A 113,383-nucleotide genomic window follows, 5' to 3' on the forward strand; every position below is an offset into this window, starting at 1 on the left:
GGCGTCGCGCGGCGTTGCTCGATGCCATCGCGCATCTTCTGCCGCAGAGCGCGCAGGTGACGGGCACGGCCGCAGGGCTGCATGTCACGCTGTGGCTGCCGTTTCTCGATTCGAAGGACGAGGCCGCGCTCGTCGCCGCCGCGCATGCGAAAGGCGTGGGTGTCTATCCGGTATCGCAGCTTTATGCCGGGCCGACCGTCGATGCACGGAGCCGGCCCGCTGGCCTGATCCTCGGTTATGCGAGCGTGCCGGTCGAACGGATTCACAAGGGAATTCAGATCCTCGCGGGCGTGATAGGCGAGTCGAGGCGTTGAGCCGACGCTTTCGCTTTGTATTCCCAATGCGCGCGTCCTATGCTGATTCTCGGTAAATAACGATGGGAACAAGACCATGCGCGCGCGAATCCTGGCTGTCCCGTTGTTGATCGCAACCAGCCTTCTCGCCGCGAGTTGCGGCGGCGGTTCGTCCGACGATCCCATCGATCAGGTGATGAAAAAGCCGCGCTACACGAGCGCGAACTCGCAATGGTCGATGGTCGTGATGGACGCCACCACCGGCGAAACGCTCGCCGCGCTGCAACCCGACACGCTCTCGTTCACCGGCTCCGTGCGCAAGCTCTACTCGGTGGGCAGCGCGCTCAATATCATCGGCGCGAATCATCGCTTCGAAACGCCGGTCTATCGCAACGGCACGCTCGACGCATCGGGCAAGCTCACGGGCGATCTCATCCTGAAGGCTTCCGGCGATCTGACCTTCGGCGGGCGGCAGAAGCCCGACGGCACCATTGATTTCACCGACTTCGATCACAACGAGGCGCGCGCCTTCGACGGCGCGATCCTGACGCCGGAAGATCCGCTGACGGCCATCAATCAGCTTGCGCAACAGGTCAGGGCGGCGGGCATCACGTCGGTCAGCGGCGATGTCATCGTCGATGACAGGCTCTTCGATGCGTTTCGCGTGCCCAACGGCAACGTGCTCATCTCGCCGATCCTCGTGAACGAAAATGTGATCGACGTGACGCTCGCGCCGACATCGGCCGGACAGCCCGGCCAGCTCGACTGGCGCCCGCGCACGAGCGCGATGACCATGCAGGGCGCGACGCTCACGACGGCGGCCAATAGCGCGGCGGATATCGTCACCTCCGGCGATGCGCTCGACGATGGACCGCTCAGTTGTCTCGCCGCGCCCGGCTGTCACGGCACGATCTCGGGCGCGGCGAGCCTCGCCACGCCCGCGACGATCCCGATGGGCTACACGTCGCCGCTCGTCGGCAACAATCTGTATGTGAGCAATCTGCGTGTGGAAGATCCGCCGTCATTCGCGCGCACCGCCTTCATCGACGCATTGACGCGCGCGGGCGTCAGCGTCTCGGCGCCCGCCGTTCAGCCGAACGACCGAAGCAGGCTGCCATCGGCGCAAAGCTATTCGAGCGCGACGCAGGTGGCGACCTTCACGTCGCTGCCCTATTCCGAGATCGCCAAGCTGATCCTCAAGGTGAGCCTGAACACCGGCGCCAATCTGAGCCTGATGTATCAAGGTCTCGCGCAAGGCGCGCGCACGGTCGATGCCGCGCTCGTCACCGAACGCCGGTATCTGACGGGCACGCTCGGGATCGACGGCGCGGGCTTCGACTTTCCGACCAACGGCAGCGGCTCGCCCGACAGCCGCGCGAGCGCCCGCACGACCGCGACGCTGCTCACCGTGATGAGCCGCCTGCCGATCTATCCGGTGTATCGCGACGCGTTGTCGATTCTGGGCATCGACGGCTCGCTTGCGGCCATCGGCCGGGATGTCGTCGGCAAGGAGCACATCAGGGTGAAAAGCGGCGCGACCGTGACCAACGGCCAGATGGTCGCGATGAACATGGCGGGCTATATGGACGCGAAGAGCGGGCGGCGTCTCGCCTATGCGCTCTTCGTCAATCACGCCGGACCGGTTCAGGCGCTGACCGACACGCTCGAAGTCTTCGATGACGAAGCGACGATACTCGGCATCGTGTGGGCGCGGTATTGAGGGCTTACGCGGTGTGCGTTTCCGGCTCGCTCGTCACGCCGGCGTCGATGCTCACCGGCACGCGCCGCGCGAGCGCGCACATCAGCTCGTAGCCGATCGTGCCGGACGGCTCGGCCACTTCGTCCACCCTGACGTGCTCGCCCCACAACTCCACCGACGATCCGATGCCCGCCGCCGGGCACGGCGTCAGATCGACGGTGAGCATGTCCATCGACACGCGTCCGACGATGCGCGTGCGCATGCCGTCGATCATCACGGGCGTGCCGGTCGGCGCGTGACGCGGATAGCCGTCCGCGTAGCCGCACGCCACCACGCCGATTCGCATCGCACGATCCGCCGTGAAAGTGCGGCCATAGCCGATCGTCTCGTTCGGCGCGAGCATCTGCACGCCGATGATGCGGCTTTCGAGCGTCATCGCCGCGCGCAATTCGAAGCCTTCGATGTTGCGCGCGCGGCCCGTCGGCGATGCGCCGTAGAGGATCGTGCCGGGCCGCACCCAGTCGCGATGCGCGCGCGGATGCCACAGCACCGCCGCCGAATTCGACAGCGAGCGCGTGCCGGGAAGATTGCGCGTGGCGGCGTCGAATTCGTCGGTTTGCCAGTCGATCGCGCCATCGTCCGCGTTCGCGAAGTGGCTCATGAGGCCGATCGAGCCGACCGCCTCGATGCCCGACGCATGTTCCCACGCAGCCTCGAACTCGCCCGGCCGAAAGCCGAGCCGGTTCATGCCCGAGTTCATCTTCAACTGGATGTCGATGCGCTCGCGCGGCCGCGACGCTTTCAGCAGCGCGAGTTGTTCGTCGCTATGCACCGTCACCGTGAGGCGATGACGATCCGCCGTCTCGACATCCGTGGGCTCGAAAATGCCTTCGAGCAGCAGGATCGGCTTTTTCCAGCCGAGTTCGCGCACGCGCACGGCTTCGTCGAGATCGAGCAGCGCGATGCCGTCCGCTTCCGCGAGCGCCGGATAGATGCGCTCGATGCCGTGGCCGTAGGCATTCGCCTTGATCACGGACCACACGCGCGATGACGGCGCCAGGCGTTTGACGAGCTGAAGATTCTGACGAACGGCGTCGAGATGAATGCGCGCGGAAATGGGACGTGGCATGACGTGCTGGATTCAGGATTGAAGGCAGTGGATTGATGAATCGTATCGGCCAAATGGCAGTCGCTGTTATTTTATTTGCGCCGCTTTTTGGTCGAAACGCCTGCCCGCCGCAACGTTGTTCGGGCGCGCTTCGCGGTATCGTGGCGCTCATGTCGCGCCGGAGGATTTCACCATGAACGACGCCCGCCGTCTCGCCTGTCTGCGCATCGTGCTCGTTGTCGTCGGGCTGATCGCGTTGTTCGGCGTCTTTCCGCTGATGCTGCTCTGGCCTTCGGGATGGGCGTGGGAAAGCGGCCACGAAGGCCGCTCCGAATACGCGCTGATGATCGTCGGCATCTATGCGACGCTCGGCGTGTTCCTGCTGATCGCGTCGCGCGAGCCGATGCGGCATCTCAGCCTCATCTGGTTCACGGTCTGGTCGAGCGTCGTGCATGGCGCGATCATGGCCGTGCAATCGTTCGGCGGCGCGGGACATCTCGGTCATCTGGCGGGCGATGTGCCCGCGCTTTTCATCGTCGCCGCCGCGCTCGCCGTCTTCACGCCGCGCGGCGACAAGGCGCGCAGGCTCAGCTCAGATATCCGAGATGCTCGGCCAGAATGACGCTGCCGACGCCGATCAGGATAAGCCCGCCGACGATTTCCGCCCGCTTGCCGATCGTCGCGCCGACGAGCCGCCCGACCATCACGCCGATCGTCACCATCAGCATGGTCGCGAAGCCGATGGTCGCGGCCGTCGAGAAGATATCGACATCGATGAACGCGAGGCCCGCGCCGACCGCCATCGCGTCGATGCTGGTCGCAAAACCGGTGAGCGCGAGCACCCAGAACGAATGCGAGTTGGGCTTTTCCTCGTCGTGGGCCGCTTCGGCGAAACCTTCGCGGATCATGCGCGCGCCGAGCACGAACAGCAGGCCGAACGCGATCCAGTGATCCCAGGCCGTGACGTACTGCGCGGCCGCCTTGCCGAGCGCCCAGCCGACGAGCGGCGTCAGCGCCTCGATCACGCCGAAGATCACGCCGGTCTTCAACGCTTCCGCGATGCGCGGCTTGTGCAGGGTGGCGCCCTTGCCGACCGCGGCGGCGAATGCGTCGGTGGACATGGCGAAGGCGAGGAATATTGTGGAAGCGAGATTCATCGGGTAGCGCTCTGGTCGGGCAAGATGGAACGACAGAACGCGCGCCCGACCGGTCGCGAATTCTGTCGATGGTCTTGCCAACCTGTGATGGTTGCTCATGCCACGGTCCGAACGACCGAGCGTGTTGACATGAGCGCCTTTCCATTGCGGAAAGGCCGGCTACTCCCCAGCGAAGAAACGAAAGCTTAACACGGCTCCATGACCGTTCCTGCGTTTATGAGATGCGTTGAGGTACAGTGAGCGGGCAATGCCGCCGTTCCCACCTCGTGCAGACAGCACCGTGAAGGAGGCACCATGCCGGCAGCTCACCTGACTCAATCGGCCGCGCGCGAAACGGTCGAGCGTCTCTATCGCGCGTTTTCCACGAAGGATGTCGCGCTCTTGCGGCAGGCCGTCACGCCCGACTGGCAGTACATTCCCGAGCCGCCCGGACAGAAACCCGGTCCGGATCAGATGATCCCCATCTTCGAAGATCTCGCCAACGCGCTGCCCGACATGCATATCGAGATTCTCGACATGCTGGTGCAGGACGATCGCGTAGGCGTGCGCGCGGAAGTGAGCGGCACGCAATCCGGGCCGTTGCTGGGCATCGCAGCGACGAAGAAGCCGATCCGCTTCGCGATTCATTCGTTTCACGAACTGCGCGACGGACTCGTGTCGAAAACCTGGCATCTCGAAGACTGGCTCAGCGTGTTCCGGCAACTCGACGCCGTGCCGCCCCGCGTGAATCCGCCGGTCTAGCCGCGCCGGATTCGCGTCTTCGCGCCCGGCGACGCGTTCGCGCGCAGGACATGCTCCACGCACAATCCGACGAGCGTCGCGTCCAGCCGCTCCAGCGCGCTCGCCGCGGCGCGCAGTGCGGGCACATCGGTGCCGAACGAATCGAAGAAGAGCCATTCGCGCTGCCGCGCCGCGACCCGCGCCTCCTGCGCTGCCGCGCACAACTCGCGCATGCGCGCGAATCCCGCCGCGCGCGCCTTTTTCTCCAGCATGCCGACGAGCACTTCGAGCGGCTCACGCGCGTCATGGACGACGCTCGTGCGGGCGTCGTCGAAGAGCGAAAGAAAACGCAGCACGCTGCCCTGCAAACGCCGATGCGCATCGACGAGATCGCGTATCGACTCGGCCCGCGCGTGGTCGCGCGCCGCCTTCACGGTGATGATGGTCGCGCCGTAGCCGCTGTCGGCCAGATCGCGGCCCGGTGCGTCGATAGATGGAGTCGCCATGATCCCCGTAACCCGATGCAGTTCGTTATATCGCTAAGAATATAACGCATCGCGATTCCGGTGCGCGATCTCTCTTTATTTCGGCAATAACCCGAACACGGCGACAGCGTTTCTCGTGCCGACATACACCTTGCCGTTCGCGATCATCGGCGTGATGAACTTGTTGCCCTGACCGAACTGGTCACGCGCGCCCGCATCGTTGCTGCTGTAGAGCTGGCGGCCGAGATTGGTCGCGTCGTAAGCGCGCAGTGCGCCGGTCGTGCCGTTCTCCGCCGCCCACAGGATGCCGTTGGCCGTGCCGTTCGCGGAAATGCTCGGCGTCGCGCCCGGAAAGGCGAACGCGTTCGATGTCTGGCTTGTCGAGGTTCCCGAAAGCACGGCGTTCGACACCGAAAAAGCCCTGATGCTGTCGCCGACCGCGCCGAAATAGACGGTGTTGTTGAAATACGCGGGCGCGCCGAACATCGGCCCGCGAATCTGGCCGACGAGTTCCTGATAGATGTGATCGGCGTTCGAATCGAACTTGCCCATCGAAAGACGGTTCACGACGTAGATGGTCGCGTTCTTGCCCGCGCCGATCGCGAGATGGCGAACCGTGCCGCTCGCATCGGCGAAATCGGGCAGAACCATCGCGCCGCCCGAGCCCAGATCCTCGTCCTGATTCGATTCCTGCACCGTGTTCGAGGGCTCGAAATAGTCCTGCACCCTGAGCGGCGACGTGTTCAGCCTCAAAAAGCCGTTGCCGAAATTGCCGTTGATCGGCATTTCCTGCGCGTTTTGCGTCGGGTCGAAGGTGCCGTTCGCGTCGAGGAAGAAGATCGCTTCGCCGTCCGATGCGAGGCCCGCGCCGCTCATCCAGATCGAGCCCATCTGGCCGTTCGGCGTGACGTTCAGCACGCTCGCCTGTTGCAGCGTGTTCGCGTCGTAGCCCATGACCCAGCCGGTGTACGGCATGAAATCGCAGTGCGAGGTCCACGCGGTGTAGACGACGCCATTCAGCAGGAGCAACGACGCGCGCTCGGCATACTGGCCCGGATCGAACGTGAGCGTGCCGTTCTGGCTGCCCGCGCCGTTGCCGGGATAGGTCGCGCGGATTTCGGTCGGGCCATTGAAGAGTTCGGCGCCTGTCGCGATGTCGAGCGCGTGGATGCGCTGGTGATAGCCGCCCGACCCGTCCTTCGACATGCCGACGACATACATCGCGCCGTTCGGTCCGCGCGAACGGTCGACGACCGGCGTCGCCGTCACACCGATGGTCGGCGTGATCTGCGTGCACTTGTGGTCGTCGCTGGGCGACTCGCCGTTGCCGAGCGTCGAGATTTTCCAGAGGACGCTGCCGGTGTCGGCGTCGAAGGCGTACACGCTGGCGTTCTCCGTCGCGACATACACGACGTTGTGCGTGCCGCCCGCGACCGGGACGCCCGCCAGAAAGAGCGGCTGGGCATCGACGGCGCCGTCGACGGGGAAGGTCGCGAGCTTGCCGAAGCTGGCCGAATTGACGTTCGCGGGCGTGAGAACCGTTTCCGCGAGTTGCTGGCCAGTGCGGGCGATGTCGTTGTGCCAGGTGGCGACGTCCATTGGAGACGCGACAGCAGGCGCCGACGCGCCCGACGGACTGGACGCGCCCGACGGACTCGACGGACTCGACGCCGCAGTCGGCGCACTGCCGCCGGTTGCCGCAGCCGTGGTGTCGCCGCTGGAACCGCCGCCGCTGCACGCACCGATGACCGCCACAGTAAGCGCGACGCCGGCTGCGGCGATCAGAGTCAGGAACCGCGTGTTCATCTGCATGCTCCTCTACGGTGAGACACAACGCCACGGCGACCCGCTTTACGCGCAAAGAATTTGTTGCAACGCGTCACAATGTGCTAACCTAGGGTTATTACCTAGATAGTTACCCCTAGTACGGAGTCCACCATGGGAATCATCGCTGCTACCCCGATCGCCCTCGTTTCCTTTATCGCCGCCAAGCTCCGCGCCGCCACGCGCGACGCGCTCATCGCACGCGCCAAGGTCAGCGCGCTGATGGCCGAAGCCTATCGCCGTTCGTAACGCGCGGGCGCGGGGGAATATTCCCGCGCCTTGTTAATCGCTCATTGCAGCGTGTACGCGATCACGTAATCGCCGGCCTTCGTGCCGAGCGAACCGTGACCGCCCGCCGTCACCAGCAGATACTGCTTGCCGCTCGCATCGGCGTAGCTCATCGGCGTCGCCTGACCGCCCGCCGGCAGACGCGCTTCCCACAGCTTCTTCCCGTCGCGCACGTCGTACGCGCGGACGTACCGGTCGAGCGTGCCCGTCAGGAATGCGACGCCGCCCGCCGTCACGATCGTCCCGCCGAGGCTCGGCACGCCGAGCGGCATCGGGATCGGCAGCGGCGCGCTGTCGATGATCGTGCCGTTCTTGTGCATCCACGCGATCTTGTTCGTGCGCAGATCGACGCCCGCCATGTAGCCCCACGGCGGCGCCTGACACGGAATCCCGAGCGGCGATAGAAACGCACTGATCTCATAGGCAAACGGCGTGCCGCGCGCCTGCTTGATGCCGCTCGTCTCGCTCGTGCTCGTCGCGCCTTCCTGGAGCTTCTCGCGCGGAATCAGTTTCGACGTGAACGCCATGTAATCCGGATTCGCGATGAGAATCTGCCGCACCGGATCGACCGAAATTCCGCCCCAGTCGAACACGCCGAAATTGCCCGGAAACACGAGCGTTCCCTGCTCGGAGGGCGGCGTGAACGGCCCGTCGTAGCGCAGGCTCCTGAACTTGATGCGGCACCAGAGCTGATCGAACGGCGTCGTGCCCCACATGTCCGCTTCCTTCACGTGCGGCGGATTGAAGTTGAGCGCGGAGACCGCCTGCGTCGGCGCGGAGTGATCGCCTTTCGCCGCGCCCTGCGGCACCGCCACTTCGCTGATCGGCACGATCGGCTGCCCGGTTTCGCGATTCAGCACGTAGATGCTGCCCTGCTTCGTCGAGGCGATCACCGCCGGCTGCATGCCCTGCGCCGTTTGCAGATCGACGAGCGTCGGCTGCCCGCCGACATCCATGTCCCACAGATCGTGATGCGTGAACTGGTAGTTCCAGCGCACCTTGCCGGTCGCGGCATCGAGCGCGACGAGGCCCGCCGCGTACTTCTCGGCCTGCGGCGTGCGCTCGCCGCCCCACTGATCGGGCGTCTGATTGCCCATCGGCAGATAGATCATGCCGCGCTTCTCATCGACGCTGAACATCGACCACATGTTCGGCGAATTGCGCACGTAGGTGCCGCCCGCCGCGATCGGTTCGGTGGCGTCCGGATTGCCCGGATCCCAGTTCCAGACGAGATGACCGTCGTTCACGTCGAAGGCGCGGATCACGCCGGAGGGCTCGTTGTTCGATTCGTTGTCGGTCACGTGGCCGCCGACGATCACGAGGTTGCGGAACACGGCCGGCGGCGACGTCGAGTAATAGCCGCCCGGCGTGAACGGGCCGATGTTGGCGCGCAGATCGATCGCGCCACCCTTGCCGAAACTCGCGCAGGGTTTGCCGGTTTCCGCGTCGAGCGCGATCAGGCGGGCGTCGGCGGTCGGAAGGAAGAGGCGTCGCGGGCATTCGGCGAGCGCCGTGGTTTGCGCGGGCGTCTGCACCGGCGCGGCGGGCTCCGATGCGGCCACCGGCCCGGAAGCGGCCTGCGCCTCGGTGTCCGACGACGCCACCGGCGCGCTCGCCTCGGCCGGCGCGGAAGCCGTCGCGGCTTCGGCGGGCATCGGATGCATCGACGCATCGTAATAAGCGACGCCGCGGCAAGTCATATGCTCCCAATGCTTGAAGCCGATCGGGCTCTGAATCCGCGGATCGAAGCGCCACTTTTCCTTGCCGCTCGCCGCGTCGAGCGCGATCACCTTGCTGTGCGGCGTGCACAGGAAGATCGTGTCCCCGACCTTGAGCGGCGTGTTCTCGTCGGTGGTTTCGGTCGGATCGTCGGGGCCGGGCATGTCGCCGGTGCGATACGTCCACGCCACTTTCAACTGATGCGCGTTTTCCGGCGTGATCTGCGCGAGCGGCGCGTAACGCTGCGCGAGCGGCGAGCCGCCATAGTCGATCCAGTCGCCCGGCGCGCGGCCGGTGGCGGCGTTGGCATCGGCCTGATTCGCGTCGGCGGCGACATTCACGTCGATGCGTCCCGGCCGGTCGTGCGGATCGATGAAATACGTGCCGATGCCGAGCAAAAGCGTGAGCACGATCGCGGCGGCGAGCGGCGTGCGCGCCGCGCGCGCGGTCGAAGGCGGACCGAACAGCGCGCCGCGATGCACGAACGGAATCAGCAGCCAGATCCCGAGCAGCAGCCAGATCCACAGACGCGGCATCAGTTGCCAGAAGTCGAAATGCACTTCGAACACGGCCCAGATCGTCGAACCGAACAGCACGAGCGCGAAGAGCAGCAGCGCGGAGCGCCGTCGTATCAGCAGCAAAAGCCCGGTCAGGACGATAGCCCCGCCCGCGATCGCGTAGTACCACGATCCTTTCAGCGTGACGAGATACGCACCGCCCGCCGCCAGCAACGCGCCGATGACGATGAACACGACGGCCGTGAAGAACGTGAGCGGATGAAGTCTTCCGTTGCCAGCCATGCTGAAACCCTCCGTGACGATGAATGGCGGAACACGGCCGGTGCGCGGTCGTGGTTCGGACGCTGTCGCGTCGTGGGTAGGAGCAAACGCTGTGCCGTTCGGCGGGAGATGACGCGTGCGACGCGTGCTTACAGAAGACTTGCCCTGGAAAAGGCGCGTGCGCGCCTGCGGATCAGCGCGGCCGCGGCCAGAGTCCGCCGCACGCATTCGCCGGCATCACGCCGGAAACGAACGCGGCCTTCAGATCGGCGCGTTCGGAGAAACGCGGCGCATCCATCCACATCAGGAATTCGTCGCCCCAGTTTCCCCACGCGTTTTCGTCGAAATCGAAATCCTCGTCGATGCGGCCGTTGTCGCGCAGATACGCGCCGACCACTTGCGTGCCGTTCCAGTACGCGACGGCGACGTCGGTGAGATCGGCGGTCATGCCGCGCGGCAGATCGCGCAGCAGCATCGCGACATGCGCTTTGAACGATTTGAATTCAGTCGGTCTCATCGCGTGCTCCGCTTCAAAAAAGTGCGTGAAAAACTGCCTGCGGCGTGCCCGTTCAGCCGAACACGCCTTTGTTCAAATCTTTCTCGAACGCGGCGGTCCATTCCGTGCCGTGTCCGATGCGATATTCGCGTTCCTTGAGCGTGGAACGTCGAGTGATGGTGACGACGCCCTGCAACGGATAAACATCGTCCACGATGTCGGATGCGCCGCCTTCCTGCACGAGAAAATCGCTTTCATCGAGCCGATGGCGCGCGAGAATCGCGAGGAATTCCGTTCTTTCGTCCGGTGCGATCACAGTCATGAGACCCTCCATGATCGAAGCCTGTCTCCATTCAAAGTAGCACACGCGCGGAGGAACGTCGGCGCATATCTTGCGACGAGCGCGGGACGGCGCACGCGCCATTTTCAAGCAAGGAGTCGATCGATGATGAAACGCGCATCCAACACGATTCGCGCGGGCGCGCTCGCGGCGCTCGTCGCGTGCACGCCCGCGCACGCCGACGATGCCGTCTGCGGCACGCTCGAAAGCGCGACGAACGGGCAGGACGGCATGATTGCGCTGCGCGAAGGAGAAAGCGTGAATTTCTGGCGGGGCGGCGCCGTGCGGCACGGCGCGCTGCATGTCTACAAGGACGGCGAGGTGTATCGCGTGTACTGGCAGCCCGAGGGAAGCGGCGACCTGTACGTGCTCGCGAACGAAAGCGCGACGAGCGCGCGGCTCATCCTGACGCCGCCGCGCGGCACGAAGGTCGATACGGGACCGGGCAGCCTGCCGCCGCAGAAAGTGCTGTCCTGTCCCGCGCTGTAACGGTTACTTCGCGGCGAGCACCTTGCCGATCGCATCGGCGACGGTCTTCACGTTGCTGTCGTTCAGACCCGCGACGCACATGCGGCCCGAGCGCAGGATATACACGCCGAATTCCTCTTTGAGCCGATCCGCCTGATCCGCGACGAGACCCGTGTACGTGAACATGCCGCGCTGCTTGATGTAGCGCGTGAGCATTTCGCCGCGCACGTGATCCTTCAGGCCGTCGTGGATCGCCTGGCGCATGCGCGCGATGCGCTGGCACATCGACGCGAGCTCCTGTTCCCACGAGCGCTTAAGCTCGGGTGTATTCAGCACATGCGTGACGATTTTCGCGCCGTGCGTCGGCGGGTTGCTGTAGTTCGCGCGCACCGCGCTCGTCAACTGGCCGAGCACGCGGTCGGCTTCGGCGGCGTCGTCGCTGATCACGTGCAGACCGCCGCAGCGCTCGCCGTACAGCGAGAAATTCTTCGAGAACGAATTCGCGATGAACGCCGGCACGCCACGGCGCGCGAGTTCGCGCACGGCGAAGGCGTCGTCGTCCAGGCCCGCGCCGAATCCCTGGTACGCCATATCGACGAACGGCAGCAGATCGCGCTTCTGCAGCACGTCGATGATCTTCAGCCATTGCGACTGGTCGAGATCGACGCCCGTCGGGTTATGGCAGCACGCGTGCAGCAGGACGACGCTTTTCGCGGGCAACTTGTCGATGGCTTCGAGCATCGCGTCGAAGCGCAGGCCGCCGGTGGCTTCGTCGTAGTAAGGGTATGTGTTCACCTCGAAGCCGGCGCGCTCGAAGATGAAGCGATGGTTCTCCCACGTCGGGTCGCTCACCCACACTTTCGATTGCGGGAAATAGCGCTTGATGAAGTCCGCGCCGACCTTAAGCGCCCCCGAGCCGCCGAGCGTCTGCACGCTCGCGATGCGGCCGTCCGCGCGCGACGGGCTGTCGTTGCCGAACACGAGCGACTGCACCGCGTCGCGATAATGCGCGAAACCGGCCATCGGCAAATACGGCTTCGGGCCGAGTTCCTTCAGGATCGACAGTTCCGCTTCGCGCACCGCCTGCATCACGGGCAAGCGGCCTTCGTCGTCGAAGTAAATGCCGATGCTCAGGTTGACCTTGTTGGTGCGCGGGTCCTTCTGGAAATTTTCGTTCAGCGACAGGATGGGATCGCCGGGGTAGGCATCGATATGTTCGAACATGGTGTCGGTATCAGGACGAGAGTCAGGACGAGAGATCAGCGGGATTGCAGGCGGTTGGCGCGCTTCGCGTCAGCGCCCCTTTTTTTGAGATAGTAGCTGATTCCGAGAACGGCCAGCCAGACGGGGATCAGGTACACGGACAGGCGCAGGTCCGGAATCTCGTACATGACCCACACGATGCCCGCGAGAAACGCGAGCACGATGTAGTTCGTGAACGGATGGCCGAAGCTCGGAAACGATGTCGTCTCGTTGCTCGCGCGCTTTTGCCGGCGAAACATCACGTGGATGATGCTGATCATCGCCCAGTTGATGACGAGCGCCGACACCGCGAGGCCCATCAGAAGGCCGAACGCGCGTCCCGGAATCACGTAGTTGATGACGACGCAGGCCGCCGTGACAGTCGCCGACACGGCCAGCGCCGCGAGCGGAATGCCGCGCCCGCTGACACGCAGGAGCGCGCGCGGCGCGTTGCCCTGTTGGGCGAGACCGTAGAGCATGCGGCTGTTCGCATACACGCCGCTGTTGTACACGGACAGCGCGGCCGTCAGCACGATCACATTGAGCACGTTCGCGACGAGCGTGCTGTTCATCTCGCGGAAGATCAGCACGAACGGGCTGCCGCCGGTCGCGACCTTGTCCCACGGATAGAGCGCCAGCAGCACGCCGAGCGCGCCGACATAGAAAATCAGAATGCGATAGATGACCTGATTGGTCGCACGCGGAATGCTGTGCGACGGATCTTCCGCCTCCGCCGCCGTGATGCCGACGAGTTCCAGCCCGCCGAACGAGAACATGATCACGGCCATCGACATCACCAGCCCGTGCACGCCGTTCGGAAAGAAGCCGCCGAGCCGCCACAGGTTCGTGACGCTCGCCTCCGGCCCGGCCTTGCCCGACGCGAGCAGATAGCCGCCGAACAGGATCATCCCGACGATCGCCGCCACCTTCACGATCGCGAACCAGAACTCCGTCTCGCCGTAGGACTTCACGCTCGTCAGGTTGATCGCATTGACGATGACGAAGCACCCGAGCGCCGATATCCACGTCGGCAATCCCGGCCACCAGTACTGCATGTAGATGCCGATAGCGGACAGCTCCGCCATGCTCACCAAGATATAAATGGCCCAGTAATTCCAGCCGGAAATGAAGCCGGCGGCGTGGCCCCAGTACTTGTCGGCGAAATGGCTGAAGGAGCCGGCGACCGGCTCGTCGACGATCATCTCGCCGAGCTGACGCATGATGAAAAACGCCATCAGACCGGCGATCGCGTAGCCGAGCAGCACGGACGGCCCGGCGAGCTTGATCGTCTGCGCGACGCCGAGAAATAGCCCGGTGCCGATCGCGCCGCCGAGCGCGATCAACTGGATATGCCGGCTCTTGAGTCCGCGCTTGAGTGTTTCGTGTTGGGGTGCGTCGTTCGTCTTGCCTGAAACCATGTCGATGCCTGCCTGAGCCGCAAAAATTACCGCTTTCGTATGACCGAACGATCGACAGAGTCGTTTCGTCCGACTTTTCACGCGTCTCTTGGGATGAAAACTGTTGTTTTTTCGTGCGGACGACCCCACAGGGCGCTGCAAAAAAGGCCGATTATCTGTGCACGGATCTGCGATTTTACCGCCCGGCGACCCGAGAAGCCTTGATGGGCGGACCTACCGCAGTACGCGTCACGATCTTCAGAAACGCACAACAATCGATTTGAGGCTGGAATCAGGTGTTGTTCGGAGGATTGACAAGGGCGCGTCGGCGGGAGAATCGCATCATCCACTCACAAAACGGGGTCGCCATGTATCAGACGATGGAAGGAAACGCCAGGCCGCATCGCACGGCAGAGTGTTTCATCGAAGGATCGCAGGTCGGCGCGGCAGCGACGCAAGCTGAATTGCTGCAGGCGCTGCAGTCGGCGTCGGACAACATCATGCGCCTCGCGGGCAAGCTGCGCGCCGAGCGCGATGCCACCGCCGACGATGCCGTGACCATCACCGAGCAGCATGCGCTCGCGCAAGAGCTGATCGGACGTTTGCTGGCGCTGCCCGCGTCGCAGGCGTAACGGACCAACAGGGCTAACGGAAGGCGGGCAGCGGTGACGGCATGAGCCGCCCGCGCCCGGAGCATCGGGGAGAAGGAAATGAGCTATTTGACGATCATCGCCGCGGTCTGGGGCATTTGCGCGGTCTGCGCGGTGCTGTTCATCCGCGGCGCGGCGCAGCGCAATCCGGAACCGCTGCGCGTGCAGCGCGACCACGAGCCGGTGCGGCATGCATCGAAGGATTTCGGCCGTCCGGTCTGACCCGGTGTTATCGGCGAGGCGCTCAAACGCCTCGCCGGAAAAGCCTCACAACGCAGTGCCTTGCCGCCTTACTTGCCCGCGTTGATCGCAGCGACCGCCGCGCGCAAGCCCAGCAGATAGCTATCCACGCCGAAGCCCGAAATCTGCCCCTTGGCGATTTCCGCGAATACCGACTTGTGGCGGAACTCTTCCCGCGCGTGAACGTGCGACATATGCACTTCGATGACCGGCGCCGTCAGAATGGCGAGCGCATCGCGGATCGCGTAGCTGTAATGGGTCCACGCGCCGGCGTTGATCACGATCGCATCGATCTTTTCCTCGAACGCGCGATGAATCCGCGAGCACATCTCGCCTTCGATATTCGTCTGGTAGCACTCCACTTCCACGCCCAGCTCCTTGCCCAGCGCGGTCATTTGCTCGTCGATCTGCGCGAGCGTCGCCGTGCCGTACTGCTTCGGGTCGCGCTTGCCGAACATGTTGAGGTTGACGCCGTGCAGCGTCAGGATCTTTGCCATGTGATTTCCTTGAACGGGATGGGGAATTGAAAAGATTCAGGCGGTCTCGACGATCTTGCCGCTCGTGGCGGCGAGCACGATGGCCTCGGTGGTCCGCAGATTCTGCAGCCCGTCGCGCGCGCTGACAATAGGCTCGGCCTCGCCGCGCGCCACGCGCCCGAAATGTTCCATCTGATGCGCGAGCGGATCGTCGCGTTGCATCGGCACGATGCTTTCCTCGAACGGCTTCCACCATGAGCGATCTTCAGCGCGGCCGTAGGACTTGAGACGCATCGTCGGGACGGAAAGCGAGCCGAAGGTGCCCGCGATCACGTAGCAGTCTTCGTCGGGATACGTCGAATACGCCTTGTTCTCCTGCGAGGTCTGCTCCCAGCTACGCGGCGACGCGGCCGTGTCGGACAGCATGAACGTGCCGAGTGCGCCGCTCGCGAAGCGCAGATTGATGGCGACGGTGTCCTCGACGGGAAAGCCGCGCGTCGCATGCGAAGCGAACGCCTGCACCGCGACGATATCGCCGCACAGCATGCGCAGGTTATGCACCTCGTGAATCATGTTGAGCAGGATCGGACCGCCGCCCGGTTCGCGCCGCCACGGCGCGCTCGCGTAATACTCGTCGGGCTTGAAGAACACCGCGCTGCCCATCACCGCGACGAGCTTGCCGAGCCGCCCTTCGTCGATCACCTGCTTCGCGCGCGCCATGATCGGGCTATGCGCGCGATGATGGCCGATCAGCACCTTGACGCCCGAACGTTCGGTTTCGTCGACGAGCGCCTGCGCTTCATCGACGCTCGGCGCGATCGGCTTTTCCAGCAGCATCGGCACGCCGGCCGCGAGACAGATGCGCGCGTGCGCCACATGCAACTGGTTCGGCGTCGCGAGCACGATGCCGTCCGGCCGATCCTTCGCGAGCAGTTCATCGAGCGTCCTGTAGAGCGGCACGCCCGCTTTCTCCGCGATGGCCGTCGCCGCCGGCGCGGGATCGACGATAGCGGAGAGCGTGCATGTCGCACTCGCCTGCGCGACGCCCATGTGCGCCTGGCCGATATAGCCCGCGCCCGCCACCGCGATACGTGTCTTGCCTGAGTCAGTGTTCACTTGAATTCACCAGATCGATAAAAAGTGCGCGCGCGAAGGCACGCGGACGGCGCGGACCACGCGCCGCCGTGAGGACAACAATGGGAAAGATGAAGCCTAGGAAGCGCGCGCGTTCGCGACTGATTCCGCGCGCAGGCGCTCGTACTCGGACTTCTCGACCGGTCGCGCGTCCTGCTCGCCGAGCTGGCTGAGCGGAATGCGATACGTCTCCCGCGCGCTCCAGGCCGCGATGGCGGAGATGATCGTGACGGCGAGCGTGATCGAGCCGATCGTGAGCGGAATGTTCGTCGATCCCGGCGGCGCGACGGTCGCGAAGAGCGCGGGCAGGAGCGCGGTGATCGTCGTGCCGACGTTCTGCGAGATCGCCATCGCGGACACGCGCGTGCGCGTCGGGAAGAGCTCGGGATAGAAGCTCGGGAAGATCGCGTTATAGCCCTGATAGACGACGCCCCACATCAGCAGCGACGCGACGATCGCCATGCCGACGCTGTGAATGCTGATCGCGTAGAGATACAGATACGACAGCAGCCCCGACGCAATCGCCCCGACGATGATCGGCGGCTTGCGCCCGATCTTGTCGGAGAGATTGCCGACGAGCGGAATCACGACCACGGCGAGTATGTTGCCGACGACCGGAATCCACAGATACACGCTCTTGTGAAAACCGACGCCGTAGGCCGCCTGCACCGCGTATGCCGCGCCGAAGATCGTCGCGACCACGGGAATCACGTTCATCAGCGCCATGCAGACGACGCGGAACATGTCGCCGAGGTTGTACTTGAAGGCATCGACGATCGGCGAGCGCGGCACTGCGCCTCTTTCGCCTTCCTTCTCGAACGCGGGCGTCTCATGCACTTCGCGGCGGATGATGTAACCCGCGACCAGCACGAACGCCGAAAGCAGGAACGGAATCCGCCAGCCCCACGCGTTGAACGAATCCTCGGGCATGTAGTAGGCGAGCGGCAGGAACACGGCGGCGGCGAGAATCTGTCCGGCCTGCACGCCTTGCAGCGTGAAGCTCGCGAAATAGCCGCGCCGTCCGAATGGCGAGTGTTCGAGAATCATCGAACTGGCGCCCGAGATTTCGCCCGCGACCGCGAAGCCCTGCACGAGCCGCAGGATCACGAGCAGCGCCGGCGCGAGCATGCCGACGCTGTGATAGGTCGGCAACAGGCCGACGGCCATCGTCGAAAAGCCCATCAGGAACATGCACAGCACGAGCACGTTCTTGCGGCCGTGCGTGTCGCCGAGATGGCCGAGCACGAACGCGCCGATCGGCCGCGCTACATAGCCGACGCCGTAGGTCGCGAGCGACGCGACGATCGCCACTTTGGGATTGCCCGATGGAAAGAAAAGCTGCGGAAAGATGAGCGCAGCGGCCTGCGCGTAGATAAAGAAGTCGTAGTACTCGAGTGCGGAGCCTATCCAGCCGCTCGCGGTGGCTTTCTTCGTCTGCTTCCGGTGCTCGGCGTGCGACTCGCCTTTTGCACCCGAGAGAGAGTTCGTGTCCATGACGTCTCCATTTATGTTCGCACGACGGTTTCTGTGGCCATCTTTACGACGATACTGCCTTTTCGTTCTTCGCCGACGACGTCCGCGCCGGGTCGCGCGCAGGACATCTCTTCATGATCGCCCCTGAATCGAAAGCTTTCGATGAGGCAAAACCCGCGCGCCGGCGTCTGGCTGAACGGTGTGAGCGCAAGATTACTATGTCGGCGGAAAAGCATAATTCGGCGCGGAGGAAAGTCAGAATGCGCTCGGGGCGAATAATCGGCGATGAGCGGCCCGGACGGAATCCGGGTCTTGCCTAAAGTATGGGTAGCCGCGGCCGTATACACGAGTACCGGCGGTGACCGCATCGCCATCGCCTTGTTTTCGTCCTCTCGCTGGCCCCGGTCTTCCGTATGTCAGGCAATCCGTCCTTGATCGATTCGATTCTGGCCACGCCGGCGACAGAGAACGGGCGCATCACGGCCGCGATTCGCGCATCGCTGCTGTCGACGCTCGTCGAGGACCTGCACCCGCTCCTGCTGTCCGGCATTTCCAGCGCGTTCGTCGCGGTGATCGCGCTCGGGCGTCAGCAGGCACTCTGGGCAGTGCTCTGGGTCGCCGCCGATCTGCTTCTGCTCGCCGTGCGTCTCTCGATCGTGTGCCGCTATCGCGCGCTGAGCCGCCCGAGCGCGCCGCATCCCGGACCGTGGGCCGCACGCTACGCGCCGTTTGCGCTCCTGACATGTCTCGTGTCCGGCCTCGGCACGATGGCCTGCGTGATTTCCGGCGACGCCGTGCTCGCCTCGCTGGCGATCATGGTGACGGCGGGCCTGCTCGGCGGGATCGCGTCGCGCAACGCGGGCACGCCGCATCTGGCAATCGCGCAGGTGTGCCTCGGCGCACTGCCGATCGGCGTCGGCGGGCTGTTCGGGCCGGCGGGCTACTGGATTCTCGTGCCGCCGCTCTTTCTCTATATCGGCGCGATGTGCGCGGTCGTGCAGCGCCACTATCGCGGCCTCGTCGCGCTGATGACCGCCGAGCAGGGCCACGCCGAAATCGCCGCGCGCTTCGATGCGGCGCTCGCCCACATGCCGCACGGTCTTTGCACCGTCGATGCGTCGGGCAAGGTGGTGATCGCGAATCGCAAGGCGGCGGAGCTGTTCGGCGCGACCGTCGAGATGCTGCGGCTGAACGTGTCCTTGCCGGAATTCATCGGCTATGTCGGGCTGTCGAAGTTCGGCGAAACGCTGCGTGCGCAGTTCTCCGAGCGTTGCGCGCAATGGCTCGAAGCGGGCAATCTGCCGCTCGATCTGCCGTTGCGTGACGGCCGCCATCTCGAACTGAGCCGCAACCCGGTGCCGGACGGCAGCGCGGTGATCATCATCGAGGACGTGACGGAGCGCCGCAAGGCCGAGGCGAAGATCCTGCACTGGGCGCATCACGACTCGCTCACGGGCCTGCCGAACCGGCGCTTTCTCGGCGATCACGCCGGGCGTCTGATGGCGGGCGGCGCCGGCCGCGAAAAAGTGATGGTGATGTACGTCGATCTCGACGGCTTCAAGCGCGTCAACGACACGCACGGCCACAACGCGGGCGACGATTTGCTGAAGCTCGTCGCCGATCGCCTGCGCAACGCGATGCGCCGCGGCGAGCTGGCCGCGCGTCTGGGCGGCGACGAATTCGCGATCGTCGCGACGTATATCGCGGATGCATCGAACGCCGTGTTCGCGCGCAAGATCATCCGCGAATTGTCCGCGCCCTACACGCTCGCGTGCGGACAGACGGTGCGCGTGGGCGTGAGCGTCGGCATCGCGCTCGCGCATCCGGGCGAAGTGTTCGAAAGCGCGTTGAAGCGCGCCGACGCGGCGCTCTACGAAGCGAAATCGGAAGAGCGCGGCAGCTATCGGTTTTCCGATCGCGACGGCGACGCGCTCATGAACGACGAGCAGGCCGTCGGCGCACTGGGCGAGCGCGGCCGCGCGTGGTAGCGCATCACACGTTGGTATGAGCGCGCCGAGCCGTTCGTAGAATGGTCGGCGCGTGTGCGCTTCTCTAAGCTGACGTCATGGTCACGCACCGGGAGCGCATCATGGGCGATACATCGACACGCGTATTGTTATCGGGTTGCGCCGCCGTGCTGGCGTTCGGAACCTGGTATTCGGTCAGCGCGCCGCATGACTGGAGCGCGCTCCATCGCGCGGGCTACGACACCGAACTGCCGCTGGAGCGGATCGCGCTCGATGAAGAAGCGGCATCTTCCGTGCGGACGCCGCACCGATAAACCCGCGCTACGGCCGCTGCGCGCGCGACGGCGTCGATGCGCCGTGCGGCATCTTCACGCCGAGCGCTTCCGCCTTCAGCACGAGATCGGCGAGCGAACGCGCCGCCATCTTCTTCATCGCCTGACCGCGATGAATCTTCACCGTGATCTCGCTCAGATTCATTTCCGCCGCGATCTGCTTGTTCATCAGGCCCGACACGACGAACGCCATCACCTCGCGCTCGCGCGGCGTCAGCGATTCATACGAGCGCCGCAAATCCGCGACGGAGCGGCTCGCCGCGCGCCGTTCCTCGTCGGCTTCCAGCGCCTGCGCGACAGCATCGAGCATGTCCTGATCGCGGAACGGCTTCGCGAGAAAATCCCTGGCGCCCGCCTTCATCGCCTTCACGGTCATCGCGATGTCGCCGTGCGCCGTCATGAAGACGATCGGCAAGCCCAACTGGCTCGCGGCCATCTGCTCCTGCACGGCGAGGCCGCTCTGTCCTTTCAGCCGCACGTCGAGGATCAGGCAACTGGGCACCTCCGGCATGTCGTACGCAAGGAATTCATGCGCGGACGCGAACGTCGTCACGTTCAGGTCGACGGAACGCAGCAGCGAGCGCAGCGCGTCGCGCATCGATTCGTCGTCGTCGACCACGTAGACCATCGCGGCGTTCGTCTTCGTGTCCGCGTCCTTGTCAATGCTCATCGTCTGCCCCCTGGTTTTCGGGCAGCACGAAGCGCAAGCGCGCGCCGCCTTCATCGGGCGATTCCGCCCATATCCTGCCGCCGTGCGCCTCGATGATCGAACGGCAAATCGACAAGCCCATGCCCATGCCTTCGGCCTTCGTCGTGAAGAACGCGTCGAAGAGACGGCGCGCGTTGTCCACGCTGATGCCCGTGCCGGAATCCTGCACGGTGATCTGCGCATAGCCTGCGTCGCTCGCGCTCTCGCCCGTCGCGATGCGCAACACGCGCGGCCCGCTCACGCCGGACATCGCCTGCGCGGCGTTCATGAACAAGTTGATGAGCACCTGCTGCAACTGCACGCGATCGCACTGCACGATGGGCGACGGCGTCGCGAGCTCCGTGCGCACATCCACGCGATGACGCGCGAGTTCGCGCCGCACGAGCTCGATCGTCTCCCCGACGATCTCGTTCACGTCGAGCGTCGCGGGCTGGCTGTCGCGCTTTCGCGCCATCGCGCGAATACGTGCGATGACCTCGCTCGCGCGCTTGGCGTCGCGAATCATCTGCGTGATCGATTGCTGCGCTTCCGCGATTTCCGGCTGCGCGCGGTTGAGCCAGCGCAAGCCGGCATCGCCGTTCGTCACGATCGCGGCCATCGGCTGCGTGACTTCGTGCGCGATGGATGCCGCGAGTTCGCCCAGCATCGTGACGCGCGTCACGTGCGCGAGCTCGGCGGTCGAGCGCGCGAGCGCTTCTTGCGCGAGCTTGGTGTCGGTGACGTCCATCAGCGCGCCGACGTATTCGTCGCCGTCCGCTTCCGTCGATGCTCGATGCGCGACGAAATGCACATGCTTCACCGAGCCGTCCGGCAACGAAAGCCGATGCTCCACGTCGATGTCGCACGCGCCGCCGATCGCCGATTCATGCGCGCCGCGCACGATGCCGATGTCGTCGGGATGCGTGCGCGCCAGAATCGCGTCGATGGACGGCTCGACATCGCGCGGGTAATCGAAGATGCGATACGCCTCGTCGGACCACCACATCGTGCCCGCGGGCAGGCGCGTCGCGATGCTGCCGGTGCGCGAGAGGCGCTGCGCGTCGAGCAGAAACGCCTCGCTGCGCTTGAGCGCGTCGCGCTGACGCTGCAATTCCGCTTCCATGCGCTTGCGCTGCGTGATGTCGTTGCTGGTCGCGAGCACGGCGCGCGGCAGGCCGTTCGCGTCGCGCAGCAACGCCGCGCGGCTCGCGATCACGATCTCGCCGCCGTCGTGCCGCACGCGCGTGATCTCGCCGTCCCAGCGCCCCGAACGCAACAGTTCCGTTCGAATCTGCGCGTGCGGCACGGGCGAGTTCGACTGCGTCATGCGATGAATCGGCTGACCGATCGCCTCTTGCGCCGAATAGCCGTAGAGCGCTTCGGCGCCGCGATTCCAGAACGTGATGCGATCGTTCATGTCGTGCGCGACGATCGCATCGTGCGCGAGATTGAGCAGTTCGAGCTGCTCCTGCATCTTGGTCGTCGTGGACTGATTGCGCAGCGAGAGAATGCCGGTCGTGCCGATCGCGAGCAGGCTCACGGCACAGCGCGCGAGCGCTCCGCCCGACACGTTTTCGTCGTGCGAGAGAATGAAGCCGATGAGCGTAAGCAGCACGCAGCCCCACGCGGTCGTGATGGTCGCGGTGCGATTGCCGGTCGACGCGACGAGCAGCACGACGACCACATACAGCACCGCGATGGCGATATCGAGCGGCGTGAGCGCATCGATCAGGAACACGACGAGCGCGATGGCCGCCGCGAGCATCGACACGATGCGCACATCGTGACGCACCGCGCGCGGCGCGCTCTGGAAAGTCTCCATCACGGCCGGACGGACGCCGGCGAATGGAAACGAACGACGAACGAGACAGGCGGCATGGTCATTGAGCGTTCGAAAAAGCGTTCGTTGGAGATATCGCGGCCCGCGCGCACCGGCCGGATGACGCAATGAATTCTAATCCTTCCAAAAGCCTTGCCTGATGCGTTCCAGGCAATCGGCGACGGCGGTTCCATCGACGGGCTTGCTGAGAAAACACACCGCGCCGCCGTCGAGCGCCTGACGCCGTGCGGCATCCGATGCGAACGCGGTGATGAACATGACCGGAACGTCCGGTTTCAGTTCGCGCAGACGCTGTTGCAGTTGCAGGCCGGACATGCCGGGCATGTTGAGATCGGTGATGATGCACGCGAGGCCGTCGAGCGGATCGGCGTCGAGAAACGACTCCGCCGACGGATACAGGCTGACCTCCCAGCCGAGCGAGCGCAACAGGCTGGAGGAAGCGACGCGGACGGATTCGTCATCGTCGATCACGGAGACTCTGGAAGGCGATTGCAAGGGCGTTGTCCTGGACCGTGCGTGAATTTCGGCGGGCATGGGACTGGTCCACCGCTTGGATGGAACTCATCTTACGCACGCGGCGATGGCCGCGAAATCATATGTACGTATAGGTTTGAAGCGTTCGCTTTCATTCCCGCATTCGTCCGACAAAGCAGCGCGCACGGGCGTGTCGAGCGCGTTGCGCGCCAAAACCTTATAGTCCCGTTCTGCCACTCCGGGAAAACCACATGTCGACTCCAACATCGACCGCGCTCGACAGCGGCAAGCACGTCGAGCTCACGCGCGGACTGATCGCGCTTTTCGCGTTCTGCTGCGGCGCGATCGTCGCGAACCTGTACTACGCGCAGCCGATCATCGAACTCATCGCGCCCGATCTGCACATGGCGGGCGGCACGGCGAGCCTGATCGTGTCGCTCACGCAGATCGGTTACGCGCTCGGCCTGTTTTTCATCGTGCCGCTCGGCGATCTGCTCGAAAACCGCAAGCTCATGATCGCGACCGCGCTCGTGTCGATCGCGAGCCTCACGGCCGCCACGTTCACGCACACGCCGGGCTGGTTTCTCGTGATCTCGCTCCTGATCGGTTTTTCGTCGGTGGCGGTGCAGATCCTGATTCCGCTCGCGGCGCATCTCGCGCCGGACGAATCGCGTGGCAAGGTGGTCGGCACCATCATGAGCGGACTGTTGCTCGGCATTCTGCTGTCGCGGCCGATATCGAGCCTCGTCGCGGGCCACTTCGGCTGGCGCGCGATGTTCGGCATCGCCGCCGTGCTGATGATCGGCATCACGACCGTGCTGGCGCTCACGATCCCGCGCCGCCAGCCGAGCCATCAGGCGACGTACTTCGAATTGATCGGTTCGCTCGGCCACCTCGTGCGCACGATGCCGGTGCTGCGTCATCGCTCGCTGTATCAAGGGCTCATGTTCGCGTCGTTCAGCCTCTTCTGGACCGGCATTCCCGTCGAGCTGACGCGGCATTACGGACTCTCGCAGACGGCTATCGGCATCTTCGCGCTCATCGGCGCGACGGGTGCGACGTCCGCGCCGATCGCCGGGCGTCTCGCGGACGCGGGCCATACCGTGCGCGCGACGTTCATCGCGCTGATTCTCGCGGCGCTCGCGTATCTGCCGGTCGTGATGCATCCGGCTTGGGGCGTCGGCGCGCTCGTGGTGACGGGCGTCGTGCTCGATTTCGCCGTGCAGATGAACATGGTGCTCGGTCAGCGCGAAATCTACGCGCTGCACGCCGCGAGCCGCAACCGGCTGAACGCGGTGTACATGACGAGCATCTTCGTGGGTGGCGCGTTCGGCTCGGCGCTGGCGAGCCCGCTGTACGAGCGCGGCGGCTGGACGCTCGTCGCGAGCGTCGCGACGGTGTTTCCGCTCGTCGCGCTGGCGCATTTCATCCTGATCGGCCGCCGTCACTCGGCCCGGACCTATGCGCAGGGATAATCGACGTCGATAAAGCGCAAGTTCGATGCGGCGCCGCTGGACGGCGCGCCGCAAGTCATGGCTTGGGAATGCGGATGCGGCTGATCATCAGCGATCCGGAAATCGCGTAGATCAGCACGAGCGGATGCAGCGTGAAGCCGCCGACACGCCAGGTGCCGAGCCACATGCTTTCGCCGATCGCGCCGGACCATGCGCCGACGGTCAGCAGCAGCACGATGACGAAGGATGTGGGAATCGGCGTGCCTTCGAAATGCGTGACCTTGCCGCCGCTGCCCGACATCTCTTCGGTCGTCACGTTATAGCGCGCGAGACGAGACACGCCGCACGCGACGAAGTACGCCAGCACCACGCGGTCGTACAGCCCGCGCATACCGAATCCATAGCCGATGATCGCCGGCGCGACGCCGAACGAAATCACGTCGGCGAGCGAGTCCAGTTCCTTGCCGAGTAGCGACGCCTTCTGACGCCAGCGCGCGATGCGGCCGTCGAGCACGTCGAACACGAGCGCGGCGAACACGAGCGCGCAGGCGAGATAGATATGCAGCACGTCGGAATCGTCGAGATAGGACATCGACGAGAACAGCGCGCCCGTGCCGCACACCGCATTCCCCAGGGTGAACCAGTCGGCCAGGTGGAAATCGCGGATCATCGAGAATCGTTTTTTCATTCGTTTCTGCTTTCGTCACGTTCGGGCAGCGCCGATGGCCGGCGCCGCGAGGCTTTCAGTCTATCATCGCGCCCTCTTTCATCAGCACTCCGCACCTCAGCACCTTGCATGCCCGGCAAACCTGTACGCGAACGTACAGGTTTGCGTTATAATGCGCGGCATCGACACCGCACTTTCGATGCCGTCATGTCCGAAACCAAGCCCGCGTTCCTCACCATCCGCGACGCCGCCGAGCGCCTGCAAGTCACGCCGCGCACGCTCAAGTACTACGAAGAGCGCGGCCTCGTCACGCCCTCTCGCAGCGAAGGCCGTTACCGGCTCTACAGCGAGCAGGACCTGGAACTGTTCGCGCGCATCCTGCGGCTGCGTTCGCTCGGGTTCTCGTTGCAGGGCATCGTCGAGATGCTGAAGCGGCCGATGGAAACGCAAGGCGAAGGCGGCAGCGGCTATTCGGCTTCGTCGTTGCGGGAGATCGAACAGGCGCTGTCGCAGCAGATCGAATCGGTCGATGCGCGCATCGCGGCCGTGCGCCGCGAACTGAAGGAAGCGCAGGCGGTGCGCAGCGAACTCGCCAGCGACCTCGATTATTTGCGGCGCAGAATCGCGGGCGAAAGCAAGGAAGTGCTGCTGCGCGAACGCCTGGCCGCGCGCAAGCAGCGCAAGGCGCAGAGCGACGGGGACGCCGACGAATGACCGAAGCGTCATATCGGCATTCGAAGCCGATCGCGGAGCGCGTGCTCGGCGATCTGTTTCCGTGGGCCATCGCGCTCGCAACCGGCCTCGATTACTTCGACAACTCCGTCTTCGCGTTCTTCACGAGCTATATCGCGGGCGGCATCAATGCATCGTCCGATGAGCTCGTCTGGGCATCGAGCGCGTATGCGGTGGCGTCCGTGCTCGGCATCCTCCAGCAGCAATGGTGGATCGAGCGGCTCGGGAACCGGCGCTATATCGCGGGATGCCTGTTTCTGTTCGCGGCGGGCGCGGTGGCGGCGACCTTATCCGAATCGGCCATCGAGCTGGCGTTCGCACGCGGCTTTCAGGGCTATTTCATCGGCCCGATGATGAGCGCCGCGCGCATCCTCATTCAGACGCGCTTTACGCCGCAGACACGCCCCGCCGCGACGCGCCGCTTTCTCAACATGATCCTGCTCGGCTCCGCGCTCGCGCCCTTGTGCGGCGGTTATCTGGTCGCGTCGCTCGGGTGGCGCGCGCTGTTCTCGTGCACCGCGTTCGCGGGCGTCGCGCTCGGCGTGCTGGCGTTCGTCGCCGTGCCATCGACGGGCCGGGTGCATCCGGAGGAGCGCGGCGAAGCGCACTTCTGGCCGTACATCATCTTCGCGTTCGCGCAGGGCGCGCTGCAGATCGTCATGCAGCAAGTGCGATTCGAGCTTTTCAGCACGTCGCCCGAGCTGATCGTGCTGACCGTCGCAGGACTGCTGGCGCTCGGCTGGTTCGTGTGGCATCAGTGGCATCATCCGAAGCCGCTGTTGCGGCTGCACGCGCTGCGCGAGAAAACGTTTCAGGTGGGCATCGTGCTGTACATCGCGTTCTATTACATCAATAACGCGATGAGTTTTCTCGTATCGCGCCTGCTCGAAGGCGGGCTCGGCTATCCGGTCGAAAACGCGGGGCGGCTCGTCGGCTTCACGTCGATGGTCTCGCTCGCGATGGCCGTCGTCTACTTCCGCTTCTCGTCGCGCATCAGGCACAAGAAGTGGCTGATCATGACCGGCTTTCTGATGGCCGCGTTCATCGGCACATGGATGATCAACATGCCGCCCGATGTCTCCATGCCGTGGCTCATCGCGCCGATGATCCTGCGCGGATTGCTGCTGCTCTTCATCGCGCTGCCGGTCGCGAACCTGACGTTCCGTGTGTTCGCGATCGACGAGTACAGTCACGGCTATCGCTTCAAGAATATCGTCAAGCAACTGACGTATTCCTTCTCGACGGCGACGATCATCATTCTCGAACAGCATCGCGTCGCGCTGCATCAGACGCGGCTCGTCGAAACCGTCAACGTGTATGACCCGACGTTTCAGAGCGTGTATCAGAGCCTGCTCGGCGCGTTCGAGCGCATGGGCCATGGCGCATCCGAAGCGAAGAGCCTCGCGCTCGTCGAGATCGGCCGGATCGTCACGCAGCAGGCGAACTTCCTCAGTTCGATGGATGGCTTCTACTACATCATCGGCGTCGCTCTGTGCGCGAGTGCGATCGCGGCATGGCAGAAGCAAATCGATTGATTCGTCTCAGAGCAAAAGAAAGTGGACACACTCAGCAGCATGCGGATGTTTGCCCGCGTCGCCGAAGAAGGCAGTTTCACCGCCGCCGCGCAGCGCATGAACATATCGACGGCCGCGACCTCGCGCGCCATCGCCACGCTGGAAGCGCGTCTGAATACGCGGCTTCTTCATCGCAGCACGCGGCGCGTGATCCTCACCGAAGCGGGCAGGCGCTATCTGCAGCGCTGCGAGCAGATTCTCGCGTGCGTCGATGTGGCCGAAGCCGAAGCCGCCGATGCGCAGTTGCGCCCTTCCGGGCACTTGCGCATTCATGCTTCGACGAGCCTCGGGCAGTCGTATGTCGTGCCCGCCATCGTGCGGTATCGGCAACGTCATCCGGCCGTGTCGATCGACCTGACGTTGTCGCAGCACATGCCCGATATCATCGACGAAGGCTACGATCTCACCGTGCAGGCGAGCATCGCCGAGTTGCCGGATTCGAGCCTCGTCGCGCAACGGCTCGGCACGGTGCATAGCGTGCTGTGCGCGTCGCCGGCGTATCTGCGCGAACATGGCGCGCCGCGCACGCTCGCGGAACTGTCGCGGCATCCGTGCCATCAACTCGTCTCGCCGATCTTTCCGCGCGACGTCTGGACCTTCGAAGGCCCGAACGGCACCGAGACCTTCGCGCTCGCGAAGACGAACTTCGGCGTGAATGTGGCGGGCGCGCTGGCGGTGGCGCTGCGCGAGGGCATGGGCATCGGCGCGCTGCCGATGTCGACGGCGGGCAAGTTGCTTGCAAGCGGCGCGCTCGTGCGTGTGCTGCCTGAGTATCGATTGCAGGCGCTCACGCTGCACGCGCTCTATCCGTCGCGGCAGTATCTGAATGCGAAGGTCAAGACGTTCGTCGAGTTCATCAAGGAGGTGGTGCCGCGGATTCTGGAGAGCGATGCCGCCAATATAGATGCGGCACGCGGGAGTGAACGCCATCACGAAGTATCATGAGATGCGTTGATCACGTCACAGGGAAACGACCATGAGCTATGACCCGGAGAACATCTTCGCCCGGATTTTGCGGGGCGACGCGCCGTGCATCAAGGTATGCGAGACGGAGCACACGCTTGCGTTCATGGACGTCATGCCGCAATCCGAAGGGCATGTGCTCGTGATTCCGAAAGAGCCGGCCGCCAATATCCACGACGTTTCCGATGAAGGACTCGCCGCCTGCATGCGTACCGTCAAACGCGTAGCAGCGGCGGTGCGTGAAGCACTGAACCCCGACGGAATGTTGATCGCGCAGTTCAACGGCGCGGCGGCGGGCCAGACGGTGGAGCACATCCACGTTCATATCATTCCGCGCTGGGGCGACGTTCCGCTCAAGGCTCACGGACGCGAACGCGCCGACGATGCTCAACTGGAGGCGCTGGCGCAGCGCATACGCGCGGCGCTCGCTGCCGGGTGACGGACCGGGCTGGAAAGCAGCGCGCCTTACAGCCTGAAGTTTGCCTTGATGGCGGCGATAAGCACGTCTATCGCTTCGCCTCCACGACCGGCGCCGTCGCGCATGAGAACGACTTCGTGGTCGCCGATTCGCGGGAGCGTGTCCAGCACGCTCATGTCGTTGCTGACGCGCGCGCGGTCGAGCAGCGTGACCGCAAGCCCCGACTCGACGCAAGCCTTGATGACCTGGCTCGACGCGCTATCGAGCACGACACGCCATTTACGCCCGGCACGTTCGAGTGCGTTTGTCATCGCCACGCGATAGGGGCAAGGCTCGCCGTACAACGCCAACGGAAGCGGACGATCCTCCATCACAACGAAGGTCGAACTTCCGACCCAGACCGGCGTGGTCAGGGTCAGGACATCCGCGGGTCTAATCGCCTTGACGGGTTGAACCAGTAACGCCACGTCGAGCTTGCCGCGCATCACCCAGTCCCGAAGCTTGATGCTCGGTGCGGTTTTCACTTCCAGCACCACATTGGGCCAGCTTGCCGCGAAGCCCGGAAGAATATCCCGGACGACGTGCGTTGCGTACTCGTCCGGCACGCCCAAAACGACGCGTCCCGCGAGCGTTTTTCCCTGGATTTCCTGCAGCACGCGGTCGTGCGCGCTCAACAGTTCGCTCGTTCCCGCGAGCAGCCTTTTGCCGAGCGCCGTCAGCGTGACGGACTGATTGTCCCGTTCGAGCAGTCTGCCGCCAGCGATGGCTTCGAGACGCTGGATATGGATGCTGACCGCAGCCGGGCTTCTGTGAACATGCTCGGCCGCCGAGCGAAACTTGCCGAGCCGCGCCACCGCATGAAAGGTGCGCAGGAGTTCGATATCGAGGATGGATTCCATGGTGGTTCAGCCAAATTGAACGACCTCATCAATATATTTTGATTTTCGAATCGTCGCACGGGCTTTAGGCTGGATGCATGACAAAAGCTTCCCGACCGTGCTTCGCCGATCGTCCGCCCGCCATCGAGGCGCTGCGCGTGCCCTTGCCTGCGCTGGAAGCGCTGATGGTTATCGCGTGGAGTTCGGGTTTCGTCGGGATGCGATTTTCCACGGACTACGCACCGGTCTTTCTCGTGGTGCTGTGGCGTTGCGCGGTGCTTTCAGTCTGCCTGCTTCCGTTCGTGGCGCGCGAGATCGTCAACGCGCCCGCATCCGTATTGCTGCGACAGGCCGCAATTGGCTTGTTCGCGTTGACTGGCTATATCGCGGGCGTTGCGAAGGGAATCGAACTCGGCGTATCGGCCGGTCTTTCCGCTCTGATCGCGAATCTTCTGCCGGTCGGTACGGTCGCCATTGCGTCCATCTTTCTCAGGGAGCGGGTCTCGGGCCGGACGTGGGCCGGCATGGCGCTCGGGATGGCCGGTGTACTCATGGTCAGTCGCGATGCGTTGACGCTGGGCTCCGCTCCTCTTTGGGCGTACGCGTTGCCGGTCGCGGGCATGATGTCGCTCGCCGTGGCCAGCATCTGGCAACAACGGAGCGCGTCTCGCGCAGGCTCGCTGAGCCTCTTGCCTACGCTCTGGATACACTGCGTCGTGTCGTGTCTCGTGTTCGCCTGTCTGCAAATGTCGCAAGGCAGCGTGAGGCCGATCGCGACAATCGGTTTCGCTGCCAGCGTCGGCTGGACGGCGGCCATCTCGACGATCGGCGGTTACGGCCTGTACTGGGTATGTTTGCGGCGTTCGTCGCCCGCGCGAGTATATCGAGCGTGCTGTTTTTGAGCCCTTCCGTCACGTTCGTATGGGCATGGGCACTGTTCGGAGAGCCGCTTTCCTGGCCGATGCTCGTCGGAACGATAGTCTCCGGCCTCGGCATTCTGGTGATGACGCGGCCGCAAGGAAGCAGCGGCGGCGCTCGACGCCCGTAACGCCGAAAGCGCCGACGCCGTGTGTCAATCCGCCGACGGTTCGCACTCGCCGACGAAATCCGATCCGCGAGCCGGCCGTTCCAGCGCGGCAAGGCGGCTCAGTGTCATCAGTCCGAGCACCGCGAGCCCGCATCCCAGCGTGAAGTCCGCGCGCACCCCGGCATGATCGACGATGGAACCGCCGAGCGCGGAACCCACGGCAATCGCGACCTGAATGATGCTGACGAACATCGCCGAGCCCGCCTCAGGCAGGTCCGCCGTGCCGCGCTGAATCCATACGCTGAAGCATAACGGCAGCGCGCCGAAAGCCACGCCCCAGAGCAGCATCCCGGCTGCCTCGCCGATGATCGAATGGTCCAGAAGCAGCATCGACCCGATCGCGACGAGCAGAAGCACGATCATCGCGGCGACGGACTTTTTCAGATGGTTCGCGACCGCCATCGACATCAGCGCGTTCGAAAAGAATCCGACCAGCCCGAATCCGAACAGCAGCAGCGTGATTGCGCTAATGGAGAAGTCCTGCTCCAGGAGCGGCGCGATATACGTGTATGTCGAGAAGTGCGCGCCGAAGACGAGCGCGACCATCAGCAAACTCCACCGGGTCTCGGGACGGCGAAGCAGCGTCCTGAAATCGCCGATGCGCAGCGCCGACGCCGACGGCAGCGAGGGCACGAGAAACGCCTGCGCGACGAGAGCGAGCGCCACCAGCCCTGCGGTAGCGGCAAACGAAGCCCGCCAGGACGCGAACGATGCGATGAACGTACCGAGCGGCACGCCGATGACCGTCGCGCACGTCACGCCCGTCAGAATGGTCGCCGTGGCCTTCGCGGCGTCCTTCGGCTCGACCAGTCGCGGTGCGGCGGCCGTCGCGAGCGTCCAGAATCCGCCCAGCGCAGCGCCGAGCAATGCGCGTCCGGCGAGCAGGACCGGAAAACTGGTCGCAATCGCGCACAACACGTTGGAAACCAAAAGCACCGCCGTCAGCAGCAGGAATACGAAACGGCGGTCCATACGTCCGGCACCGGCTATCAACGCTGGTGCGAATATCGCGGCCATGATTCCCGGCGTCGTGACCATCAGGCCGGCAACGCCGGGTTTGACGCCGAGGTCGTGCGCAATCTGGCTCAACAGTCCGACCGGCAGGAACTCGGCCGTGACGAAGGCGAATGCGCTCACGGCGACAGCGACCACGGATAGCCATTGGCGCAACGATGTGCTACCTCCATGCAACGACGCTGAAGTTGCAGGTGTATCGATTTGCATGATGAGAAACCCTGGGAGAAGCCGACCACTTTAAGCGGGCCTCCGCGCGGGAAAAAGTATTGCGGCCTGAACAGACAAGCCGACGCAGACGAACAATCCGATACGCTCCGCGCGATAAGCCTGTCGATTCGAGGCTGCGGAGGAGTAAGCTTTCGATGCCGGACCCACATCTTTCGATGGAGACAGCGAAATGGACACCGCTTCAGAACTGGCGTCCGGCCCGGCCGGCCATACGCCCGAGTCATTGAAAACGCTGGCCGCGTATCTGGAAGTCTCTCTGGAAAAGGGCAAATGCGTGGTCATGATGCGCCGCGGTGCGGAGCTTTTCGCGGTCTACATTGGTAATCCGGGCGACGAGGACGCCAGATTGACTCCCCACGGCACGATCTCGACGGCGATGGCGGAAGAACTGCTCGAATCGACGACTCACGTGGGTTTGAACTGGATAACCGTCGGCGATCAGAAGTACCGTTTTTTTCGAAGCTTTACATACATCGACGAAGCCGGCGCTGTGGTGTTTGCGCCGACTTAGGCAGCCCGATCAGTGGTCGTGCTTCATCTTCTTGCGGACGAGACTAACCTGCCCGTTGCGCTCGAGTATGGCCGAATGCACGTCGTCGAGATCGAGCGTGTGAAGTTCCTGCCGCGCGGTTTCGAATACATCGGTTCTCGTGATGAGTGCCGCCGACATCTGGTCTTCGTTGAACCGGCCATCCTTATAGACTTCCCTCTCCACGCCGACCACGAGCGACTCCAGCCGGGGCGAACGCAGGCAAGCCCACGCGAGCGCCCGATGTATCAGCACCATGACTAACGAAGCGAGCATGGTCGGCACCGCTGGCGAAGCGCCGACAATCACGCGACTCAACGTGGCGCCGAGAAGTATCGCGACCACGTAATCGAATGGAGAGCGTTGTCCGAAGGAGCGTCGGCCCGAGATACGAATGAAAACGAGCGCCGCGAAAAAGACGACGACCGTCCTGGCAGCCATCTGGAAGGCATCGAGATCCCTGCCTTCTCCGAATATCGCGATGAGGATGTTCATCGGGTCCTCCAATAAGGCGAGCGTGACCGGGTTTCGGCAGTCGCCATAGAAGGCTCACTCAGTCTGCCGGACCGAGATATCCCGGCAGTCCGAGCGCGACTTTCGTCTTGGCGAGTTTCACGCCCTTTTTGATCAGCGCATCGTATTCGGCGTCGCTTTCCGGCGGGGGCAAATGGCGTCGCAGAAAATCCGACCAGCGGAATTCTTCGAGCGGAACCGTTGTCTTTTCATATCCGCCCGCGTCGCGCACTGCCGCCGACAGACTCCGAAAATCATCGTCGATCAATTCCCACACGTGGTCCCGCAAATCGGCGAACGCGACGCGCCGGCCCTGCGCGTCGTAGGGATAAGCCCAGCGGTTATTCTCCATCGTCAACCAGAAATCGGCCCTGGTGAGCGACGACAAATCACAGACCAGAACGAACGGAACGCTCTTTATTCCGGCGCGCCACAACGCAGTTGCAACGTGGTGATGGTCGATTGCGAACAGGGCGCCGCCCGGACCGAGCACGACGGGAACCGGCTTTTCAGCGATGGCCATATCCAGATCATGACCCGTCAGCGACTCGTAGGTTTTCGTTTTGTCGAGTATCTCGCGCAGACCGTGCGTCACCTGAGTGGGACGCAAGAGGTCGATTTTTACTTTCTTCATTCTTGTCTCCCTCCATCGGCACCTTACCGGTGGCATTTTCGCCCTTAAACTTCGATAGCAGGAACCATGCCGTTATTCGATGTAGTACGCTGATCGCGTTGCGGAGATCGGGAGCGTTCGTCGGCGTCGGCCCGAGGCCCCGGACTTTCCGACTCGATTTTGTCGATGCCCCAACCTGGACGCGTGTGCATCACCATGCAAAACATAGTCAACGCAGTGGATTCCGGTGAGGCACTCGCGCGAGATATCGGTGCGGTAGCCCGTATCGGCGCGGTCCCTTCGATGCTCAAGATGATTTGCGAAGAGACCGGGATGGGTTTTGCCGCCGTCGCGCGCGTGACCGATGCAACCTGGACGGCCTGCGCGGTCCTCGACAAAGTCGGATTCGGCCTCAAGCCGGGCGGGCAGCTACAACTTCACACCACGCTTTGCTTCGAATCCCGCGCGGCACGGCTGGCGATCGTCATCGACGACTTCAGCGAGAACGAGAAGTATCGAGATCACCATACGCCGGCGATTTACGGTCTGAGAAGCTATATCTCCGTCCCGATCGTCCTGCCGGACGGCGAGTATTTCGGCAATCTGTGTGCGATCGATGCGAGCCCGGCGGCCGTTTCAGACCCGAAGATCGTTCGCATGTTCGAGGTCTTCGCCAATCTTATCGGCATGCAACTGGACAGCGAGCAGCGGCAGTGGTCGACAGAGTCGCAACTGATTCGGGAACGGGAAACCGCCACGTTGCGGGAGCAATTCATTGCGGTTCTGGGTCACGACTTGCGCAACCCGCTGTCGGCCGTCAGCGCTACGGCCGAGCTATTGAGCCGTCGTGAAGCGGAACCCGACATCGCAGCGATCGGACATCGCTTGAAGCGCACGGCATCGAGAATGGCGCGGCTCATCGATGACGTGATGGACTTTGCGCGCGGTCGCATGGGCTCCGGAATGGCGGTCGCACTGAACGACGAAAGCGAGCTTGGCGTGCATCTGCGAGCGGTCGTCGACGAACTTTGCATGGCGTATCCGTCGAGAGTGGTGGATTGCTCCATCTCGTTGAGCGGGCCGGCTCGATGCGACATCGCTCGTCTTCAGCAGCTCATGTCCAATCTGCTCGCGAACGCGCTGACGCACGGTTCGCCGGACGCACCGGTCGTCGTGCGCGCCATCGTCGAAGCGGGGATGCTCGTACTCTCGGTATCCAATGCTGGCGAGCCGATTCCACCGCAGTTGCTGCCGAGGGTATTCGAACCTTACTGGCGGCCCAAGACCAGCGCACCGGGCGGAGGACTGGGTTTAGGTCTTTACATCTGCCAACAGATCGTTCAAGCACATGGCGGGACGCTCGAAGTGTGCTCGTCCATCACCGACGGAACCCGCTTCACCGCGCGCATTCCGTTATAGGCGGGCGGCGGCGCACGCATGCTCCCGCCGCTCATTTCGACCGCGCGGCGCCCGGTTGAATCGAGCTGGCGTTTTCGGCGACATCGAGATTCCACTCGCCGTGCTCGTACCAGTCTTCGCCGAGCAGTTCCGCCGGATGCTGCGTGCGGCTCGAACCGTTACCGCAGCGCAGCGCGTCCGTCGCGCAATAGTGATCGCAGCCCCAGCAATTGCGCTCGGGATGTTGCGGGTTCAGTGGAAAGCGCTTCGACATCGCGTTGATGCTCCTTCGATTGCGGCCCTTCGGTATTCAACATGCCGCCGGCGCAACTTTCGTCGCGCCCGTCAACAGCAGTTCGATCAGATCGCGCACGCTCCGGATCGCCGCGCCGAACGGCAGTTTCTCGCGTCCCCGGAAGAACAGGCCGTTGCCGACATCGCCGCGCAATGCCGCGGCAAGGCGCGTATCGATGCAGAAGTGACCGAACTTCTCGATGCCGTCGCGCAGCCCGCACGCGTTCAGGCATTCGAGCGCCGACGGACACGTCTGCTTGCGCGCGCCGATCTTCGTGCGGATTCGTTCCTCGTTGCGCAGATAGCGCATGAGCCACGGCGTCTTCACGGCGCGCGCGGGCAGGCCGGTTACGCTCACGAATTCGACGATATCGTCCGGCGTCGCCTCGACCAGCACGCGCTTGAACTCGGGATGCGCGTCGCCCTCTTCGGTGACGGCGAACGGCGTGCCGATCTGCACGCCGTTCGCGCCGGCAGCGAGCCACTTGCGCACCGCGTCATGACTGTTGATGCCGCCCGCGACGATCACCGGCACGTCCTCGCGCTTCAGCCCGAGCGATGCGAACGACGCGTCGAGTTCCCGCAGCACGCGCTCGAAACCGAAGCGCTCGTCATGCATGTCCGCGACGTCGCTGACGCCGAGATGCCCGCCGGCATGGGCCGGATGCTCGATCACGATGGCGTCGGGCAAACGGCCTTTCTTCATCCACTTCTTGAGAACGAGCGTCACGCCGCGGCTGTCGGAAAGAATCGGGACCAGCGCGATATCGCAGCCCTGCGTGAGGTCCGGCAAGTCGAGCGGAAGGCCCGCGCCCATGACGATCGCATCGGCGCCCTCCTCGCACGCGACGCGCACGTAGTCCGCATGCGCGCTCACGGCCTTCATCACGTTGACGGCGATCATGCCGCGCCCTTCCGACAACGCGCGCGCCGCCTTGATCTCGCGTGCGAGCGCGATCAGGTTCGCGCGTTCGAGCATCGGACGTGTCTGGTCTTCACGGCACATCGCGAGCAAGTCCTCGTGATGATGACGCAAGTCGATGCTCGCGATGGTGCCGAGCGCGCCTTCACGCGCCACGCTGCCCGCCAGCCGATGCGCGGAAATGCCGACGCCCATGCCGCCCTGCACGATCGGCAACAGATTGCGGCCGCGAATCGTGAGCGGCGCGAAAGGGTGGGCGTGAGAGGTCATGGGCAACTCGGTTCGGTAAGAATTCATGTTGTACGGCTCGATGTGATGCGCGCTTCGATGCATGTCGGTGAAGGTTCAGGCGGCTTCCGTTGCCGGCGCAGCATCTTGCCCGACCGCATAGATCGCGACCTGCACGCGGCTCGTCAGATTCAGCTTGCGCAGGATGTTGCGCACGTGGATCTTCACCGTGCTCTCCGCGAGCATCAGCGAACGTGCAATTTCCTTGTTGCTCGCACCGCGCGCCAGTTCGCGCATGATGTCGCGCTCGCGTGTGGTCAGTGGATCGGCCGTGGCGGCAGGCGGCGGAACCGGCGCGCTCTTCGGTGCGCGCATACTGGCGACGAGTTTTGCCGTCATGTCGTCAGCGATGACCGGATGACCCGCCGCCGCCTTGCGGATCGCGCTGGCGAGCGTGTCGGTTTCGATGCTCTTGAGCAGATAGCCGCACGCGCCATCGCGCAATGCGAGCGCGAGTTCATCGAGATCCTCTGAAACAGTCAGGATGACGACCGCGGTTTGCGGCACGTCCTGCACAAGCAGCTTCAGCGTTTCCAGCCCTGAGAGTCCGGGCATATGGAGATCGAGCAGAATCACGTCCGGCAGGAACTGCTTCGCGCGCTTCAGCCCTTCGAGCCCATCGGCTGCTTCGCCGACGACATCGAAATCGGATTGCCGCTGCAAGATGGCGTGAACGCCTGAGCGAAACAGCGTGTGGTCGTCGATCAACAGAATGCGGATGGTCATGACACAACTCGAAGCAGCTCTCGAAACCAGCGCGCGACACCCTGTTCAGGCAGTCTGACGCGCCGGAACCGGCAAGACGAGTTCGACGCGCGCGCCGTGTCCAGGCGCGCCAGTCAACCGAAGCGTGGCGCCGAGCCTTTGCGCACGCTCGCGCATGATGTGAAAGCCGACATGCGTCTCGCCCAGGACGGCCATCTCTTCTGGATCGTAGCCCTGACCATCGTCCTCGACAAGGAGGCTGAAGTCGCAAGCATTGACGATTGTCACGCTAACGTGTTGCGCCTCCGCGTGTTTGCGAATGTTGGAGAGTGCTTCCTGCAGAATGAAAAGCACCTGCAGTTGCTGATCCGGCGGCAAGGGCAGACCGCCTTCCTCGCGATAGTCGAGCGAGGGCGCGATGCCCGTCTGCACGCCGAAACGTTCGATCGATTCATCCACTGCGCGCCTGAGTTCACCGCTGCCGAGCTTCGTGCGGAAATTCATCAGAAGCTCGCGCACGTCGACGTAGCTTTCGGCGACACCGCCCGCGAGCAAGGGCACGATCTCGCGAATCTCGTCCATGCGTGCTTCGCGCGTTGCGGCGTCGAGCAGATGCACCTGCATCTTCAGAAAGTTGAGACTCTGCGCGATGCTGTCGTGCAAGCCTTGCGCGACCAGATTGCGCTCCTCCGACACCGCGAGCTGCCGCGCGAGCGCCGCGATCCGCCTGCTCTTGAGCGCCGTGCCGAAGTGCGCGCCGAGCGTTTCGAGCAATTGAGCTTCCGACGCCGGGATGATCCGCTCGCCACGGAAATGCAGCGAGAACGCACCGAGCTTTTCGCCTTGCGACACGATGTTGAACGCCGCCACGCTCGCAAAGCCCGCGCGCCGGCAAGGCTGTTCGTCGCAAACACAGCCGTCGGTGGCGAGGCAGCGTTCATCCTCGAGCAGCGCATCGGGCAGCCCTTCCGAACCGATCAACCGCACCTGACCATCCTCGGTGACGAGGCGAACGGCCGCACCGTCCGCGTCGAACTGACGCGTGAGGCGCGCGAGAAAGCCACGGCACAGCGCATCGACGTCATTCGACTGATTCAGGAATGCCGCCATTTCATAGAGCGCCGTCAGTTCGCGGTTCTGCGCGGCGAGTTCGGCGGTCTTCGCGTCGACACGGCCCGCGAGATCACGATAGAGCATCTGCAATTCCGCGGCCATACGGTTGAAGCCTGCGGCAAGATGCCCGAACTCGTCTTGCGTCTCAACGGGCAGACGCGTGTCGAACTCGCGTCCTTCGATTCGCGCGAGCCCTTCCTGCAAACGCTGCACAGGCACGACGATCCATAGATAGAGCAGGTAAGCGATCGCCGCGGTGCCCAGGCACGCCATCGCTGCAAGCGCCCTCTGCGACGTCCGCAGCCACGAGGTCTTGCGCGCATTCTCCCGCTCGATCAGGCCGACGAGTTCGTCCGCGCCCGTGACAAAAGCACGCAATTCAAGCAGATAGCGCGATACCGCCTGCGGTTCGGCAGCCATGCCTTTGCGCACATCGGGTTTGAGCTGCGTGCGCCACACATTCGCGACATGATCGAACTGGCGGCGCACGTCGGCATCGTCGGGAAGAAAGAGCGGGCGCTCCGGATCACCTTTGCGCAGACGATCGAACGTCGAGTTCATCTGCTCGATCTGGAACTGCAACATGGCCTGCGACGTCTCCGGCCGCTTCAGCAGCGCGATCGCCAAGGCGTTCGCGCGCATGCGCAGACTGCCCGCGTCGTTGATCGCAGCGCCCGCGCCCTGCAGTTGCCAAGACAGCCAGAGCGTCCCGCCGATCATCGCGAGGACGAGCACGAGCGACACCATCGACAGCGTGACGATGCGTGTGGTCAGACGGTCGCGAAACGACGGCAGGGACATGCTCCTCCGTTGACGGGTTCAGCGGCTGCGGACCAGTTGCAACGCCCGTCCGAGATAGCCGAGCGAAGCGAAGCCGCTCCAGACGTGCACGAGCCGCGTGAACGGGAAGATCACGAAGAGGCTCATGCCCATGAACAAATGTACGCGGAAGAGCAGCGGCGCATCTGCGACATAGCGCGCGGCATCGGCTCTGAACGTGACGATATGCTGTGCCCAGGTCATGAGGCGCACCATCATCGAGCCATCCATGTGACCGGCGGACACACCGATCGTCGAAAGGCCGAGCAGCAGCGTGATGAGAATCCACAGCAGCAGCACGCGGTCGCCGATCTTCGTCAGTGCCGAAAGGCGCGCGCTCGCAAGGCGGCGGTGCAGCAGGATCAGCAGCCCGGCAAGACACATCGTGCCCATTACTCCGCCGGCGACCATCGCGAACACCTGCTTGACGCTGTGCTCGATGCCGAGCGCATCCCATACCGCGACCGGCGTGAGCAAGCCGACGAGGTGACCGAAGAACAGTCCCAGAATGCCGATGTGAAACAGAATATTGCCGAGCCTGAGGTTGCCGCGTTCGACGAACTGTGTGCTGTCCGCCTTCCACGTGTATTGCTCGCGCTCGAAGCGCACGAGGCTGCCGAACAGGAAGATGCTGGCGGCAATGTACGGATAGATGCCGAACACGAAGGCGTTGAACATGTTCATCGTGTGTCCTTTGCGTTGGGTGCGCCCGCGCCGGCCATCGTTGCGCCGCGCGGATGAAAGCGAATGGTTTGCGTGTCCTGTCGCGTGTGCGGCGCGAGCAGCGGCTCGACGCCGTCCGGACCCGGCCCGAAGGTTTCGAGCATCTCGTCCATGTCGCGCACGGGCGGCTGCGCGAGCGGGCGCGGCTCGATAGTGGCAAGCTCGCGCAAGACGGCGAACACGGCCGCATAAGGGCTTCGGTCGCGTGCGAGACGCTCCCCGACCGCATCGAATACATGAATCGCGTCATCGAGCAATGACTGTGCGCGAGCCGGTTCGATCGCGCCGAGCACTTCGAGGAAGAGCGGCACGTAATCCGGCAATTCGTTCGATGCGATATCGAGGCCGAGACCGCGATACTCCTCGAGCAGATCGACCATCGCCTGACCGCGATCGCGGCTTTCGCCGTGCACATGCTCGAAGAGATGCAGCGAATGCGACGGATTGCGATCGAACGTAGCGACGTAGTTCTGTTGCACCTCGATGAGCGGCAGCTTAAGCGACGCGATGAGCGGCGCGAGCCGCGCCTGCGCCTGCGGCCAGTCGTGCAGCGCGGCTTCGATCTCCGGCAGCGCGTCCAGAAGCGCGGGCTCGGGATAGTCGAGCAGCGCGGAAAGAATGGGATAGAGCGACATCGTGTGTTCCTTGATCAACCGTCCGCCAACGCCTTCCTGCGCGACTTCGGCAGCGCCGCGTAGCTCACTTCGCCATGCGTTCGCGATCCGAAAAGCGATCCGTCAGACGCGCCCGGCGAGCCGCAATTGCCGAATGAAAAGCCGCAACTGCCCTTTTCGTCGAAGCTGTCCTGCGCCATTTCCTTGTGCGATGAGGGCACCACGAAACGGTCCTCGTAATTGGCGATCGCCATCAACTGGTACATCTCTTCCACTTGCGATGCCGTGAGGCCTACATCGCTCAGCACGGCGTCGTCGCTCACGTTGTTCACGTTCTGCGCCCGCTTGTAGACACGCATCGCAAGCATGCGATCGAGCGCGGCGACGATCGGCGCTTCGTCGCCCGCGGTGAGCAGATTCGCCAGATAACGCATCGGAATGCGCAGGCTTTTCACATCGGGAATCACGCCGTTCATGCCCATGTGGCCCGCGTCGGCCGCGGATTGAATCGGCGAAAGCGGGGGCACGTACCAGACCATCGGCAATGTGCGGTACTCGGGATGCAGCGGGAACGCGACTTTCCACTCGCACGCCATGCGATAAACCGGCGAGCGCTTCGCCGCGTCGAGCCAGCTTTGCGCGATACCCTGGCGCGCCGCTTCGGCCTGGACTTGCGGATCGTGCGGATCGAGAAACAGGTCGAGCTGCGACTGATAGAGATCCGTCGTCTCCTGAACCGATGCCGCTTCGGCAATACGATCCGCGTCGTACAGCATCACGCCGAGATAGCGGATGCGTCCCACGCACGTTTCCGAGCACACGGTCGGCTCGCCCGCTTCGATGCGCGGATAGCAGAACACGCACTTCTCCGCCTTGCCCGACTTCCAGTTGAAGTACATCTTCTTGTATGGACAGCCCGACACGCACATGCGCCAGCCACGGCACTTGTCCTGATCGACGAGCACGATGCCGTCGTCCTCGCGCTTGTACACCGAACCCGACGGACACGACGCCACGCACGCCGGATTCAGACAGTGCTCGCACAGACGCGGCAGATACATCATGAAGGTGTTCTCGAACGTCGAGTACATCTCCTTCTGCACGTTTTCGAAGAGCGCATCGCGCCCGCGCGATTCGAATTCGCCGCCGAGATCGTCTTCCCAGTTCGGCCCCCAATGGATCTTGTCCATCTTCTTGCCGGTGATCGCGGACACGGGACGCGCCGTGGGCGGCGTCTGGGAAAGCGGCGCGTTCTGCAGACGCTCGTAGTCGAAGGTGAATGGCTCGTAATAGTCGTCGATGGCGGGGAGGTTCGGGTTCGCGAAAAGGTTCGCGAGCACTTTCAGCTTCGGCCCCTGACGCAGTTCGATGCGGCCATCGCTCTTGCGGATCCAGCCGCCGTTCCATTTCTCCTGGCGCTCCCATTGCTTCGGATAGCCGATGCCCGGCTTCGTCTCGACGTTGTTGAACCACGCATACTCGACGCCATCGCGCGACGTCCACACGTTCTTGCATGTGACCGAGCACGTATGGCAGCCGATGCACTTGTCCAGATTCAGGACCATCGCGACCTGCGCGCGGATCTTCATGATGCTGCTCCTTCCATGAGCGGGCCTTCGAGCCAGTCGACGTTCTTCATCTTGCGCACGATCACGTACTCGTCGCGATTGCTGCCCACGGTGCCGTAGTAGTTGAAGCCGTAGGCCTGCTGCGCGTATCCGCCGATCATGTGCGTCGGTTTGAGCACCGTTCGCGTAACCGAGTTATGGATACCGCCGCGCATGCCGCTCGTCTCCGCGCCCGGCACGTTGATGATCTTCTCCTGCGCGTGATACATGAGGCACATGCCGCGCGGCACGCGCTGGCTCACGACGACGCGCGCCGTCAGCGTGCCGTTCACGTTGAACACTTCGACCCAGTCGTTGTCCTTCAACCCGGCTTCTTTCGCTTCGGCTTCCGACACCCACACGTGCGGACCGCCGCGCGACAGCGTGAGCATGCGCAGGTTGTCCGTGTACGTCGAGTGAATGCCCCACTTCTGGTGCGGCGTGATCCAGTTCAGCACGAGTTCATGTTCGCCGTTGGGCTTCGCGCCGAGCATCGGCGAAATGGTCTTGGTATCGATCGCGGGCTTGTAGACGCACGAACCTTCGCCGAAATCCAGCATCCAGCGATGATCCTGATAGAACTGCTGCCGGCCGGTGAGGGTGCGCCAAGGGATCAGCTCGTGCACGTTCGTGTAGCCCGCGTTGTAGCTCACTTCTTCCGATTCGAGCCCGGACCAGGTCGGCGCGGAAATGATCTTGCGCGGCTGCGCCTGGACGTCGCGGAAGCGGATCTTGTCGTGCTCGCGGCCGAGCGCGAGGTGCGAGTGATCGCGTCCGGTGATCTTCGAAAGCGCTTCCCACGCCTTCACCGCGACATGGCCGTTCGTCTCGGGCGCGAACGTGAGGATCATCTCGGCGGCATCGATTGCAGTGTCGAGACGCGGACGCCCTTCGTTCTCGCCGGACAGCGACGCGAGCTCGTTCACCTCATGCGCCGTATTCCAGTTGATGCCCTTGCCGCCGTTGCCAAGCTTTGCGAGCAACGGTCCGACCGACGTGAACTTGTCGTAGATCGCGTTGTAGTCGCGTTCAACGAGCGTCATCGACGGCGCGGTCTTGCCGGGAATCAGATCGCATTCGCCATGACGCCAGTCCTTCGGCTCGAACGCCTGCCCGAGTTCGCCCGGCGTGTCGTGCATGAGCGGCGTGCACACGAGATCGGTTCGCGTGCCGAGATGCTTGCCGCCGATCTCCGCGAACTTCTTTGCGATCGCCTTGTAGATTTCCCAGTCGCTCTTGCTTTCCCACAACGGCTGCACCGCCTCCGACAACGGATGAATGAACGGATGCATGTCCGACGTGTTCAGGTCGTTCTTCTCGTAGAACGTCGCGCTCGGCAACACGATGTCGCCATACAGGCACGTCGTGCTCATGCGGAAATCGAGCACGGTCAGCAGATCGAGCTTGCCTTCGGCGGCGTCGCGCACGTTCACTTCGCCGGGCTTGATCGCATCGACTTCGTCGGCGAACAACGCGTTCTGCGTGCCGAGGAGATACTTCAGGAAGTATTCGTGCCCTTTGCCTGAGCTGCCGAGAATGTTCGAACGCCACACGAACATGTTGCGCGGAAAGTTCGCCGGATTATCGGGATCGTCGCAAGCGAAGTCGAGCGCGCCCGACTTCAATTGTTCCACCGTGTATTCGATCGGATCGCGGCCCGCGCGCTTCGCGGCATCGACGATATCGAGCGGATTAGCGCCGAGCTGCGGCGCCGACGGCAGCCAGCCCATGCGTTCCGACTTCGCATTCATGTCGAGCATCGAGAGGTTCTCGTAGCGCGATTTGTCGGCGGTCGGTCCGAGAATCTCGTCCACGGCCACTTTCTCGTGGCGCCACTGGCTTGTGTGGTTATAGAAGAACGACGTGCCGTTCATCTGACGCGGCGGGCGCGACCAGTCGAGCGCGAACGCGAGCGGCGCCCAGCCGAATTGCGGACGCAGCTTTTCCTGGCCCACGTAATGCGCCCAGCCGCCGCCGCTCTTGCCGATACAGCCGCACATCATCAACAGATTGATGATGCCGCGATAGATCATGTCGTTGTGATACCAGTGATTCAACGCCGCGCCGACGATCACCATGCTCTTGCCCTGCGTGCGGTCCGCGTTATCCGCGAACTCGCGCGCCACCTGGATGACGAGATGGCGCGGCACCGTGGTGTGCTTTTCCTGCCATGCGGGCGTGTAGGGAATGTCGTCATCGTAGGACGTGGCGACGTTCGCGCCGCCCAGACCCTGATCCACGCCGTAGTTCGCCAACTGCAAGTCGTACACGGTCGCGACGCGAGCGCTCGCGCCATCCGCGAGCATGATGCGCTTCACGGGCACGCGGCGCGCCAGCAACGCGTCATGTTCCGCGCCGAAGTACGGGAAACTCACATCCACCACTTCGTCGTGCGCCCCGATGAGCGACAAGCGCGGATCGATATCGCGGCCCGAGCCGCCGTCCTTCTGTTCGAGATTCCAGCGCCCGACCTTCGCGCCGTCGTCGTGATTCGACTCGCCCCAGCGAAAGCCGATCGTGCCGTTCGGCGCGACGATCTCGCCGCTCGTCTCGTCGATGACGAGCGTCTTCCATTGCGGATTGTTCGCCTCGTCGAGATCGTTCTGCAATTGCGATGCGCGCAGGAAATGATCGGGCACGAGCGTGCCTTCGTGTTCGCGTAGCACGACGAGCATCGGCATGTCGGTATAGCGCTTCACGTAATCGCGGAAGTACGCGGACTTGCCCGTGGCGTGAAACTCCTTCAGCACGACATGGCCCATCGCCATGGCGAGCGCGGCGTCGGTGCCCTGCTTCGGCGCGAGCCAGATGTCGCCGAACTTCACCATTTCGCCATAATCCGACGACACCGCGACCGTCTTCGTGCCCTTGTAGCGCACCTCCGTGTAGAAGTGCGCGTCCGGCGTGCGCGTTTGCGGCACGTTGGAGCCCCACACCATCAGGTACGTGGAGTTGTACCAGTCGGCCGATTCGGGCACGTCGGTCTGCTCGCCCCAGATTTGCGGCGATGCCGGCGGCAAGTCGCAATACCAGTCGTAGAAGGACAGACACGCGCCGCCGATCAGGCTCAGATAGCGCGCGCCGGCGGCGTAGGAAACCATCGACATCGCGGGAATCGGCGAGAAACCGATCACGCGATCCGGACCGTACTTGCCGATTGTGTAAGCATTCGCCGCCGCGATGATCTCGCTCGCAGTGTCCCAGTCCGCGCGCACGAAGCCGCCGAGGCCGCGCACGCTCTTGTAGCGCTTCGCCTTCTCCGGGTTCTCGCAGATCGATGCCCACGCCGCGACCGGATCGAGCGTCTTGCGCGCCTCGCGCCACATCTCGACGAGACGGCCGCGAATCATCGGATGCTTCACGCGCTGCGCGGAATACACGTACCAGCTATACGATGCGCCACGCGGACAGCCGCGCGGTTCGTGATTCGGCAGATCGGGACGCGTGCGCGGATAGTCCGTCTGCTGCGTTTCCCACGTGATCAGACCGTTCTTGACATAGACCTTCCATGAGCAGGATCCCGTGCAGTTCACGCCGTGCGTGGAGCGCACGATCTTGTCGTGCTGCCAGCGGCTGCGGTAGGCGTTTTCCCACTTGCGGTCTTCGTTCACGACCGCGCCATGTCCGTTCGCAAACGTGGACTTGACGCGCGACATGAACTTCAGCCGATCCAGAAAGTGACTCATCCGTTTCTCCGTGCGTAGCGGCCATGCGCCGCCACGAATACATTGATTCGAGTGTAGAGACGCGATGCCCGCGCGCCCATTCCCCGAAAGGAGCGATCGATGCGCGTCATGAGGACTAGCGCGTCTACGCCTTTCGGACTAGCTCAGCACGGCATGTCCGCGTTGCGGCGCGCATAGCAGACCCAGGTGACCACCGCGCACACCGCGTAGAACGCGATGAAGCACCAGAGCGCGGCGGCGGGCGAGCCGGTCATGCTCATCGACGTGCCGAAGCTGCGCGGGATGAAGAAGCCGCCATACGCGCCGATCGCGCCCGCGAATCCCAGCACCGCGGCCGATTCCTTGCCCGCTTCGTGCAGCGCCTGCTTCCTGATCGCGTCGGTCTTGCCTTCGGCTTCGCGCTGCTTCTGCGTGAGAAAGATCACGGGGATCATGCGGAACGTCGAGCCGTTGCCGATTCCCGTCAGCGCGAACAGTGCGATGAACATGGCGAGGAAGCCCGCGAAGCTGCCGTCCGAACCGTCGTGCGGGAGAAACGCCATCACGCCGAACACCGCCGCGATCATCGCGATGAAGGTCCACAATGTGACGCGCGCGCCGCCGAGGCGGTCGGAGATCCAGCCGCCGACAGGACGCGTCAACGCGCCCGCGAGCGGCCCGAGAAACGCGTAGGCCGTCGGGTTGATCGACGGAAACTCGGCTTTCGTCAGCAGCGCGAGGCCCGCCGAGAAGCCGATGAAGGAGCCGAACGTGCCGATATAGAGCAGACACATGAGCCAGTTGTGCTTGCGCCTGAAAATGACGGCCTGTTCCGCGAACGATGCCTTCGCGTCCGCGATATCGTTCATCCCGAACCACGCCGCGAACGCTGAGATCACGATGAACGGCACCCAGATGAAACCCGCGTTCTGCAGCCAGATGCTGTGCTCGACGCCGTTCAACACATAGGTCTGGGTCTCGCCGGCGAGCGAGCCGAACACGCTTGCGGAAATGACGAGAGGCGTCACGAACTGCACGACCGACACACCGAGATTGCCGATGCCCGCGTTCATGCCGGTCGCGAAACCCTTCTTCGCTTTGGGAAAGAAGAAGCTGATGTTCGCCATCGACGAACTGAAGTTCGCGCCGCCGAGGCCGCACAAAAGCGCGAGCACGAGCAGCATCGAATAGCTGGTCGAGGGGTCGCGCAGCGCGACGCCCATGCCGATCGCCGGAATCAGGAGACTTGCCGTCGAGAACGCCGTGAAACGCCGGCCGCCGAAGATCGGCACGAGGAACGAATAGAAGATGCGCAGCGTCGCGCCCGATAGCGCGGGCAACGCGGTGAGCCAGAACAACTGGTCCTTCGTGAAGTGAAAGCCGCCTTTGTCGAGACTGACGACCACCACGCTCCACAGCGACCACACCGTAAAGGCCAGCGCCAGTGCGGGAATCGAAATCCAGAGGTTGCGGCGGGCAACCGATTCTCCCGTTTCGCGCCAGAAGGCGGCGTTCTCGGGCTCCCATCGGGTGAGCAGGTATCTTGATGACATGACTAGTGTTTGGATTGAAACGTGAAGTGCATGCAGATGAGACTGACGGCGGTCGCGCCGAACATCAGCATGAAACAGGTGGTGCGCACGCCGGTGAGATCGACGAGCGCGCCGAAAAGAATCGGCAACAGGAAGCCGGCGAGACCGCCCGCGAGTCCGACGACGCCCGACACCGCGCCGATGTTCGCGGAGAACTCATCCGAGACGAACTTGAACACCGACGCCTTGCCGACCGCCATCGCAACGCCGACGACGAACATCAGCGCGGTGTAGGCGACCGGTCCCGTCTCGATGTGGAACGTGCGTGGACCGTCCTTCGCTTGGACGACGAAGTCCGTCACCGGATAGCTCAGCAGGAAGAAGCACGCGAGCGCGATCCACATGACGATCCATGTGGTGCGATACGCGCCGAAGCGGTCGGACATCCAGCCGCCGAGCGCGCGCAGCATGCCGCCCGGAAGCGAGAAGCAGGCGGCGAGGAACGCGGCATGTTCGATGCCGAAGCCGTACTGATTCACGTAGTACTGCGGCATCCACAGTGCGAGCCCGACATAGCCGCCGAACACGACCGAGTAGTACTGCGCGTAACGCAGCACGCGACGGTCTTTCAGCACGGCCATCTGCGCGGCAAGGCCGGGCGCGCCGGCGCTGCGATGCGCGGGGTTCGACGTCGACACGAACCAGAAGATCAGCGCGGTGACGAGCATCGCGATGGAATAGACCTTCGGCACGATCGTCCACGTGCCCGCCGCGAGAATCAGCACGGGCGCGACGAACTTGGTGAGCGCGGCGCCCGAGTTGCCCGCGCCGACGATGCCCATCGCGAGACCCTGACGCGACTTCGGGAACCAGCGCGCGACATACGGCGTGCCCACGGAAAACGATGCTCCCGCGATACCGACGAGCAAGCCGAGCACGAGGAATTGCCAGAGTTCGGTGGCGTAGCCGATCAGCCAGATCGGTATGACGGTGGCGACCATCGTGCAGAAGAACACGGGGCGGCCGCCGAAGCGGTCGGTCCGGATGCCGAGCGGCACGCGCAACAGCGAGCCCGTGAGCACGGGCGTCGCGGCGATGAGGCCGAACTCGGTATCGGTGAGATGCAACTGCTTCTTGAGGGGAATGCCGAGGATCGCGAAGACCATCCAGACCGCGAAGCAGATCGTGAATGCGAACGTGCTGGCGCCGACCACACGCCAGGCGCGCGTGTCGGCCGATGCTTTGGATTCGAAGTGTGTGTCGACGACGCTCATCGTCCTTCCCTTGTCGTTGCTGCTTTATCGACAAGGGTAAGGAACGTCGCGCGAGACGCCTATCCGTCATGCGGATGCGGCGACGTCGTGCCGCTAGTCAGTGCGGCGTAGTTCGGATGGGTTAGCGGGTTCGCGTTTCAAGTCGTTTGCGAAGCCAGCGCGATGCAGCGACCGGCGTCTCGTGAGGCGGATGGACCCGCACCCAGCCACGTTTTATGACACCCGCGACGTCAACCATTCGTTGTAGACTCTCCTACCCTTTCGGATCACTCCGGAAGAGTGATATCGCGCGCGACACCCTGTCGCATCAGCTTGATCTGAAACAATTTTCCAAACATTCGCGCCATCGCGATAAATCGCGCGTGGCATGATCCTGACGCGGCGCAGAGCCGTGCAGTGGCGTTCTTCCCGGGACGCTTCGATCATAGAAACCAGCGAATGCAATGAATGAAAATACCCAACGTTTAGCAGTGCCATTGTTATCGGGGCTGATAGCCAGTGTCGGTCTTTCGGGATGCAAGCTGGAGGTTTTGGACTCGAAAGGCGTGATCGGCGCAGCGGAATCCTCGCTGATCGCCACCGCGACTTACACCATGCTTCTGGTCGTCGTTCCGGTGATTCTGCTCACCCTGTTCATCGCATGGCGCTATCGGGCGTCCAACAAGAACGCCACCTACGCGCCGAAGTGGGCGCACTCCACGGCCATCGAAGTCGTGGTCTGGATCATCCCCGCGATCATCATCCTGTACCTCGGCATCCTCACGTGGAAGTCCACGCACGAGCTCGATCCGTACAAGCCGCTGGAATCCAGCGTCAAGCCGATCAACGTCGAAGTCGTGGCGCTCGACTGGAAGTGGCTGTTCATCTATCCGGATCTGGGCGTGGCGTCGGTGAATCAGCTCGCGTTTCCGGTGGGCACGCCGGTGAACTTCCGCATCACGTCGGATTCGGTGATGAACTCGTTCTTCATCCCGGAACTCGGCGGCCAGATCTACGCGATGGCCGGCATGCAGACGAAGCTGCATCTCCTGACCGATCACGCGGGCGACTACGCGGGCATTTCGGCGAACTACAGCGGCAAGGGCTTCTCCGACATGAAGTTCCGCGCGCTGGCCATGTCCAACGCCGACTTCGACGCGTGGCTCAAGCAAGTCAGAAACGCGCCCGAGGCATTGAGCATGGACGTCTACACCGGCGTCGCGCGCCCGAGCGAGAAGGTTGCCGTGCGCTACTTCTCGACCGTCGATCCGAAGCTCTTCAGCAACATCGTCGCGAAGTACAACTACGGCAACTCGGTCGTAGGCGCAAATTGTGTAACAAAGGGGTAAGCCATGTTCGGCAAATTAACGCTTGAGGCGATCCCGTACCACGAGCCCATCATCATGGGGGCGACCGTCTTCATGGCGATCCTCGCACTCGGTACGGTCGCCCTTCTCACCAAACTCGGCAAATGGGGCTGGCTCTGGCGCGAGTATCTGACTTCGGTCGATCACAAGCGCATCGGCGTCATGTATCTCGTCGTCGCCGGGCTGATGCTCGTGCGCGGCTTCGCCGACGCCGTCATGATGCGCCTGCAACAGGCCATCGCGCTCGATTCGCCGGGGTATCTGCCGGCGCATCACTTCGACCAGATTTTCTCGGCCCACGGCACCATCATGATCTTCTTCATGGCCATGGCGCTGCTGGTTGCGTTCTTCAACCTCGTCGTGCCCCTGCAGATCGGCGCGCGTGACGTGGCGTTCCCGTTCATCAACTCGCTGTCGTTCTGGATGACGGCCGTGGCCGCGATCCTGATCAACCTGTCGCTCTTCATCGGCGAGTTCTCCTCGACGGGCTGGCTCGCGTATCCGCCGCTCTCCGAGACGCAGTTCAGTCCGGGCGTCGGCGTGGACTACTACATCTGGGCGTTGCAGTTGTCCGGCGTCGGCACGCTGCTGACGGCGGTAAACTTCTTCGTCACGATCGTGAAGATGCGCGCGCCCGGCATGACGTGGATGAAGCTGCCCGTCTTCACGTGGACGGCGTTCTGCTCGAACGTGCTGATCATGGCCACATTCCCGATCCTGACCGTGGCGCTCGCGCTGCTGGCGCTGGACCGCTACATGGGCATGCACTTCTTCACGAACGACGGCGGCGGCAACCCGATGGTCTACCTGAACCTGATCTGGGCCTGGGGTCACCCCGAGGTCTATATCCTGGTTCTGCCCGCGTTCGGCATCTATTCGGAGGTGGTGGCGACGTTCTCGAAGAAGCCGCTGTTCGGCTACAAGACGATGGTCTGGGCGACGTGCTGCATCATGGTGCTGTCGTTCCTCGTGTGGCTGCATCACTTCTTCACGATGGGCTCGGGCGCGAACGTCAATGCCTTCTTCGGCATTATGACGATGATCATTTCCATCCCGACCGGCGTGAAGATCTTCAACTGGCTCTTCACGATGTATCGCGGTCGCGTGCAGTTCACGACGCCCGTGCTGTGGACCATCGGCTTCGTCATCACCTTCACGCTCGGCGGCATGACCGGCGTGATGCTGGCCATCCCGGGCGCGGACTTCGTGCTGCACAACTCGCTCTTCCTGATCGCGCACTTCCATAACGCGATCATCGGCGGCGTGGTGTTCGGTTACTTCGCGGGCGTGCAGTACTGGTGGCCGAAGGTGTTCGGCTTCAAGCTCGACGAAAAGCTCGGCCGCAACGCGTTTATCTGCTGGTTTGTGGGCTTCTTCGTCGCGTTCGTGCCGATCTACATTCTCGGCTTCATGGGTGCGACGCGCCGCCTGAATCACTACGACAACCCGGCATGGCAGCCCTTCTTCATCGTGGCCGCTGTCGGCGTGGGCATCATCGCGCTGGGCGTCGTGTTCCAGGTCCTGCAAATCGTCGTGAGCATCATCCGCCGCAATCAGCCCGCGTATCGCGACATCAGCGGCGATCCGTGGAACGGCCGCACGCTCGAATGGACGATGAGCTCGCCGCCGCCCGTCTACAACTTCGCGAATATCCCGGCCGTGCGTGCACTCGACGATTTCGCCGATGCCAAGGAACACGGCCGCATCGATGCGCGTCCGTACCGCGACATCCACATGCCGTCGAATACGAGCGCGGGTCTCGTGATCGGTCTGTTCGCGCTCGCATTCGGCTTCGCCGCGATCTGGCACATCTGGTGGCTGGCGGTCGCGGGTCTCGTCGGCATCGCCGCGACGGTGATCGGCTACAGCTTCCGTGAGAACGCCGGCTTCATCATCCCGGCTGCGACCGTGAAGTCGACCGAAGAGCGCAATCGTCCGCCGAAGTCGCCTAAGAAGTCCGCTACGGAGCGCGAACTCGAACTGGAGGCAATGTAATGTCGCAATCGACACTTTCCGCGCAGCACGCGCACGACCATGAGCACGAGCACCAACCGCATTCGGTGTTCGGCTTCTGGGCCTACCTGATGACCGACTGCGTGCTGTTCGCGTCGCTCTTCGCGGCCTTCGCGATGTACGCGATGCAGACAGCAGGCGGCCCCACGGGCAAGGATCTGTTCAACCTGACCGACGTCGCGTACGAAACGGCGCTGCTTCTCACGAGCAGCCTGACCTTCGGTTTCGCGATGATCTCGGCAACGCGCCGGAAGTCGGGCGCGGCGCTCGCGTGGCTCTTCGTCACGTTCGTGCTGGGCGCGGGCTTCCTGTGGCTGGAAGTGCACGAGTTCGCGCACCTGATCGCCGAAGGCGCGGGTCCGCAACGCAGCGCGTTCTGGTCGTCGTTCTTCACGCTGGTCGGCACGCACGGCCTGCACGTCACCATCGGCCTGATCTGGCTGGTCGTGCTGGCGGTGCAGATCGCGCGCAATCCCGGGATGAACGAGCGCGAACTGCGTCGCCTCGCCTGCCTGAGCCTCTTCTGGCACTTCCTCGACATCGTCTGGATTTGCGTGTTTTCCTTCGTCTATCTCGGGAGCGTCGTCTGATGGCACATGCTCATATCAATTCGAGCGATGTCCCGCACGTCACCGTGCGCGGCTATCTGATCGGCTTCGTGCTAGCCGTGGTGCTGACCGTGGCGTCGTTCTGGGCAGCCGCATCGGGTGCGTTCAAGGGCGAGAGCGCAATCGTCGCGCTCGCGGTGCTCGCTGCCGTGCAGGTCATCGTGCATGTGGTGTTCTTCCTGCACGTGAACGCGTCGAAGGGACAGCGCTGGCATGCGATGTCGTTCGCTTACACCATTCTCATGTCGCTGATTCTGATCGTCGGCACGGTCTGGGTCATGCATAACGTGCATATGCTGATGATGGCGCGATAACGCGCTCAGCTTCATCGAGCTAATCGAAAGGCGGGCCCGCGTGCGGGTCCGCTTTTTTTTCGTCCACGATCTGGCTGTGTCCTGCACGAATTCGGCATCCGATGAAGAATCTTGACAATTCTCCGAACGAGGCAGAATATTTGTCCATAATTTGAATTCATCATCCACAATATGGACAAGGAGACGCGATGAGCGCGCCAAAGCCCGCGGCGGACGCCATGACGCCGTATCAACTTCCCTTCCCAAAAGAAGCGCAAAAGGAAATCGTCGTGCCTGTTGCGATTCCTGTCGACGAGCGCGAATGGGTTCCGCAAGCCGAAAACGTCTGGTTCCGCCCGCTGTGCCTGAACGTATCGACCGGATACTGGATGAACCTTTTGCGCGTGCGCAAATCCGGCGTGCTGTCGCGCCATCGTCATCCGCAGGCCGTCCACGGCATGGTGCTGAAAGGCCGCTGGCGCTATCTGGAACACGACTGGGAAGCGACCGAAGGCAGCTACGTCTTCGAGCCGCCCGGCGAAACGCACACGCTCTACGTGCCGGAAGATGTCGAAGAGATGATCACCTACTTCCAGGTGAACGGCGTGATGTTCTATTGCGACCCGTACGGCAACTACACCGGCTACGAGGACGTGTTCACCAAGGTCGACATGTGCCGCAAGCACTACGAGTCGGTTGGTCTCGGCGCGGATTTCGTCGATCAGTTCATTCGTTAATTTCCCAAACCACCTCTAGCAGACTCAAAAGAGCATTTGGAGGAGACACCATGCTGGAAAAATCACCGCGCCTGAAGCGCGTTCAGATCGTCGCGATCGCGTTTCTGATGCTCGCGGGCATCGTGAACTATCTCGATCGCAGCACGCTATCCATCGCCAATCATTCCGTCACGCAGGAGCTCGGCCTCTCCGCTTCGCAGATGGGCCTGCTGCTCTCTGCGTTCTCGTTCGCCTATGCGTTCTCGCAGTTGCCCATCGGCGTGATGCTCGACCGCTTCGGCGCGCGCATCATGCTCGGCCTCGGCATGTTCGTCTGGTCGGTCGCGCAGTTGTTCGGCGGGCTCGTGACGAACCTGCATCAGTTCCTCGCGGCGCGCATCGCGCTCGGTATCGGCGAGGCGCCGCAGTTTCCGGCGGGGGCGAAGGTCGTGTCGGAATGGTTCGCGCAACGCGAGCGCGGCAAGCCGACGGGCATTTTCGTCACGTCATCGACGATCGGACCTGCGCTCGCGCCGCCCATCCTCACCGTGCTCCTGCTCAACTTCGGCTGGCGCAACATGTTCGTCATCATGGGCGCGCTCGGGATTGCAGTGTCGATCGGCTGGTACATCGTCTATCGCAATCGCCGCGACGTGAAGCTCGAAGCGCATGAGCTCGCGCATCTGACCGAAGGCGAGCCGGCGCAGCGCGCGGAACGCAGCATGACCTTCGCGGAATGGCGCGGGCTCTTCGGCAAGGCGACCACCTGGGGCATGATCTTCGGCTTCATGGGCGTGATCTACATGGTGTGGCTCTATCTGACGTGGCTGCCCGCGTATCTCGAGCACGAGCGTCATCTGACGATCGCGAAGACCGGCTGGGTCGTGACGATTCCGTATCTCGCGGGCACGCTCGGCATGCTGTCGTCGGGCTTCATCGCCGATGGCCTGATGGCGCGCGGCGTCGCCCCGATCCGCAGCCGCAAGTGGCCGATCTGCTCGGGCCTCATCGGCGGCGCGCTCTTCACGGTGCCGGCCGCGTTCACGCCGAATCTCACGCTCGCGATCGTCTATCTCTCGGCCGCGATGTTCTTCGTCAACATGGCGAGCGGCGCGGCATGGGCGCTCGTTTCCGTCGCGGCGCCGCGCCACATGGTCGCGTCGCTCGGCAGCATCCAGAACTTCGGCGGCTATTTCGGCGGCTCGTTCGCGCCGTTCATCACCGGTCTCGTGGTCGACAAGACGCACTCGTTCGTGAACGCGTTCCTGATCAGCGCGGGCGTCGCGTTCGCCGCCGCGCTCGTCTACATGTTCGTCGTGCGTTCGCCGATCGAAGACGCCGAGCAGCAGGCCGCGCCCGTTCCCGTCGTATAAATCACACCGTTATGACTTTTCAAGCTGATCTCTTCAAGGGCAAGACTGTCGTCGTGACCGGCGGCACGCAGGGCATCGGCGCGGGCATCGCGCAGCAGTTCGCGGCGCTCAGCGCGCGTGTCGTCGCAGCGGGGCTCGCGCCGACCGATGACCAGCGCGACGCCTTGGGCAATGGCATCGAACTCGCCGCGCTCGATGTCGCCGATGCCGCCAGCACCGCCGCGCTCTTCACAACGCTCGACACGCTCGACGTGCTCGTCAATTGCGCCGGCATGATCCGTCGCGGCGACGAGCACGACATCGACACGTTCGAGCGCGTCATCGCCGTGAATCTCAGCGGCACGATGCGCATGTGCGCGGCCGCGCGCCCCTTGCTCGCGAAGAGCCGCGGCTCGATCGTCAACACGGCGTCGATGCTGACGTTCTTCGGCGGCGGTCTCGTGCCCGCGTACAGCGCGAGCAAGGGCGGCGTCGCGCAACTGACGAAGTCGCTCGCGATCGCCTACGCCGCCGATGGCATCCGCGTGAATGCGGTCGCGCCCGGCTGGATCGCGACGCCGCTCACGCAGGCGCTGCAGGAAGACGACGGCCGCTCGCAAGCGATCCTCGAACGCACCCCGATGAAGCGCTGGGGCCTGCCGGAAGACGTCGCGCGGGTGACGGCGTTTCTCGCGTCGCCGGCGGCATCGTTCATGACGGGCGCGATCGTGCCCGTCGATGGCGGTTATCTCGTGGCATGATTCACGCATCATGCCTTCCGACACCACTTCCCTCGACGCCGCCAAGGCCTCCGGCACCGCCGCCTTCTCGAAGTTCATGGCGGTGCTGCAACTCATCGCCGATGCCGACGAACCGCCGACCATCGCGCGTCTCACGGCCGCGAGCGGCTATCCGCGCCCGACGGTGTATCGCATCGTCGGCGCGTTGCTCGCGGAAGGGCTGGTCGTCGAAAGCGCGCGCGGCGGATGCTACGCGCTCGGCCCGCGTCTGATGTCGCTCGCGAGCCGAAGCTGGGAGCGCTCGGACCTGCGCATCGCCGCCGCCGATGCCTTGCAGACACTGCGCGACGCGACGCAGGAAACCGTGCATCTGGCGGTGCGCAGCGGCTCGGAAATGGTGTATGTCGAGAAGCTGGAAAGTCCGCACGCGGTGCGCATGGCTTCGCGCATCGGCACGCGCGTGACGCTTTATTCGAGTTCCGTCGGCAAGGCGTATCTGTCGACGCAATCGCCCGCCGAACGCGACGCGCTCCTGGAAGGCATCGCGTTCGCGCGCTTTACGCCGAACACGATCGTCGATCGTAAAGCGCTCGACGCCGAACTCGACGCGACGCGCACGCGCGGCTACGCGGAAGACCGCGAGGAAAACGAAGCGCAGATTTTCTGCTACGGCAGCGCGATCGTCGGCGCGAACGGCGCGACGCTCGGCTGCGTGAGCGTCAGCATTCCGCTGTTCAGAAAGAGCGCGACGCCGCTCGAAACCTATATCACGCCGCTCAGGGAAGCATGCCGCGCGATCGCCGAGCGCATGAGCCCCGGCACGCGCTAACGAAACACCGTGCCGCGCGTGCGTTGCGTCGCCGCCGCGTAGTGCGCGATGAGCGAGGGCAACCGCGGCAGCGTATGCGGCCAGTGCGTCGCTTCATGCGCCAAGCGCGCCGCCAGGCTTCTGAAGCTCAACTGATCCGCGGCGAGCCGCACGATGACCTTGCGCGCGATCTTCCATACATCGACATCCGGCGCGATGTCCTGCGCGACGCGCTCGATCCTTTCCGCCGCTCTCGACAACAACACCGCCCGCGACGCGATGCGCCCGTGCGCCGCGCTGAACATATGCTCGGCGGGCGCCTTGCCGATCGCGCCGAACAGATGCGCGACGCCGGCGCCGCGCCTGGCATGCGGCGACGCGAAACGCTCCGCCTCCCGCCGGTACGTCGCTTCGACGCGCACCTCGTGATGCGTCACGTTCGCGCCGGGCCGGCCGTGCTCCAGATGCGCGCGGGCCGCCGCCTTGTGATCGCCCTCCATGAGCGCATGCGACACGCCGACGAGAAAATCGCGTTCGTGAGCGGCGAAGATCATCATCGGGTTATCGGCTTCGAGAACGATCTGGCCGCGCGTGTCCGACTCGATGCTCACGCGCGCGCCCGCCGCATCCAGTCCCGCGTGATACAGCCCGACGCCCAGCGCCATTTCGAAGAACGCTTCGATGAGCGTCGCGAGGACGTCGGCCTGATCGAGCCCGCACGATGCGAGCGTTTCCGCATCCGATAACGCCGCCGTTTCGATCGCGCGCGTGGTCAGCACGGCGTCGTTGCAATAGTCCCAGAGCACTTCGGGCACGGCGAGACGGTCGTCGTCGCGCAGACGGAAGCGCAGGTAGCTCTGATCTGCGGCGCGCTGACGCAAGTCGATCATTCCATCGACGCTTTCTCGCGCACGACGGACCCATTCCACCGGATGCATGTCGCGCGCCTTCGCCGAGCGTCGCTCCGCGAAACGCGCCGCCGCGAGCGCGAGATCCAGATCGTCGTCGAGTTCGGCACGCGTGTCCGCGCGCAGCAGCGTGACGCGCACGGGCAACGCGCCGATGCGCGCGACGTGCGTCTGCTCCGCGACGCCCGAGCGTAGCGGCACGTCGCTCAGCGCCGTGAGTTCGAAGGACAGCGTGGCGGGAAACGCCGCCTTGCAAGCCGCGCGAAAGCGTTCCGCATCGTAAGGCGTAAAGAGTCCGTCGAGTTCGGAAAGCGCGACGCGCACCGCCGTTTCCGCAAGCGCGGGATGACGCGCGAGCGCACCGGACGCGTTCTCCAGCACGCGCGAAAGTTGCGAGAGCGCGGGCACGCCGGCGCCGAGCGGCGCGGCACGCGCGCCATGCGTCGCGAAGAAGCGCGCGACGCGCGTCATCGCCGCGCCGTCGTCGGTCAAGTGCGTCTGATGGCTTTCATGCACGAACGCGCGGCCAAGTCGCCAGAGCGTCGCGAGTCGTCGGACAAACAAATTCAGGCTCGCTGAAAGTGAGTTGAAACCGCTGAGAGACTGCAATGCCGTCGTGCATGGCATCGGGATTGGTGAATGTGTAACACGATTCGATCGCATATGCACGCGGATCGCTATTTCATTCGGCATCCTTTATATGTGCATTCGTTTCACTTCACGCAGCATCAATCCCGCGTATCCCATCAATCGAGACGGCAAAAAATTCCGTACCAATGTATCTTTTTGTCGATGCACAATTCAGAACAGTCCTAATACGGTATCTTATTAATACGCGAAGTACAGCGTATCAACATCAAGTCCGAGGTAACTTCGAGCGCCCGTGCAAGAAGACTCATAACGATAAATCGAGAGGCGCCATGCAAGACCATTCCGAGCCGCCAATGGCGAAAGCGATGTACATCCTTGGGCAGATCGGCGCGATCATCTGCCATGAACGCGGCCCGCGCCCGCAGACCGAGGTACTTACAAAGATGGCATCGCGGCCCGCCGAGGGGTTTTCGATCGCCGTCGCGAGAATGAACGAAATGTGCCCGCCGCGACGCGGATATCGCCGCGCGCTGCTGCGATGGAAGCACAAGGAGATCGACCGTCTGAGCAGGATGCTGCCCGATCCTCTGCCGACGGCCGCTTCCGCGCATACGCAGATGCCGTTCTGGGCCGGTTATTGCCAGTACTGGGAAGACATGTTGAAAGAGCACGCTCAGCGCGATATCAATCATCTCGTGCTGAAGCTCGACGTCATTCAGCGCACGCGCACCGATGCGTGATCGCCCTCGCCTTCCCGCGTCGAAAAATAGCCGCGCAGCACCGCGATCATTCCGTCGAGTTCCGTCGGCTTGACGAAGTAGCCGTTGAAGCCGGTGCGCTGCGCGCGCGTCAGGTCTTCGGGGTCCGTGCGGCTCGTATGCGCGATCAGCAACATCGAGAGATCGATCGCGCGGATCGCCTCGGCGGCTTCCCAGCCATCGCCGAGCGGCATCATCAGATCGAGCAGCACGACGCCCGGCCGCCACTTGCGCGCGATCGACACCGCGTCGAGCCCCGTGTGCACCGCGCGCACGGTGAACTCGGCGTCTTCAAGCGCAAGACAGATCGCGCGGGTCGCCTCCAGATCGTCATCGGCGATGAGCACGCGCGGCTCGTCGTGGCGCGTCGCGCACGGCGGAATCTGCCACAGCGCTTGCGAAGAAACACGGTCGTGTCGTTGCATCGTTTGGGCCTCGGAATGGATGGAGATGACAGCAACGATCATTCCCTCGCGAGCGTTCGGAAGTCATCGTCAGGCGGCACGCGGCTCGCCGACGTTACACTTCGGGAATACCCGGTGGCTGTCACGGCGCGCCGATGCACGGGCGCCGTGCAGGATCTTCATCGCCGTGCGTGACGATGGTGCACACATCCCCAAACGAGAGGCTAAACGATGTTCGTCGTGTATTGGCTCGGCGGCAACCCTGATATCGAGGGCGCGGCGCATTTCAAAAGATTCGATGAAAACGCGCTCGCCGACGCGCTGCGCTTTGCGGAAGAACTGCGCAAGCGCCAGGCCGATGGCGACGACATCGGCTTCGTCACGCTATGCAGTGAAAACCCGCATGCGGTCGGTAAGCCCGGCGTCGCCGATCCGCCCGCCGATTACGACTGGAAGAAGCGCCGCCGTTAATTTTGCGCGGTCGCGGATTCATCGTCCTGCCATCCGCCGCCGAGCGATTTGTAGACGGCGATGAGATCGGTGGTCACATTGACCGTCGATTGCGCGAGTTGCTCGCGCGTCTGCGCAAGCTGGCGCTCGGCATCGAGTACGGTCACGAAGGGCGTGATGCCTTTGCGATAGCTCTCCGTCGCGAGTTGCAGGCTGACGCGGTTCGCTTCGACGGTGCGCGTGAGCGCCGCGCGCCGATCCTGCTCCGTGCGATACGACACCAGTGCGTTATCCACTTCCTGCAACGCATTGAGCACGGTTTGCCGATACTGCAACGCCGCTTGCCCCGCCTGCGCCTTCGCCACACGTACGTTCGCACGCAACGCGCCGCCCTCGAAGATCGGCAGCGAAATGCTCGGCCCGATCGACCAGAACAGACTCGACCAATGCGCGAGATAGCGCGCCTTCGTCGCACGCGTGCCCACTTGTCCAGTTAGTGAGATATCCGGATACATCTGCGCGACCGCGACGCCCACTTCCGCCGTCGCCGAATGCAGTTGCGCTTCGGCCCGACGGATATCGGGACGCCGGCGCGCGAGCGTCGATGGCAAGCCGACCGGCACCGTCGGCGGTACGGGCGGCACCGCGCGCGCATCCGACAGTTCCGCGTCGAGCGTGCCCGGCGCGCTGCCGGTCAGCACGGCGAGGCCGTTCAGCGCCTGTGCGATCTGCGCATCGAGCGTCGGCAGTTGCGCCTGCAACGATCCGACTTGCGCGCTCGCGCTTTGCACGTCCTGCTGACTCGTCAGGCCGACGCGCGCCTGTTCGCGCGTGAGGTCGAGAATCTGTTGCTCGGCGTCGATCTCGGCCAGCGTGATCTGCTTGATCGTCTGCGCGCCGCGCAACTGTGCGTACGTACGTGCGACTTCCGATTCGAGCGACACGAGCGCATCGTTGCGGCTTTCGATTTCGGCCTGCGTCTGCGCATTCGCCGATTCGACCGAGCGCCGCACGCGACCGAAGAGATCCAGTTCCCACGATGCATCGAAGCCATCCTGAAAGAGCGTGACCGGGCCCGTCGCGGAATCGATGCCCTGACGTATCTGCGCGCCGTTCGCGCCGAGGCTGTCGAGCCGGTCGTACACGCCCTGCGATTCGAGCAAACCTTTCACGCCCAGTTGCTGACGCTTCACACTCGCGCTCGCACTGACTTGCGGCAAGCCCTGCGCCGCCGCCGACACGCTTTCTTCACGCGCCGCCGCGATGCGCAGCACGGTGCTCTGCAAATCGAGATTGCCCGCGACCGCGCGATCGATCAGCGAATCCAGCGTCGGATCGTTGAACTGCTTCCACCAGCGCGGATCGGGATCGGCCGAAGTCTGCGCCGTCGATGGCGAATCCGCATGCGGCACGCGCGGATCGTCCGGCGCGTTCTGCGCGCGCTGCGTGTCGCTCCAGTCGGCGGGGACATCGGCTTTCGGCGGCGTGTAGTCGGGGCCGACGGCGCATGCACTCAACGCAAGCGCGAGCATCGGCATACTGTGACGTAATCTCATCTCAATGCCCTCCCGCCTGGCCGGACGCCTTCACGGGCGAAAAGAAGAACGTCAGCGGAATGAACAGGAACGCGAAGATCGCGCACGCGGCGAACACGTCGAGATACGCGAGGATCGTCGCCTGCGAAACGAGCGTCTTGTACATCTGGCCGGTCGCCGCGGACATCGCCTGCGTCATCGTCTGGCCGGAGTCCATCAGCGTGCGCGCGATGCGCTGCACCGCTTCGTTGTAGGGCTGATTGAGCGGCGTCAGATGCTCGACCATATGCGCCATGTTCGCCTGCGTGCGCTCGCGGATCATCGCGGTCGCGAGCGATATGCCGATCGAACCGGCGACGTTGCGGAACATCGTGAAGAGCGCGGACGCGTCGTTGTTCATCGATTTCGGCAAGGACAGATACGCGAGCGTCGTCACCGGCACGAACAGAAAACCGATGCCGATGGACTGCGCGCTGCGCATCTTCGTCAGCGTCACATAGTCGATGTTGGGCACGAGATGATGCGAATACAGCAACGCGCATCCCATCAGAAAGAAGCCGAACGCCACGAGAAAGCGCGTCTGGATCACGTTCATCAGCTTGCTGACGATGGGAATCAGAAACACGATGCATATCGCGCCGGGCGACAGCACGAGACCGGCGAGCGTCGCGGTGTAGCCGAGTTGCTGTTGCGCGAGTTGCGGTATCAGGACGGCGCTGCCGTAAAGCACCGACGCGAAGCCGACGATCGCCGCCGAGCCGAGCGCGAAGTTGCGGTCCTTCAGCACGCGCAGATCGACCACGGGCTTCTTCGCGTACAGGAGCCACACCGTCGCGCCGACGATACCCACCGCCGCGAGCACCGCGAACGTCACGATGAAATTCGACGAGAACCAGTCGTCGTCCTCGCCGCGATCGAGAAACACTTGCAGACAGCCGAGCCCGAGCGCGATCAGCCCGATGCCGACCACATCGATGCCCACCTTCTTCGGATCCTGCCGCTTTTCCCACGGCGGGTCTTCGACGAACTGCGTCACCGCGATGGTCGTCAGCACGCCTACCGGCACGTTGATGAGAAAGACCCAGCGCCACGTGAAGTTATCGGTGATCCAGCCGCCGAGCGTCGGGCCGAGCACGGGCGCGACGACGATCGCGACCGCCGAAATCGAGAACGCGCGGCCGCGTTGCTCGGGCGGAAAGGTATCGAGAATGATCGACTGCTGGCTCGGCTGCAGGCCGCCGCCGAAAAAGCCCTGCAGGATACGGAAGATGATGAGTTGCCCGAGATTCGTCGCGATGCCGCACATGAAGGAACAGACGGTGAACGCCGCGATGCAGATGAGGAAGTAGCGCTTGCGTCCGAGTATCTTCGAGAAGTACGCGGACAGCGGCAGCACGATGCCGTTCGCGACGAGATAGGACGTGAGCGTCCACGTCGCTTCGTCGTAGCTCGCGGACATGGTGCCGGAGATGTGCGGCAGCGCGACGTTCACGATGGTCGTGTCGAGCACTTCCATGAACGCCGCGAGCGTCACGACGACCGCGATCAGCCACGGATTCGCGCTCGGCTTCCAGCCGCTGTGATCGTGTTGCGCGGTGCTATCACTCATGGTTTCAATGCCGCAGCATGACGGTCGGCACCACGGACAATCCGAGCGGCAGCGACGTGCCCGGCTTCAGTCCATCGTCGATGAGAATCTTCACCGGCACGCGCTGCACGATCTTCACGAAGTTGCCCGTCGCGTTTTCGGCGGGGAACGCGGAGAAGCGCGAGCCGCTGCCGAGCTGCACGCTGTCGACATGACCGTGCAGCTTCATCGCGGGATATGCATCGACATCGATATCGACCTTGTCGCCCGGCTGCATCCGATCCAGTTGCGATTCCTTGAAGTTCGCCGTGACCCAGACGCGCGTCGTGACGAGCGTGAGAATCGACGTGCCCGCCTGCAGGAACGTGCCGAATTGCACGTTGCGCTTCGTGATCCAGCCATCGGCCGGAGCGCGCAATTCCGTGTACGAGAGATTCAGTTGGGCCGCCTCGACTTGCGCTTGCGCCTGACGCACCTGCTGACGCCGCTCCTCGACCGTCGCGAGCACCTGCGCGATCTGCTGCGGCACGAGGCTCGCCGTGCGCACCTGCGCGCGCGCCTGCGCGACGTTCGCCTGCGCGCTTTTCTGCTGCGCGTCGGCGGTGTCGATGTTCTGTTGCGAGGTCGCGCGAATATCGACGGAATGCTGACGCTCGTAAGCCGCGCTCGCCTGCACGAGATTGGCGCGCGCGGTGAGTTCCTGCGCCTGAGCCTGCGCGAGTTGCGCGGGATACTGCACGCGCGCGACTTCGAGCTGCGTTTCCGATGCATGCAGTTGCGCCTGCGCGAGTCCGAGTTGCGCGCTGGCCTGATCGAGTTGCGCCTGATAATCGCGCGGATCGATCTTGATGAGCAGATCGCCCTGATGCACGAAGCGGTTGTCGTCGATGTTCATCGTCACGACATAGCCCGATACCTTCGGCGCGATCGTGACGGCGTCGCCGTCGGTGTAGGCGTCGTCGGTGCTGACCTGATTGCGCGTCAGGAACCACCAGACGAATGCGCCGATCGCCAGCACGACGACCACGATGCCCAGAATGATGAGCGGCTTCTTGCCGGGCTTTTTGGCGGGCTTCTTTTCATCGTCTTTCGCGTCTTTGTCTTTATCCGCTGCATCGCCGTGCGAGGACGCGCGTTCGCCTTCGCGCTCGTCGTCGTGGGTATCGGAGTCGTCTCGATCTGACATCGCCGCTCACTTTCGGATGGATCCCGACGAACGCCGGGCGGAACCGCAGGCTGAACTTGCGCGTGGAATGCGCGAATGCCGCTCGTGCAAAAGCATTCGGGCGACGGGAAGCAAACACCATTCCCCGGGAAGCGCGATGCCGTTGAAACCGAACGTGTGTGCGGGCTGGCATGAAAAGCGCGAAAACCGCGCGCCGAAGCCCCGTCGCGCGATTGTTAAGTTCCTTTGTAAAAGATGCAGGCTCGCGCTCATTCGCGGCTAACTTTGCGCGCCGATCATCCGGTCTGAGCGAACCACACCGGAGACACACCATGTACAAGCACATTCTCGTCGCGGTCGGCACGAGCCTCAGCGAAAGCGCCCTGACCACCGCCATCACGCGCGCCCGCGCCTGCAATGCGCGGCTCACGGCGCTGCATATCGTCGATCAGATGCCGTGGTGGGCCATCGTCACCGCCGACAGCAATCCGGGCGACACGCTCGATGTCATCGACGATCACGCGCGGGCCGTCACACGCTATGCGGCGCGCCTGATCGACAGCGCGGGCATCGACGGCGTCGCGCGCAGCATCACGCAGCCGCTCGACGGCACGAGCGTCGGCGAGCTGATCGCGAAGGAGGCGAAAGCGGCGGGCGCGGATCTCATCGTGCTCGGCGGCGAAGCGGATACCGGCTGGCGTCACGGCGAAGCGCGTCTGCGCGACGTGGTCTGCTCACACGCTCGCTGCGACGTGCTGATCGCGGCGCACGCGGCGGCGCCGTTGCATGCGGAGAAGGAAATGGCATCGATCGAGGCGCGCTTTGCCACCTCGGCGGGCCGCGTGGACGCGCGCGCATCGCATCGTCAGAGCGACGCGCGCAAGTGAGACGCAAGCTGCACGATGCCGATCGAAATCTGCTTTTCACGCTTCGGATCGAGCCGGCCGATCGGCACGCTCGTCGATACCGCGACGCGCTTGCCCGCCGGCGTCATCCCGACATAGGCCGCGAAACACGCAAGACCTTCGGCGACTTCCTCGCGCTCGACGGCGAGCCCGCTCGCGCGGATCGACGCGAGTTCGCGTAACAACGCCGCGCGCCGCGTGATGGTGCGCGGCGTTACTGCTTCGAGACGCTCGGGAAGACGTTCGATCACGGTTTCATCGGCCATTCCGGCGAGCAGCGCCTTGCCGAGCGCGCAGCAGTGTGCGGGCAGACGCGAGCCGAGATCGGACACGAGCCGCACCGGACGATGCGCATCCTCCCGCGCGATATAGACCACCTGCACGCCGTCGAGCACCGCGAGCTGCACGACTTCGTTGTGCTTGTTGATGAATGCGCCCGCGCCCTCGCGAAACGCGGCCTGCAACTTGTCGTGACGCACGTACGCGTTGCCGAGCTCGAAGAGGCCCACGCCGATCATGTAGCCGTCGTCGTGCTTTTCGATCCATTGCATGCGCGCGAGCGTTTCGAGCATCAGATAGAGCGTGCTGCGCGAGAGTCCGGTCTCTTCGGCAAGCGACGCGGCGCGCACCGGTTTTGCGGCGGCGGCGAGCGCTTCGAGAATATCGCTCGCGCGACGCAGCGCGGGGACGTCGTAGGTTTTTTCCATGTGCGAATATTCCAACAGGTTGGATAATTAATCAACCCGATGGACACTGTCACGCACGCGGGCTACGATCGGTTTTCCTTTCCCGCCCGTCATTCGCCTACATGCAAACCGTCAACGTCTCCTCCTTTCTGCCCGAAGATTTCGCCGATGCCGTGCTGATCGGCCGTGTCTGGCGTCCCGCGCCGGTGAACGGTCCCGCCGTCGTCGCGGTGCGCCGCGGTGAGGTGTTCGACATCACGCGCGCCGCGCCGACGACCGCCGATCTCTTCGACAGCGCCGATGTACTCGACATCGCCCGCAATGCCGAAGGCGAGCATCTCGGCAACGTTCAGGACTTGCTGCAAGCGACGCTCGACGGTTCCGCCGATGCCGCACGCCTGCTCGCGCCCTGCGACGTGCAGGCCGTGAAGGCGTGCGGCGTCACGTTCGCGGTGAGTCTGCTGGAACGCGTGATCGAGGAGCAGGCCGGCGGCGACGCGAGCCGCGCGCAGGAAGTGCGCGACACGATCAACAAGCTGATCGGCGCGGATCTGTCGAAGATCAAGCCGGGTTCGGAAAGCGCGGCGAAACTGAAGGCCGAACTGGAGCGGCGCGGCGCGTGGTCGCAATACATGGAAGTCGGCATCGGGCCGGACGCGGAGGTGTTTTCGAAGTCGCAGCCGATGTCGTCGGTGGGATTCGGCGCGGACGTCGGCCTGTATCCGACATCGCAATGGAACAACCCCGAGCCGGAGATCGTGCTCGCGGTGAATGCGCGCGGCGAGATCGTCGGTGCGACGCTCGGCAACGACGTGAATCTGCGCGATATCGAAGGACGTAGCGCGCTGTTGCTCGGCAAGGCGAAGGACAACAACGCGTCGTGCGCGATCGGCCCCTTCGTGCGACTGTTCGATGAACGCTTCACGCTGGATACGGTGCGCGCTTCGAGCCTGTCGCTGCGCATCGAAGGCGCGGACGATGGCTTCGTGCTCGAAGGCGTGAGCCACATGAGCGAAATCAGCCGCGATCCGGCCGATCTCGTCACGCAGACGCACGGCGCGCATCATCAGTATCCGGACGGCTTCATGCTGTTCCTCGGCACGATGTTCTCGCCGATCAAGGATCGCGATACGGAAGGCGGCGGGTTCACGCATCATCTCGGCGATGTCGTGACGATCTCGACGCCGAGCCTCGGGGCGCTGGTCAATACGGTGAGGTTGTCGACGGAGATCGAGCCTTGGACGTTTGGGGTACGCGCGTTGTATCGGAGTCTTGCTGCGCGGGGGTTGTTGGGGAAGGCGATGAGTTAAGGTCGTGGGCGCTGTGTCCCGGGTGGCGCTTCGATCAACCGGAACGCGGCGCCGTCGAATCGATAGTAGTAAGTGCCCGGGCCTCGTTCGTTTCTGCTTCCGCGAACGATCAGCAACGAACTGTCCTTCCGGTAACTCAGAGGCTCGGTGATATCGAGTGGCCAGTCTGAGACGGTGAAGGGAAGCATCACGACCTTTCCCGTCTTTGCGTCGATCGCGGCGGCCGTGACGCAGCCGGCTCCGCAGCCCCATTCGGTCATGATGAAGTGCCCGGCGAAGTTGACGGGAGCGCTTGCCGCTTCGGTGAGTTGCGTGATGTAGCGGCGACTTTCGCGCGTCGTCAACCGTAGCTTGACGGGTCCGTGCGCCTGTTCGACCGTTGCTGGATAGTCCGCGAAATTCGGCTCGGCGTCGTGAGCGAAACCCGGAATGGGCGCTGCGATGAGCAGCAGGCAGAGGGCGAGCAAGTGTTTTCGCACGGATCAATACCAGTGATGTCTTTCCCAGAAATCTCTTGCCGCTCTTGCCGAATGGTAGCGACCGTAGATATAGCGAATCCGGCCCTGACATTTCTCCACGGCATTGCCAAACGACTTTTCCCCGTGGGGATTCAGATCGTATTGCGCGTGCAAAAGCTGAAACAGACCTCGCGCACTTGAACCGTGATTGCGGTTATCCACGATGCCGCTCGACTCTTGGGCCAGAATCCAGAGCAAATGATCGTAGTCCGCCTCGGAAACAGCTTCGAGGCGAATGGCGTCTCTGAGCGCGGACCGAACGTAGAGCGGCACGACGTCTGTGGGAATAGCTTTCCACGCTGTGTTCGGCTGCTTGAACTGGCGGTGGTGATGAGCGTGTTGAGTCGTCATGCAACAGTTTCCTCGTCGAAGTCGCACCTTTGCCGCACAACATATGCGAATTCGACGAGACGCCCTACACGATCATTCCTAAAGCCCTCTCACGACGCCCCGAACCGAAACCCCTTCGCCTGCCCCTTCGTCACCAGCTGAACCGGCGTCTCCATATACGGCGACAAATCCCTTTGCCGCCGCTTTTCGAGCAACGCCTTCACCGCGACATCCACGCCGAACACCGCCTGCCGCGCGCCGAACTGCTCGACCGTCGCGAGCAGGCGGCCGTCGTCGAGCATCGGCTGCACGGCGTCGATATTGTTGTACCCCGTCACCAGCACGCGGCCCTTCTTGCCGGCAATACGGATCGCGTCGATCGCGCCCATCGCGATATTGTCGTTCGCGCAGAGCAGGCCGCGCACATCCGGATGCGCGTAGAGCATCTGCAACGCGATCGACTTGCCGCTCGCCGCGGTCCAGTCGCCGCCGTCGGAATCGGCGATGCGCATGCCCGCCGCGTTCATCGCATCCTTGAAGCCGAGCGTGCGCTGCTGCGCGTTGAGATCGTTCGACGGCCCCTCGATGATGCCGACCTCGTCGCCCGCCTTCAGCTTCGAGCCGAGATACGCGCCGACGAGCTTCGCCCCGCGCCGGCTATCCGGCCCGACGAACGGAATCGTGATGTTCGCCGCGTCCTGCGCGGCTTCGTCGAAGGGATTATCGATCGCGATCACGATGATGCCCGCGCCGATCGCCTTCACGGCCACGGGCAGCAGCGCCTTCGAATCCGCGGGCGCGATGACGATCGCGTTGACTTTCGCGTCGATCAGCGTTTCGACGATGTGAATCTGCCCGGCCACGTCGTTGTCCGTGAGCGTGCCGTTCGTCGCGAGATCGAGTTGCGACGCGTAGTGCCGCTGGTAATTGCGCGCGCCCTCGATCATCGACGTGACGAAGGGATCGTTCAGCGACTTCATGACGAGCGCGACGGTGGCCTTGTCGGACGCCGCGCGCACATCGCGCGCACGCGCGAACGCGCAAGCGCTCAGGGCGCAGGCGGCAAGCAGGCGTCGGCGGACAAGGCTCGTCATGGAATATCGAGACGGAAGGAAAACGTCTCATTGTAGACGCACGCGTCCGGCCGCCGATGACGCCAAATTGTCAGCGCGCCGCCGCCTCCACGAGCGCGGCCACGCCGCTCACGGGCTTCATCGCGTCGGCGTCGAGCCCGTGACGCGCGCGCAGATATTCCGTCGCGTTATAGGAGAGCCACGCGCGGCCGTCCGCGCCTTCCCACGACAAAACCTTGAGCGGCAAATCGAGCGCGGCGGTCGGCACGGCCTGCATCAGCGGCGTGCCCGCCTGCGGATTGCCGAACACGAGCAACTGGCTCGGCGGCATCGCGAGGCCGGCGCGGGCGGCGTCGCCGCTGAAGTCGATGCGCGCGAAGAGCATCAGTCCCCGCGCGCGGATCAGCGCTTCGAGCTTGTCGGCGGTGTCGATGGCGCCGTGCGCGCTCGCAATCGTGACGACGCCGTTATCGGTCGGCCCGGTGGACATGTCAGCGCTCCGTTTGCTTGCCCCACGCGAGCGCGACGAAAGCCGTGCACAGCGCTTCCATGCCGAGCGCGTCTTCATCGTCGAAGCGGTTCGGCACGGGGCTGTCCACGTCCCATACGCCGATCAGCGTGCCATCGCTCGCGACGAGCGGCACGACGATCTCCGAGCGCGACGCCGAATCGCACGCGATATGTCCGGGAAACGCATGCACGTCCGGCACGACCTGCGTGCGCCGCTCACGCGCCGCCGTGCCGCAGACGCCGCGTCCGAGCGCGATGCGCACGCACGCCGGCTTGCCCTGAAACGGCCCGACGACGAGCTCCGTGCCATCGAAGAGATAGAAGCCGGCCCAGTTGAGATCGGGCAGCGAGTGATAGACGAGCGACGAAAAATTCGCGGCATTGGCGATGAAGTCGGTTTCATCGGCGATGAGCGCGCGGGCTTGCTGCAGCAGGTCGTCGTATTGCGCGGCCTTGCTGGCGTGCGTGGCTTGGGAAATCGAGAACATGAAGCGACGAAGGAAGTGTCGAAAAGTGTCGCCGACGATAGCACATCGATCCGCCCGGCGCTTCGCCTGGCGCCGCCCGTCGAAAGCTGGTTTATCGCCGGCCGTAAGCTCGCCGGAAAGCATCGGCGCCCGGCTTGGCACTGTCGATTGCATCGCCTAGTGTGAAAGCGCACCGGGTCCGCGATTTGCGTCCTCAGAGCATCGCGCTTCATGCGATCGCCTCTTCAAAACGTGCTTAAAAAAGCAGCTCCGGGATTTCCCTCCTTTACTTCGACGCGCCGTCAGTCTTAAATAAATCAACTTGATTTAATTAATGGCCGCGACTCGATGGCCGTCCTTCGGAGACAGCGCGTGAAATCCCCAAGCGGCAGAGGAAGCAACTCCGCAACCGTGCGCCGGTACAACGAGCGCCTGCTGTTGCAGGCGCTGCGGCGCGCCGAGCCGGCATCGAAAGCCGAACTCGCGCGTCACGCGAATCTGACGAGCACGGCGGTCGGCAGCATCGTCGAGTCGCTGGAAAATGCGGGACTGATCGAATACACCGGCCGCCGTCTCGAAGGCCAGCGCGGCCAGCCCGCGTCGCTGATCCGGCTCGATCCGCGCGGCGCGTTCGGTATCGGCGTGCGGCTGGATCGCACGGGCATCGAGACGGTGCTCGTGAATTTCGCCGGCGACGTGCTCGCGCGCAGCGCACTCGATGCCGTGCTGCCGCATCCGGCCGAGGCGCTGGAGATCGTGCGGCGCGACATCGGGAAGATGCTCGGCCTGCTCTCGGCCCCGGAGCGCGAGCGGCTGGCGGGCGTCGGCATCGCGCAGCCGTTCAATCTCGGTAGCTGGCTGCGCGAACTCGGCCTGCCCGCCGAAACCTTCCGCGCCTGGGACGAAACCGATTTCGCCGATGAACTCGGCCGCGCGCTGTCGCTGCCCGTCTTTAGCGAAAACGACGGCAACGCCGCCGCGACCGCCGAACTCTTCTACGGTCACGGCCGCCGCTGCGACGACTTCGTTTATCTGTTTCTCGGCTCGGCCATCGGCGGCGGCATCGCGATCAACGGCGACTGTCTGCGCGGCGCGTCGGGCAATGCGGGCGACATCGGCGTGATTCCCGTGCCGCCGAGCCGCCTGCCGTCCGCGCCGCAACCCGCGGGACCGTGGGACATCCTGCTGTCGCGCGCGTCGCTGAACGCGCTCGTGCGGCATCTCCACTACTGCGGCGCGGCGGCGGACAACCGCATCGACCTGCAGGCGTGCATCGAGCAGCGTCTTCCGGCTGTCGACGAATGGATCGACGACTGCATCGAGGCGCTCGCGCCCGCCCTGCGCGCGACGCTCTGCGTGCTCGACGTGCCGATGGTCGTGATCGATGCCGATATCGACGGCGGCCTGCTCGACCAGCTCGTCAAGCGCCTCTCGACGACGCTCGCCGCCAACGCGCCCGAAGCGCGCGGCACCCCGACGCTCGTGCGCGGCTCCTTCGGCCCGGATGCGGGCGCGATCGGCGCGGCCACGTTGCCGATGTTCTTCAACTTCTCACCGCGCGCGGCGATTCGCCACGCGGGCATCAAAACCCAAGAGGTGAACCATGCCGCATGACCCTTCCACCCGAACGCCGCTTCTGGAAATGCGCGGCATCAGCAAGACCTTTCCCGGCGTGCGCGCGCTCAACGACGTGCGCCTGTCCGTCTATCCCGGTGAAGTGCATTCGTTGATGGGCGAAAACGGCGCGGGCAAGTCCACGCTGATGAAAATCCTGTCGGGCGCGTATCAGGCCGACGCGGGCGGCCAGATTCTCATCGACGGCAAGCCGGTCACCATCGACGGGCCGCTCGCCGCTCGCGCGCTCGGCGTCGCGGTGATCTATCAGGAACTGAGCCTCGCGCCGAATCTTTCCGTCGCGGAGAACATCCACGCGGGACGCGAGCTGCGGCGCAACAGGCTGGTCGATCGCAAAGGCATGGAGCGCGGCTGCGAGGATGTGCTCAAGCGCCTCGGCGCGAGCTTCAAGCCGCATACGCTCGTCGGCGATCTGTCGATCGCGGAGCGGCAACTGGTCGAAATCGCACGCGCCGTGCATGCACATGCGCGCATCCTCGTGATGGACGAGCCGACCACGCCGCTTTCCTCGCGCGAAACCGATCGTCTCTTCGAGCTCGTGCGCACGCTGCGCGCGGAAGGCATCGCGATCATCTACATCAGCCACCGGATGGCGGAGATCTATGAACTGTCGGATCGCGTCTCGGTGCTGCGCGACGGATCGTACGTCGGCACGCTGATGCGCGAGGAACTGTCCGCCGACAGCCTCGTGAAGATGATGGTCGGCCGCGACATCTCCGGCTTCTACAAGAAGCAGCACGCACCCTACGATCCGGGCAACGTCGTGCTGTCCGTGCGCGATATCGCCGACAACAATCGCGTGAAAGGATGCAGCCTCGACCTGCACAAGGGCGAAGTGCTGGGCATCGCGGGACTGGTCGGCGCGGGCCGCACGGAGCTCGCGCGCCTGATCTTCGGCGCGGAGGAAAAGGCGCGCGGCGAAGTGTCGATGCACGGCAAGCCGGTGAAGCTGCGCACGCCGCGCGACGCGATCGACGCGGGCCTCGTCTATCTCACCGAGGACCGCAAGGGCCAGGGCCTCTTCCTCGACATGAGCGTGCGCGACAACATCAATATCACGGTCGCCGGACGCGATGCGAAAGCGGGCGTGATGGATCTGCCGCGCGGCAACACGCGTGCGAAGGACGCGATCGCCGCGCTCACCATCCGCGTGCCGAACATGCGCGTGAACGTGGGCGCGCTGTCGGGCGGCAACCAGCAGAAGGTGCTGCTGTCGCGTCTGCTCGAAACGAAGCCCGACGTGCTGATCCTCGACGAGCCGACACGCGGCGTCGATATCGGGGCGAAGTCGGAGATTTATCGAATCATCAACGATCTCGCGCGCTCGGGCGTCGGCGTGATCGTCATCTCGAGCGAGCTGCCGGAAGTCATCGGCGTGGCGGACCGCGTGCTCGTGATGCGCGAAGGCGAAATCGCGGGCGAACTCGGCGGCCATTCCGGCAAGCCGATTTCGCAGGAAGGGATCATCGAACTGGCGACGGGCTCGAAGGTCGCGCTCGATCAGGCGGCGTAAGACACCAAGGAATCTGGAGAGAGACATGGCTAACACGACGAAACACCACGACACGGGCACCACGCCGGTTGCGAAGGCGGAAAGCACAACGCAACGACAGAACCGCATCGAACATCGCGAGCGCATGCAGGTGCTGATGCGAACCGCGGGCATGCTGCCCGTCCTGATCCTGCTGTGCATCGGCTTCGGCGTCGTGACGGACGGCTTCTTCAGCTTCCAGAACCTGTCGATCGTCACGCAGCAGGCATCGATCAACATCGTACTCGCGGCGGGCATGACCTTCGTGATTCTCACGGGCGGCATCGACCTGTCGGTCGGCTCGGTGCTGTCGGCGGCGGCGGTCACCGCGCTGCTCGCGTCGAATATTCCGGGCTGGGGATGGCTCGGCATTCCGGCCGCGCTCGCAGTCGGTCTCGGCTTCGGCGTCGTCAACGGCCTCCTGATTGCGCTTCTGAGACTGCCGCCGTTCATCGTGACGCTCGGCTCGCTCACCGCGGTGCGCGGTATCGCGCGGTTGATCGGCCACGACACGACCATCTTCAATCCGCAACTGTCGTTCGCGTTCATCGGCAACGACACGCTCTTCGGCGTGCCCTGGCTCGTGATCATCGCGATTGCGGTCGTGATCGTGTCGTGGTTCGTCCTGCGCCGCACGGTGCTCGGACTGCGCATCTATTCGGTCGGCGGCAATCCGGAGGCGGCGCGTCTTTCGGGTATCAAGGTGTGGGGCATCCAGCTCTTCGTCTACGCGATCTCGGGCTTGCTCGCGGGTCTCGGCGCGGTGATGTCCGCCGCGCGTCTCTATGCCGCGAACGGCTTGCAGCTCGGCCAGTCGTACGAACTCGATGCGATCGCCGCGGTGATTCTCGGCGGCACGAGCTTCGTCGGCGGCGAGGGTTCGATCGTCGGCACGCTGGTGGGCGCGCTCATCATCGCGGTGCTGACGAACGGTCTCGTGCTGCTCGGCGTGTCGGATATCTGGCAATACATCATCAAGGGCCTCGTGATCATCGGCGCGGTGGCGCTCGATCGTTACCGTCAGCGCGGCTCGGCTCGCACCTGATTCCCGCTATCCGGGCGCACTCGGTCCGCGTGCGCCCGCTCTCGAAAAAAGGACCAACTGGAGACAACAACATGCGCAAACACAATAAGCTTTTCGCCAGCGTCGCACTCGCTCTCGGATTCACCCTGTCGCTGTCCGCGCACGCCGCCGACAAGCAGTTGAAGTCCGTCGGCATCACGGTCGGCTCGCTCGGCAACCCGTACTTCGTCACCATCGCGCGGGGCGCGGAAGCGAAGGCCAAGACGATCAACCCGAACGCCAAGGTGCAGGCGGTGTCGTCGGACTACGACATGAACAAGCAGTTCACGCAGATCGACAACTTCATCTCGGCGCACGTCGATCTGATTCTGCTCAACGCCGTCGATCCGAAGGCGATCGAGCCGGCGGTGAAGAAAGCGCAGAAGGCGGGCATCGTCGTGATCGCGGTCGATGTCGCGGCGGCGGGCGCGGACGCGACCGTTCAGACCAACAACGTGCAGGCCGGCGAAATCTCCTGCGATTTTCTGGCGAAGAAGCTCAACGGCAAGGGCAACGTCGTGATCGAGAACGGGCCGCAGGTATCAGCGGTGATCGATCGCGTGAACGGCTGCAAGAGCGTGCTCGCGAAGAATCCGGGCATCAAGATCCTGTCCGACGATCAGGACGCGAAAGGCTCGCGCGAAGGCGGCATGAACGCGATGCAGGGTTATCTCACGCGCTTCCCGAAACTCGACGGCGTGTTCGCGATCAACGATCCGCAAGCGATCGGCACGGACCTCGCGGCGAAGCAACTGCATCGGAACAACATCGTGATCACGTCGGTCGATGGCGCGCCCGATATCGAAACGGCGCTCAAGTCCGATACGATGGTCCAGGCATCGGCGAGCCAGGATCCGTGGGCGATGGCGCAGCAGGCGGTGAGCGTCGGCTACGACCTGATGAACGGCAAGAAGCCGAGCAGCACGACGATCCTGCTGCCGTCGACGCTCGTCACGCGGGAGAACGTCGGCAGCTACAAGGGCTGGTCGTCGCCGCGCTGAAGCGTCGTCATTTGATCGGCACGACCCGCAGCGCGCTCGGCTTGTCCGGCGCGCTCGACCGGTCCACCACGATCAGACGTTTGCGCGCGACATCCACCGCGACGCCGCGCGGCGCTTCGAAATCGTCGGCGACCACGGTGGCACGGCCGCGCTTCGAGAAGCTGCAGACGGCGTGCGCGCCGCACTTCGTGTAGAGCGTGCCGTCGGGCGTCGCGGCCATCAGGTCGGGCGCATCGACGGTCGCGAAAACATCGCTCGCGGGCACGGGCGCGCTCGCCGCCCGCGCCGCCTGCAAATCCACTTTGTAGATGCGATTCGCGGCCTGATCGCTGACGTAGAGCATGTCGCCGACCGCCGCGAGCCCGACCGGCTTCCCCAATCCGGTGACGATGTCGCGCTCGATCATTTGCCGGGGCGCCGTGCCGCGCGTGATCACGCTGACGCCGCCTTCGGCCGGCGCGCTGCCTTCCTTCACGAACCAGCTCGACAGAAACGTGCCGCTGTCGAGTACGAGCAGACCGAGACGCCGCCGCGCGGAATTCGTGTCCGACGCGAGCGCGACCTGGCCGCTCGGCGCGACATCGAAGACCGCGGCCGCCGTGCCGAAGCCGAATTGCTCGACGAGCAGATGTCCGTTCGGCGCGAACGCGATCTGGCTCAAACCGGTGCGCTCGCCCGCAGCAGCCGGAATGCGCGCATAAACCGAGAACGCGGGCGCGTCCTCGTCGCCGATATGCGTCGTCATGACGATAGCGTTGGTCCTGTCATCGGTGACGAACACCGCGCCGTCCGAATCGCGCACCGCGACGCCGTTCGGCGTGCCCGCGAGCGGCACTGTCTGCGCGGTCGTGCCCGGCGCGACCGAGCCGCACGCCGCGAGGAAAACCGATACCGCGATTGCCGCAATCAGGCGCCGATTCATGCGCTTCTCCCGTCGATAAGCCGAAGATCATGTCCGATATGCCGCGAGAAACATGGCATCGGGCCGGACGTCGTAATATATTCGGAGACATAACGCTGCTCAAGGCCACATTCATGGACCTCGCATACTCGATTCCTTCGCCGTCGATCGCCGCTCAACCCGTTGTCGTCGAGATCGGCGGCGCGGTGCAAAGGCCGCTCACGCTCGATCTTGCCGCATTGCGCGAATTCGCGTGCGCGAGCATCGAGCCGTTCGACCTCGTGTGCTTTTCGACGGGCCGCTACATCCGTCCGATGGGAAGCTATCGCGGCGTCCAGTTGCGCGCGCTGCTCGACGCGGCGGGCGTGCGCCGCCCGGACAACACGGATTTCAAGCGCACCGTGTTTCTCGCGCACGCGCACGACGGCTATGCCGTGACGTTTTCATGGCACGAGCTGTTCAATACGCCGATCGGCGCGCAGGTGATCATCGCGTATGAGTGCGCGGATCGCGAACTCGGCGTCGAGGACGGCCTGCCGGTGCTCGTGTCGGGCGCGGACACGGTGCACGCGCCGCGCCACATGAAGCGCCTCGTGCGCGTGGATGCGCACGTGCTGGGCACGTCGCATCGATGAACGAATCAGCGCGTGCGCTGCTCGCGCACGCCGCCCATCCCGATGCGCCCGATTCCGTGCTGTTCGCGCGGCTCATCGGCGCGCGCGTCGAATCGGGCGATCTGCTTCTGCTCGGCCTCGACGCCGCCGCGCTCTCGCGGCTCATCGGCCGGCATTTTCCCGGCGCAAAGATCGATCGTCCGCCGGGCGCGATGCTGTGGTCGGCGCACTGGCCGTTCGTGCGCGATCTGCGCGGCCTTCTGATGTGGCACGACCGCACGGCGACGCGGCATCGGCAAGACGCGCTGTGTCTCGCGGCGATCATCGCCGCCGCGTCGCTGCGGCCCGATCATCTGTGGCGCGATCTCGGCCTCGCCGGACGCGACGACGTCACCGACATGCTCGGGCGTCACTATCCCGATCTCGTCGCGCGCAATGTCGCGAATCTGCGCTGGAAGAAGTTTCTCGCGCAGGAAGTCGCGCATGCGCGAGGTGAAGCGCCGACCTGCGCGCCGGGCTGTCCCGGATGCGAGGATTACGCTTTCTGCTATCCGGACAACCGATAACGCCGACGGCTCCGCCCTGAAACGCTCGTCCGATTTCCTTCGTGTATTCTCTCGGGCATGGCGACGACCCAGAAAACCACCGAAAGCGCAAAGGTCACTGACACGGCGAACCAGCCCGCCGAAGTGCGCTTTCGCATGCGCATCACGAAAGGCGAAACCATCGCGATCGGTCCGGGCAAGGTTTCGCTGCTGGAAGCGGTGCACAAGCACGGCTCGATATCGGCGGCGGCGCGCAGTCTCGACATGTCGTACCGGCGTGCGTGGCTGCTCATCGACGAGCTCAATCGCGCGCTCAAATCGCCCGCGACCATTTCCGAGCAAGGCGGCCAAAGCGGCGGCGGCTGCGTGCTGACGCCGGTCGGCGAGAGCATCGTCCGGCTTTATCGCGATGTCGAAGCGCAGGCGCAAGCGGCCTGCGCCGGGCAGATCGAATCGCTCACGCAGTTGCTCAAGCCTTAACCGTGACGCAGGCAGAACGCGGAGGGCGGCGGCGCGCTCGTATGCGAGTTCTGCGCGCTCGCGGTCAGCCGCGCGACAAATTCCACGAAGCTCGCGACGCTCGCCGTGCGCAGCGGCGAATACTCGACGCCGTGCCGCTCGCAGACGCGCTTCAGCATGCTCATCGAATCATGATCGATGCAGTCGACGGGAAAGAGCACCACATCCGCGTTAGGCAGCGCGGCCGCGAGTAGCCCCTTGCGATCCTCGATGCCGCCGTCGTGGACGATCAGCTCACCGCCCGCCGTCGCGACCAGCGCCTTCAGCACCGCGTTCGAATTCGGCCTTCCACCGACATAGACGACGCGCTTGCCACTGACCCATTCGATGCCGCGCCGGCGCGCGCCGGGTTGATCGTCGGCGTCCAGCGTCGCGCGTTCCAGCGCCGCGCATTCGGCCTGCACCACCTTCAAGAGCGCCTGCGCTTCGCCGAGCTTGTTGCGCAACGCACGCGTCTGTTCCTCTTCGGACAGCGCGCGCTGCTCGGCGGCCTCGCGTCGGCTCGTGTGCAGCGCGAGGCGACGTTCGCCGTCCTCAACTTTTTCGCGCAGACGCTCGACTTCCGTTTCGATATCGGCGGCCGACCGGTCCGCCTTGCGTTGCCCGAGCGCGGCGAGTTGCAGCGCGTGCTCGTTCGATTGCCTGACGGACGCATCGCGTTGCGCGCTCAATTCGAGCAGACGCGCCTGCTGGCGCTCGATCTTTTCCCTGAGTTCCTGATTCTGCGATTCCAGCGCGACGAGACGCCGGATATCCGCGCGATTCGCCGCGCCGACCAGATGCGACAGCATGTGCAACTCACCGAACGCCGACTGCCGCACTTCGATGCTCGCGTGCGGATGCGACATCAGCGCCCAGTACGCGGGCGGAATATCGCCGGATTTCAGCGCGTCGTTCCACAAATCGAGCAGCGCCTGCGGATCGCGTGCGGCGTCGAAACGGCGGATCGCGCCGGCGTAACGTTCGTCGAGCACCTTGTTCAGCGCCTTCGCGCCCGCGCCGCCCGCAATCGCGAGTTCGACGGCCGCATGATGAATCTCGAGGTCGCTTGCGTGATGACGGTCGAGGTCGGTGAACTTCGGCACGAGCTTGCGCAGTTCGCCCGTCGAAAGACAGGTGCCGATGACCGAGCAATGCAGATGCGAATCCAGTTCGGCGAGACGCGCGCGACGGCGGGACGTGCGCAGATCGGCCTCGGTCGGCTGACAGCATGCGTCGCGTGCGCCGAGCGCGCTCGTGCGGGCAAGTTGAAACGGAGGGGTCTGCATGATCACCTCGTGCTCGATCGGCTGGCCTGACGTGCCTCGTAATATACCACTGAATATAGCGACGGCAAAAAGACGGAGCGGCGCACCGAACGCGGGCCATATCCCGCGCGCACCGTGCGGACAGGGCGTATCCTACGACTTCGGCGCGCCGGCCCGGCCTGCGAAGGCCGCATCCGCGAGGCATGCGACGCCTGACGTTTCCAATCGCGAGAAATCGCTCACAAGGAGAATCTGAATGGCCAGGGTTGAAGTCAAGGTTCCGCAGCTTTCCGAATCCGTCACCGAAGCGACGATGTTGCCGTGGAAGAAGAAAGCGGGCGACGCCGTGGCGCAAGACGAAATCCTCGTCGAACTGGAAACGGACAAAGTGGTGCTCGAAGTGCCCGCGCCCGCCGCCGGCACGCTCGCAGAAGTGGTGAAGAAGGAAGGCGACATCGTGCACGCGGACGAACTGCTCGCGATCATCGATACCGAAGCGAAGGCTGCTGCCGCCGCGCCCGCCCCCGCTCCGGAAAAACCCGCCGCGCAACCTGCTCAACCGGCGCAGGCAGCCGCAGCCGCACCCGCGTCCACGCCCGCCGCCGCTTCAGGCCAGAAGGCCGACTTCGATGTCATCGTCATCGGCTCCGGTCCCGGCGGCTATATCGCCGCGATCCGCGCCGCGCAACTGGGCCGCAAGGTCGCGTGCGTCGAGGAATGGATCAACCACGCGGGCAAGCCGAAGCTCGGCGGAACGTGCCTGAATGTCGGCTGCATTCCGTCGAAGGCGCTGCTTGCATCGAGCGAGCAATTCGAGAAGGCGCAACTGCATTTCGGCGAACTCGGCATCACGATGGACAACCTTGCAGTCGATGTCGACAAGATGGTCGGGCGCAAGGAAGCGATCGTCGAGAAGATCACGGGCGGCGTCGAATTCCTGTTCCGCAAGAACAAGATCACGTGGCTCAAAGGTCACGGCAAACTCGCGGGCAAGGACGGCGCCAACTTCAAGATCGACGTGAGCGGCGACGGCAAGAGCGAAAGCCACACCGCGCAACACGTGATCATCGCGACGGGCTCGAAGGCGCGTCATCTGCCGAACGTGCCGGTGGACAACAAGATCGTCTCCGACAACGAGGGCGCGCTCGCCTTCACCTCCGTGCCGAAGAAGCTCGCCGTGATCGGCGCGGGCGTGATCGGGCTGGAGCTCGGCTCCGTGTGGCGCAGGCTCGGCGCGGAAGTGACGATTCTCGAAGCGCTGCCCGAATTCCTCGGCACGACCGATGCCGCGCTACAAAAGGAAGCCGCGAAGCTCTTCAAGAAGCAGGGCCTGACGATCCACCTCGGCGTGAAAATCGACGGCGTGCAGACGACGGATTCGAGCGTCTCCATTTCGTACCAGGACAAGGACGGCAATGCGCAGACGCTGGAGGCGGATCGCCTGATCGTGTCGATCGGCCGCGTGCCGAACACGGACGATCTCGGTCTCGATTCCATCGGCCTGTCAGCGGATGAGCGCGGCTTCATTCCCGTCGATGGCCATTGCGCGACGAAAGTCCCCAACGTCTACGCGATCGGCGATGTCGTGCGCGGCCCGATGCTCGCGCACAAGGCCGAAGACGAAGGCGTGCTGGTGGCGGAGATCATCGACGGGCAGAAGCCGCACATCGACTACAACTGCATTCCGTGGGTGATCTACACGCATCCGGAAATCGCGTGGGTCGGGCAGACGGAGCAGGCGCTGAAGGCCGAAGGCCGCGCGATCAAGGCCGGCCAGTTCCCGATGCTGGCGAACGGCCGCGCGATGGGCATCGGCGAAACGGACGGCTTCATCAAGATCATCGCGGATGCGCAAACCGACGAGATTCTCGGCGTGCACATCATTTCCGCGAACGCGTCGGATCTGATTGCCGAAGCGGTCGTGGCGATGGAGTTCAAGGCGGCGAGCGAGGATATCGGGCGCATTTGCCATCCGCATCCGTCGTTGTCGGAGGTGATGCGCGAGGCAGCGCTCGCGGTGGACAAGCGCGCGCTGAATATTTAAACGCGCCGCGGCATCCACACGCGCAGCAGCGAGTAAAGCCGGTCGACGTCGATCGGCTTTGCCAGATAATCGCTCGCGCCCGCCGCGAGACATTGCTCCTGATCGTCCTTCATCGCCTTCGCCGTGATCGCGATGATCGGCAGCTTCCTGAAACGCGCGTCCTCGCGGATGCGCCGCGTCGCTTCGAGTCCGTCCATGCCGGGCATCATCACGTCCATCAAGATGATGTCGATGTCCGGATGCCTGTCGAGCGCTTCGATCGCCTCGAAACCGTTACGGCCGATATCCACCTTCAGCCCCTGATGCTCCAGCGCGCTCGATAGCGAGAAGATGTTGCGGATATCGTCATCGACGAGCAGCACGCGGCGGCCATCCAGCACGCGGTCGCGCGAGCGCGAGACGTGCAGCATCGCCTGGCGATCCGCCGACAAATCCGTTTCGACCTTGTGCAGGAACAGCGTCACTTCATCGAGCAGACGCTCCGGCGAGCGCGCGCCCTTGATGATGATCGACTGCGAGTAGCGCATGAGTTCCGCTTCCTCGTCGTGCGTGAGATTGCGGCCCGTGTAGACGATCACCGGCGGGAACGAATACGCGTCGATGCCGGCCATCTGCCGCAGCAGGTCGCCGCCCTGCATGTCGGGCAGCTTCAGGTCGATGATCATGCAGTCGAAGATCGTCGTCTTCAGCAGTTCGAGCGCGTCGCGGCCGAACTCGACCGGCGTGATTTCCACGTCCGCATCGCTGATCAGTTCCACGATGCTCTGACGCTGCCGCGCATCGTCCTCGACGAGCAGCACGCGCTTGATCTTCTGGCTGCTCTTCTCTTCGAGCCGCTGGAAAATCGCCGTCAGTTGCTCGCGCGTGGTCGGCTTCACCGCGTAGCCGATCGCGCCGAGATGCAGCGCGGCCTCGCTTCGATCCGATGCCGACACGACATGCACCGGAATATGCCGCGTCTTCGGATTCGCCTTCAGTTCCTGCAAGACCACGAGCCCCGAGCGATCCGGCAAGCCGATGTCGAGCAGGATCGCGTTCGGCGCGCTGTCCTGCGCGAGCTTGAGCGCCTCGCCCGCCGTCCCGCTCACGATGCATCGATAACCCAGTTCGTGCGCGAGATCGAGCAGCACCTGCGCGAAGTCCGGTTCGTCCTCCACGACCAGAACGACGCGGCGGCCGGGTGCGGCGTCGGCGCGATCGTCGTCGATGACGTGGATCACTTCGATCGGCTGCTCGACCGGCGGCTTTGCTTCGATGGCGACGGGCGCCGGCGCCTGCTCGACCGCTCCCGGCAACGCGGCCGCGCCGTAAGCGACGGGCATCGTCAGCGTGAACGTGCTGCCGGTGCCCTGCGCGCTGCGCACCGCGATATCGCCGCCGAGCAGATGCGCGAGGCTGCGCGAAATCGACAGCCCGAGACCCGTGCCGCCGTAGTGACGGCTCGTGGTGCCGTCGGCTTGCTGGAACGCTTCGAAGATCGCTTCGAGCTGGTCCGGCGCAATGCCGATGCCCGTATCGGTCACGACGAACTGCACCGCGCCCTCGCCCGCGCGCCTGAGCACGAGCGACACCGCGCCCGCGTCCGTGAACTTCACCGCGTTCGACAACAGGTTCCTCAGGACCTGTTCGAGACGCCGGAAATCGGTCGTGAGCGTCGGATAGTCGTCGATATCGTTGCGCAGTTCGAGCCTGAGCTTCTTCTGCCGGGCGAGCGGCTCGAACGTGCGCGAGAGGGTATCCATGATCCGCTGCAACGGCACATCTTCGATATGCAGGTCGAGCTTGCCCGCCTCGACCTTCGAGAGATCGAGAATATCGTTGATGAGATTGAGCAGATCGTTGCCCGCGGAATAGATCGTCTGCGCGTACTTGATCTGATCGTTCGTGAGATTTCCGGCCTTGTTCTCGGAGAGCAGCTTCGCGAGAATCAGCGAACTGTTGAGCGGCGTGCGCAGTTCGTGCGACATGTTCGCGAGGAACTCGGATTTGTAGCGGCTCGCACGTTGCAACGCTTCGGCGCGCGTTTCCAGTTCGCCCTGCGCGGCGTTGAGCGCGACGTTGCGTTCGTCGAGCGCGCGCGCCTGTTCGGCGAGCTGATCGTTGGTCTGCTCCAGCTCCGCCTTCTGATTCGCGAGATAGACCTGCGCCTGCGAAAGCGCCGTCGTCTGCTGTTCGAGTTCCTCGTTGGTCGTGCGCAGTTCTTCCTGCTGCATCTGAAGCTCTTCGTTCAGTTGCTGCGTTTCTTCGAGCACATGCTGCAAGCGCTCGCGATACTGCGCCGCCTCCACGTAATCGCCGATATTGCCCGCGATCGTCTTCAGGAATTGCTGGTCGCGCTCGGTCAGCCTGTGCATCGCGCCGAGTTCGATGGCGCCGTTCGCCTGGCCTTCGTTTTCGATCGGCACGATGACGAGGCTCGCGGGCACGCTCGCGCCGAGCGCGGAGTTCACCTTCCAGTAACCGGCGGGCACATCGTTCATGCTCGTCAGCTTGCGCGCGTGCACCGCCTGTCCGACGAGGCTCTTCACGCCCGCGAGGGAATCGGGAACCGGTGCGCTGTCGGGATCGAAGCCGAAGCTCGCGGTGCGCTTCAATGCGCCATCGTTTTCGCGGACGTAGAACGCGCCGATCGACACTTTCAGATAGTCCGCGAGGAAATCGAGAATCGTCCGGCAAAGCTGATCGAGCGATTGCTGGCCGATCACCTTTTCCGCGAGTTGCGTCTGCCCTTCGTTCAGCCACGCCTGCTCCTGCAGCGCGCGCGTCTGACGCTCCTGTTCGCCGATCGCGGCGCCGAAGGCACCGGAGAGCTGCATCAACTCGCGCCGGCCGAAGATCGCGAGAATCACGGACAACGTCAGGCTCAGAAACAGAAATACGGCGACGGTGATGGTCGTCAACTGCTTCGCGGATTCCACGCGCTGCAGCCGCAAGGTCTGCTCGATGTTGAGAAACGCGGCGAGTTCGCGCTCGGTTTCCGCGCGCTCGGCCGAGCCGCGTCCCGCGCGCACGAGCGCGACGGAATCCTGGGCGTGGCGGCGCGCGTCGATCAAGCCGTCGGCGACCTTGTCCCATTGCGCCTGCAACGCGCGAATGCGGATCAGGCGATCGACTTGCGGCGCGTTATCGGAGACGAGATCGGCGAGCGTGTCGATATCGGCGCCGAGCTTCGGTTTCGCGGTTTCATAGGGCGCGAGAAACGCTTCGTCGCCCGTGATCAGATAGCCGCGAATCGCGCTTTCCTTTTCGCTGACGAGCCGCCCGAGTTCCTGCGCGTTGCCGATCACGCGTTCCGAATGCTCGACCCAGTTGATGCCCGACAGCAGATAAAGCACGAGCACGACGAACGCGATCGCCGTGACGAGGCCCGTTCCGAGCGGCAGTGCGATGTTGCGAAAGAGAATGCGACGAAAACTGGCCTCGTCGACACCGGACCGCAATGGCATAGACAGCTCCGAATAAGCGTGAACGTCGCGCGCCGGGCCGATGTCTCGAACAGCCCTTATGACGGCGACGATCCCTAAAGTTGTAGTTCTTGTTTCAGCCGCTGCGCATCATACCCGGTTCGGTTCTGCGCCGTGACGGGCTTCGGGCGTGTTCGTGAAAGGTAGCACTGTAGCGCTTTTCGGTACGTTCGTTCGGGTGGGTTCGTGCTGGTGAGTGTCTCTTCCGTAGTTCCCCTCCTTCGAATCCCGCGCCTCTCACGCGTGGCGACTTATTTTTTCCCATTTGCGTTTATTAATTATAGATACATATAATAAACCAACGTCGAAACCGGCGGGCCCCCGCTTCGCGTGAACACCGGCATGTCGCCGGCCCAGTGGCATTCATGGACGGCGCGAGCCGTCGACAACGAGGAGTTGTACATGTCGCAAGCAGAGCTTCACACTGGCCCGGCATTTCCGCCGCGCGCCGGGCAATCGACGGCAGCCGACCGTGGCGATGCGTGGAGCGGGAGCGTGCCCGTCGAGGAGTTCATCGACGCGCACCGCTTCTCGCGCTTCCAATGGACGCTGATGGGCGTGTGCTTCCTGATCGTGCTGATCGATGGCATGGACACGGCGGCCATCGGCTATATCGCGCCGGCGCTCGTCAAAGGCTGGGGCATCACGAAGGGCGCGCTCGCGCCCGTACTGAGCGCCGCGCTCTTCGGGCTCGCGGCCGGCGCGGTCATCTCCGGCCCGGCGGCGGACCGCTTCGGGCGGCGCGCCGTGCTCATCGCCGCGACGGCTTTCTTCGGCGCGATGAGCCTCGCGACCGCGTTCAGCGGCTCGATCGAATCGCTCGTCACGCTGCGGTTTCTGACGGGCATCGGCCTGGGCGCGGCGATTCCCAACGCCATCACGCTCGTATCCGAATACGCGCCCGCGAAAAGCCGCGCGATCATCGTCAACACGACGTATTGCGGCTTCACGGTCGGCGCGGCGCTCGGCGGCTTCATCTCTTCGTGGCTGATACCCGCGTTCGGCTGGCATAGCCTCTTCGTCGTGGGCGGCGTGCTGCCGCTCGTGCTCGCATGTTTCGTCGTGATGCTCGTGCCGGAATCCGTGCGCTATCTCGTCAGACGCGGCGCGCCGAAGGAAAAGATCTGGAAGCCGCTCTCGAAGATCGCGCCGCTCGATCTCGCGCGCATCGATTCGTTCCGCCTGTCCGAGCGCGCGCAGACGCACGCGAAGTCGTCGGTCGGCGCGATTCTTTCGCGCAACTATGTCGTCGGCACGCTGATGCTCTGGCTCGTGTATTTCATGGGCCTCGTCATCTTCTACCTGCTGATGAGCTGGATGCCGCTGCTCATGAACGAAGCCGGCTTCACGCCCGAGCGCGCCGCGCTGCTCACCGCGCTCTTCCCGCTCGGCGGCGGCATCGGCACGATCGCGTCGGGATGGCTGATGGATCGCTGCAACGCGAACGTCGTCGTGATGCTCGGGTATCTGCTGACCGCCGTGTTCATCTTCGTGGTCGGTCAGGCGATCGGCAGCATCGGTCTCGTGAGCGCCGTGATCTTTCTCGCGGGCACGACGATGAACGGCGCGCAATCGTCGATGCCCTCGCTCGCCGCCATGTTCTACCCGACGCAAAGCCGGGCAACCGGCGTCTCGTGGATGTACGGCGTCGGGCGCTTCGGCGGCATCGCGGGCGTCGCTCTTGGCGGCCTCTTCGCGCAATGGAAGCTCGGACTGCCCGCCGTTTTCGCGCTGCTCGCGGTGCCATCGGTGATCGCGGGCATCGCGCTCTTCGTGAAGCTCAAGGCGCATCCGGGAACGGAACACGCCTGATTTTCCGCGGGCCGCCCGCATGACGGGCCGCCCGCTTCATTCATCGTAACGACAGGGAGCACACATGACTCAGGAACTGGAATCGTTGACCGGCAAGCTGCATGGGCTGACGGCTGCCATTAGCGTGATCGCGGCGGCGTTGCCGCAGCAGGCATCGGCGAATGTGCAGGAGACGCTGCGCGAGATCATCGGCGAAACCGCGTCTTCGGACTTGCCCAGCGCCACGCTCGCATCGATGCATTCGACCATCGCGCAGGTCATCGAATCGATGGAAATCGGCCTGCGACGCTGATGCTTTTCAGGCGGCGCGCGCAGTGCGGGGCGTCTTTGGTTTGGTCTTCTTCGCGCTCGCCGATGACGCGCTCGCCTGCGCCTCCAGCCCGCCGACGATGAAGTTCGTCAACTGTTCGAGCGTCTCGTTCGCATCCCACGGATCGCACGCGCCCTTGGCGAGCACGTCGAGACGATGGGTGTCGGAGAACGCGTAGAGATAGGCGCCGATCATCATCGTCACGCGCCAGTAGAGATCCTTCGCGGGGAGGCCGGGCAGCGCGGCGCGCAGGGCTTCGACGTAGGCATCGGTCGAATCGCCATATGCAGTGCTGCGCAGGCTGTACGAAATCTCGGGCGGCTCCGTATGCAGCCGGGCTTGCAGACGAATGAACGCACGCCCGCCGTCGGTCTTGCGCAGCGCGACGAGCGGAAGCAGAAACGCGCGCACGATGTCGCGCACGCTCGCCTCTTTTGCGTCGGACAGTTCATGCAGGAGCGTCACGCGCTCCTCGGAAATGAGCATCGCGCGGCGCAGGAACACCTGCTCGAAAAGCTGCTGCTTCGTGCCGAAGTAATACGTGATGAGCGCCTGCGTGACACCGCACGACGCGGCCACTTCCTTGAGCGACGTGCCCGCGTAGCCGCGCTGCGAGAAATCGACCTCGGCTGCATCGAGGATGTTCTCGCGCTGATTGATGTTGCCCGTCGGACGGCCGAGCCGTTTGCGCTTGCTCGACGCGCCATGTGCGCGGACGTGAGTGGTGTCGTCTTTCGTCATGCCTGGGCGGTGCTGCCGATGAAGTGAGAAGCCGCGTCCCGCTCGCGGCCCGGATCGCTTCCTATTTTACGGGCGTTTCAGGCATGCTCCAGCGAATTCGTCTGAAGCGCTGGTTCTCAAGTCGATTTCTTGAATCGTGTGGCTGCTGGCAGCGTCGATGTGCCGTTTTCGATCTCGTCCGAAGCGAGCGACGGTGGCCCATTGTCCGTTCGACCGGCCGGGCCACCGAAGCCTGCGCTAGTTGCAATATCCCTGCGATCCGAACGTGCCGCCGCCCGGCGCCGCGCCGCTGCACAGCGTATTCAGCAGCGATGCGATATTGCCCGACCCGTAGTTGCCATAAGTCGCGTTCGGGTACTGCGTGTTCTGACGAAACTGCGACGCGTAGTTGTCCTTGTTCGCGTTCGGATCGGCCGATCCCCACGAGGTCACGCCGACGATCGCGAGCGTCGATGAGTTGCCCACCACCGCGCCGCCGGACAGAACCGCATCGCGCGCCCTGAAGTTGACGATCCAAGGTCCGCCGCTTGCGCCGCCCGTGAGATTGCTGCCCTGCCAGAGTTGCGATGCGCCGCTGACCGTCGTCGTATAGGTCGGGCCATCGGTGCGCTGCATGATCGCGCCGCCATCGATCAAGGCGGGATAGCCGAAGGTCGTCACGGCAGCGGTCTGAAGATTGCCGGTCTTTGGCGTCGATATGAAGGAATAGTTGTTATAGCCATAGTTCAGATAACCGGTGATATCCCCGATGAATTGATTCGATGCGTTCTTCGCTATCACGATGACCGCGATATCGTTGTTGCGCGCCGAGCCCGATCCGGTGTCCGTGCCGTTCGCCCACGTCGATGGCCGGACGAGCCCGGCCCAGGTCCATGTGCCATAAGGCGCGATCTGGGCGGCGGTGGCTCCGGAAGCGCCGTAATGTCCGGGTCTGAACTGCCAGCCCGAGTACAGCGTATTGCCGCTTCCGAACGCCTGAATGCAGTGCGCCGCCGTGACGATCACGCTTCTGCGAATCAGGCTCGCGGTGCAGTATCCGGCCGAGAACGTGAGTTTGCCGATGGCCCGATACGGATAGGTCGTGCTGAGGTAATTCGCGCTCGTGGTGCCGGACGCGCTCTGGTTGCCGTCCTGCACGCGGCCGGTCGTATAGGGAATGCCGAAGTCGCCATACGCTCTCGTCTGCGCATTGCTCACGATGCCGCTCTGCGTGTTCACGCCCGCGGGATAAGGTTCCGGGCCGGTGTTCGGGACGATCGTGGATGTATCCGGCGGCAGAAGCACATTGACGACCGGTTTGAGACTCGATATATCCGGCGCTGCGTCGCGCGATGCCGCCGGATTCGTATTCACGATGACTTCATCGCCCGCATGTGCGACGCTGACGCTCGCTAACGCCAGTGCGACTACCGCCGTCGCCTCCACGCAGGCGACTCTTTTCGATCTTTTCATGACACCCTCCGGTTGATGGATACGATGTGTCGGATGAACATCGATCTTCAGTTGTTTTGTATTCCTAATTCTTATGAACATCACTTGGCCGGCAATCAATGCGACGTTCGTGGTCTGATTCATCGGATGCATGCGGGTCGTCGTCGTTTTGTTTCGAACGAAGAAAGCCCGGTTCCGGCACGCGCTTAACTTCGACGAATTCAGGCGCGCGCCGCGCAATACGATCAGGAAAGCGAACAATAAACAACTCTAGTTCAAATTTTCGTTAACCTCGATCTCGCGTCTTTGATCAGCGGATAGGGGTGGTGCTTTGTGGCCCGATCGAGATTTGCGGTTCATCGCACAGAGCGCGCTTGACGACACTCCTTCCATACAGATAGCCTACATCCAGCTTTCGAAACAAGCCCACCAGAAGCGCCTCGTATTCGGCCTCCGGCTCACGCCGCTTCTTCGATGTTCGACGCGGACGATCGCGATGGCCGTCGTTCCCGGCCATGACTTCGGCGAGCGAAGCCGCGACGGGCGTGACCATTCCGGCTTTCCCGATCTTCCGCAAACGTTCTCTGCGCGCTCGCGCACGGCGCGTAACGACGACGCCCTCGCCTCCGGTTAAGTACCGCACAGAAGGCTACGTACAGCCTGTCATTCTTGCCCCACATCGCGTTTGACTCTCCAGGTGGACGCGTGGCGAAGAAACATTACAAGGGGCACACATGAGTAATCCTAAAAAATTCAAATTGAATACCGCGATCAAACTGAGCGTGATCGTGATCGCGGCGGCCATGTCGAATTTCGCGTCGGCGCAAACGGCGGGAAATCCTTGCGGCAACCAGACTTCCGAGGGGTGTGTGCCGGTCGGCCCGAGCGCCGTGATGACGGTTGCAGCGATGGATTCGTCGACGAGCGTATCGCCGTCGACGGAACCGACGGTCGACACGGTGTCGGCTGTCGTGCCCTTGCTCCAGGGCGGCCGCGGTGGCGAGGGATCGGCTGGGGCGAGCTCGGGCGGCGGCAATTCGAGCGGCTCTGGTTCGGCGTCCGGGTCCGGGGCCGGGTCTAGCTCGGGCACTGGCTCGGGTCAGGGTTCGGCGAGTAGCGGACCGGGCTCGACAGCGGGTGCAGGTGGCACGAACTCGGGCGGCGGCAAGGGTACGGGATCGACGGGAACTGGAAACGGCAGCTCGGGTCCGGGCGGCGGCAACTCCGGTGGCAATTCCGGCGGCAATTCCGGCGGAGATTCGGGTGGAGACTCGGGCGGTGACACGGGCGGCGATGGACACGGCCACGGTCACGGACATGGCCACGGTCACGGCGATGGCGACGGTGACGGCGATGGTCATGGGCATGGCCACGGTCATGGCGATGGCGACGGTGATGGCGATGGCCACGGACATGGCCACGGTCATGGCGACGGTGACGGTGATGGCGATGGTCACGGGCATGGTCATGGCCACGGTCACGGTGATGGCGACGGTCATGGTGATGGTCACGGCGATGGTCATGGCGATGGCCACGGCGATGGCCACGGCGATGGCCACGGCGACGGTCATGGTGTTGGCCACGGCGACGGCCACGGCGATGGCCACGGCGACGGTCATGGCGATGGCCATGGTGTTGGCCACGGCGACGGTCACGGCGACGGTCATGGCGATGGCCACGGCGACGGTCACGGCGATGGTCATGGTGTTGGCCACGGCGACGGTCACGGCGATGGCCACGGCCATGGCGACGGAGACGGCGGACACGGACACGGTGGCGTTGGCCATGGCGACGGTGGTCACGGCGACGGTGGTCACGGCGATGGCGGTCACGGCAACGGCTCGCCTGGCGGCCATGGCGGTGGCAGTGGCTCAGGTAGTGGCCACGGCGGCGGCAACGGCGGTGGCGGCAACGGTGGCGGCGGTAACGGCGGTGGCGGCCATGGTGGTGGCGGCAATGGCGGTGGCGGCAACGGTGGCGGCGGTGGCGGCGGCAATGGCGGTGGCGGCAACGGCGGCGGCGGTAACGGCGGCGGCGGTAACGGCGGTGGCGGCAACGGCGGTGGCGGCAACGGCGGTGGCGGTCATGGTGGTGGCGGCAACGGCGGCGGCGGTAACGGCAGTGGCGGCAACGGCAGCGGCGCCGGCGGCAACGGCGGTGGCGGCCATGGCGGTGGTCACGGCGGTGGCGGTAACGGCGGCGGTAACGGCGGTGGTAACGGTGGCGGCAACGGTGGCGGTAACGGTGGCGGCAACGGCGGTGGCGGTCACGGCGGTGGCGGTCACGGCGGTGGTGGCAACGGCGGTGGTGGCAACGGCGGCGGCAACGGCGGCGGTGGCAACGGTGGCGGCAACGGCGGTGGCGGCAACGGCGGTGGCAACGGCAACGGCGCTGGCGGCAATGGTGGTGGCGGCCATGGCGGTGGTCACGGCGGCGGTAACGGCGGCAACGGCGGTGGCGGCAACGGCGGCGGTGGTAACGGCGGCGGCAACGGCGGTGGCGGCAACGGCGGTGGTAACGGCAACGGCAACGGCGCTGGCGGCAATGGTGGTGGCGGCCATGGCGGTGGCCACGGCGGTGGCGGCAACGGCGGCAACGGCGGTGGCGGCAACGGCGGCGGCGGTAACGGCGGCGGCGGTGACGGCGGCGGCGGTAACGGCGGCGGCAACGGCAACGGCGCTGGCGGCAACGGCGGTGGCGGCCATGGCGGTGGTCACGGCGGTGGCGGCAACGGCGGCGGTGGCGGCGGTCACGGCGGCCGTTAATCAAGCAGCGCAGTGCAAGGAAGAACCGATGTCCCTCCCGGGGCATCGGTTTTTTTTCATTGAGGCCCCGCCCCTCGCGAACGGATCGCAGGCCGATCCTCATCCGCACGGCCATCGGCGGGATCATCGCGACGCGCGCAAACTAGCCTTTCCCACTCGAGAGAAAGGACCCCTCCATGCCCGCTCGCATCCTCGATCTGAACGGCCGCGTCGCCCTCGTGACCGGCGGCTCACGCGGCATCGGCCGCGCGATATCGCTTGCCCTCGCGTCGTGCGGCGCATCGGTGGCGGTCAACTATCGGCAGCGCGAGAACCAAGCCGCCGACGTCGTCGCGGAGATCGAACGCCTCGGTGGCCGCGCGCTCGCGGTACGCGCCGACGTCTCGCTCAGCAGCGACGTCGACACGATGATCGGCGACATCGAACAGCGCCTCGGCCCTGTCGACATACTCGTGAACAACGCGGGCACCGCGACGATGATCGACATCGACGATCTCACCGAGGCCGAATTCGATCAGACGATCGCCGTCAATCTGAAGTCGGCGTTTCTGTGCACGCAGGCCGTGCTGCCGGGAATGCGCTCGCGGCGCTGGGGCCGCGTCGTCAATCTGTCGTCGGCGGCGGCGCGCGGGCCGGGTCTGGTGGGTATTCACTACAACGCATCGAAAGCCGGTCTCGAAGGCCTGACGCGCGGCTATGCGGCCCGGCTCGCGCGCGACGGCATCACCGTCAACGCAGTCGCGCCGGGACCGATCGATACCGAAATGGCCGGGCCGCTCAAGGCATCGAATGTCGCGGAGCGGCTGCCCGTCGGCCGGCTGGGCGAAGCGAGCGAAGTCGCCGACGTCGTGATGATGGTCATCGGCAATGCATTCATCACCGGGCAGACGATTCCCGTCAACGGCGGCGCGAGCTTCATCTGATCAGCGCACGGACTGACACTCGCCCGAATCTCCTACGTGAAGCGTCGCGGCTGATCCCACGCCGCGATCGCTCTCCAGCGCATCGACGACCTGCGCGAGCTGGGGCATCGTATCCGGCCCGAAGCTATTGAAGGGCGGATTGTCGATGATCACGCGCCTGTATGACGCGCCCGAAGGTCCGATCCTGATTTGCGCGTTCGCACTAACCTGCGGTCGATCGCATCCATGCGCACTAGCCGCGCATCACCTTCAGAAGATCCTCTGCCGCGTATTTCGACGACGCCGGATTCTGACCCGTGACGAGACGGCCATCGATGATCGAAAACGGCTGCCAGTCATCGACTTTCTCGAAACGTCCACCGAGGCGTTTGAGTTCGTCCTCCACGAGAAAGGGCACCACGTTCGTGAGTTGCACCGCCTCTTCCTCCGAATTGGTGAAGCCGGTGACGCGCTTGCCCTTGACGAGCGGCTCGCCGTTCGCTTTGACGTGACGCAATACGCCCGGCGCGTGACAGACGAATGCGACCGGCTTGCCGCTGCTGTAGAAGCGCTCGATCAGCGCGATCGATTGCGCGTCCTCCGCGAGATCCCACATCGGTCCATGGCCGCCCGGATAGAACACGGTGTCGTAGTCGTCGGCGTTCATCTTCGCGAGGAGCGCCGTGTTGGCGAGTACGCGTTGCGCGGCGGCATCGCCCTTGAAGCGCTCGGTCAGCTCGGTCTTGCCTTCCGGCGTATCGCTCTTCGGATCGACGGGCGGCTGGCCGCCCTTCGGCGAGCACACCGTGATGTCGACGCCCGCATCGAGAAATGTGAAGTATGGCGCCGCGAATTCCTCCAGCCAGAAGCCGGTTTTCCTGCCGGTGTTGCCGAGCTGGTCATGTGAAGTCATCACCATCAGAATTTTCATGGTCGCACCCTGCCTCGAAAATAGGTCGCAGTTTCCACGCTGTCTCGTGGTGAAAGCACTATAGGTCGCGAATCGGCACTCTGCGCGGCGAGACCACATCAAGGTATAGGGTTCTATACGACGTCGCTGGCCGATGATTCGCACTACTGCGATCGAATCCGATGCGCACAGCACATTTATGCTGTCCGTAGGAAATTGCGTCGGCAATCGCTATTGTCAGGCGCAGCAACTCGAAAATTTTTCTGCGATCGAATTTCCAGAGCGGGCCGTCATTGCCATGACGAAACGAATCCATGCCTCACGCGCATCGAGATGACGATCAAGGCGATGAAAGCGAGCGTGTTCTCCTCGGTCGAATCACTGACGACGCGAGAACGCGAAGTGATGAAATAAAAGCAGAGGCGCTGAGTCGAATCTACTTTCGCACGAACCGCGCCCCTGAACGAAGCGCGTTGCTAGTCCAGCGGCGCAACGGCGGCCGGCGGCCCGATGTGCGTCACGACTCCCTTGACCCCCGGCGCGTTTTCGGCGGCTACGCGAATCGCATTGAGTTCGTCCTCGCTTGCGACACGGGTCCACAAATGCACGGTCCCGTTCTCCACGATGACGTTTTCCCGGGCAAGCGCCCAGGGATGATCCGCCATCGCGGCGAGGACCGCTTCGCGGATCGAGTGATCGCTGATGTCGGCATCGACGGGCAGTTCGGGCGCCATCGTCACGAGCGCGCGAATCAGATTGGCGCGGCTCACGACGCCGACGACCTTGCCATCGCGCACCACCGGCACGCGCTTGATGCGCTTGCGTTCGAGCAACTCGGCGATATCGGCGACCGGACATGTTTCGGTCACGGTCGTGACGTCGGTGCTCATCACATCGCCGACCTTGCGCGCATGCTCCTTGACATACTGGCTCGCCAGTTCACGCGTCGATGCAACCAGTTCGAGCCACCACGCGCGCTGCCTGACGCCGGTCCCGATCTCCGCGCGATGCATCAGATCGCCCTCCGTGACGATGCCGAGCAGCTTGCCGTCCTCGTCGATCACGGGCATCCCGCTGATGCCCGCGAAAACCATCGTTCCGGCCGCCTGTCGCACGGACATGTCGGGTGTGGCGGAAACGATCCGCGTCGTCATGATGTCGGCAGCTCGCACGTTCATCTCCTTCCGGGAAGACAGCAGAGTTCTGAATATGAGCGATGACGCCAGCGGCGTCCGCTCAGGGTCTGGTCCGGCACGACGCCTTGAACGATACAACAGATCCCGCTGCAGTACATTTTCCCGACCGGCGTTTTCCACCGTTGAGCCTCCCGCGTAGACCGTCCGGATAATTGCCCAACTCGTATGAAGTAAGTTTTTCTGCGTCCACCGGACAACGAAAGATTTTTTTACTGTGACAGGGATTTACATTCATCTCATAAGACGATAACCTTGCAGCCGTCAGTCAGGTTTCGGCAACCGTTTCCGAATCCTACGCAAGCAGTTTGAAATATTCGGAAATTATGACCGGAATTGCGGTGATATTGCCTGGTTCCAGACCGACGCCGCCTTCGAATTGAGCTGGTTTGTCATTTCGTAAGGCCCATGCGAGCAAGCGCAATCGTTTGCTCGACTCCGCCATCCGGAGCGCTCGCTGTTTTGCGCACCGGACCCGATCAGTGACTCCGCGCTGCTGAGTTTGCCTTTCCACGCCTAAATTCCGGCGTCGGGCAAGCGGACTTGCATTGATCATGTAGTTTGGATGACTAATTAGTGTCATTCCGACGACAGCACGGTTTGCCGCGATACGTATCGTGAATCACTGGGCAGGTCCGGAAGCGTTTCGGATTCTACGAGCCTTACGCTAATCAATTTGCACTACTAACTGCAATGACGAATCGATATCTCACCTCTCATCGCAACTTCAACGTTTTCTCGGCACGCAAGGCCGCGGCAATCGCGACAGCGCTTCTCACGAGCGTGTTGCTCGCCGCCTGCGGAGGCGGCGATGACAGCGCCCTGGGCGACGCGACCGCCAAGAGCGCCGCGCCCGAGTCGACGGCGAAGGCCGCGACCAGCACGTCCATCTTCTACGGCGCGAACGGCCGGAACACGAATGGTGGCGGATACGACGCGACGCCCGTGGCGACGCAGCTCGCGCAATTGAAGGACATCGGCGCGACGATCTATCGTAACGACGTGTACAGCCTGAACTCGGCGAAGGTCATCGCGAAGATGGCGCAGACGATGGCAGCGAGCGGCGTGACCGTGTACCCCGTGATCCTGCTGGGCACCGGGTTCAACAACGAGCAGGACGCGTACAACGCGGCCTACACGCTCGGTCAGCAGGTCGCGGGCACGTACAAGTACAAGTATTACGAAGTCGGCAACGAGCTCGAGGCAGGAGCGCTCAACGGCAACGTCGACGGCACGAGCTGGACGCACTACAAGAACCAGCCCTACGTCCTCGCGCGCGGCGTGATTCGCGGTCTGATCGCGGGCGTGAAGTCGGTGGACGGCTCGGCGAAGATCGTCGTGAACGGCACGTGGCTGCACTACGCGTTCTTCCAGATGCTGATGGACGGCTCGCAGCCCGACGGCACGCGCGGCCACCCGACCGTGAACTGGGACATCACCGCATGGCACTGGTATTCGAATCAGAACGACATGACGCATGCATGCGGCGGCACGGGCTGCTACGACATGCTGGGCATTCTCCACTCGTTCGGCAAGCCGGTGTGGATCAACGAATTCGGCGTGCGTCCGAACTACGGCACCGATCAGCAGATCGCGAATTACATGGCCGGCAATATGATGATGGCGCAGTTCCAGAGCGTTGCATCGAAGTACAACATCCAGTCGATCCAGGCGTTCGAACTCTATGACGACGTCGAAGGCAACTTCGGTCTGATGAAGTCGGACGGTCAGACGACGAAGGCCGCTTACTGGGCGTACAAGAACTTCGTGGCCGGCCATCCGATGTAAATTGCGCGGGGGTTTCGTCTCCCCCGCTTCCGGCAAGTCTTCGCGAGCGACCCATTGTGGTCGCTCGTGGCGTTTTGAGCCTTGAAAATAGGCACTTTCCCCGATCCGACCGTCGCGCGCTTATCGGCACGACGATATGACTGGTATTCAGTCGCAGCGCCTTGCCGGCGATTGCAGTCCGCCCTAACCTGCATGAGAGCCAGCCCTTCGGATCGTTGCCGGGCCGGCCATTTCCATCGATCCATACACCGCCTGTTCTTCCCGTTGCGGAAGACGCAGGGCCTATTGGAGAAGATATGCGCGGCAACCTGCAATCCGTCATCGAACGAGACGAGCCATTCGTCGGCATGCCTCACCGTGCCCAGCACGATCGCGTGCGATCCATTCTTTATTGCCGCGGCACGGGCGCCGCGTCGATCGCGGGAATCGCGAGGCGGCTTGCATCGGCGGGGCGCAAGTTCGAGGTGCATACCTTCGCGCGATCAGCCGAGCGCACCGTGCTGCTGGAAGCATTCGACGCGCTTCGCAGTCACGGCAAGGTCTATCATCATTTCGACCTGCCGGACGATTTATCCGCGCAGAAAAGCGCCTTCGCGATGAGTCCGACTCACGCGAGCACGCAGATTTACTGCAGCGGCCCGCCCGCGTTCACGGATCTGGTCGAGCGTCACGCACGCGACTGGGTGTATGCGGCCAACATCCACAAGATCGTTCTCGACGACCACACCGCCTAGTCAGCGAGCTGCGCCGGATCGAGGCCCAGCGCCTGCGCCAGTTCGCGCGGCGATCGCACGACCTGTGCTTGCGCGGGAAAGAGCGCGGCGCCTTCATCGTCGAAGGGCCATGCCAGAACGCGCATATGCGCCGCGATGGCCGCGTGCGCGCCGGTCGGGCTGTCTTCCACGGCGATCACTTCTTCGGGCGCGAGACGCAACAGCCACGCCGCGCGCTCGTATGGCTCGGGGCTCGGCTTGCCGTTACGCACATCGTTGACGCTGATGGTCACGAGCGACGGCTCTTCGATGCCGAGCGCCCGCAGATTCGCTTCGAGCAGCATGCGCGATGCATTCGACACGATCGCCTGCGTGATGCCCGCGGCCTTCGCGGCGCGATACACCTCCAGCGCGCCCGGTCGAGGCACGAGCGCGGGCGCACCGTCGAGATAGGCGCGCGCGCGAAACGCCGACCAATCCGCGTAATCCACCGACAAGCCAAAGCGCTCGCAACACAGCGCGTGCACTTCGCGTCCCGTCTTTCCGAAGATGAGCGGATGCATCTCCTCGCCCGCCTCCACACCATGACGCGCGAGCGCCGCGATCAGCGTGCGCAAATGCAGCGACTCACTTTCCGCGAGCGTGCCGTCCATGTCCCACAAAATGGCTTTGATCAAAGCTTGAATCTTCCTTGTCGTTCAGGTGCGTTCAGCGCGCAGCCTATCACGGCGTAGTCGCTGCGCGCACGGCCATCACCGCGCTGCGTGTTGCATTTATTTATACGGCCATATAATATCTGCCGTGAATTCACACGACTTCACTTTCGGAAGGACGAGATCATGAGCAGAACACTTCGCGTCGGCGTGATCGGCGGGGGAATCGGCGGCGTGGCCCTGACGGGCGCACTCGCGCAGCAAGGCATCGAGGTGCGGCTTTTCGAGCGCGCGAGCGTTTTCGGCGACGTCGGCGCGGGCATCCAGATGACGCCCAACGCGGTGAAGGTGCTCCAGGCGCTCGGTATCGGCGATGCGCTGCGTGATGTCGCGTTCGTGCCGCAAGCGATCGTCGGCCGCAACTGGGAGACGGCGCGCGAGAACTTCCGCATCCCGCTCGCATCGGCGTGTCCGGAGTTGTATGGCGCGCCCTTCTATCACGTGCATCGCGCGGACCTGCATCGCATTCTGACGACGCTCGTGCCCGCCGATGCCGCGCGTCTGTCCACGAGTTGCATCGACGTTCGGCAGGAACAAGACGCCGCCGTCGCCGTGTTCGATGACGGCAGCGAGTTCGAAGCGGATCTGATCGTCGGCGCGGACGGCGTGCGCTCGATCGTCCGTTCGACACTATTCGGCGAGGAAGCGCCGCGCTTCACCGGCAATATGTGCTTCCGCGCGGTCGTGCCCTTCGATGAAGCGCCGGACTTCGTCAGCCCGGATTCGTCGTTCTGGCTCGGGCCTCATGCGCACGTCGTCACGTATTACGTGCGCGGCGGCGCGGCGGTGAACATCGTCGCGGTGGCTGAGACGCAAAGCTGGGTCGAGGAATCGTGGAACGCGAAATCGAGCCGCGAGGCATTGCTCGCCACGTTCGAAGGCTGGCACCCGAATCTGCAGCGTCTCTTCGAGCGCGCGGAATCGGTCTTCAAATGGGGCTTGTTCGATCGCGATCCGATGCCCACCTGGTCGCGCGGCAACATCACGCTGCTCGGCGATGCCGCGCATCCGATGCTGCCCTTCCTCTCGCAAGGCGCGGCGATGGCGATCGAGGACGGCTACGTGCTCGCGCAATCGCTCGCGGCGCACGGCAAGGACATCGGCAGCGCATTGCGCGAGTACGAAACCGAGCGGCTGCCGCGCACGAGCCGCGTGCAGCTCGAATCGCGCGAGCGCGGCCGCACGTATCACCTGCCGAGCGCATTCGCGCAGAGAAAGCGCGATCTCATCTACAAGTTCAAGTCGTATCTGAATCCGCAGGCGTCGGGCATTCAGGCGAACTGGGTCTACGCGTACAACGCAACCGACTTCGCGCCGCGCGCGGCCGTGTCCAATGTTCCCCTGGAGGTCTGATATGTCGAACAGGACTTATCGCATCGGGCAGATCGTCCCGAGCTCGAACACGACGATGGAAACCGAAATCCCGGCGATGCTGATGGCGCGTCAATCCATCGAGCCGGAGCGTTTCACGTTTCATTCGAGCCGCATGCGCATGAAGAAGGTCGTGAAGGAAGAGCTCGCCGCGATGGATGCCGAATCGGACCGTTGCGCCGTCGAGCTTTCCGATGCGCGCGTCGATGTGCTCGGTTATGCATGTCTCGTCGCAATCATGGCGATGGGGCGCGGGTATCACCGCGTATCGCAGGCGCGTCTGACGAAGCACACGGCGGAGAACGGCGGCGCGGCGCCGGTCATCACGAGCGCGGGCGCGCTGATCGATGCGCTCAAGGTGATGAAGGCGAAGCGCGTCGTGGTCGTAGCGCCCTATATAAAGCCGCTGACCGAGCTCGTCGTCGATTACATCCGCAACGAAGGCTTCGACGTGATCGACTATCGTGCGCTGGAAATTCCCGACAATCTCGATGTCGCGCGTCACGATCCGCGCAATCTGCCCGGCATCGTGCAATCGATGAACTACCAGAACGCCGATGCGATCGTTCTCTCCGCGTGCGTGCAGATGCCTTCGCTGCCCGTCGTGCCGATGGTCGAAGCATCGACCGGCAAGCCCGTCGTAACGGCTGCGATCGCCACGACCTACGCGATGCTGCGCGAACTGGATCTCAGGCCGATCGTGCCGGGCGCGGGCGCGTTGCTGTCCGGGGCGTACTGAGCGATGGAATCGACCTTTCTCTACGGCGCGAATGTCCACGCGAACGGTATCCGTCAGCACTATCTGCGCTACGGCGGCGCACGCGAAGGGCGCGATGCGATCGTGCTCGTTCCGGGCATCACGAGTCCGGCGGTGACATGGGGCTTCGTCGCGGAAACGCTCGGCCGTCAGTTCGATACCTACGTGCTCGACGTGCGCGGCCGCGGCCTGTCGGAAGCGTCATCGACGCTCGATTACAGCCTCGACGCGCAGGCCAGCGATCTCATCGCGCTCATCGAAGCGCTCGGCCTGAAGCGCGCGAGCGTGCTCGGCCATTCGATGGGCGCGCGCATCGCCCTGCGCGCCGCGCGACAGGCGACATCCATCGCGCGGCTCGCGCTCGTCGATCCGCCCGTGTCCGGCCCCGGCCGACGCGCGTATCCCGCGCGGCTCGCGTGGTACATCGACTCGATCGCGCTAGCACGCAAGGGCATCGACGCGGATGGCATGCGCGCGTTCTGCCCGAGCTGGACGGACGAGCAATTGCGTTTGCGCGCGCAGTGGCTGCATACCTGCGACGAACGCGCGATCCGCGCGAGCTTCGAAGGCTTCCAAGCCGACGACATTCACGCCGACATGCCCCACATCCGACAACCCGCGCTGCTGATGACTGCGGGAAAAGGCGACGTGATCCGTGACGAGGACATCGTCGAAATGCGCGAGCTGATGCCGCAACTCGAAGTCGTCGACGTGCCGGACGCGGGCCACATGATTCCGTGGGATGACGAAGCCGGCTTTTATCGCGCGCTCGGTTCGTTCTTCGGCGCACCGCTCATCTGAGGCGACACATCATGCCAATCAGCGATTATCAATTGATAGAAGCGTGGAAAACGGTGCTCACGCTGTCGCGTCTGCAACCGGGGCAGACGGTAACCATTCTCACCGGCGCGGCGACGCATCCGCAAACGCTCGCGTGCGCATCGATCGCGACGCAATCGATGGGCGCGATCGTGAACCGGCTCGATCTTCCGCCCGTCAACGGCGAAAAGGCGTTGAGCCGCGACGCCCTCGCGTATCTCGGCGAAACGCCGCTCACCGGCAACCGCGCGGCCATCGCCGCGTTGAAGGCGAGCGATCTCGTGCTCGATCTGATGACCCTGCTCTTTTCGCCCGAGCAGCACGAGATTCTCGCGTCGGGCACGAAGATATTGCTCGCCGTCGAACCGCCGGAAGTGCTCGTGCGCATGACGCCCACGCTCGCCGACAAGGAGCGCGTGCTCACCGCGGCAACGCGCATCGGACATGCGCGCGGGATGCGAGTCACATCGAAAGCCGGCACCGATCTGCGCTGTCCGCTCGGCGAGTTTCCCGCGATCGCGGAATATGGTTTCGTCGATGAACCCGGCCGCTGGGATCATTGGCCGAGCGGCTTCGCGCTCACGTTTCCGAACGAAGGCGGCGCGAACGGGCGCATCGTGATCGATCGCGGCGACATTCTTCTGCCGCAAAAAAGCTATTGCTCGGAGCCGGTCACGCTGACGGTCGAAGGCGGCTATGCGCGCAGGATCGAAGGCGGCGTGGATGCGGATCTCCTGCGCGAATACATGCTCTCCTTCGACGATCCCGAAGCCTTCGCGATCTCGCATATCGGCTGGGGTCTGCAAAAGCGCGCGCATTGGTCCACGCTCGGCCTCTACGATCGCGAAGCGACGCTCGGCATGGACGCGCGCGCGTTCGACGGCAACTTCCTGTTCTCGCTCGGACCCAACAACGAAGGCGGCGGCACGCGCACCACCGCATGCCATATCGACATTCCCTTGCGCCGCTGCACCGTCTCGCTCGACGGCGTGGACGTGGTTCGCGAAGGCAAGACCATCGAGGAAACACGATGAACGAAGCAATCTATGCGCGTCAGGGCTTCGGCAACGACTTCGACATCGACGGACAGTTCGGTCTGCTGATCGTCGATTTCGTGAACGGTTTCGCGGACCCCGACGTGTTCGGCGGCGGCAACATCGCGGAGGCGATCGAGCGCACCGTGCCGCTTCTGCACGCGGCGCGCGTTATGAGCTGGCCGGTCGCGCACAGCCGCATCGTCTATGCCGACGACGACTCCGACGCGAACGTCTTCTCGCTCAAAGTGCCCGGCATGCTGACGCTGAAGGAGCATGGGCACGACAGCGCAATCGTGCCGCAGTTGTCGCCCGCATCCGGCGAACTGGTCGTGCGCAAGAACGTGCCGTCGGCGTTCTTCGGCACGTCGCTTGGAAGCTGGCTCACGATGCGCGGCGTGCGCACGCTCGTCGTCGCGGGCGCGGTGACGAGCGGCTGCGTGCGCGCGAGCGTCGTCGATGCGATGCAGTACGGCTTTCGTCCGGTGGTGCTGTCCGATTGCGTCGGCGATCGCGCGCCCGGTCCGCACGACGCCAGTCTCTTCGACATTGCGCAGAAGTATGCGGCGGTGATGTCGTCGGAAGAATTGCTTAGCCGCGCGCGTCGTTTTGCGGCACGCAAGTGAACGAGACTGTCGACGTCTGCTCTTCGAGCGAGCGCACGCCGCTCGTCGCTTCCGATCTGATCGCGGCGCGCTGCGAACGCTGCTTGCAGTAATCGCTGGCGGCGTCCATCGCCGCATTGCGCGCGGTCACCCATGACATGCGCGTGCCCGTCGCCTTGCCGGTGACCGTGTAGGTGTCGGGATGCGCGCCTGCCGTGACGCCGTTCGTGGTGCCGCATGCGGCGAGCAGACAGGCGAGCGCGAGCGCCGCGAACGCGCGCGGCATCGAACGTATTGATATTAGGTAAGAGAACATGCTTGTGGATCGCGAATTTTGAGATCGATCCGAATGGTACAAGCGTCTGCAATTTTCTTCACAAATCGCAGTGTGTTCCCTTCAAGCTTGAGCGATGCGATCCAGCAGGCGTTGCAGGCGCGAATGCTGACACGGCGCGAGTCCGGGCGTGGCGATCGCCTGCACGACGCGGCCGCGCCAGTATGTCTTGGAGAAGAGCGAATTCGCGCCTTCGAGGCTCAGCACTTGCTCGAGGTGTTCGATCGCCGAATCGAGATGACCGACGCTATAGAGCGGTCTGCGTGCGCTGATGTTGTTCATGGCGCGGTCTGTCGTGCCGGTGAAGATTGAATCGATGCGCGTCTCCGTGAATAACGTGCGACGCGCAAAACTGACCTGTATCGATGCACATGCCTCGCGGCGCACGAATCATCGCGCGCCGCTTGCGTGCATCAGTTCATGTGCTGGCCGCCGTTGATCGCGATGTTCGAGCCGGTGACGAAGCCGGCGTCGTCGGAGCACAGGAACGCGACGAGCGCCGCGACTTCCTCGGGGCGGCCCAGACGGCCTGCCGGAATCTGCGGAATGATCTTCGTGTCGAGAATCTCCTGCGGAATCGCGGTCACCATCTTGGTCGCGAGATAGCCCGGCGAAATCGTGTTCACCGTGACGCCCTTCTTCGCGACTTCGAGCGCGAGCGACTTCGTGAAGCCGTGCATGCCCGCCTTCGCAGCCGCATAGTTCGTCTGGCCGATCTGGCCTTTCGAGCCGTTCACCGACGAAATGTTGATGATGCGGCCAAAGCCGCGCGACACCATCTCTTCGCAGACCGGCTTGGTCATGTTGAAGACGGAATCGAGATTGGTGCGCAGCACGGCGTCCCAGTTCACCTTCGTCATCTTCTTGAAGGTCGTGTCCTGGGTGATGCCGGCGTTGTTCACGAGGATATCGATCGGACCGACTTCGGCCTGGATCTTCGCCACGCAATGCTGGGCGGAATCGTAGTCGGCGACGTCCACGCCATACGCGCGGAAGTTGTAGCCCTGGCGATCCATGCTCGCGAGCCATTCGCCGACCTTCGCGTTGCCCGGCGAATGCGTCACGACGACCGCGAAACCGGCGTCGTGCAGCTTCATGCTGATGGCTTCGCCGAGGCCGCCCATGCCGCCCGTCACCACTGCGATACGCTTAGTCATGCTGATACTCCTCGTCAATTTCTCTCAGGTTAATGAAACTCGGAATTGCACCGGCGCAGCCATGTCGCCTCGACGCTTTTATTGTTTGGACGTCGCGTCGGGCCGCGTGCTTGCCGCGCCGGTCTGTTGCTTTCGTTACGGACGTTCCAGCGCCAGCGCGACACCCATGCCGCCGCCGATGCACAGCGACGCCAGACCCTTCTTCGCATCGCGCTTCTGCATTTCGTGCAGCAGCGTGACGAGAATCCGGCAGCCCGATGCGCCGATCGGGTGACCGATCGCGATTGCGCCGCCGTTCACGTTGATCTTCGACTGATCCCAGCCCATTTGCTTGTGCACCGCCAGCGCCTGCGCCGCGAACGCCTCGTTGATTTCCATCAGGTCCAGGTCGTTCACCGACCAGCCCGCGCGCTCCAGACAGCGCTTGGATGCCGGCACCGGACCCATGCCCATGATCTTCGGATCGACACCCGCGTTCGCGTACGCCTTGATGCGCGCGAGCGGCGTGAGGCCCAGCGCCTCGGCCTTCTTCGCCGACATCACGACGACCGCCGCCGCGCCATCGTTGAGGCCCGATGCGTTCGCCGCCGTCACCGTGCCTTCCTTCGAGAACGCCGGCTTCAGGCCCGCAAGCGCTTCGGCCGTCACGCCGTGGCGCACGAATTCGTCGGTGGCGAACTGCAGCGGCTCGCCCTTGCGTTGCGGGATCGAGACCGGCACGATTTCGTCGTTGAAACGGCCCGACTTCTGCGCGGCTTCCGCCTTGTTCTGCGACAGCGCCGCGAACTTGTCCTGATCCTCGCGCGTGATGCCGAATTCCTTCGCGACGTTCTCGGCCGTCGTGCCCATGTGATAGTTGTTATAGACGTCCCACAGGCCATCGACGATCATCGTGTCGATCAGCTTCGCGTCGCCCATGCGGAAGCCGTCGCGCGAGCCCGGCAGCACGTGCGGCGCGGCGCTCATGTTCTCCTGACCGCCCGCGATGACGATCTCCGCGTCGCCCGCGATGATCGCGTTGGCCGCCAGCATCACCGCCTTCAGGCCCGAACCGCAGACCTTGTTGATCGTCATGCCGGGAACCATGTCGGGCAAACCGGCCTTGATGAGCGACTGGCGCGCCGGGTTCTGGCCCGAGCCGGCCGCGAGCACCTGGCCCAGAATTACTTCGCTCACCTGGTCGGGCTTCACGCCCGCGCGCTCCAGAACCGCCTTGATTACCGTCGCGCCCAGCTCCGGCGCCGCGATCTTCGCGAGCGAGCCGCCGAACTTGCCTACCGCCGTACGCGCGGCCGATACGATCACTACGTCAGTCATTTTCTATCCTCATCAAACAGCGAAAACGTGAGCGGAATTTCCGTGCGCGTGACATTTCACGCGACGCGAAAACGCGTCCGGTACGAACGGACGGGTGAGTTCGATTCGAACTCGGGGCAGATTGATGCGCAGCGTCGCGTGCGGAGCGATGTCCGACCGACCGATGCATGAGCGAGCGACTTCAAGAGGCGTCGCGCCGACTACGGAATGACCTCGCCCGTGGGACAAGGTTCGCTCCGCAGAAAAAATCCCGAACGGGATGCGGCAAACGTGCAGCCAATTGCATGGTCCATTTATATGGGCCTTTAATAAAATCTCTCAGGTTAAGCACCGGTCTTCTCTTTCGCCTTGCTGCCGTGAATCGCGCGAGCGTGATCCATCCGCGCGAACATTCTCGCGCTCTTGCAGCAGGGCATATTGGAAGTTATTCGGTTTTGGGCGCTTGTGCGACGCACCAAATTAGTAACAATTCTAAACGGAAAACATGCGCAAAAAATTTCATATTAGTAGGTATAAACCCTAGTTTGCGTAAAAACTCCCTTATTTAACTTGCTGCTTATCGCAGCAATGTTCGAACGCACGTTCAATAATCATCCTATATGACGACGAAAATTGCGCAGGTCGTATGATCAATTCGCCCTTCGGGTCAATGCGCAAAAGGCCGCGGGCGCGCGCCGGGTGGTGTCGGCCCATATGAGCGTCTTTCTGTCCTGGACGCGAAGCGTGCCGCGCGAGCGCTATTCCTTATATAAGAATTAACTACTACGTATAACCAATTCATCTTTATCAGGAACAAACTCGCTCTCTTAACGCCGATACATGACGGCGCGATGAAAATATGTGCAGTTAATCGATTGTCTTTAACCGCGACATTTTGACATCTGTCAGTGAAAGTAACGACTTCGAGTGGTCGGCGAAAGTCACTCGAAATCGTCGATTTGTCAAAGCGCTAAAACGAGTTTTCCGCCCTTCGCGCGCGAGCAGCACGCCATCATTCGATCGTTCGATTGCCGTTCGCCTTTTGTCAGCACCACGTCGCGATGATCGATTTCGCCGTCGAGCACGCGCACTTCGCATGATCCGCACAGACCTTCTTCGCAGTCGCTCTGGACATCCACGTTCGCGCGTCTGAGTGTAGTGAGTAAGGTCTGATCGGCCGGAACGGTCAGCACGAGACCCGAATCCTTCAGCTCGACCTCGAATGCGCGCTCGTGCTCCGGATCGAGCGTGCCCAGCTTCGATTCGAAATGCTCGATCTTGAGCGCTTCTTCGGGCCAGGACGCGCTCGCTTCTCCGAGCGCATCGAGCATGCGCGCCGGGCCGCACGCGTAGACGAGCGTGCCCTCTTCCACCGCGAGCGCGGCGAAATCGTTGTGCGTGCCCTCTTCCGAGACGTACTCGCGAAGGCGTGCGCCGTGCAGCGCGCGCATCTCGTCGAGCAAGGCCATCGATGCGCGCGAGCGTCCGCTGTAATGCACCTCGTAGTCGATGCCGAGCGCGCGCGCACGCCGCGCCATCGCGCTGATCGGAGTGATGCCGATGCCGCCCGCGATCAGCACGAGCTTTTTCGCGCGTTCGTCGAGACGGAAGTGATTGCGCGGGCCGCGGATGCGCCACTGCGCGCCGCGCTTCACGTTCTCGTGAACCCACGCCGAGCCGCCCCGGCTTTCCGTCTCGCGCAACACCGCGATTTCGAACGCTCCTGCGTCGCCCGGATCGCCGCATAGCGAATACTGGCGCGACAGGCCGGTCTCGCCGCAGACGACATCGATATGAGAGCCCGCCGTCCAGCGCGGCAGATCGCGGCCGTCCACCGATACGAGCCGCACGCGCACGATACGATCCGCGCAAGCCTGAACCGAATCGACGATCACCGCGCGGCTCACCGCATGCGACGATGGCTCGCCGATGCGCACCACCGTGCGCGCCTCGCGCACGTTCGGGTCGACGCGCTCGGGATTCATCGCCGGGTCCCATTCGACGTACAGATGCTCCGGCCCGCGAAACGACGTGTTCGGCACGTAGGTAAAGCGCTGTTCGGCGAGGCGCATATGCGGCAGGCGCCGCGTGAGCTCGTCGAGGAAAATCTGCATCTCCATGCGCGCGAGGTTCTTGCCCATGCACTGATGCGCGCCGTAGCCGAAGGTCAACTGATCGCTGGCGTTCTCGCGGCGAATGTCGAAAAGATCGGCATCGGCGAACTGATGTTGATCGTGATTCGCCGACGACGTGACGATCAAGAGCTTCGAGCCCGCGCAAATATCGATGCCGCCGATCTTCACGTCCTTCGTCGCGAGCCGCCGCCACGCCGCGACCGAGCCGTTATGACGCAGGCACTCTTCCACCGCGTTCGGAATCAGGCTCGGGTCGTCGCAGATATCGCGCCACGCCTCGCGATGTTGCAGCAGGAGCTTCAACGCATTCGCGGTGGCGTTCGCCGTCGTCTCGTGCGCGGCGACGATGCCGGCCATCATCATCGAATGCAGATACGAGTCGGTCACGACTTCGGGCAATTCCTTTTGCTTGCGGATGCCGTATTGCATCCAGCCGGGACCGGACGGATCTTCGCGCATCTTGTCGAGCACCTTGCCCGCGTATTGCCAGAACTTGCCGACGGCGTGCGCGACTTCGACCTGCTCTTCGGGCTTCGGCCGTCCCCACGTGTTGACCGTGTGCGCGATCGAATAGCGGCGCAGCGCGTCCATGTCCTCTTCCGGCACGCCGAGAAAATGCAGCGCGACGGTGAGCGGCACTTCCCACAACATCTGATCGACGAGATCGGCGCGCCCGTCGTCGATGAATCGATCGACGTATTCGCGGGCGAGCGCGCGCACCATCGGTTCATGATGCGCGAGCGCCTCGGGCGTGAACGGGTCCATCAGCGCGCGGCGGCGCGGCATGTGCGCGGGTTCGTCCTCGTTGACGAGCGTGCGGTTGAGCGCGAAGCCGTACGATGCGAGCACCGCGTTCGCTTCGGGGCCGGTCGGCGTGATCTTCTCCAGCGCGATCGAAGGACTGAACGTGATGTTGTCGCGGAAGATCGACTTGATGTCGTCGTAGCGCGTGACGACCCAATAGCCGAGTTTCGGGCTGAAGAACACCGGCTCCTGTTCGCGCGCCCAGCGCACGTAGTCGGGCGGGTCTTGCTGATAGCCGTCGCCGAAGGGATCGAATTCGGCTGCGCGCGCGCTCACGGGGCAGCCGTTCGGCGCGCGCAATTCGTCGTGAAAGGGACATTGGGGCGCGGAGTGCGCGCCTGCCACGTCGGTCATGCCTGTCTCCGGATGGTTCTATTAGTGTGACCGTAGTATGCAACGGGCTCAGATCGGCTTGCCCTCGCTCGACGACCAGTTGGGCATCAACTCATTGCTCGCCAAAGTTTCGTCGATGAGTTTCTTCGCGGCCTGCCGTCCCGCGATCGGCAGCCCGTCCGGATCGAGCACGCCGATCTGCACCAGCACCGACGCCTGATCCCAGTAGATATGCTCGTTGTAGAGCTTGTCGCCGCGAAAGCGGATCACGGCGAGCATCGGGATTTCGAAGTATCGGCCCGTCGGCGGAAGCCCGGGCAACAGCCAGTCGATTTCGCGGTCGTGCGTCGCACAGAACACGAACTCGTCGACGACGCGATCCGCCCCGATCGTGCGCGACACTGGTATCAGCTTCGTATCGGCCGGGTTCGAATGGACGAAGTGATACTTGTAGAAGCGCTTCAACTGATCGTGACCGACGCCGCCCGTCATCGTCGGTACGTGATTCACGTAGGGCTCGGCGACCATCGTCGGCATGACGGCGTCGACATCGCGCGTGGCGAATTCGAAATAGCAGTGCTGCTCCCACAAGTGATTCAGATCGAAGAGCGGGCCGAGCACCTTGCGCAACATCGACAGCGTGCGCGAGTACGCCATCAGCGCGGCGGGTTTGTCGTAGTGCTCGCTGCCGGGCGCGATGAAGCCCGTCGATGTGCCCGGGTAGACATAGCGTTCGATGTTCGGTTTGTCCGCGAGCGCAGCCTCGACTTCGCGCGGATCGTGCGCGCCGTGTTCGGGGAAGTGGAAGACCATCGGGCAGCGGATCGTCGGGATATCGGCGAGGCAGGCGGCGAAATCGTCGGCGTAGTAGCAGGCGGCGCAATCGACGTCGGCCTGCGCGGCGATGCGCGTCGCGAACCGCCCGCCGCGCCCGAAACCGACCACGCCGACCTTGCCCGCATGTTGCGGCAACGCGCGAAGGCCATCGACGAGCGACGCGAAGTTTTCCGCCGCGATCCCGCCGGGCTTCGGCTCGTGCTCGGGCAGTCGCGGCGCGAGCACGACATAGCCTTCTTCGGCGTACAGGTCGGCTGTGCGCGTGACGAAGTCGTCGAGGCCCGCCGTGTCGTGAAGCAGCACGATGCCCGGTCCCGATCCCTTCGCGGGCTGCGTCACGTAGGCGGGAATGATGGTGCCGTCGCGCAGGGTGATGTCGATGAACGCGCCGCTCATTGTTCGTGTCTCCTTCTATATAGAGGGTGTTTTTTCCGCGCGCGATGTCCGGTTACGGCAGCAGCGTGTCGGCGAGCAGCTTGACGTTGAGCACGACGATCACGCCCGCGACGAGCCACGCCAGCCCGCTCGTCCAGCGCGAAACGGCGAAGACGCCCATTTTGCTGCGGTCCGACACGAAGCGCACCAGCGGAATCACGGCGAACGGCAGTTGCATCGACAGGATTACCTGGCTCAGCACGAGCAACTGGCCGGTGCCCTTTTCGCCGTAGATCGCGGTGACGACGATCACGGGAACGATCGCGATACCGCGCGTGATCAGACGCCGCGCCCAGTTCGGAATGTGCAGGCGCAAAAATCCTTCCATCACGATCTGGCCGGCGAGCGTCGCGGTGACGGTCGAATTCAGACCCGACGCGAGCAACGCGACCGCGAAGAGCGTCGATGCGATGCTCAGGCCGAGCAGCGGCGACAACAAGTGGAACGCGTCGCCAATCTCCGCGACCTCGTTGTGCCCGCTCGCATGGAACACGGCGGCGGCGACGATCAGGATCGCGGCGTTGATGAAAAGCGCGAGCGTCAGCGCGATCGTGCTGTCGATGGTCGCCCAGTGGATCGCGGCGCGCCGGGCCGATACCGATTTGCCGTACGCGCGTGTCTGCACGATCGACGAGTGCAGATACAGGTTGTGCGGCATGACCGTCGCGCCGAGAATGCCGATCGCCACGTAGAGCATCTCGCGGTCCGCGACGATACGCGGCGAAGGGATGAAACCGCGCAGGACATCGGCGAACGGCGGCGCGGCGGCCGCGATCTGTAACGCGAAGCAACTCGCAATCACGACGAGCAGCGCGATGACGAAGGCTTCCAGCAGGCGAAAGCCTTTGTTGATCAGCAACAGCAAAAGAAACGCATCGAGCGCGGTCAGGAGCGCGCCCGCGATCAACGGAATGCCGAAGAGTAGTTGCAGCGCGATGGCGGTGCCGATCACTTCGGCCAGATCGCATGCGACGATCGCCGCCTCGCACGCGAACCACAGCGCGAAATTCACGGGCTTCGAATAGTGATCGCGGCATGCTTGCGCGAGATCGCGTCCGGTCGCGACGCCGAGACGGACCGCGAGCGCCTGTAGCAGAATCGCCATCAGGTTCGACAGCAGGATGACTGTCAGCAGCGTGTAGCCGAATCGCGAGCCACCGGCGATGTCGGTCGCCCAGTTACCCGGGTCCATGTAGCCGACGGAAATCATGTAGCCGGGACCGGCAAAGGCGAGGAAGCGGCGGATCCATCGACCGCCGGCCGGTACGTGAACTGACGCGTACACCTCCGGCAGGCTCGGGCGGAACGCGTCGTCCTGCTCGGGCGGTTTTGAGGTGGGGCGTACAGGATCAAGCATCGGCTCGTTTCTCCTGCGGTACCAGTTATGGATGTCCTGAAAATATGCGCCGCGCCGGATCAAGATTCAAGCGCGCCGGACTGTCGGCGCATACGGCCACGCGGGTCGCACGTGCAGATGCTGATAATTCGACTTATCAGATGTAGCGATTTTTCTTGTCAAATTCGAAGCTGGTTGATAATCTCGCGCCAACTCACTGAAAAGAAAGCATAAATGGCTCGCGGCACAGCACGCTCCAGACAAGGTTTGGCAGAAAGCGCGGTGGAATCAACGCTGGATAAGGTCCGCCTGCGCGCGCCGAACCGGCTCACACGCCAGCACTTTGCGCTGTATCGCGGCTATCTCGACGGCGTGTCGGAGGCGCAGTTGCATGCATCGTATGGCGACGCAAGCACCGATGTCCGGGCCACGCGACGCCTGATCGACGCGCTGCGCGATACGCTGTCGGTCCTCGCCCGGCGCGCCCGCGATACAGAAGCCGCGCATTTGTTGCGGCTTCGGCCGGGCAGCATTCCGCTATTCGAGCCCGAGCCTACCGCTGCCGCCCCCACGCTCGATGACTTCCGCGAGAAAACCGATCCGGGTGGCGTTTACAGCGAATCCGAGTTGCTGGCGCTATATGAGGAGGCTTATCCGCCGGACACCTCCCCTGCCCTGGACCGGCGCGCCGCGCGCAATGTGCGGTTGCGGCGCCGGCAAGCCGACGCGCTCGCGCGCATGGAGGCATCGCTAGCGCAGGATCCGAGTCCGGATCATCCCATCGACGGCTGGTTCGAGCCCGCGATCACCGCGCGACTCACGGCGGCAGGACTCACGACGCTCGCGGATGTCATCGAGCTCATCGAAGGTCGACGGCATCGGTGGTACACCGCCGTGCCGCGGCTCGGTCCGAAGGGCGCACAGCGCGTCGTCGACTGGCTCCAGCTTCATGCCCAGGCGCTTCGGCACACGCTTTCACCGGTCACGCTCGTGCCGAGGCGGCAGTGGAAAGCGGGCGACGTCGCGGTGACGCAGCCTCCGGGAACCAGCGAACACCGCGAGGTGGTGATCGCGCCCATCGAGGCGCTGCGCGTCCCGCCGGCGCTCGACGGGTCGAAAGGATCGAATCGGTCGGGCGCCGGCGCGCCGTTCGGCACGGATGTCCGCGCGATTTTTGCCTGGCTCGACGCCCGATCGGGGAGTGCGCACACGCGGCGTGCGTATCGGCGCGAAGCCGAGCGCTTGCTCTTGTGGGCGCTGGTGGAACGGGGCAAACCCTTGTCGTCACTCGATCGCGGCGAATGCGGCGAATACATCGACACTTTTCTGGCGAATCCGCAACCGGCGGCGCGCTGGATCGCCGCCGAACGTGGCGAACGATCGTTCGGCGGATGGCGGCCGTTTGCCGGCCCTCTCTCCGATCGCAGCCGCGAAACGGCTCGCTCAATAGTGAGCGCGATGTGCGAATGGCTCGTCGGAGAGGGTTATCTGGCGGTGAATCCCTTCGCGGGATTGGCGCGCGTCGCGGCGCCGCCCGTGTTTGAATCAGCCACGCGCACGCTCGATCTCGAGCAGTGGAAATGCGTCCTGCAGTCGGTTGAGCGCGCTGTTTATTCGTTTTCGGAACACCGCGACAGATTGGCGCTGCTTCTCGCCTACGCTACCGGCCTGCGCCGCGCCGAACTCGCAGCCGCCACGACCGACGCGCTCAGCTTGGGACGCTTGCCGGGCGTGGAAGGCGCGGTCTGGCGTCTTTCGGTCGATCAAGGCCGCGGGGCGCCGCGCACGGTACTTTTACCGCCAGTGGTCGTCGAAGCGTTAACGGACAATCTCGCGATGCGCGGCCTGCAAAACCCGTTGGACTGCGCCGAAGGCACGCCGATCATCGCTCAGGCGCGCGGCGGACAAGCCCTGACGCCCGACGGTATCGGCAAGATCTTCAAGAGCATTTTCACTAACGCCGCCGCATTCATGGAATCGCGCGCGCCCGGCAGCGGCCGACATTTGAAGCAAGCCAGCACGCACTGGCTGCGTCACACCCATTCGATGCACGCTCTCGGACACGGCGCGGAGTTGCGCGAAGTCAGCGCCGGCCTCGGCCACGCCGATCTCTCGACGACCTCGCTCTATCTCAGAAACGAGGACACGGGGCGCTTCCTTGGCGTCGAAAAACTGATTCGCAACGCGTCGATAGACTCAAAATCCTGAGAGTCCTCTTAATTTCGCGTTTACACGAGCGCTGAGCGTTGTAAAAATGCCCGGTGCGGGTGCTCAAGTACTTCAGAGTTTACTTGAGGT

The 113,383-nt window shown here is 63.9% G+C and carries 110 protein-coding genes, 1 pseudogene and 1 riboswitch (1 of these 112 running past the window's edge); of the genes and pseudogenes, 50 read left to right on the top strand and 61 right to left on the bottom strand.

Annotated features, from left to right (window positions below):
* Positions 1–314 carry the 3' end of a PLP-dependent aminotransferase family protein gene (locus QCE73_RS21050; RefSeq protein ID WP_309883413.1) on the top strand. Its footprint begins 1,141 nt before the window's first position, so the window shows 314 of its 1,455 coding nt (coding positions 1,142–1,455); its start codon lies beyond the left edge, outside the window; it ends in the stop codon at positions 312–314.
* 76 nt (positions 315–390) lie between these two features.
* Positions 391–2,013 carry a D-alanyl-D-alanine carboxypeptidase gene (locus QCE73_RS21055; RefSeq protein WP_309883414.1) on the top strand — a complete coding sequence of 541 codons (1,623 nt, stop codon included), beginning with the start codon at positions 391–393 and terminating at the stop codon, positions 2,011–2,013.
* A 4-nt stretch (positions 2,014–2,017) separates the two neighbouring features.
* Here the strand turns inward: QCE73_RS21055 and alr are convergent, their stop codons facing one another.
* Positions 2,018–3,121: an alanine racemase gene (alr, locus tag QCE73_RS21060; RefSeq protein ID WP_309883415.1), complete on the bottom strand. Its 1,104-nt coding sequence runs from the start codon at positions 3,119–3,121 to the stop codon at positions 2,018–2,020.
* Positions 3,122–3,293: 172 nt separating this feature from the next.
* Here alr and QCE73_RS21065 point away from each other — a divergent pair, with 172 nt between their 5' ends.
* Positions 3,294–3,722, top strand: coding sequence for a DUF6632 domain-containing protein (locus QCE73_RS21065; RefSeq protein ID WP_309883416.1), 429 nt, complete (start codon positions 3,294–3,296; stop codon positions 3,720–3,722).
* On the opposite strand, the gene mntP is transcribed toward QCE73_RS21065, so the two are convergent.
* Positions 3,688–4,257, bottom strand: coding sequence for a manganese efflux pump MntP (gene mntP, locus QCE73_RS21070; protein ID WP_035502113.1), 570 nt, complete (start codon positions 4,255–4,257; stop codon positions 3,688–3,690). The two genes, QCE73_RS21065 and mntP, sit on opposite strands and share 35 nt — an antisense overlap.
* A gap of 9 nt (positions 4,258–4,266) precedes the next feature.
* Positions 4,267–4,437: riboswitch (yybP-ykoY riboswitch) on the bottom strand.
* Positions 4,438–4,551: 114 nt separating this feature from the next.
* Between mntP and QCE73_RS21075 the strand changes: the two genes are divergently transcribed.
* Positions 4,552–4,998, top strand: coding sequence for an ester cyclase (locus QCE73_RS21075; RefSeq protein WP_309883417.1), 447 nt, complete (start codon positions 4,552–4,554; stop codon positions 4,996–4,998).
* Here the strand turns inward: QCE73_RS21075 and QCE73_RS21080 are convergent.
* Positions 4,995–5,483: a hypothetical protein gene (locus QCE73_RS21080; RefSeq protein ID WP_309883418.1), complete on the bottom strand. Its 489-nt coding sequence runs from the start codon at positions 5,481–5,483 to the stop codon at positions 4,995–4,997. The genes QCE73_RS21075 and QCE73_RS21080 overlap by 4 nt on opposite strands.
* A 75-nt stretch (positions 5,484–5,558) precedes the next feature.
* Positions 5,559–7,268 (bottom strand): PQQ-binding-like beta-propeller repeat protein, encoded by a 1,710-nt coding sequence (locus QCE73_RS21085; RefSeq protein ID WP_309883419.1) that lies wholly within the window; start codon positions 7,266–7,268, stop codon positions 5,559–5,561.
* Positions 7,269–7,400: 132 nt separating this feature from the next.
* On the opposite strand from QCE73_RS21085, the gene QCE73_RS21090 reads away from it, so the two are divergent.
* Positions 7,401–7,535, top strand: coding sequence for a hypothetical protein (locus QCE73_RS21090; protein ID WP_309883420.1), 135 nt, complete (start codon positions 7,401–7,403; stop codon positions 7,533–7,535).
* A 41-nt stretch (positions 7,536–7,576) separates the two neighbouring features.
* On the opposite strand, the gene QCE73_RS21095 is transcribed toward QCE73_RS21090, so the two are convergent.
* The 3 genes from QCE73_RS21095 to QCE73_RS21105 all read right to left on the bottom strand — a co-directional run bounded on the left by QCE73_RS21095 (position 7,577) and on the right by QCE73_RS21105 (position 10,890).
* A complete protein-coding gene (locus QCE73_RS21095) occupies positions 7,577–10,093 on the bottom strand; it encodes a glucose/quinate/shikimate family membrane-bound PQQ-dependent dehydrogenase (RefSeq protein WP_309883421.1) in 2,517 nt (838 codons plus the stop codon).
* A gap of 172 nt (positions 10,094–10,265) precedes the next feature.
* On the bottom strand, positions 10,266–10,589 hold the full coding sequence (locus tag QCE73_RS21100; RefSeq protein ID WP_187608428.1) for a hypothetical protein: 324 nt from the start codon (positions 10,587–10,589) through the stop codon (positions 10,266–10,268).
* A 52-nt stretch (positions 10,590–10,641) separates the two neighbouring features.
* Positions 10,642–10,890, bottom strand: a complete 249-nt coding sequence (locus tag QCE73_RS21105; protein ID WP_035502286.1) for a hypothetical protein — start codon at positions 10,888–10,890, stop codon at positions 10,642–10,644.
* Positions 10,891–11,013: 123 nt separating this feature from the next.
* Here QCE73_RS21105 and QCE73_RS21110 point away from each other — a divergent pair, with 123 nt between their 5' ends.
* Entirely contained in the window at positions 11,014–11,397 is a 384-nt protein-coding gene (locus tag QCE73_RS21110; protein ID WP_309883422.1) for a hypothetical protein, read from the top strand.
* A gap of 3 nt (positions 11,398–11,400) precedes the next feature.
* On the opposite strand, the gene QCE73_RS21115 is transcribed toward QCE73_RS21110, so the two are convergent.
* Both QCE73_RS21115 and QCE73_RS21120 read right to left on the bottom strand, forming a co-directional pair.
* Entirely contained in the window at positions 11,401–12,600 is a 1,200-nt protein-coding gene (locus QCE73_RS21115) for an amino acid aminotransferase (RefSeq protein ID WP_309883423.1), read from the bottom strand.
* A gap of 35 nt (positions 12,601–12,635) precedes the next feature.
* Positions 12,636–14,036: an amino acid permease gene (locus QCE73_RS21120; RefSeq protein ID WP_309883424.1), complete on the bottom strand. Its 1,401-nt coding sequence runs from the start codon at positions 14,034–14,036 to the stop codon at positions 12,636–12,638.
* A 347-nt stretch (positions 14,037–14,383) separates the two neighbouring features.
* On the opposite strand from QCE73_RS21120, the gene QCE73_RS21125 reads away from it, so the two are divergent.
* Positions 14,384–14,647, top strand: coding sequence for a hypothetical protein (locus tag QCE73_RS21125; protein ID WP_309883425.1), 264 nt, complete (start codon positions 14,384–14,386; stop codon positions 14,645–14,647).
* Between the two features lie 78 nt (positions 14,648–14,725).
* Positions 14,726–14,887 carry a hypothetical protein gene (locus QCE73_RS21130; protein ID WP_309883426.1) on the top strand — a complete coding sequence of 54 codons (162 nt, stop codon included), beginning with the start codon at positions 14,726–14,728 and terminating at the stop codon, positions 14,885–14,887.
* A gap of 68 nt (positions 14,888–14,955) precedes the next feature.
* Here QCE73_RS21130 and aroQ read toward each other — a convergent pair whose 3' ends face one another.
* From aroQ to QCE73_RS21145, 3 genes are all read right to left on the bottom strand, one after another.
* Positions 14,956–15,402, bottom strand: coding sequence for a type II 3-dehydroquinate dehydratase (gene aroQ, locus QCE73_RS21135; protein ID WP_035502129.1), 447 nt, complete (start codon positions 15,400–15,402; stop codon positions 14,956–14,958).
* Positions 15,403–15,438: 36 nt separating this feature from the next.
* Positions 15,439–16,497 carry a Gfo/Idh/MocA family oxidoreductase gene (locus QCE73_RS21140; RefSeq protein WP_309883427.1) on the bottom strand — a complete coding sequence of 353 codons (1,059 nt, stop codon included), beginning with the start codon at positions 16,495–16,497 and terminating at the stop codon, positions 15,439–15,441.
* A 96-nt stretch (positions 16,498–16,593) separates the two neighbouring features.
* On the bottom strand, positions 16,594–18,009 hold the full coding sequence (locus tag QCE73_RS21145; protein WP_309883428.1) for an MFS transporter: 1,416 nt from the start codon (positions 18,007–18,009) through the stop codon (positions 16,594–16,596).
* A gap of 392 nt (positions 18,010–18,401) precedes the next feature.
* On the opposite strand from QCE73_RS21145, the gene QCE73_RS21150 reads away from it, so the two are divergent.
* Together QCE73_RS21150 and QCE73_RS21155 are read left to right on the top strand one after the other, a co-directional pair.
* The gene (locus QCE73_RS21150; RefSeq protein WP_309883429.1) at positions 18,402–19,976 is read left to right on the top strand and encodes a diguanylate cyclase domain-containing protein; all 1,575 of its coding nucleotides are present in this window, start codon (positions 18,402–18,404) and stop codon (positions 19,974–19,976) included.
* 101 nt (positions 19,977–20,077) lie between these two features.
* A complete protein-coding gene (locus QCE73_RS21155) occupies positions 20,078–20,269 on the top strand; it encodes a hypothetical protein (RefSeq protein WP_309883430.1) in 192 nt (63 codons plus the stop codon).
* Between the two features lie 7 nt (positions 20,270–20,276).
* Here QCE73_RS21155 and QCE73_RS21160 read toward each other — a convergent pair whose 3' ends face one another.
* From QCE73_RS21160 to QCE73_RS21170, 3 genes are all read right to left on the bottom strand, one after another.
* Positions 20,277–20,957: a response regulator transcription factor gene (locus QCE73_RS21160; RefSeq protein ID WP_309883431.1), complete on the bottom strand. Its 681-nt coding sequence runs from the start codon at positions 20,955–20,957 to the stop codon at positions 20,277–20,279.
* The gene (locus QCE73_RS21165) at positions 20,947–22,797 is read right to left on the bottom strand and encodes a PAS domain S-box protein (protein ID WP_309884179.1); all 1,851 of its coding nucleotides are present in this window, start codon (positions 22,795–22,797) and stop codon (positions 20,947–20,949) included. Before QCE73_RS21165 ends, QCE73_RS21160 begins: the two co-directional genes overlap by 11 nt.
* 132 nt (positions 22,798–22,929) lie before the next feature.
* Complete coding sequence (locus tag QCE73_RS21170) at positions 22,930–23,310, bottom strand: response regulator transcription factor (RefSeq protein WP_035502162.1); 381 nt, start codon at positions 23,308–23,310, stop codon at positions 22,930–22,932.
* Between the two features lie 230 nt (positions 23,311–23,540).
* Here QCE73_RS21170 and QCE73_RS21175 point away from each other — a divergent pair, with 230 nt between their 5' ends.
* Positions 23,541–24,764: an MFS transporter gene (locus QCE73_RS21175; protein ID WP_309883432.1), complete on the top strand. Its 1,224-nt coding sequence runs from the start codon at positions 23,541–23,543 to the stop codon at positions 24,762–24,764.
* A gap of 55 nt (positions 24,765–24,819) precedes the next feature.
* Here the strand turns inward: QCE73_RS21175 and pssA are convergent, their stop codons facing one another.
* Positions 24,820–25,431, bottom strand: coding sequence for a CDP-diacylglycerol--serine O-phosphatidyltransferase (gene pssA, locus QCE73_RS21180; protein ID WP_238210680.1), 612 nt, complete (start codon positions 25,429–25,431; stop codon positions 24,820–24,822).
* Positions 25,432–25,617: 186 nt separating this feature from the next.
* Here pssA and QCE73_RS21185 point away from each other — a divergent pair, with 186 nt between their 5' ends.
* From QCE73_RS21185 to QCE73_RS21200, 4 genes are read left to right on the top strand one after another with little or no spacing between them, the layout of a single operon-like run.
* Positions 25,618–26,124, top strand: a complete 507-nt coding sequence (locus tag QCE73_RS21185) for a MerR family transcriptional regulator (RefSeq protein WP_309883433.1) — start codon at positions 25,618–25,620, stop codon at positions 26,122–26,124.
* On the top strand, positions 26,121–27,677 hold the full coding sequence (locus QCE73_RS21190; RefSeq protein ID WP_309883434.1) for an MFS transporter: 1,557 nt from the start codon (positions 26,121–26,123) through the stop codon (positions 27,675–27,677). Before QCE73_RS21185 ends, QCE73_RS21190 begins: the two co-directional genes overlap by 4 nt.
* 21 nt (positions 27,678–27,698) lie before the next feature.
* Complete coding sequence (locus QCE73_RS21195; protein ID WP_309883435.1) at positions 27,699–28,661, top strand: LysR family transcriptional regulator; 963 nt, start codon at positions 27,699–27,701, stop codon at positions 28,659–28,661.
* A gap of 31 nt (positions 28,662–28,692) precedes the next feature.
* Positions 28,693–29,118, top strand: coding sequence for an HIT family protein (locus tag QCE73_RS21200; protein ID WP_309883436.1), 426 nt, complete (start codon positions 28,693–28,695; stop codon positions 29,116–29,118).
* Positions 29,119–29,144: 26 nt separating this feature from the next.
* On the opposite strand, the gene QCE73_RS21205 is transcribed toward QCE73_RS21200, so the two are convergent.
* Together QCE73_RS21205 and QCE73_RS21210 are read right to left on the bottom strand one after the other, a co-directional pair.
* The gene (locus QCE73_RS21205; RefSeq protein ID WP_309884180.1) at positions 29,145–29,771 is read right to left on the bottom strand and encodes a LysR substrate-binding domain-containing protein; all 627 of its coding nucleotides are present in this window, start codon (positions 29,769–29,771) and stop codon (positions 29,145–29,147) included.
* Between the two features lie 90 nt (positions 29,772–29,861).
* Positions 29,862–29,996, bottom strand: a pseudogene (locus tag QCE73_RS21210) (LysR family transcriptional regulator); the annotation flags it as partial.
* Positions 29,997–30,073: 77 nt separating this feature from the next.
* Here QCE73_RS21210 and QCE73_RS21215 point away from each other — a divergent pair.
* Positions 30,074–30,877, top strand: coding sequence for a DMT family transporter (locus QCE73_RS21215; RefSeq protein WP_309883437.1), 804 nt, complete (start codon positions 30,074–30,076; stop codon positions 30,875–30,877).
* Positions 30,878–31,047: 170 nt separating this feature from the next.
* Here the strand turns inward: QCE73_RS21215 and QCE73_RS21220 are convergent, their stop codons facing one another.
* Positions 31,048–32,286: an MFS transporter gene (locus QCE73_RS21220; RefSeq protein ID WP_309883438.1), complete on the bottom strand. Its 1,239-nt coding sequence runs from the start codon at positions 32,284–32,286 to the stop codon at positions 31,048–31,050.
* Between the two features lie 190 nt (positions 32,287–32,476).
* Between QCE73_RS21220 and QCE73_RS21225 the strand changes: the two genes are divergently transcribed.
* On the top strand, positions 32,477–32,818 hold the full coding sequence (locus QCE73_RS21225; protein WP_051626863.1) for a hypothetical protein: 342 nt from the start codon (positions 32,477–32,479) through the stop codon (positions 32,816–32,818).
* Between the two features lie 9 nt (positions 32,819–32,827).
* Here QCE73_RS21225 and QCE73_RS21230 read toward each other — a convergent pair whose 3' ends face one another.
* On the bottom strand, positions 32,828–33,331 hold the full coding sequence (locus QCE73_RS21230; RefSeq protein ID WP_309883439.1) for a YetF domain-containing protein: 504 nt from the start codon (positions 33,329–33,331) through the stop codon (positions 32,828–32,830).
* A 58-nt stretch (positions 33,332–33,389) separates the two neighbouring features.
* The gene (locus QCE73_RS21235) at positions 33,390–33,983 is read right to left on the bottom strand and encodes a ParB/Srx family N-terminal domain-containing protein (protein ID WP_309883440.1); all 594 of its coding nucleotides are present in this window, start codon (positions 33,981–33,983) and stop codon (positions 33,390–33,392) included.
* 183 nt (positions 33,984–34,166) lie between these two features.
* Here QCE73_RS21235 and QCE73_RS21240 point away from each other — a divergent pair, with 183 nt between their 5' ends.
* Positions 34,167–35,381: a GAF domain-containing sensor histidine kinase gene (locus QCE73_RS21240; protein ID WP_309883441.1), complete on the top strand. Its 1,215-nt coding sequence runs from the start codon at positions 34,167–34,169 to the stop codon at positions 35,379–35,381.
* Between the two features lie 31 nt (positions 35,382–35,412).
* Here the strand turns inward: QCE73_RS21240 and QCE73_RS21245 are convergent, their stop codons facing one another.
* From QCE73_RS21245 to QCE73_RS21290, 10 genes are all read right to left on the bottom strand, one after another.
* Positions 35,413–35,634: a DUF3079 domain-containing protein gene (locus QCE73_RS21245; protein WP_309883442.1), complete on the bottom strand. Its 222-nt coding sequence runs from the start codon at positions 35,632–35,634 to the stop codon at positions 35,413–35,415.
* A 36-nt stretch (positions 35,635–35,670) separates the two neighbouring features.
* A complete protein-coding gene (locus tag QCE73_RS21250) occupies positions 35,671–36,846 on the bottom strand; it encodes a nitronate monooxygenase family protein (RefSeq protein ID WP_309883443.1) in 1,176 nt (391 codons plus the stop codon).
* A gap of 75 nt (positions 36,847–36,921) precedes the next feature.
* The gene (locus tag QCE73_RS21255; RefSeq protein WP_309883444.1) at positions 36,922–37,590 is read right to left on the bottom strand and encodes a response regulator transcription factor; all 669 of its coding nucleotides are present in this window, start codon (positions 37,588–37,590) and stop codon (positions 36,922–36,924) included.
* A 45-nt stretch (positions 37,591–37,635) separates the two neighbouring features.
* Positions 37,636–39,483 carry a type IV pili methyl-accepting chemotaxis transducer N-terminal domain-containing protein gene (locus QCE73_RS21260; RefSeq protein ID WP_309883445.1) on the bottom strand — a complete coding sequence of 616 codons (1,848 nt, stop codon included), beginning with the start codon at positions 39,481–39,483 and terminating at the stop codon, positions 37,636–37,638.
* Between the two features lie 18 nt (positions 39,484–39,501).
* Positions 39,502–40,185 (bottom strand): respiratory nitrate reductase subunit gamma, encoded by a 684-nt coding sequence (narI, locus tag QCE73_RS21265; protein ID WP_309883446.1) that lies wholly within the window; start codon positions 40,183–40,185, stop codon positions 39,502–39,504.
* Positions 40,182–40,859, bottom strand: coding sequence for a nitrate reductase molybdenum cofactor assembly chaperone (narJ, locus tag QCE73_RS21270; protein ID WP_309883447.1), 678 nt, complete (start codon positions 40,857–40,859; stop codon positions 40,182–40,184). Before narJ ends, narI begins: the two co-directional genes overlap by 4 nt.
* Before the next feature lie 14 nt (positions 40,860–40,873).
* Complete coding sequence (gene narH / locus QCE73_RS21275; protein ID WP_309883448.1) at positions 40,874–42,427, bottom strand: nitrate reductase subunit beta; 1,554 nt, start codon at positions 42,425–42,427, stop codon at positions 40,874–40,876.
* Positions 42,424–46,131: a nitrate reductase subunit alpha gene (locus QCE73_RS21280; protein WP_309883449.1), complete on the bottom strand. Its 3,708-nt coding sequence runs from the start codon at positions 46,129–46,131 to the stop codon at positions 42,424–42,426. Before QCE73_RS21280 ends, narH begins: the two co-directional genes overlap by 4 nt.
* Positions 46,132–46,274: 143 nt before the next feature.
* Positions 46,275–47,663 (bottom strand): NarK family nitrate/nitrite MFS transporter, encoded by a 1,389-nt coding sequence (locus tag QCE73_RS21285; RefSeq protein ID WP_309883450.1) that lies wholly within the window; start codon positions 47,661–47,663, stop codon positions 46,275–46,277.
* A 2-nt stretch (positions 47,664–47,665) separates the two neighbouring features.
* Entirely contained in the window at positions 47,666–48,916 is a 1,251-nt protein-coding gene (locus tag QCE73_RS21290) for a nitrate/nitrite transporter (RefSeq protein ID WP_309883451.1), read from the bottom strand.
* 443 nt (positions 48,917–49,359) lie between these two features.
* On the opposite strand from QCE73_RS21290, the gene cyoA reads away from it, so the two are divergent.
* The 8 genes from cyoA (at position 49,360) to QCE73_RS21330 (ending at position 56,813) form a co-directional block, all read left to right on the top strand.
* Positions 49,360–50,244, top strand: a complete 885-nt coding sequence (gene cyoA, locus QCE73_RS21295; RefSeq protein WP_187608460.1) for a ubiquinol oxidase subunit II — start codon at positions 49,360–49,362, stop codon at positions 50,242–50,244.
* Between the two features lie 3 nt (positions 50,245–50,247).
* Entirely contained in the window at positions 50,248–52,257 is a 2,010-nt protein-coding gene (cyoB, locus tag QCE73_RS21300) for a cytochrome o ubiquinol oxidase subunit I (protein WP_035502205.1), read from the top strand.
* Positions 52,257–52,865, top strand: coding sequence for a cytochrome o ubiquinol oxidase subunit III (cyoC, locus tag QCE73_RS21305; protein WP_238210709.1), 609 nt, complete (start codon positions 52,257–52,259; stop codon positions 52,863–52,865). Before cyoB ends, cyoC begins: the two co-directional genes overlap by 1 nt.
* The gene (gene cyoD / locus QCE73_RS21310; protein ID WP_309883452.1) at positions 52,865–53,197 is read left to right on the top strand and encodes a cytochrome o ubiquinol oxidase subunit IV; all 333 of its coding nucleotides are present in this window, start codon (positions 52,865–52,867) and stop codon (positions 53,195–53,197) included. Before cyoC ends, cyoD begins: the two co-directional genes overlap by 1 nt.
* Before the next feature lie 188 nt (positions 53,198–53,385).
* Entirely contained in the window at positions 53,386–53,913 is a 528-nt protein-coding gene (locus tag QCE73_RS21315; protein WP_309883453.1) for a 2,4'-dihydroxyacetophenone dioxygenase family protein, read from the top strand.
* 50 nt (positions 53,914–53,963) lie between these two features.
* Positions 53,964–55,265, top strand: a complete 1,302-nt coding sequence (locus tag QCE73_RS21320; RefSeq protein WP_309883454.1) for an MFS transporter — start codon at positions 53,964–53,966, stop codon at positions 55,263–55,265.
* An 11-nt stretch (positions 55,266–55,276) separates the two neighbouring features.
* Entirely contained in the window at positions 55,277–56,005 is a 729-nt protein-coding gene (locus QCE73_RS21325; RefSeq protein ID WP_309883455.1) for an SDR family NAD(P)-dependent oxidoreductase, read from the top strand.
* Positions 56,006–56,015: 10 nt separating this feature from the next.
* Positions 56,016–56,813 carry an IclR family transcriptional regulator gene (locus tag QCE73_RS21330; RefSeq protein WP_309883456.1) on the top strand — a complete coding sequence of 266 codons (798 nt, stop codon included), beginning with the start codon at positions 56,016–56,018 and terminating at the stop codon, positions 56,811–56,813.
* On the opposite strand, the gene QCE73_RS21335 is transcribed toward QCE73_RS21330, so the two are convergent.
* The gene (locus tag QCE73_RS21335) at positions 56,810–58,264 is read right to left on the bottom strand and encodes an AarF/UbiB family protein (protein WP_309883457.1); all 1,455 of its coding nucleotides are present in this window, start codon (positions 58,262–58,264) and stop codon (positions 56,810–56,812) included. The two genes, QCE73_RS21330 and QCE73_RS21335, sit on opposite strands and share 4 nt — an antisense overlap.
* 356 nt (positions 58,265–58,620) lie before the next feature.
* Here QCE73_RS21335 and QCE73_RS21340 point away from each other — a divergent pair, with 356 nt between their 5' ends.
* Positions 58,621–59,031: a hypothetical protein gene (locus QCE73_RS21340; RefSeq protein ID WP_309883458.1), complete on the top strand. Its 411-nt coding sequence runs from the start codon at positions 58,621–58,623 to the stop codon at positions 59,029–59,031.
* Here QCE73_RS21340 and QCE73_RS21345 read toward each other — a convergent pair.
* Positions 59,007–59,474, bottom strand: a complete 468-nt coding sequence (locus QCE73_RS21345; protein ID WP_035502220.1) for a response regulator — start codon at positions 59,472–59,474, stop codon at positions 59,007–59,009. The two genes, QCE73_RS21340 and QCE73_RS21345, sit on opposite strands and share 25 nt — an antisense overlap.
* A gap of 210 nt (positions 59,475–59,684) precedes the next feature.
* On the opposite strand from QCE73_RS21345, the gene QCE73_RS21350 reads away from it, so the two are divergent.
* Entirely contained in the window at positions 59,685–59,924 is a 240-nt protein-coding gene (locus QCE73_RS21350) for a hypothetical protein (RefSeq protein WP_035502222.1), read from the top strand.
* Here the strand turns inward: QCE73_RS21350 and QCE73_RS21355 are convergent.
* The 3 genes from QCE73_RS21355 to QCE73_RS21365 are packed head-to-tail and all read right to left on the bottom strand — an operon-like array spanning position 59,921 to position 64,212.
* Positions 59,921–61,459 (bottom strand): efflux transporter outer membrane subunit, encoded by a 1,539-nt coding sequence (locus QCE73_RS21355; RefSeq protein WP_309883459.1) that lies wholly within the window; start codon positions 61,457–61,459, stop codon positions 59,921–59,923. The genes QCE73_RS21350 and QCE73_RS21355 overlap by 4 nt on opposite strands.
* A 1-nt stretch (position 61,460) precedes the next feature.
* On the bottom strand, positions 61,461–63,047 hold the full coding sequence (locus QCE73_RS21360) for a DHA2 family efflux MFS transporter permease subunit (RefSeq protein ID WP_309883460.1): 1,587 nt from the start codon (positions 63,045–63,047) through the stop codon (positions 61,461–61,463).
* A 4-nt stretch (positions 63,048–63,051) separates the two neighbouring features.
* A complete protein-coding gene (locus QCE73_RS21365) occupies positions 63,052–64,212 on the bottom strand; it encodes an HlyD family secretion protein (RefSeq protein WP_309883461.1) in 1,161 nt (386 codons plus the stop codon).
* A gap of 311 nt (positions 64,213–64,523) precedes the next feature.
* Between QCE73_RS21365 and QCE73_RS21370 the strand changes: the two genes are divergently transcribed.
* Positions 64,524–65,078 (top strand): universal stress protein, encoded by a 555-nt coding sequence (locus QCE73_RS21370; RefSeq protein WP_309883462.1) that lies wholly within the window; start codon positions 64,524–64,526, stop codon positions 65,076–65,078.
* Here the strand turns inward: QCE73_RS21370 and QCE73_RS21375 are convergent.
* A complete protein-coding gene (locus QCE73_RS21375) occupies positions 65,057–65,803 on the bottom strand; it encodes an IclR family transcriptional regulator (protein WP_035502234.1) in 747 nt (248 codons plus the stop codon). The two genes, QCE73_RS21370 and QCE73_RS21375, sit on opposite strands and share 22 nt — an antisense overlap.
* A gap of 101 nt (positions 65,804–65,904) precedes the next feature.
* Between QCE73_RS21375 and QCE73_RS21380 the strand changes: the two genes are divergently transcribed.
* Positions 65,905–67,092 (top strand): fumarylacetoacetate hydrolase family protein, encoded by a 1,188-nt coding sequence (locus tag QCE73_RS21380; protein WP_309883463.1) that lies wholly within the window; start codon positions 65,905–65,907, stop codon positions 67,090–67,092.
* Here the strand turns inward: QCE73_RS21380 and QCE73_RS21385 are convergent.
* From QCE73_RS21385 to QCE73_RS21405, 5 genes are all read right to left on the bottom strand, one after another.
* A complete protein-coding gene (locus QCE73_RS21385) occupies positions 67,089–67,559 on the bottom strand; it encodes a hypothetical protein (RefSeq protein WP_309883464.1) in 471 nt (156 codons plus the stop codon). The two genes, QCE73_RS21380 and QCE73_RS21385, sit on opposite strands and share 4 nt — an antisense overlap.
* Positions 67,560–67,574: 15 nt before the next feature.
* A complete protein-coding gene (locus QCE73_RS21390; RefSeq protein ID WP_309883465.1) occupies positions 67,575–67,961 on the bottom strand; it encodes a hypothetical protein in 387 nt (128 codons plus the stop codon).
* A gap of 89 nt (positions 67,962–68,050) precedes the next feature.
* On the bottom strand, positions 68,051–69,034 hold the full coding sequence (locus tag QCE73_RS21395; RefSeq protein ID WP_035502238.1) for a substrate-binding domain-containing protein: 984 nt from the start codon (positions 69,032–69,034) through the stop codon (positions 68,051–68,053).
* A 70-nt stretch (positions 69,035–69,104) separates the two neighbouring features.
* Complete coding sequence (locus QCE73_RS21400) at positions 69,105–69,503, bottom strand: DUF302 domain-containing protein (protein WP_309883466.1); 399 nt, start codon at positions 69,501–69,503, stop codon at positions 69,105–69,107.
* A 1-nt stretch (position 69,504) separates the two neighbouring features.
* The gene (locus QCE73_RS21405; protein ID WP_309883467.1) at positions 69,505–70,011 is read right to left on the bottom strand and encodes a GAF domain-containing protein; all 507 of its coding nucleotides are present in this window, start codon (positions 70,009–70,011) and stop codon (positions 69,505–69,507) included.
* 351 nt (positions 70,012–70,362) lie between these two features.
* Here QCE73_RS21405 and QCE73_RS21410 point away from each other — a divergent pair, with 351 nt between their 5' ends.
* The 4 genes from QCE73_RS21410 (at position 70,363) to QCE73_RS21425 (ending at position 75,220) form a co-directional block, all read left to right on the top strand.
* Positions 70,363–71,604: an ROK family transcriptional regulator gene (locus QCE73_RS21410; RefSeq protein WP_309883468.1), complete on the top strand. Its 1,242-nt coding sequence runs from the start codon at positions 70,363–70,365 to the stop codon at positions 71,602–71,604.
* Positions 71,594–73,138: a sugar ABC transporter ATP-binding protein gene (locus tag QCE73_RS21415; RefSeq protein WP_035502243.1), complete on the top strand. Its 1,545-nt coding sequence runs from the start codon at positions 71,594–71,596 to the stop codon at positions 73,136–73,138. The genes QCE73_RS21410 and QCE73_RS21415 overlap by 11 nt, the downstream gene beginning before the upstream one ends.
* Positions 73,139–73,244: 106 nt before the next feature.
* Complete coding sequence (locus QCE73_RS21420) at positions 73,245–74,201, top strand: ABC transporter permease subunit (RefSeq protein WP_404989805.1); 957 nt, start codon at positions 73,245–73,247, stop codon at positions 74,199–74,201.
* Positions 74,202–74,272: 71 nt separating this feature from the next.
* The gene (locus QCE73_RS21425) at positions 74,273–75,220 is read left to right on the top strand and encodes an ABC transporter substrate-binding protein (RefSeq protein WP_309883469.1); all 948 of its coding nucleotides are present in this window, start codon (positions 74,273–74,275) and stop codon (positions 75,218–75,220) included.
* Between the two features lie 7 nt (positions 75,221–75,227).
* Here QCE73_RS21425 and QCE73_RS21430 read toward each other — a convergent pair whose 3' ends face one another.
* Entirely contained in the window at positions 75,228–76,142 is a 915-nt protein-coding gene (locus QCE73_RS21430; RefSeq protein ID WP_309883470.1) for a hypothetical protein, read from the bottom strand.
* Between the two features lie 113 nt (positions 76,143–76,255).
* Here QCE73_RS21430 and QCE73_RS21435 point away from each other — a divergent pair, with 113 nt between their 5' ends.
* The 3 genes from QCE73_RS21435 to QCE73_RS21445 are packed head-to-tail and all read left to right on the top strand — an operon-like array spanning position 76,256 to position 77,760.
* Entirely contained in the window at positions 76,256–76,756 is a 501-nt protein-coding gene (locus QCE73_RS21435) for a molybdopterin-dependent oxidoreductase (protein WP_035502250.1), read from the top strand.
* Positions 76,753–77,301 (top strand): nitrogen fixation protein NifQ, encoded by a 549-nt coding sequence (locus QCE73_RS21440; RefSeq protein ID WP_309883471.1) that lies wholly within the window; start codon positions 76,753–76,755, stop codon positions 77,299–77,301. The genes QCE73_RS21435 and QCE73_RS21440 overlap by 4 nt, the downstream gene beginning before the upstream one ends.
* Positions 77,302–77,358: 57 nt before the next feature.
* Positions 77,359–77,760: a winged helix-turn-helix domain-containing protein gene (locus tag QCE73_RS21445; RefSeq protein WP_035502254.1), complete on the top strand. Its 402-nt coding sequence runs from the start codon at positions 77,359–77,361 to the stop codon at positions 77,758–77,760.
* Here QCE73_RS21445 and QCE73_RS21450 read toward each other — a convergent pair.
* The gene (locus tag QCE73_RS21450) at positions 77,757–79,067 is read right to left on the bottom strand and encodes a DUF2325 domain-containing protein (RefSeq protein ID WP_309883472.1); all 1,311 of its coding nucleotides are present in this window, start codon (positions 79,065–79,067) and stop codon (positions 77,757–77,759) included. The genes QCE73_RS21445 and QCE73_RS21450 overlap by 4 nt on opposite strands.
* Before the next feature lie 235 nt (positions 79,068–79,302).
* On the opposite strand from QCE73_RS21450, the gene lpdA reads away from it, so the two are divergent.
* Positions 79,303–81,090: a dihydrolipoyl dehydrogenase gene (gene lpdA / locus QCE73_RS21455; protein WP_309883473.1), complete on the top strand. Its 1,788-nt coding sequence runs from the start codon at positions 79,303–79,305 to the stop codon at positions 81,088–81,090.
* Here lpdA and QCE73_RS21460 read toward each other — a convergent pair.
* A complete protein-coding gene (locus tag QCE73_RS21460; RefSeq protein ID WP_309883474.1) occupies positions 81,087–84,536 on the bottom strand; it encodes a response regulator in 3,450 nt (1,149 codons plus the stop codon). The two genes, lpdA and QCE73_RS21460, sit on opposite strands and share 4 nt — an antisense overlap.
* A 420-nt stretch (positions 84,537–84,956) precedes the next feature.
* Between QCE73_RS21460 and QCE73_RS21465 the strand changes: the two genes are divergently transcribed.
* Complete coding sequence (locus tag QCE73_RS21465; RefSeq protein ID WP_309883475.1) at positions 84,957–86,366, top strand: MFS transporter; 1,410 nt, start codon at positions 84,957–84,959, stop codon at positions 86,364–86,366.
* 64 nt (positions 86,367–86,430) lie between these two features.
* Positions 86,431–86,658, top strand: a complete 228-nt coding sequence (locus QCE73_RS21470; RefSeq protein WP_309883476.1) for a hypothetical protein — start codon at positions 86,431–86,433, stop codon at positions 86,656–86,658.
* Positions 86,659–86,664: 6 nt separating this feature from the next.
* Here QCE73_RS21470 and QCE73_RS21475 read toward each other — a convergent pair whose 3' ends face one another.
* Positions 86,665–87,417 carry a TetR/AcrR family transcriptional regulator gene (locus QCE73_RS21475; protein ID WP_309883477.1) on the bottom strand — a complete coding sequence of 251 codons (753 nt, stop codon included), beginning with the start codon at positions 87,415–87,417 and terminating at the stop codon, positions 86,665–86,667.
* A gap of 237 nt (positions 87,418–87,654) precedes the next feature.
* Entirely contained in the window at positions 87,655–88,869 is a 1,215-nt protein-coding gene (locus QCE73_RS21480) for a trypsin-like serine protease (RefSeq protein ID WP_309883478.1), read from the bottom strand.
* Positions 88,870–88,902: 33 nt separating this feature from the next.
* On the opposite strand from QCE73_RS21480, the gene QCE73_RS21485 reads away from it, so the two are divergent.
* Positions 88,903–89,058 (top strand): hypothetical protein, encoded by a 156-nt coding sequence (locus tag QCE73_RS21485; RefSeq protein ID WP_309883479.1) that lies wholly within the window; start codon positions 88,903–88,905, stop codon positions 89,056–89,058.
* Positions 89,059–89,158: 100 nt separating this feature from the next.
* Here QCE73_RS21485 and QCE73_RS21490 read toward each other — a convergent pair whose 3' ends face one another.
* From QCE73_RS21490 to QCE73_RS21500, 3 genes are all read right to left on the bottom strand, one after another.
* Positions 89,159–89,401: a hypothetical protein gene (locus QCE73_RS21490; RefSeq protein ID WP_309883480.1), complete on the bottom strand. Its 243-nt coding sequence runs from the start codon at positions 89,399–89,401 to the stop codon at positions 89,159–89,161.
* 166 nt (positions 89,402–89,567) lie between these two features.
* Positions 89,568–90,680, bottom strand: a complete 1,113-nt coding sequence (locus QCE73_RS21495) for a hypothetical protein (RefSeq protein WP_309883481.1) — start codon at positions 90,678–90,680, stop codon at positions 89,568–89,570.
* A gap of 39 nt (positions 90,681–90,719) precedes the next feature.
* Positions 90,720–91,601 (bottom strand): hypothetical protein, encoded by an 882-nt coding sequence (locus QCE73_RS21500; RefSeq protein WP_309883482.1) that lies wholly within the window; start codon positions 91,599–91,601, stop codon positions 90,720–90,722.
* 188 nt (positions 91,602–91,789) lie between these two features.
* Between QCE73_RS21500 and QCE73_RS21505 the strand changes: the two genes are divergently transcribed.
* Positions 91,790–92,536, top strand: a complete 747-nt coding sequence (locus QCE73_RS21505; protein ID WP_035507183.1) for an SDR family NAD(P)-dependent oxidoreductase — start codon at positions 91,790–91,792, stop codon at positions 92,534–92,536.
* Here the strand turns inward: QCE73_RS21505 and QCE73_RS21510 are convergent, their stop codons facing one another.
* From QCE73_RS21510 to QCE73_RS21520, 3 genes are all read right to left on the bottom strand, one after another.
* Complete coding sequence (locus QCE73_RS21510; protein ID WP_309883483.1) at positions 92,537–92,689, bottom strand: hypothetical protein; 153 nt, start codon at positions 92,687–92,689, stop codon at positions 92,537–92,539.
* A 79-nt stretch (positions 92,690–92,768) separates the two neighbouring features.
* A complete protein-coding gene (locus QCE73_RS21515; RefSeq protein WP_309883484.1) occupies positions 92,769–93,446 on the bottom strand; it encodes a type 1 glutamine amidotransferase domain-containing protein in 678 nt (225 codons plus the stop codon).
* 455 nt (positions 93,447–93,901) lie between these two features.
* Positions 93,902–94,597, bottom strand: coding sequence for a CBS domain-containing protein (locus QCE73_RS21520; protein ID WP_309883485.1), 696 nt, complete (start codon positions 94,595–94,597; stop codon positions 93,902–93,904).
* A gap of 714 nt (positions 94,598–95,311) precedes the next feature.
* Here QCE73_RS21520 and QCE73_RS21525 point away from each other — a divergent pair.
* Together QCE73_RS21525 and QCE73_RS21530 are read left to right on the top strand one after the other, a co-directional pair.
* Entirely contained in the window at positions 95,312–96,406 is a 1,095-nt protein-coding gene (locus tag QCE73_RS21525; protein ID WP_035507173.1) for a glycosyl hydrolase, read from the top strand.
* A 296-nt stretch (positions 96,407–96,702) separates the two neighbouring features.
* On the top strand, positions 96,703–97,140 hold the full coding sequence (locus QCE73_RS21530) for a hypothetical protein (RefSeq protein ID WP_238210758.1): 438 nt from the start codon (positions 96,703–96,705) through the stop codon (positions 97,138–97,140).
* On the opposite strand, the gene QCE73_RS21535 is transcribed toward QCE73_RS21530, so the two are convergent.
* Complete coding sequence (locus QCE73_RS21535; protein WP_309883486.1) at positions 97,137–97,796, bottom strand: HAD family phosphatase; 660 nt, start codon at positions 97,794–97,796, stop codon at positions 97,137–97,139. The two genes, QCE73_RS21530 and QCE73_RS21535, sit on opposite strands and share 4 nt — an antisense overlap.
* 162 nt (positions 97,797–97,958) lie before the next feature.
* On the opposite strand from QCE73_RS21535, the gene QCE73_RS21540 reads away from it, so the two are divergent.
* The 5 genes from QCE73_RS21540 to QCE73_RS21560 are packed head-to-tail and all read left to right on the top strand — an operon-like array spanning position 97,959 to position 102,439.
* Positions 97,959–99,185, top strand: a complete 1,227-nt coding sequence (locus QCE73_RS21540; RefSeq protein WP_309883487.1) for an FAD-dependent monooxygenase — start codon at positions 97,959–97,961, stop codon at positions 99,183–99,185.
* A 1-nt stretch (position 99,186) separates the two neighbouring features.
* The gene (locus QCE73_RS21545; protein ID WP_309883488.1) at positions 99,187–99,942 is read left to right on the top strand and encodes an Asp/Glu racemase; all 756 of its coding nucleotides are present in this window, start codon (positions 99,187–99,189) and stop codon (positions 99,940–99,942) included.
* 3 nt (positions 99,943–99,945) lie between these two features.
* Positions 99,946–100,761 (top strand): alpha/beta hydrolase, encoded by an 816-nt coding sequence (locus tag QCE73_RS21550; RefSeq protein ID WP_309883489.1) that lies wholly within the window; start codon positions 99,946–99,948, stop codon positions 100,759–100,761.
* A gap of 11 nt (positions 100,762–100,772) precedes the next feature.
* Positions 100,773–101,813 (top strand): 2,5-dihydroxypyridine 5,6-dioxygenase, encoded by a 1,041-nt coding sequence (locus tag QCE73_RS21555; protein WP_309883490.1) that lies wholly within the window; start codon positions 100,773–100,775, stop codon positions 101,811–101,813.
* Positions 101,810–102,439 (top strand): isochorismatase family protein, encoded by a 630-nt coding sequence (locus QCE73_RS21560; protein ID WP_309883491.1) that lies wholly within the window; start codon positions 101,810–101,812, stop codon positions 102,437–102,439. Before QCE73_RS21555 ends, QCE73_RS21560 begins: the two co-directional genes overlap by 4 nt.
* Here the strand turns inward: QCE73_RS21560 and QCE73_RS21565 are convergent.
* The 7 genes from QCE73_RS21565 to QCE73_RS21595 all read right to left on the bottom strand — a co-directional run bounded on the left by QCE73_RS21565 (position 102,405) and on the right by QCE73_RS21595 (position 111,106).
* The gene (locus QCE73_RS21565) at positions 102,405–102,704 is read right to left on the bottom strand and encodes a hypothetical protein (RefSeq protein ID WP_309883492.1); all 300 of its coding nucleotides are present in this window, start codon (positions 102,702–102,704) and stop codon (positions 102,405–102,407) included. The genes QCE73_RS21560 and QCE73_RS21565 overlap by 35 nt on opposite strands.
* Positions 102,705–102,815: 111 nt before the next feature.
* A complete protein-coding gene (locus tag QCE73_RS21570) occupies positions 102,816–103,034 on the bottom strand; it encodes a hypothetical protein (RefSeq protein WP_035507213.1) in 219 nt (72 codons plus the stop codon).
* 131 nt (positions 103,035–103,165) lie between these two features.
* Positions 103,166–103,909: an acetoacetyl-CoA reductase gene (phbB, locus tag QCE73_RS21575; protein WP_187603756.1), complete on the bottom strand. Its 744-nt coding sequence runs from the start codon at positions 103,907–103,909 to the stop codon at positions 103,166–103,168.
* A 135-nt stretch (positions 103,910–104,044) separates the two neighbouring features.
* Entirely contained in the window at positions 104,045–105,226 is a 1,182-nt protein-coding gene (locus QCE73_RS21580; protein ID WP_035500982.1) for an acetyl-CoA C-acetyltransferase, read from the bottom strand.
* A 941-nt stretch (positions 105,227–106,167) separates the two neighbouring features.
* Positions 106,168–108,498 carry a cytochrome P450/oxidoreductase gene (locus QCE73_RS21585; RefSeq protein WP_309883493.1) on the bottom strand — a complete coding sequence of 777 codons (2,331 nt, stop codon included), beginning with the start codon at positions 108,496–108,498 and terminating at the stop codon, positions 106,168–106,170.
* A gap of 48 nt (positions 108,499–108,546) precedes the next feature.
* Positions 108,547–109,710, bottom strand: a complete 1,164-nt coding sequence (locus QCE73_RS21590) for a dienelactone hydrolase family protein (RefSeq protein ID WP_309883494.1) — start codon at positions 109,708–109,710, stop codon at positions 108,547–108,549.
* 52 nt (positions 109,711–109,762) lie between these two features.
* Positions 109,763–111,106, bottom strand: a complete 1,344-nt coding sequence (locus QCE73_RS21595; protein ID WP_309883495.1) for an Nramp family divalent metal transporter — start codon at positions 111,104–111,106, stop codon at positions 109,763–109,765.
* Positions 111,107–111,367: 261 nt separating this feature from the next.
* Between QCE73_RS21595 and QCE73_RS21600 the strand changes: the two genes are divergently transcribed.
* Complete coding sequence (locus QCE73_RS21600) at positions 111,368–113,293, top strand: phage integrase family protein (protein WP_309883496.1); 1,926 nt, start codon at positions 111,368–111,370, stop codon at positions 113,291–113,293.
* Positions 113,294–113,383: the final 90 nt, after the last annotated feature.

Origin of the sequence: Caballeronia sp. LZ029 (assembly GCF_031451275.1) — a bacterium.
Taxonomy (GTDB): domain Bacteria; phylum Pseudomonadota; class Gammaproteobacteria; order Burkholderiales; family Burkholderiaceae; genus Caballeronia; species Caballeronia jiangsuensis.

Coding starts and splice junctions, on each gene's coding strand:
- QCE73_RS21220 (WP_309883438.1), bottom strand. CDS start 32,286: ATGCAAATCGATACACCTGCAACTTCAGCGTCGTTGCATGGAGGTAGC.
- cyoA (WP_187608460.1), top strand. CDS start 49,360: ATGAATGAAAATACCCAACGTTTAGCAGTGCCATTGTTATCGGGGCTG.
- QCE73_RS21395 (WP_035502238.1), bottom strand. CDS start 69,034: ATGACGAGCCTTGTCCGCCGACGCCTGCTTGCCGCCTGCGCCCTGAGC.
- QCE73_RS21480 (WP_309883478.1), bottom strand. CDS start 88,869: ATGAAAAGATCGAAAAGAGTCGCCTGCGTGGAGGCGACGGCGGTAGTC.
- cyoD (WP_309883452.1), top strand. CDS start 52,865: ATGGCACATGCTCATATCAATTCGAGCGATGTCCCGCACGTCACCGTG.
- QCE73_RS21400 (WP_309883466.1), bottom strand. CDS start 69,503: ATGTCCACCGGGCCGACCGATAACGGCGTCGTCACGATTGCGAGCGCG.
- QCE73_RS21090 (WP_309883420.1), top strand. CDS start 7,401: ATGGGAATCATCGCTGCTACCCCGATCGCCCTCGTTTCCTTTATCGCC.
- narI (WP_309883446.1), bottom strand. CDS start 40,185: ATGAACATGTTCAACGCCTTCGTGTTCGGCATCTATCCGTACATTGCC.
- QCE73_RS21200 (WP_309883436.1), top strand. CDS start 28,693: ATGAGCTATGACCCGGAGAACATCTTCGCCCGGATTTTGCGGGGCGAC.
- QCE73_RS21150 (WP_309883429.1), top strand. CDS start 18,402: ATGTCAGGCAATCCGTCCTTGATCGATTCGATTCTGGCCACGCCGGCG.
- QCE73_RS21475 (WP_309883477.1), bottom strand. CDS start 87,417: ATGACGAAAGACGACACCACTCACGTCCGCGCACATGGCGCGTCGAGC.
- QCE73_RS21245 (WP_309883442.1), bottom strand. CDS start 35,634: ATGTCGAAGCGCTTTCCACTGAACCCGCAACATCCCGAGCGCAATTGC.
- QCE73_RS21085 (WP_309883419.1), bottom strand. CDS start 7,268: ATGAACACGCGGTTCCTGACTCTGATCGCCGCAGCCGGCGTCGCGCTT.
- QCE73_RS21560 (WP_309883491.1), top strand. CDS start 101,810: ATGAACGAAGCAATCTATGCGCGTCAGGGCTTCGGCAACGACTTCGAC.
- QCE73_RS21315 (WP_309883453.1), top strand. CDS start 53,386: ATGAGCGCGCCAAAGCCCGCGGCGGACGCCATGACGCCGTATCAACTT.
- QCE73_RS21550 (WP_309883489.1), top strand. CDS start 99,946: ATGGAATCGACCTTTCTCTACGGCGCGAATGTCCACGCGAACGGTATC.
- QCE73_RS21145 (WP_309883428.1), bottom strand. CDS start 18,009: ATGGACACGAACTCTCTCTCGGGTGCAAAAGGCGAGTCGCACGCCGAG.
- cyoC (WP_238210709.1), top strand. CDS start 52,257: ATGTCGCAATCGACACTTTCCGCGCAGCACGCGCACGACCATGAGCAC.
- QCE73_RS21365 (WP_309883461.1), bottom strand. CDS start 64,212: ATGTCAGATCGAGACGACTCCGATACCCACGACGACGAGCGCGAAGGC.
- QCE73_RS21125 (WP_309883425.1), top strand. CDS start 14,384: ATGTATCAGACGATGGAAGGAAACGCCAGGCCGCATCGCACGGCAGAG.
- QCE73_RS21445 (WP_035502254.1), top strand. CDS start 77,359: ATGGCGACGACCCAGAAAACCACCGAAAGCGCAAAGGTCACTGACACG.
- QCE73_RS21485 (WP_309883479.1), top strand. CDS start 88,903: ATGAACATCGATCTTCAGTTGTTTTGTATTCCTAATTCTTATGAACAT.
- QCE73_RS21130 (WP_309883426.1), top strand. CDS start 14,726: ATGAGCTATTTGACGATCATCGCCGCGGTCTGGGGCATTTGCGCGGTC.
- QCE73_RS21325 (WP_309883455.1), top strand. CDS start 55,277: ATGACTTTTCAAGCTGATCTCTTCAAGGGCAAGACTGTCGTCGTGACC.
- QCE73_RS21255 (WP_309883444.1), bottom strand. CDS start 37,590: ATGACCATCCGCATTCTGTTGATCGACGACCACACGCTGTTTCGCTCA.
- QCE73_RS21110 (WP_309883422.1), top strand. CDS start 11,014: ATGATGAAACGCGCATCCAACACGATTCGCGCGGGCGCGCTCGCGGCG.
- QCE73_RS21390 (WP_309883465.1), bottom strand. CDS start 67,961: ATGACGACTCAACACGCTCATCACCACCGCCAGTTCAAGCAGCCGAAC.
- QCE73_RS21540 (WP_309883487.1), top strand. CDS start 97,959: ATGAGCAGAACACTTCGCGTCGGCGTGATCGGCGGGGGAATCGGCGGC.
- QCE73_RS21190 (WP_309883434.1), top strand. CDS start 26,121: ATGACCGAAGCGTCATATCGGCATTCGAAGCCGATCGCGGAGCGCGTG.
- QCE73_RS21555 (WP_309883490.1), top strand. CDS start 100,773: ATGCCAATCAGCGATTATCAATTGATAGAAGCGTGGAAAACGGTGCTC.
- QCE73_RS21580 (WP_035500982.1), bottom strand. CDS start 105,226: ATGACTGACGTAGTGATCGTATCGGCCGCGCGTACGGCGGTAGGCAAG.
- QCE73_RS21465 (WP_309883475.1), top strand. CDS start 84,957: ATGTCGCAAGCAGAGCTTCACACTGGCCCGGCATTTCCGCCGCGCGCC.
- QCE73_RS21525 (WP_035507173.1), top strand. CDS start 95,312: ATGACGAATCGATATCTCACCTCTCATCGCAACTTCAACGTTTTCTCG.
- cyoB (WP_035502205.1), top strand. CDS start 50,248: ATGTTCGGCAAATTAACGCTTGAGGCGATCCCGTACCACGAGCCCATC.
- QCE73_RS21235 (WP_309883440.1), bottom strand. CDS start 33,983: ATGAAGAAAGTAAAAATCGACCTCTTGCGTCCCACTCAGGTGACGCAC.
- QCE73_RS21545 (WP_309883488.1), top strand. CDS start 99,187: ATGTCGAACAGGACTTATCGCATCGGGCAGATCGTCCCGAGCTCGAAC.
- QCE73_RS21425 (WP_309883469.1), top strand. CDS start 74,273: ATGCGCAAACACAATAAGCTTTTCGCCAGCGTCGCACTCGCTCTCGGA.
- QCE73_RS21095 (WP_309883421.1), bottom strand. CDS start 10,093: ATGGCTGGCAACGGAAGACTTCATCCGCTCACGTTCTTCACGGCCGTC.
- QCE73_RS21100 (WP_187608428.1), bottom strand. CDS start 10,589: ATGAGACCGACTGAATTCAAATCGTTCAAAGCGCATGTCGCGATGCTG.
- QCE73_RS21280 (WP_309883449.1), bottom strand. CDS start 46,131: ATGAGTCACTTTCTGGATCGGCTGAAGTTCATGTCGCGCGTCAAGTCC.
- QCE73_RS21515 (WP_309883484.1), bottom strand. CDS start 93,446: ATGAAAATTCTGATGGTGATGACTTCACATGACCAGCTCGGCAACACC.
- pssA (WP_238210680.1), bottom strand. CDS start 25,431: ATGAAAAAACGATTCTCGATGATCCGCGATTTCCACCTGGCCGACTGG.
- QCE73_RS21380 (WP_309883463.1), top strand. CDS start 65,905: ATGCAAACCGTCAACGTCTCCTCCTTTCTGCCCGAAGATTTCGCCGAT.
- aroQ (WP_035502129.1), bottom strand. CDS start 15,402: ATGGCAAAGATCCTGACGCTGCACGGCGTCAACCTCAACATGTTCGGC.
- QCE73_RS21340 (WP_309883458.1), top strand. CDS start 58,621: ATGCAAGACCATTCCGAGCCGCCAATGGCGAAAGCGATGTACATCCTT.
- lpdA (WP_309883473.1), top strand. CDS start 79,303: ATGGCCAGGGTTGAAGTCAAGGTTCCGCAGCTTTCCGAATCCGTCACC.
- QCE73_RS21505 (WP_035507183.1), top strand. CDS start 91,790: ATGCCCGCTCGCATCCTCGATCTGAACGGCCGCGTCGCCCTCGTGACC.
- QCE73_RS21440 (WP_309883471.1), top strand. CDS start 76,753: ATGAACGAATCAGCGCGTGCGCTGCTCGCGCACGCCGCCCATCCCGAT.
- QCE73_RS21360 (WP_309883460.1), bottom strand. CDS start 63,047: ATGAGTGATAGCACCGCGCAACACGATCACAGCGGCTGGAAGCCGAGC.
- mntP (WP_035502113.1), bottom strand. CDS start 4,257: ATGAATCTCGCTTCCACAATATTCCTCGCCTTCGCCATGTCCACCGAC.
- QCE73_RS21405 (WP_309883467.1), bottom strand. CDS start 70,011: ATGTTCTCGATTTCCCAAGCCACGCACGCCAGCAAGGCCGCGCAATAC.
- QCE73_RS21450 (WP_309883472.1), bottom strand. CDS start 79,067: ATGCAGACCCCTCCGTTTCAACTTGCCCGCACGAGCGCGCTCGGCGCA.
- QCE73_RS21570 (WP_035507213.1), bottom strand. CDS start 103,034: ATGAACAACATCAGCGCACGCAGACCGCTCTATAGCGTCGGTCATCTC.
- QCE73_RS21530 (WP_238210758.1), top strand. CDS start 96,703: ATGCGCGGCAACCTGCAATCCGTCATCGAACGAGACGAGCCATTCGTC.
- QCE73_RS21585 (WP_309883493.1), bottom strand. CDS start 108,498: ATGACCGACGTGGCAGGCGCGCACTCCGCGCCCCAATGTCCCTTTCAC.
- QCE73_RS21290 (WP_309883451.1), bottom strand. CDS start 48,916: ATGAGCGTCGTCGACACACACTTCGAATCCAAAGCATCGGCCGACACG.
- QCE73_RS21355 (WP_309883459.1), bottom strand. CDS start 61,459: ATGAGATTACGTCACAGTATGCCGATGCTCGCGCTTGCGTTGAGTGCA.
- QCE73_RS21065 (WP_309883416.1), top strand. CDS start 3,294: ATGAACGACGCCCGCCGTCTCGCCTGTCTGCGCATCGTGCTCGTTGTC.
- narJ (WP_309883447.1), bottom strand. CDS start 40,859: ATGTCGCTCTATCCCATTCTTTCCGCGCTGCTCGACTATCCCGAGCCC.
- alr (WP_309883415.1), bottom strand. CDS start 3,121: ATGCCACGTCCCATTTCCGCGCGCATTCATCTCGACGCCGTTCGTCAG.
- QCE73_RS21160 (WP_309883431.1), bottom strand. CDS start 20,957: ATGAGCATTGACAAGGACGCGGACACGAAGACGAACGCCGCGATGGTC.
- narH (WP_309883448.1), bottom strand. CDS start 42,427: ATGAAGATCCGCGCGCAGGTCGCGATGGTCCTGAATCTGGACAAGTGC.
- QCE73_RS21470 (WP_309883476.1), top strand. CDS start 86,431: ATGACTCAGGAACTGGAATCGTTGACCGGCAAGCTGCATGGGCTGACG.
- QCE73_RS21430 (WP_309883470.1), bottom strand. CDS start 76,142: ATGAATCGGCGCCTGATTGCGGCAATCGCGGTATCGGTTTTCCTCGCG.
- QCE73_RS21225 (WP_051626863.1), top strand. CDS start 32,477: ATGGACACCGCTTCAGAACTGGCGTCCGGCCCGGCCGGCCATACGCCC.
- QCE73_RS21250 (WP_309883443.1), bottom strand. CDS start 36,846: ATGACCTCTCACGCCCACCCTTTCGCGCCGCTCACGATTCGCGGCCGC.
- QCE73_RS21155 (WP_309883430.1), top strand. CDS start 20,078: ATGGGCGATACATCGACACGCGTATTGTTATCGGGTTGCGCCGCCGTG.
- QCE73_RS21590 (WP_309883494.1), bottom strand. CDS start 109,710: ATGAGCGGCGCGTTCATCGACATCACCCTGCGCGACGGCACCATCATT.
- QCE73_RS21075 (WP_309883417.1), top strand. CDS start 4,552: ATGCCGGCAGCTCACCTGACTCAATCGGCCGCGCGCGAAACGGTCGAG.
- QCE73_RS21330 (WP_309883456.1), top strand. CDS start 56,016: ATGCCTTCCGACACCACTTCCCTCGACGCCGCCAAGGCCTCCGGCACC.
- QCE73_RS21080 (WP_309883418.1), bottom strand. CDS start 5,483: ATGGCGACTCCATCTATCGACGCACCGGGCCGCGATCTGGCCGACAGC.
- QCE73_RS21115 (WP_309883423.1), bottom strand. CDS start 12,600: ATGTTCGAACATATCGATGCCTACCCCGGCGATCCCATCCTGTCGCTG.
- QCE73_RS21285 (WP_309883450.1), bottom strand. CDS start 47,663: ATGTCATCAAGATACCTGCTCACCCGATGGGAGCCCGAGAACGCCGCC.
- QCE73_RS21490 (WP_309883480.1), bottom strand. CDS start 89,401: ATGGTCACGCCCGTCGCGGCTTCGCTCGCCGAAGTCATGGCCGGGAAC.
- QCE73_RS21055 (WP_309883414.1), top strand. CDS start 391: ATGCGCGCGCGAATCCTGGCTGTCCCGTTGTTGATCGCAACCAGCCTT.
- QCE73_RS21260 (WP_309883445.1), bottom strand. CDS start 39,483: ATGTCCCTGCCGTCGTTTCGCGACCGTCTGACCACACGCATCGTCACG.
- QCE73_RS21175 (WP_309883432.1), top strand. CDS start 23,541: ATGTCGACTCCAACATCGACCGCGCTCGACAGCGGCAAGCACGTCGAG.
- QCE73_RS21435 (WP_035502250.1), top strand. CDS start 76,256: ATGGACCTCGCATACTCGATTCCTTCGCCGTCGATCGCCGCTCAACCC.
- QCE73_RS21120 (WP_309883424.1), bottom strand. CDS start 14,036: ATGGTTTCAGGCAAGACGAACGACGCACCCCAACACGAAACACTCAAG.
- QCE73_RS21350 (WP_035502222.1), top strand. CDS start 59,685: ATGTTCGTCGTGTATTGGCTCGGCGGCAACCCTGATATCGAGGGCGCG.
- phbB (WP_187603756.1), bottom strand. CDS start 103,909: ATGACTAAGCGTATCGCAGTGGTGACGGGCGGCATGGGCGGCCTCGGC.
- QCE73_RS21595 (WP_309883495.1), bottom strand. CDS start 111,106: ATGCTTGATCCTGTACGCCCCACCTCAAAACCGCCCGAGCAGGACGAC.
- QCE73_RS21215 (WP_309883437.1), top strand. CDS start 30,074: ATGACAAAAGCTTCCCGACCGTGCTTCGCCGATCGTCCGCCCGCCATC.
- QCE73_RS21375 (WP_035502234.1), bottom strand. CDS start 65,803: ATGGAAAAAACCTACGACGTCCCCGCGCTGCGTCGCGCGAGCGATATT.
- QCE73_RS21185 (WP_309883433.1), top strand. CDS start 25,618: ATGTCCGAAACCAAGCCCGCGTTCCTCACCATCCGCGACGCCGCCGAG.
- QCE73_RS21460 (WP_309883474.1), bottom strand. CDS start 84,536: ATGCCATTGCGGTCCGGTGTCGACGAGGCCAGTTTTCGTCGCATTCTC.
- QCE73_RS21320 (WP_309883454.1), top strand. CDS start 53,964: ATGCTGGAAAAATCACCGCGCCTGAAGCGCGTTCAGATCGTCGCGATC.
- QCE73_RS21345 (WP_035502220.1), bottom strand. CDS start 59,474: ATGCAACGACACGACCGTGTTTCTTCGCAAGCGCTGTGGCAGATTCCG.
- QCE73_RS21165 (WP_309884179.1), bottom strand. CDS start 22,797: ATGGAGACTTTCCAGAGCGCGCCGCGCGCGGTGCGTCACGATGTGCGC.
- QCE73_RS21105 (WP_035502286.1), bottom strand. CDS start 10,890: ATGACTGTGATCGCACCGGACGAAAGAACGGAATTCCTCGCGATTCTC.
- QCE73_RS21230 (WP_309883439.1), bottom strand. CDS start 33,331: ATGAACATCCTCATCGCGATATTCGGAGAAGGCAGGGATCTCGATGCC.
- QCE73_RS21415 (WP_035502243.1), top strand. CDS start 71,594: ATGCCGCATGACCCTTCCACCCGAACGCCGCTTCTGGAAATGCGCGGC.
- QCE73_RS21370 (WP_309883462.1), top strand. CDS start 64,524: ATGTACAAGCACATTCTCGTCGCGGTCGGCACGAGCCTCAGCGAAAGC.
- QCE73_RS21565 (WP_309883492.1), bottom strand. CDS start 102,704: ATGCCGCGCGCGTTCGCGGCGCTCGCGCTCGCCTGTCTGCTCGCCGCA.